We start from the raw sequence: 115,343 nt of genomic DNA, 5'->3' as shown, positions 1-115,343 counted from the left end.
TTTTTAAGCTCGGCAACCACCTTTTCTTTGTTCGGTAAAATTTCATAGTGGGCCGCCCAATTCTTTTCGGGGTTGATTCCCATGCGGCTGACCAACTGCTCTTTTGCTTGGCGTTTCTTGTAGCTCGCTTTTTGTTCAGGTGACATTTTGCGTGTAGCAGCGGCCTTTCTCGCTGTTTCTTTAGGATCAGCCTTCTTTTTACCTGAACCACTGGTTGGTAAATCGCGAATATGTCCGACACTTGATTTCACAACGAAATCTTTGCCGAGATATTTATTGATGGTTTTCGCCTTGGCAGGCGACTCAACAATGACCAGTGATTTCCCCATAAACCCCTTCTTATTACTGAGTCTTAGCTCAGAGTCCGAAATTCATAACTTAACGATATGCCAATGTAACGCTGCGCATATATAAGGCCTGAATAGCCCAAGGTCAAGCCGAAATTAATAATTAACATCATAGCAGGACATGAAAACCTAATGACGATGTTAGCGTTTGCCACCCTATTTAGCAGCTTCATAGCCCTTTATTACCGAGTCAAATCACTGTTTTTGGCAGCGAATTTCCCCAATCTTTGAATATCATCTATTATTAAAAAATAATCTAGATTGTTTCCTATGTCAGACTTTTCAACTGTTATCTTGCTTATTGCAATCACTTCACTCTCGTTATTCGTTGTCAGCACAGTCAACAAAAGGCAGTTGCGCGCCCAAGTTATCAGCCAAAAGCTCATGCAGATGAAGCGCCGCGTCACCGAACTTGAAGAATTATCAGCCACATTAGAACCTTTAGTCGAAAATAACGAATTTTCCAAACTCATAAACGATGAAGTAATCGACATTACTCAGGTCATGGTCAAACTTTCGCCAAAGGATACACTGCTCAATGTTAGCTTGGAGGAAGCTGAGAAGCGGTCGCAAGACTTGCTAGACCCGAATGCAAAAGCTGAGCTTTTTCGTCTTATGGAAAGTGATGCGGCTATCGCCCGCGCAGAATATGCCATCACAGAAGCAGCACGAGTTATCCGCAAACGCCAAGCCGCCGATAAAATCCCTGAGGGCAAGATGGAACAACTCATCGTCGGCCTAAACTGGTCAAACTTTATGGTGAAAGTGGTGACAAATGTTGGCCAGGGGCATCAAGCTGCCAATAATGGCAATACACTGCGCGCATCTGCTTACTACCGCAAAGCCATGGAGCTTATCTCACAATCTCATCAAAGGGACGAAAGAATGAGCCAACTCACAAAAGAAATGGGAGAGATATTGAGTGGAAAGCGCACAGCGCTGTCGCTTGAACTTATGCCTGAATCCCTTTATAACCCCCAGCACAAAACCGTGAATAACGAAGTTGATGACAATAGCCTATAAGTTACACACATGCATCTTCTAAACGTGTTAACAATTCACGCAGCATATCGATCGCTTGCTGCTCACTTTTGTCACCACATTTTTCGTCCCAAAAGCAGGCAACACTCATCCCATTAAACTCAAGTTCTGTAATACCAGGCACGATGTCGTGCAATATCCTTTCTAACTGCGGCCATTGCCGTTCTGGTGCGCAATTGCTGCCAAGCCAATCCCACTTGCCGTAAAAGTGGATATCGTGACTATGAGACTTCTTCTCTAAATGCCATGTGTTGTTGTTTTTTTGCTCTTGCAATGGTTTTTTGCAGAGCAAGGAGTAGGTAGCTCCGATAACTTTCTCAGTATTCTTTGGTGGTTTCAGAGCAATATTAAAACCCTGTTGATTGGCTAAACTACGCAATTTTGCAATGCGCTTCATACCTGGAGATGGCTGAATCATCATCACAGGCCCTATTACCATCGCCAACGCTAATAAGAACAAAATCGAAGCTGTTAACATATTCGTTGCAACCTTAATTAATCTCTTAATTCTTCATTTCGGTTGATATGACACAAAAGTCGGTAGAAAACACGACAAAGATTATTGAACAATCTTTAGTAAAGGGACATATTACCATTACTGTGTTTTTAATCACGGAGATAAAGTTATGAGCGTTTATCAACATATTCTGGTAGGACTTGATTTATCAGATGATTCAAAAGCTATATTAGAAAAAGCCTACGATTTCGCCAGGCTGAATGAAGCACATATCACCCTAGCTCATATCATCGAGCCTTTTCCTGTGGTTTATGGCGGTGATATGCCTGTCGATCTAACCGAAGCTCAGAATGTTATGCAAAAGCAATCACAGAAACACTTGGCTAAACTCGCCAGTGAATATGAAATTCCCGAGTCTGATCAAATTATAGAATTAGGTCAAACCGGATCTGCATTGCATGAGCTGGCGGACGAACTCAACGCAGATTTGATTATTGTCGGTAGCCACGGCAGGCATGGTCTAGCACTGATTTGGGGATCTACAGCAAACAGCATTATAAAAGGTGCACAGTGCGATGTCCTGGCTATCCGTGTCTAGGCATTAAACAGGTAGTGGTAGTTTTTACATCACGACTTCGTAGGTTGTAGGTTATAGCCACCATTAATGGCAGATACTCACGAGAGTTTATAACTTAAGCACATTCGCTTGAAGGCTACAGATATTAGAAATTTTATGTAGCCTTAAGCATAGAGCAATGCGAATTCAAAAATGCGCATCCAAAGTAGGAGTTATCGAACAGATCCTCTACGTTTCACCCCCACTCTGCATTTCTAAACTTTCCCAACGCTCATATTTTTCGGCCAATTCAGCTTCCTTTTCTGCTAAAAGCTGGGTTTTCTCAGCAACCACAGTTTGGTCACCACTGAAGAAGGAAGGCACTGACATTTGTTGTTGAATATCTGCTATTTCTTCCTCAAGTTTCTCTAACATAGCAGGCAATCTATCAAGCTCTCGCTGCAATTTATAACTTAATTTCTTGGGCTTGGCGGAAGTTGTAGATGGTGTGGTTTCGCTACTTTTAGTTTCACGCTCTTCAGGCTTATCTGAGTTGTCAGCAGCAGTATCAGGCCATTTTCCTCCTTGACGTTTCCAGTCGCTGTAACCACCAACATATTCTTTTAGTTTACCATTACCCTCAAAGGCAATAGTGTTAGTCACCACATTATCCAGGAATGCTCTATCGTGGCTCACCAGCAATAAAGTGCCATCGAAATTCGCCAATAAATCTTCTAAAAGCTCTAGGGTTTCAGCATCTAGATCGTTCGTAGGCTCATCCATGACAAGTAGGTTAGATGGTTTGCTGAAGAGTTTGGCCAGTAGAATTCTGTTGCGTTCCCCTCCGGAGAGAGATTTGATCGCCGTGCGTGCGCGCTCACCGGAGAATAGAAAGTCCTGAAGATAGCTATAAATATGCTTAGTTTTGCCGTTGACCTCCACAGAATCTCGACCACCAGCAACATTATCTACCGCACTTTTTTCTAAATCCAGTTGATCACGCAGTTGGTCAAAATACGCCACCGATAACTTGGTTCCCAAGCGAACATTGCCAGACTGAGGGCTTAGCTCACCAAGAATTAACTTAAGCAGCGTGCTTTTCCCGATGCCATTGGGACCAATTAACCCAAGCTTATCGCCGCGCATGATGGTGGTACTAAAATTACTGACCAATGGCTTATCCTGCCAAGCAAAACTCACATTCACAAGTTCAGCAACGAGTTTGCCTGATGCCACTTCACCAGAATGCTCAATTTTAGCGACTTTAGGTGCTTGGCGACGATTCTGTCTTTCTACACGCATTTTTTCAAGAGCCCTAACTCGTCCTTCATTACGTGTACGTCGAGCTTTAATACCCTGTCGAATCCACGCCTCTTCTTGGGCTAACTTTTTATCAAACAATGCATTGTGGCGAGCTTCTGTCTCAAGTGCCTTCTCGCGGAAAGTCAAAAAGCTCTCATAATCGCCATCCCACATAGTCAGATGGCCGCGATCCAGTTCACCAATTTTATTCGCCACACTTTTTAAGAAGGCTCTATCGTGGGTAATAAAGACAATAGCGCCAGCAAAATTATTTAACTGCTCTTCCAACCATTGAATCGCGGCAATATCCAGATGGTTGGTGGGCTCATCGAGTAATAAGACATCTGGGCTCATAACCAGTGCTTGCGCCAGCGCAACCCGGCGACGCCATCCCCCCGATAAGCTATTCATGCTGGCCTTGCCGTCTAATTCTAAGCGGGTTAGCACCTGCTCAATACGATTTTGCAGATTCCAGCCGTCAGCACTTTCAATTTTTTGTTGCAACTGTTCTATAAGTCCTAAGTCTTCATTTTTTACAGCTGCATCGAAACGCTTGAGGTCATCTAAGATACCCGCCAAGCCGCCGGCAACGAATTGAAAGATAGAGATGTCCTGGGTTTCGGGCAGGTCTTGCGCCAAAGTTGCCATCACCGTAGTAGGTGCAGACCAAATACTGCCCTCGTCGGGATGGGCAACACCACTCATTACTTTCAGCAGTGTCGATTTACCAACACCGTTGCGACCGATAATACAAAGACGGTCGCCCGGGTCTAATTGCAATGCCACGTCATCGAAAATGACCTGCTCACCGTAGTGCAGATGTAGGTTAGTGATTTTAACTAATGGCATTAATACCTCGTTATAGGATAGTGATTATTTACGGGAACAAAATGAAAGAACATAGGATCAGAAAACTATCTGGAAATATTTAATACAATTCGTATTTCTATCATTTCGATAAAAAACAGAAAGTTAAAGCATTTAAGATTGGTAAAAGCTGGTATTTTCAGTAACAATAAAGACATTACAATCCATTCTGGCAGCACTATTATTATCTTTTATGACGCAGTTATTAAACAAGGATTTACACCGATTATTTTACGTTCTCGTGTTATTGAATGTCACTCAGTGGTCAAATGCGCAAGGCCCTGATGCTAAGTGGTTTGCTCCGCAACCCAAAGATACACGACGTGAACTAACGGAACAACGCTACCATTACGAATTGGCTAAAAGTGCTCTCTCAAAAAACAAGCTCGAAGAATATCAGAAAAATTATGCCAAGTTGGGCGACTATCCACTTGTGCCCTACCTTGACTACATGCAACTGAAAAAGAACATCTACGATTTCGAATTTTCCAAAATCGATACATTCTTTACTGCCAATGAAGGTTCTTACCTTGAATACCGTCTGCGAAGCCACCTTTTGCATGCCCTAGCAAAAAGACGTAAATGGCGTGATTTCAATAGCTACTATACGCCAAATATGCGTCAGCAGTCTTTGCTGTGTATGTCTCTATATGCTCGTATCGCAACAGGTGATAATCAAGCATATAGTGAAGTGAGCGATATTTGGATACAAGGTAAATCACAGCCAAAAGACTGCGACCCGTTGTTTAAAAAGTGGCGTAAGCACGGAGGTCTAACCGATGATATCGCATGGACACGTTTCGACAATGCCATCCAAAATAAAAAGATCAGTCTCGCTCGTTACGTTGTAAGGTTTATGTCGGAGAAAAATAAGGCTTATGCAAAAGAGTATCTCGGAATACATGCCTATCCGGCTAGAATAAAACAGCAGCGACGCTTCTCTGAGCAATCATTAAAGACTCAGCAAATAATTGCGCACGGCATTCGTAGGTTCGCCCGTATCGATCCTCTTAAAGCACTAGAATACTGGGAACGATATGAAGCCCAACAACTCTTTCCTTCTGATATCAGTACGAAAACTAAAGTCTATCTTATAAAGCGTTTAGCGTTTAAAGGCTTTGTCCAAGAAGCCGAAACACTCATAGCAAACTCGCAAGAATTGCGACAGCAAGATGTGATAGAACAACTTATAAGAGAATCTTTACGTACACAGGAATACGCTAAAGTTATTCGTTTAATCGATTATCTATCACCAAAAGCTCAGGCGTCTAACCGCTGGCGTTATTGGCGTGCCAGAGCTCAGGACGAATTGGGTGCAGGCAATAGCGATAATAGTAGTACCAGTATTTACCAAGAGCTATCTCAAACTCGTAGCTTCTATGGCTTCCTTTCTGCTGACCTACTCAACCGTGATTACACCTTGGAGCATAAGCCCAGTGCAGTGCTACCAAGTACATTGCTAGTAGTAAGAAAAAACCCTGCCATCATCCGCGCTAAAGAACTTTGGCTTAAGGGAAGTTTTAGAGAAGCTCAAGGTGAGTGGCATTTTGCAACGAAAAATATGCCTCCCGTAGAGTTAGCTGCCGCCGGCCATATTGCCCGCCATTGGGGCTGGTACAATCAAGGCATACACGCCATGATCCGAGGTAACCTTTGGGATGACCTGGATGTACGCTTTCCTTTAGCATATCGAGAAACTGTTGAAAAAGCAGCATCAAATACAGATATCGAAAATACTTTTATTTATGCAATAGCTCGACAGGAGAGTGCTTTTTCCGAAAAGGCTCGCTCATCTGCCGGAGCAATGGGGCTTATGCAGTTAATGCCTGCTACTGCGCGCCAAACAGCCAAGAAAGGCGGCATTAAAAAACATAGAGACAGCTTGCTACTCGATCCTGAATACAATATTTCCCTTGGCAGCCGTTATCTCGACGAACTTCTGGAGAAGTATAAAGGCAATAGAATACTTGCCGCAGCGGCTTATAATGCTGGGCCACATAGGGTGAATGGCTGGATTAAAGACACCCCGGCGGATGTCCCCTTTGATGTTTGGATAGAAACAATTCCTTTTAAAGAAACACGTGGTTACGTCCAAAATGTACTAGCTTTTTCTGTAATTTATGCTTATCGCCTCGGACAACCAAGTACCTTTATCACCGATAATGAAATAAATCTTCCTTTGTAACCAAGATCAAACGCAAGATCCCGATACCTGTGCCATACTCAGTAAAACTTGATTACAATCATTCGCACACTCATGTTGAAGGAATGCTTGATGAGTCAGAACACTACATCGCATGAAAATTTCCAAAGCAATTGGTCACATGTCTCAGAAACAGTCAATATGCTATACCTTGCCGTCTGTCAAATTGAAACAACCATGACGGATGCTAATGATTCTGTAGACACTTTAACCAAAAGCTTTACTCACCTAGCCAACCACACACGAGATGTTGGCCATCATGTAGAAAATGTCACTGAAAAAGAAGACTTTCAGGACGTTAAAGAAGAAATAGCGCAAACCACCGACGAAATACAAGACAATATTTCTCAAGCAATACAAGCCTTTCAATTCTATGACAGAGTCTGTCAGCGTATTGACCATGTAGCTCGCAGCTTAGAAAAAGTGTCTGAACTATTGTCGGATGAAGATAGTCTTGCTAAACGTCCGCACTGGAAAAAAGTGCAGGATCAAATTAAATCAAGCTATACCATGGAAGCAGAAAGAATAATGTTTGAATTCATTATGCGAGGTGGCAGTGTAAAAGAAGCGTTAGAAATATACCGCCATCATTTTTCTGCAGAGCCAGAAGACAGCAACGACGCAGATGAAATAGAATTATTTTAGACTCTAGCTGTACAAGTCATCATATATTTCCTCTACTAAAATAGTAGAGGAATTCCATAGCAGTTATAAGTGCAGCGCAACAATGTGGACTGCCTATATATTGTGAAGTACGTGTGTTTTACATTGTATTTTTAGCTGCGTAGCAAAAATGCTCAACTATAGATGATAACTACAAGCTAAAAAAATTAAAGGCTAGCATACCACTCCAATAATGTTTTTTGGTCGAAAGGCCATCCTAACTCATGATTGGTATTCTTATTTTTTACAACAGGAATACGAATCGCGTACTTTTGCATAAGAGCATCGTCATCAGCAATCTCAACTTTATTAAGCGATACCCCTTCTAAGCACTGTGTTATTAAGTCGTAGGCTTGATCGCACAAGTGGCAACCTAAGGTTGTATATAATATTAACATGGGAAACTAGTCACAAAATAAAAACCCATCCTAAAAGCAAATGGATATTTACGCAAACTTTAGACACCAAAATATATAAATAGATACAAATTGCAAAAGAAAGCAGGAACTAGACCTTTTATAATGCAAAAAAATTTATATATTTGCGTCAATCACTATTTCGTTACAAATTGCTCACATTACAGAACTCTTGTCATATAATAGCTTGAAGATGGATTGTAGCACTTATAATATGCCCTGCCGGCATTAATCAAATGTCTTTACTAAAGCAAGTTCTCCACTACAAGTAACGGCAACAATGGTAAACGTTTCCACGAGAAACGATGTTATTAGCATAAGTAATATAAATAAATAGTGCGAAGTATTGACGCAAAAACTGTGTAGAAAAGCTATGTATGGACACCTATATAATAGCAAGACTAATGCATTTACCATTGGTATTACCAATGCATTTTTTTCTGCAATTAGTAAAAAGGAAAAATATGCTTTATTAATTTAAATAATTTAAATTAAATCCAAAAGGAATTATAGCCACCAATTAATAAATGCAACAAAAAGCACAACTAAATAGAAAGCGAAATAAAAAGTAGATTAGAGAAAAGGCAAATAAACACATGGTGCTACCATCACAGAACAATAACCCAATTCAATCCTGTAGGTACAACGAGCGCTTAGTGCTACACCTTCTTCGTGTATCACCTCATGCATCTAAAGCAGTGTTAGCTAGAACATCTGGCCTGACCGCTGCCGCTATAGGTGGAATTATTGCGTCTCTAAGTAAAAAAGGGCTCGTTATGGAAGCAGGCAAACGCCAGGGCGATTTGGGACAGCCTGCAACATTGCTAAAGCTTTGCCCTGATGGTGCTTTTGGTATAGGTGTTAGTATTAATCGCGGCAGTATCGAAACTATTCTCATGAATTTTGAGGGTAAAAAAGTTGCTGGATACTCGCATGATATTATTTTGCCTGAGCCAGAGGCTGTATTAAAATTGGTATTGGCAGACATAAAGAAGTTACTTAAGACTGCAGCTAAAAATAAACAAGATAAAATTGCAGGCATCGGTATTGCTCAACCCTATCATTTAGGCAGTTGGCGAACCGGGAATGCCGACTGGATTCCCTGGGACACTTACGATCTTGCATCCAACCTTAGCAAAAAAACCGGCATGACATGCCTGAAGGGAAACGACGGAACTGCGGCCGCCGGTGCGGAGCTTGTTTACGGTCTTGGCAACACGGAACAAGATTTTATTTACTTTTATTTTGGCCCTCCTCTAGTAAAAAGTTTAGGGGGCGGTGTTGTTATAGATGGCAAATGCAGAATTGGCTCTACCGGTAACGCTGGTGATATTGGTTTAATTCCAGTTGCAAAAAGTAAACTGGCTTCCTGTAAGCCAGATAAGCAATACGGCACTTTGCTAACAGATAGAGCTTCCATTAATTCTCTAGTACTATACTTGCAGCACCAAGGCTGTAAAATAACAAGCAACGCAGAATTTGAAGACGCAGTAGAGAATAATAAAAAATATGTTCAACAATGGTTGGAAGATTGCCTTAATGCATTGGAGCAGGCTGTTTCCTCTATTCAATCTGTGCTAGATATTCCTTTAATCGTTATTAATGGCGATAATGAGAATTCCAATTTAATTGACAGCATTATTAACATGTTAAATTCTCGACTAACTCAAGTATCAAATGAAAGTCGACCAATGCCGGAAATAAAACGTGGCTCATTTGGCAGTGATGCTGCAGCTATTGGAGCTGCGACAATGCCTCTGGACTCTTACTTTTCTCCTAACCAGAGCACCGCAAAATAGCAGTGATTAGCACAGGGCCTTGGTGATAAAAGCCAGAGGCCCTAAATAATTAAACATCACCTAGCTGGCATTTAAGCGCCAAAATTCACACTTTTGATGGCAAAGCAAAACAGTAATTAATGATAATTTACTTAATTTCTTGGTAGAAGCGGAATTAGATATTGCATATTGTCGTTTTTGTTATTATATTAGACTAATTAAACGAAGTTAATTTAATAAGTACATATAATAAAAATAACTGGCTTTAACTGTATCTTCTTGTCCTCTCCAGACTATCTCCAATATAAAAATAATGAGGAAAATTGTGGCTAAAGATAGATTTTTCAGAAAAAAATTGCTCCCTACTCTCGTTACTGCAAGCGTAGCTGTTAGCACAACCGAAAACCTTGCAGCGCAAGATAGAGATATCGAAGAACTCGTTGTCATTGGCATCCGTGGCGCGCAAATAAGTGCTATCAATAATAAGCGAGAAGCGACTTCCATCATGGATTCCATATCCTCAGAGGATATAGGCAAACTACCTGATGTTACGATCACAGACTCATTGCAACGAATCACTGGCGTGCAAGTAGTTCGTTCTGCAGGTGAAGGGGGCAAAATAAGTATTCGCGGTCTCCCAAGAGTGCTGACAACCCTTAACGGCGAAAGCTTTTTGGCCGCGGGCTCTATAACAACGGCACAACCGGACTTAAACGACATCCCCTCACAGCTTTTCTCTGGTGCCGATGTTATAAAGTCCACCAAAGCGTCTCATACCACTGGTGGTATCACCGGTATTGTTAACCTTAAAACCTTTCGCCCATTCGACTTAAAGGAAGGCCTTACCCTCTCAGGAGCTGCTGAGGTACAAAGAGGAGAATCATCAGAAGAAGAAGACCCATCTTTAAACGGCCTTATTAGCTGGCAAAACAACCGCTTCGGGGTTATGGCCTCAGTCGCTTATCAAGAAAAAAACCTCGCCAATTATTACAGTGGTATGGCCAACGGTGGTGAAAACGCAGGCTGGTCTCAAGTTTCTGGCGAGGATTGGGCTTGGGGTCGCGATCTCAATGGCGACGGCGATATAGATGACGCTTTTCTATCCTACCAAGGCCATCAGGCATCTAATCGATTCACTGAACGCGAACGCATAGGATTCAATGGAGCTGTGCAACTGGATCTAGGCGAAGGCTTCGAACTAGTGTCGGAAATATTTTATACCGATATGGAAGAATTTAGGCGTTCAGCAGGCTTGGTTCATTCCGATAAATGGAATCGATGGGGGTGGTTTGAACCGCGTTTTGCCGATGGCACACCCTCTTATCGAGCTACAGGCATAGAAGCTGACAGTCGCGATTTTTTCACGACACAAGCTTATACAGGTAATGGCCGACGCTTGAAAAGTTTTTCGACGTTGCAGCATACGGAGAATTTTTCAAGAAATATAAATATCGAACTTAAATACGATAACGGCGGCAAACTCACCACACAAACGCGTTTTGTGTCTGCAGATGCCGAGCAAAACCGTATTTTCGGCAGCGCCGACATCGATTTAGCCAATGGCAATCAGTGGGGAGTGGAATTTCAAGATTATGCCGATGGTCGCCTTGCCACTAACCCCAACGGTTACACCGGCTTTCCACAACTCACCGTTGATTATCGCGGCGATGGCGCACTTTGGAGCGGCTTTGGCAATAACGCAAATGCAGATATTGATGGCAACGCTAACGGCGCCACAAGGTCTATTGGCAGCTACTTAAGCGATATAAGTAGCTATGGTGTTGGCGCTATTACCTCAGAAAACAACTTCGATCGCGAAGCAAGTTTAGATGTCGCCCGTTTTGACGGCGCATTTGAATTGGATGAAGGCCAATTTATTACCTCCATTGAAGCAGGCATTCGCTATAGCGCGAGGAAAGCAGAGAATAATGCATACGAACTTGCAGCGCCCTTTGGTGAAAACGGGTGTCTAGTAAAATGGAAAGCAACGGATGTTACGCTTAACCAAGACAGTTGTAATTCTGGCCTCAATCTCGACGACAATGATCCTGACAACGACATTTTCTTCACCGCAGGCCGCCCCATGAATCTGGCCGAGTTGGGTAATGTGATTGAAGTAACAGATTTAGGCCCAGTGAGGGGAATACCTGCATTTTTTGCATTAGATCCTGCGGCTATGGATGATGTACTGGGTTTTCATAATTCCCTCTATCCAGGCAATATAAGATCATCGGTTCCCGGCTCTTCGTACAAAGTTGACCTGGACGAGCTTAGCTATTACGTACAAGCCAACTTTGCTCTCGGGCCCTTAACAGGCAATATCGGTATACGTCAAGTAGATACCACGCTAACTGTGGTACAAAATGTGGTAGGTAATTCGTTACCCTATGGTCTATCTGCCGTAGATGCGGGTGATCGCATTACAGAAAGAGAGTACGGTGATACCCTACCCTCATTAAATATATCCTACAATATTACCGACAATATCAAGCTGCGTGCCGCTTACGCAAAAACCATGACTCCCCTTGATCTTGAACAGTGGGGAGGCGCATTTGATCCAGATTTTACCTTTGACGGTGATCCTAACAGCCCTACCTTTGAGCAATTCATAGCGGTCAGTGCCAGTGAAACAGGTAACCCAAATCTCGACCCTTGGCGAGCAGATAACTTTGACCTTTCCTTGGAATATTACTTCGGAGAGGGAAGCTTATTTAACATCGGTGCATTCTTAATTGATGTAGAGAGCTTTGCCGAAGGTGCAGAAGAACAACGTGCCTTACCAGATCAAGATGGCGTGGTGCGACGCTCCGTGCCGGTCAATACCATTGTTCAAGGAGAGGGTGCTGACTTAAAAGGCGTGGAAGTGGCAATGAAATTTGCCTTCTCTGATTTCACCAGCAATGAATTTCTAGGGTATTTCGGTGCCGATATTAACTATACCTATTCGCCTAGCGACAAGGGTAAGGATTTAGCAGGCAATGACTTGGGCTTCGTCGAAAACTCAGAAGATGTCTACAATATTGTTGCTTGGTTTCAGTCGCAGCGATGGCAAGCTCGTTTGGGGTACAACTATAGAAGTGAGCGAGTACTTTTGGGAACCGATAACGAAGCGGCTTTAATACAAGATGAGACCGCCTATCTTGACGCTTCTATTAGCTATGATATTACCGATGAAATCACATTGTTTATCAATGGTTCTAACATTACGGATGAGTCAGAACGTTACTACTGGCAATTTGAAGATCAGGAAGTGTGGGAAAATACATTTGAGGCACGATACAGCCTGGGCATAAGAGCAACATTTTAATTGGCAAATTATTTATGTCATGCAATAAAATAGAGAATATTATTATTGTTGGTGGAGGCACTGCAGGTTGGATGGCAGCATCTAGCCTGGCCAATTTTTTAAAAAACACACCGACAAAAATCTCTGTTATTGAATCGCCGACAATAGCGACGGTTGGCGTCGGCGAGGCAACGTTACCCACCATTCGAGGCTTTAATTTTTCTCTGGGTATTGATGAATTAGATGTTATTAAGAAAACTCAAGCTACATTTAAATTAGGAATAGAGTTCAAAGATTGGTATAAAATTGGCCATTCTTTTTTCCACCCTTTTGCCCAATACGGATTAAAAGTAAACGGTGTAGATTTTCATCACTATTGGCAAAAAATGCGAAGCGTAGGTGATAAAACCAATATCAGTGATTATTGCCTTCCAATCCTAATGGCTAAAATGGGGCGTTTTTGTCAGCCCAGTGAAAGACCAACGACACCACTTGCCAAGTATGCTTACGCCTACCACTTCGACGCCCTGTTATATTCTGATTACTTGCGCCAATACGCACTAAATCTAGGTGTCGAAAGATTAGAAAAAACTGTAGTCGATGTCTCACTTAATACTTCAAATGGCTTTATTCAATCTCTTTATCTCGACGATGGAAACCATTTGCCAGGAGACTTATTTATTGATTGCTCCGGATTCCAAGGTATTTTAATCGAGCAAGCACTAAAAACAGGTTATGAAAATTGGAGCCATTGGCTGCCTTGCGATAGAGCTGTGGCTATACAAAGTGAGAATAAAAGTGACCCCCTTCCCTACACGCGTGCGATAGCACAAAAAGCAGGTTGGCAATGGCGGATACCACTGCAGCATAGACAAGGCAATGGTTATGTTTATGCAAGCCAACATTTATCCGATGAGGAGGCTTACCTATCATTGACCAGAGATATTGAAGGAAGTCTATTAAATGAAGCCAACTGGTTGCACTTTACTACTGGTGTTAGGAAAAAATTTTGGAATAAAAATTGTGTTGCACTAGGCTTAGCGGGAGGATTTTTAGAACCGTTAGAATCCACAAGTATTGGACTAATCCAAACCGGTCTAGCCAAATTGCATACATTCTTCCCTCATCAAGGCTTCGATCAGTGCTTAATTGACGAAGCTAATCGTCTATCTCAAGCGGAATTTGAAAGAGTGAGAGATTTTTTAATTCTGCACTATAACGCTAGTCAACGCGAGGACGGCGAGCTCTGGCAATACTGCCGAAATATGAGCCTACCAGAGCAACTTACACATAAAATTGAGCTTTTTAAAAACCGCGGTCATATCGTATCTTATGAACAAGAATCTTTTGAGGAAGCCAGTTGGGTTAGCATATTTAATGGATTTAATATACACCCACAAAGCTACGACCCAATGGCAGACAATATCAATGAAGAAGTTGTGCGTGAAAACCTCTCTAATATTCGTCGCTTAATTTATTCCGGGGCAGCTAAAGCGCCCAAACATAAGAATTTTATCCAAAAACACTGTATGTCTCCTTTATAAATTCTGTATGTCTCCTTTATAATTTATAACTTACCAAATGAGCAAGGGTAAGAACAAACATAAAAAATGTTTATAGCTAGACTCATCTAATTAAATAAAATATATTTACCATCGACAGTGTCAGTTACTGAATACAAAATTGTGAGCGAACACTACTGACACTTAAAATATTAAAAAGCTATTACAGTGGTATAAAAACACCTAATTATTAACACATTTTTCGTCTTGCGTTGTATGTAGATCAAAGCAAACAACAATAGAAAATGGAGTTACACCAGTAGAATAGCGAGAAGCTGTATGAATTTTCGGGCATAACTTAGACACAAAAAAGTATTATTTCTTAAAAATAGTTACTAAAGTTAGATAAAACTTATTTTAAAGACAAAGTAAATATAAATTTGCCACTCACATGACTATCTACACCACAGTATCCACATCAATAAGTAGTAAAGGAAACCAAGATGAGCGATTTTAAAGCAAAAGTGAGCTCCTTGATATCAGACAACTTGTCATTGATTACAAAAAAGAACTATCCAAAGAAAAATAACAACGGTGTTTTTCAACGCTGGCAAAACCCTATTGTTACTGCGTCGCATACGCCAATTACTTGGCGTTACGACCTAGATGAAGCGAGCAATCCATTTTTAATGGAACGTCAATCAATTAACAGCACATTTAACGCAGGTGCTATTTATTTAAACGGTAGCTACTTATTAGCGGTTAGAGTAGAAGGCGCTGACAGAAAATCATTTTTCGCCATTGCAGAAAGTAAAACTGGTATAGACAATTTCAAATTTTGGGACTATCCCATAACCATTCCGGAAACAGAAGTTAAAGATACCAATATTTATGATATGCGTCTAACCCAGCATGAAGATGGCTATATTTATGGATTATTTTGTACGGAGCGAAAAGACAATAGCCACCCTCATGACACATCGGCCGCTATTGCACAATGCGGTATTACCAAAACTAAAGATCTTATCACATGGGAGCGTTTGCCCGATTTGATAACCTACTCCGGCCAACAACGTAATGTTGTTTTACACCCCGAGTTTATTGATGGCAAATATGCATTATACACACGCCCCCAGGATGGCTTCATTAATGTGGGCAAAGGAGGTGGTATAGGTTTTGGCCTTTGCGACACGATGAATGGAGCAGAAATAAAAGAAGAAATTATCGTTGATAATAAAGTTTACCATAGCATCAACGAAGCCAAAAATGGCCAGGGGCCCACACCCATTAAAACTCCTGAGGGCTGGCTTCATTTAGCCCATGGTGTACGCAATACGGCAGCGGGACTGCGCTATGTTCTCTATTTGTTTATGACAGACTTAAACAAACCTTGGCAAGTAACTCACCGTCCCGGTGGTTATTTTATGGCACCACAAGAAGAAGAATGCGTGGGTGATGTGTCGAATGTGCTATTCTCTAATGGTTGGATATGTAATCAGAGAAATGAAGTATTTATTTACTATGGCTCGTCAGATACTCGCATGCATGTGGCTACATCCTCTATTGAAAAACTTATCGATTATGTGAAAAACACACCACCAGATAGCCTTTGCTCAGCGGAGGCCGTCAATATTAAAAACGTACTGATCCGAAAAAATCTTGAAGCGCTTAAGGTACTTGGAATATGAGTGTATTATTAAATGATTTTGCAGTTAACAAAAGTCAATTAATATTAAGTGATAAGCACTTTAAGAATGAACTTGTTGCCATTGCTAATTGGTGGATAGAAAACACAATCGATAAAACCAATAATGGATTTATCGGCGAAATTACCGCCACGGGCGTAGTAAAGGAAAAAAGTAATAGAGGCATTGTGCTCAATACCCGAATCCTCTGGTTTTTTAGCGAAATAGCCTTATATTTCAATGAAGTGAAGTACAAAGAAATCGCCGATCGAGCTTATCATTATATTCAATCCTTTTTTTTCGATCACACCTTCGGTGGTGTTGTTTGGGAAGTAGATTATCAAGGTCATTGTATTAATAACAGAAAGCAAATTTATGCTCAGGCCTTTGCTATTTATGCACTGTGTTCTTATTACAAACTTACGAAAAACCAACAAGTATTAGATAATGCGTATGCACTATATGGCTTGATAGAAAAATATGGGCACGATGATACTAATGGCGGCTATTACGAAGCCTTCTCACAAAAATGGGGACACCTAGATGATGTGCGCTTGAGCACCAAAGATCTTAACTACCCCAAGACAATGAACACTCACCTTCATATTATCGAGGCTTACACTGCGCTTTACTCAGTTTTCAATTGCTCTGATGTTAGACAGTCCTTAATCACTCTTTTAGGTTACTACCATAAATACTTTATCAATAAAGATAATTATCATCTACGAATGTTCTTGGATAATAACTGGCAGGATCACTCAACAACCTATTCCTATGGACATGATATAGAAAGTAGCTGGCTAATATGGGAATCCGTAAAAATCCTTGGAGACAAAGATCTATATAATATTTTTAAGCCGTTGGTTATCAAGTTGGCAGCAACCTGTTATCGAGAAGGGAGAGACGATAAAGGTGCGGTTCTCGATATGTACGATATTAAAAATAATAAAAATATTGTAGAGAGGGTATGGTGGATTCAAGCCGAAGCCCTAGTGGGGTTTTTAAATGCTTACGAAATTACAGGTGAATATTTCTATTTAGAAGCCGTCGCTAAAAACTGGCAATTTATCTGTAATAGCATTATTGATCATAAACACGGTGAATGGCATTGGTCATCCATACTGGATCAGCATGATTCATATCATCATTATAAAATGGGTTTCTGGAAAGCACCTTATCATAATGGCCGCGCTATGTTAGAAATGTGTAAAAGATTGCAAGTAGCTTAGGGCCTGTTAACAGGCCCTAAGGTGTCGCATCCTTGCTGCTACGCGACTCCATTAATCGATGAAACACTTTATCCGCTCCGAACCTATGGCAGCGACGGTGGCAAGGGCGGATTAAAGTTATCGCGAATAGTATTTCGCGCATTTTCATTAAATAGTATTTCCTCAAACGCTGTTCCCGCGAGGATTTTTCTGCCCAGACGCACAAAAGGTGAGTTTTCAATACCACTTTCCACAAAGATAAACGGTACCCTATCGTCTCTATCGAGATTGCCCATCATGGCAATATTTTCAGGGATAGTAAATTCCAGTACATCGACGCCTCCGATAGTTGTGGCAATGACTTGCACAGTATCGAGTACCATTGGAATGGCGCCAGCAACAATCGAACGCTTACTGATAACAGCGCGCAACTCGTTACCAGTCGATAAGCCATCGTTAGAAACTAGATGGATATCAATCATGAACTCGCCCTGCTCATCGAACCCTTGGCCGCCCCAAATAGCACCCACAGTAGTACCCGCACTAAATTCCGTATCAGAGTTAATAACTTCATCAAAACTTATAGCGGGGACCGCAGCACCGCTACCGTCACTAACTGAAACAATATTCTGGCAATTTAAGGTATCGGGCGCAAAAGGATGATCACATTCAAAACGATAGGCATCGGCTTGCACTGTAATATTAGCTACAAATGCTTGTGCACCATTAGGAAAAATAACACTATCATCTAGGCCTATACCAAAGGGTTCATCAATGGCATTAACCGCAAGCATTCCCTCAATATCAAAAACCTCAAGATCCATGTGATAGGTTTGAATAGTGGTAACATTACCGTTAGTGGTCGGATGCAAAATGGCCGTGTTTGGTGCATTAATAAAACCTTCCACGAACAAAAGGTCATCAACAGAAATAATACCGCTGTCAGTAAGATATTGCTCAACGCCCATTTGCTCAGCAGAGATATCAATCCAAGCAGCAGGTTGCGCGAAAAAGTCCCACATAAATATTTGCTCAATACTCGCCGTTTGGATAGTGCCATATTCAAATTCCGCAACACCGTTTTCACTGCGATGGGCTTCAAACCAACTTACACCTGTTGCAAAAGCTGCTTGCTCTTCAACTGCTGTCGGCGGCGTGGCCGTAACGTCCGCCATAACATTACAGACGATACTTCCATCTTGACTATTTTCTTGGTCATTAAAGCTAAAACTAAAACCGCTTGTTTGCTGGTTGAAAATACCCGCGCTACTTTGAAAAGTATCGGCGTCGGGATCGAATAAACTAAAGTCTCCTGTATCCGCCATAACACCCACTAACTCAGGGTCTTCCTCGCCAACGATAGTAAAAAATAGTTGATTACCGAGCGTATCCATTCTAACAATGAGAGACTCATCAATAGCGCTCACACAATTCCCACTTAGCTCATCAAAATCCTGGCTTGCCACTGCGTGAGAAATTTCTATTTTATAAACACCTGCAATGTCGGGTACAGTAAGATCGCACACATCGCCTAAGCCATCGAGATCTGCGTCTTGCTGTTGCGGATTAGCAATGACTTTGCAATTGTCCACGCTGTTGAGGATGCCGTCACCATCAATATCCGTGTTACCTAAATCGTCCTGGCCAGGGGTAGGTAAAGGACTACCATTACCAAGCTCTGCAAATACATTAATTTGTACGTCAACACCAAAATCGTTGATATGAAATTCGTAGCTGGCGCCATTGTTATCTCGATAATTAACAAAAAAGAAGCCACCATCACGAGTAAAGCTAAAGCTGCTATCTTCTATCGCTTGTTGGGTAATCGGATCAAATATTTCTAATGTGGTGCCGGCAACACCCGCTGGTAAAGAAACCTCGATAATAGTCGATGTTACATTGAAACTGGCGAGAACCGCTCCGCCGTCATCAAAGTTAAGTCCACCTGCTTGAGCATTATCGGAAAGATTTACAATGCCCTCAGTGACAAATGTATTTGCCAGTGACTGTGGACAATCAGAGCAGCCTCCGGGATCACCGGGATTGCCACCACCAGGCCCACCAAAGAATACTTCTGTTTCAATAAAGCCTTGACCGGCACCATCAAACTCACTGAATACACGAAAATCATCGCTACCTAAGCGACCAAAAAATTCGACACTAACGTCGCGTTCGTCGACGACGACTTCATATTCACCAGTCGAATTGGCATCAATAACTTGCGGCCCGTTAACCCCGAAGACTTCTAAAAAGCTTACGCCGTCACTCCCACCAGCAAAGGTAAATGTCCATTGGTTTGAGGCAAAGCTCACGGCAAGATCATTGACGCCATCACTATTAATATCATGATCGCCTGCTAAATCTGCACGTGGTGGTGGTAAAAACCAAGCTATACCCATCTCTTCAGAACGGACAAAACGAATATCAAAATCTACAGGCTGCCCAGAATCATGATTGATCGACATAAAACCCGGCGCAGTCAGTTCCAAGGTATTGCTACTATCACCCTGTTGATATTCATTGAAACCTGCGGTGAGAGTGAAATGTGCAAATATTTTTATTTCACCGCTAGCTTCACTAAAACTGTCAATCTGAATTTCCATAATAGTTTCATTACTATTAGGCTCAACTAATAAATAAAAGCCAGGACTATCCAGAGCAATTGACGTCAACATAGTTTGGCTGGGATCGCGCAACTCCAGTACGGATAAAAGAGATGCATCTAATGTCATGATATTATTGGCAACAAAGAAAAAGTCGGAGCTAAGCGTGCTCAGCTCGCCATTAGTACAAGTATCAGAGAAATTATCTGTCGAAATAACTCCACAAGTTGGCGAAGCGATATCACCTTGGATTGACGTATCGGTATTAAATGTAATTACCGCACCCTCACCTAATTCGCCACTGGTCAACCCTAGTCGACCACCATCTACTCGCGCATCTAAAACACCGTTGCCCAGAGTGATGGTGGCAAGAGTACCATCGTCATTGGCAGTTAAGGTCGTCAGTGTAAATAAACGATCCTGATCTGCACAGTTATCAGTAACTTGAGGCGAGCGCAATCCAGCAGCATCTGCCACCAAACACACATCTTGATTAACGATAATCTCAAACTCATTATCGGCAAATACACCGCCACCACCGGTAGTAGTAATATCTTCAATCGTCAGAGCACTGATACCAATTTCTTCTCCAGCATCATTTTCAAGGCGAGCACTAAAAGAAATATCGCATGAGCGCCCTCCAATCCAAGGAACATGGATTTGGAAATTCGCTTGGATACTGCGTCCACTTTCGTCTCTCGCTGGAGCAAAAAATGAAATATTTTCTTCGGGTAACCAAGGCTCACCCGGTTGAGATGAAGCACAAAAGATATTGAGTTCATATTCTACCGCGTTAGGAATAGGATCGGCGGCAATGGTAAATTCTCGCGTTACATCAAGGCTACTGAGGTTACTAACATTAGTGGGTTGCTCGGTACCAATAGTAATAGACAAATCTTCGATGACAGCCACATTATCAGGTAGCAATACAGATACGCTTCCTGCAACAGGTGGGCGAGCAGGACAAGCGCTATCACCACACATAAAGACATTACCGTCTAAGTCGGTGGGGACTCTAAAGATAATCTCATAGTCAAAGTTAATACGATTAGATAAATTACTAAGTGTCGCTTCTGGCACCTCCAAATTAAATCCAACACTATTGCCATTTTGGAAGGCACTAACAACATTCACCGTGCCATCTACATCGCGAGCAGAACATGAAAAATCCGTAAATTGACCATTATTATTGGATGGTGGTGAGCAGGTAAAAATATTTTGGCTTGTACTGTTGTCACCAAAAATTTCACTGCGAACGCTCACTACTTGAATATCACCAGGATAAACATTAAATGTTTCAACCAAAAAACTCTGATCAATACCAGAAGCGCCATCAGATTCTGCAAATGCAATGATTTCTAGTCCCTCCATAATATTGCCAGGAGTAGAACCATCGCTGAAATTTCCAGGAACATTTGGATCATTGTCATTAGGATCAAATAACGCGGCGACACCATCAAAATCTTGGTCAAATACTGACCCCACAATCGTGTTTAAATCAGATGAGAAATAAAGGCCTGGATGATTCTCTGGACAAGTATTGACTTGCTCCTGGTTAAAACATATCACTTCTCGTGGATCTTGCTGTCCATCAGAAGTCTGATTGCTAACGTCAGCAAAGCGAATCCATTCAAAGGCAATTTCAAAATTTGCTTGAGGGTCATTAGCGGCAAACTCTCGCAACACACGACCGAGATAAACAGGCGTTTGCGGATCATCAGCAGCATCACTAAACACTGCAATTAAATCATTATGGGCAAGGTTAGTTGTAAAAGCGGCAGCATTTTCAGGTGCCGGCTCCATCACCCAAGACAATGTCGTTTGGTTAAAGTTAATTTTAACCAGGGTAATACCTTGTCGACCGGCATCAACTCGAACCGGAATAGTAGTGTAATCAGGAGGTGTACCAAAAGTATCAGCAAAGTCAGCGACGGCTGAAATATTCGCTTCAAAATGGTCACTTGCATAGCGAATAACAATACCATCCGTAGCAGTTTCTAAAGCATCATAATGCACATCGTTGCCGCCGAAGGATATTTCCCTCGCCTCAAGCAGCGATGGGCCAGTATAACCACTGGGAGGGTCTAGAACCAACCAATCGCCGTACAACATATTTTGAAAAAAGACATTGGCACCGCTACCAGGGCCATTACCTGTATCGGAGCCGCCGGGCAAATCACCAAAGGCTGCTTCAGGAATGCCGATGTCACCAAGATTATTTATACTGGCAAAGCCAATGTCGATAAAGCCTTGAGTTCCTGCCGTATCTGATAGTGTGAAAATGTCGAGAAAGCGTAATTCAACAAGCCAAAATTTACCACCGGCATCACGCATTAAATAAATTAAATCATGCTCAAACGTACTAATATCACCGTCGATACTAATACTAGTATTTAAAACACTATCATCGGCGATGACAGATTCTAAAAGACCACGAATATTTGCACCAATAAGGTTGGCTAAACCTCTTAGCTGATCTTGTGAACCTTGGTTTAAACTAACTTGTAGTTCGCCATTGACATAACCGCCATATAACGGCGCAAAACCAACATTACTATCTATAGCATCAACAGAATATCCTGTGCTGGTAGAACTGAAAGTGAAATCTAGCACACCTAGACCAGCATTCTCTTCTTCACTAGTGAGATAAATAGGTGCACCGGGTTGTTCAAAATTGGAAACATCAATACCTTCAGGTGAACTACTGCCATCAGTATTGGGACGGCTCTGATCACTGATAAGACCAAGCCCGGGTATCGTCGCGAAACTTTTATCTGGACCTATGAATAATGGAAGTTCACTATCGCAAAGATTTAATTCTGGGCTAAAGCCATCCACCCAGAAGAAAAGCTCTGGTAAATCATTTTGGTAATTAGCAATATCAAAGCGTAAAACATAATCACGACCAAAAACACCAGACTGTACTTCAGGGGATAAACCTTCAATAGTGTAAGTACGTCGAGTTAAACCATTAGCGACAACAGAAGTACTATTAACCGTAGCACTAATTGCATCACCTTTAACAAACGCTCCTGTATTTTCATCGTAATCAACGGCAAAAATAGTAAGCGATAGAGGGTTACTACCGGCATTTGGATCAAGCCCATCAAAACGCTCTACCGTACAACTAACATCGACGCTAGTGGCACGAGCACCTAAATCATCGACAAAGTCATCAATATTTTGCTCTTTAAATTCAGGCAGAACAGGTAAGCCTGTTAAACCTGTATTTAAAGTATTGTTAGCAATCGTGAAAAAGTCGCCATTGGCAATGAGAGTAATATCTAGTAATTCAGATACCAGCGTCGCAACCGTTACCGAATCCGAGCCTTGCATGAATTTTATATTATTAAAATTAGGCAGTAATCGTGTGTTGCCATTGATCTGATCTTCAACGAAGAACCCCTCTTCAGGGGAGATAAGAAATTCTCCCTGCAGTAAAAAAGTTAAGAAAAATAGTGCTGAACGAATATTAATGTCACTCTCACTAGTAAGTGTGCGTCCAAAAAGCGTCGACGGTACCGATGAAGTTAGGCCTCTGGCAATACGGTCTCGTGCTCTTGCATAATCAGGTGACGCTGGTGTACCGGGGGTGCCTGCGGTTGCCTCTGTTCCAGTAATAAGGTCGCGATAACCTGCTGCATCAGAAGGATAAATATCTATTAAGGTACTGACTAAGTCAAACTGCACGCTGCTGGCAAAGCTAGCTTGTTGTATTGCTGACTGCACAGCTTCATCGGCAAACTGTGCATAAAAGCTTACTTTACCTGTTAACTGTTCTGCTGCAGCGATAGGAGTTTGTGCAAGTGACAAACTTAATTCTCGAACGAGTTCAGAGCTGTCAATAATATTTGCACCACCTTCTAAAGGTGCAATTCTACCAGTATAAATTGGAAACCCTTCAGGCGTCACATTAACCCCCTGCTTCGCCCACGTGAAAAATTGGGCAATAACAGCGGCTAAACGTTTTATTTTTAAAGTAGCATCTTTGTTGTCCACCAGCGAGTTGACCACCGCTGAAGAAACAAGAGATGCTTCTTGCAAGCGAAGCGTAAGATCGTGGTATATTCGTAAACGGTCAATCAGATTAAAATCTTCAACGGTTGGTGTGCTATCGGGGCTACTAATACGAGTAAAAGCAGCATCTACAGCGAGCTGAAAATCCGCTAAAGTCTGTCCGTTTAATAAGTCACTGACAACATCAGAAAGTGCGGGGGCGAAATATAAAGGCGCTTGAGGAACACCATCGCTATCGGGTACACCTAGTGCGGCACTGGCATCTGAAGTATAATCACTATCGGTTTCTAAATCACCACTGCCAATTTTAAATAGGCGAATATTGCGATCACCGAAACCACGCCCCCCGGGTAGAGAGGCGTCTGCAATATGTGGCGGTACGGGTAAGTTAATTGCAATCACACCGCCATCGCCGGCGTTATTTTCGTCGACCACAATCGCCAAGCCCATGGATAAAAACAAGCGTTGCAATGAACGGCGAAGTTGACGATTTTTTTCCAGGGCTTGCAGCGCCAATACTTGTTCGGCAGTTTGCCCGCCGGAAAGATCTAAAATACTTGCTAAGTTTCCGGCTGCTGTCGCCGCATCAATTGCGCTATCGACTTGTGTTGTGACGGTTTCTCCTAATACTGATTGCAAACCTGCCAATAACCCTTGCTGATCACTACTTAACGATGAAGCCAATGTGCTATCGGAAGCGGCTACTTCTTCATTAGCGTTGAGTACTGAGCTTTCTAAAGCTACAATTGCAGCATTCTGATCTGTTGCGGTTCCAGCAATCACATCTCCCAGCTGTGCGATATCTTCAGGAGGCACGTCCAAAGTAAATTGTGTTTCCTGCAGAGCAATCACATTTTCAACACTTTGGCCTTCGGGAATTTCAATGACACTGCTTGCCGCTTCTTCAACGACACGGGTTATATCATCTACCACGCTATCAATTACTGAAGCGGTTAGTTGTGTTACCAGCGTATCATTCACACCTAAGTCACGCAGAGAATCAATAGCATCTCGAATTTGATCGACAACAGTTTTAACAACTCGATGGACGATAGGATCTACCGGAACAGGAATCGGTGCGCCACTCTCGTCGATATTAGCAGGGTCTGCAATAGACTGTATGGCTAGGGCATTTTGTTCACCATTACCATCGGCTTTGACAATAACAGCCCGCACTTGCAAACGCCCTAATGCTCTAAATGCCGACATTATTGTCGCCTCATCTGCATCGGCGCTCACCAGATTCTGACTGACAAGATAATCCAGTACATCTGCAGCAGTAACAGTGTAAGCACCTTCTTCATCCGTGCGCACCGTTGCAATTGCGGTTGTAAAGTTGACATCCGCTAATAAAAACAAGGATACCAAGGCCGAAGCGGCTACCATATCTTCACGGCCTAGACTGCCATCTTCTAAGTCAGGTTTAGCCAATCCTACTTTATTATATTGAGCGTATTGTTGTACTGAAGAAGCGATTTTATACGAGCCAACGCCATAACTTTTACGCTGAGTCTTATTCGATGAAGCCACTTGTGTAGGATCAGGAAAACTCGCCACAGTCCCAGTTAACGCCACAGCCTGCAGGCCAGGCTCGGCAGTGGCCGTTGGTGTCGGTGTAGCGGTAATGATCGGTGTAGCTGTGGGTGTAACTCCACCACTGGCTCCACCGCCACTACTACTGCCACCTCCGCCACTACCGCCACCACATCCGGTGAGGGCAACTATAAATAAAAAACTAATAACATATTTTGTGTTGGATATGAGTCTTAATATGTTGTTTAAATTTTTGTGTGATAACGAAGATAGTGAAGCAAAAGAATCCATATAACTATCCAGCAGGAATTAACTTAGAGAGGATTGATAGTAAAATTCGACCTTACGGCGATAGCAGCAGTATAGACAGTATTTATAAATGGTGAATTTGGCACTATAAAAGAAAAAATCATATTAAAAGTAAAACTGTTTTTTTCTGTTTATTAATAACAAATGAGAAAAATTACTCTCTTACAAAAAACCACACGACACACAAAAGCTAAAATTTTCCATAACTCTTTTAAGAATATTTAGCGATAAATGCAAAAATTTGATTACCTAAAGACAAAGCCAGAAGTTGCAAGAAGCTATATAAGGAATAAAGAAGGCAAAGATATAAGAAAAAAGTCTTAATTTATTTTGAGATAACTGACATATTTTTGACGAACTTTAATTAGCATATTAAAAGCCCTCACAAAACTGTTATGTTTTGTAAGAGCATAATTGTATTAAAAGCCATCGACCAAATGGAAATTCTAGGAAAAATAAGGGACAAATTTATCGATAAAACTTTCTAATTTATTAGCTTGAGCTTCATCAATCGATTGTGTCTTTGCAAGGTTGCTAGCAAGCTCTGGTATTTCGCTAAAGTTTATCCCTGCACGGTCACTATTAGCACTAACATCCTTTAATAGTTCAATAAAGTCTCTCAAGCGTGAAAGGCTATCATTATCTCTAGCGATGCGTAGGCTTTCTCTCAAGTCGTTATTATCTCTATCAAGGCCTGAGTTTTGAGCGACTTGCGTGTATACCGTTTCTACTTTAGTGGTCACTTCTTGGCGTAAGTTTAAAGAAAAGTTAGCGATCTCAGATTCATCAAAACCTATTTCCAATGCCTGTTCAAAGGCTTCTTCTATATTGCCTGAGAAAAATGTCTCAGATAACGCTCCCACTTGATTAAGTAGATCATTGATAGCAGCAATCTCATCTTCATCTAACTCTCCTTCAATTTGTAGATTAAATGCACTACTTTCATATGTTTGTACAGCCACTCGGCCTGCCTGATAATTAGCATAATCAGACTGATAATCGGCAGCTTGCACAGCACCTCGCTCATCGCGACTGGCGGATGCTGAAATGGTAATCCTATCGCCATCTTTCGTTTGCAAAGTAAAATTAAAATCTCGATTAATAAGGTTTTGATAATTAATAGAAGACGCTTGCAGTATGTCAGATAAGTTATTATTGGGTTTAATTAGGTTTTCGGCAAACTGGGCAAAGGTATTTTCTGGTGATATTAGAGTACTGGTATTCTGTTGCCCGAAGTTAATCACCTGCGCATCATCAGTATCTGTATCGACAATTTGTACATCAGCGGTGCCCTGCTCCTCTTGATTTAATACCTCACTACCATCATCAACCGGTGAAGTAACACCGTAGTTAGTAGCTAGCTCATCAATACCAGCAAGCACAGCTTCAAAGGTTTCATTAAGTGCCGACTCTACCTCCGGCGATAGTAAACCTGCGGCAGAAAGCTCGTTTAATGCTTCATTAAATCCCTGCACAAACCCCTCATAACCAGCCTGTAGGCGCGCAGCGATATCTTCGTCCCCCGCACCTTCGAGTTCATCTGCTTTCAAACGCTGGGAGATAAAACTTAATATATTGTCCGCCGCTTGTGATTTGGGTGGCTCATCACTAATGGCTTGATACTTGGCAACGCCGCTGGCAACAAAAGTATGACTGCGTTGAGTTTCACCTGAAATTGTTACAGTGCTCGTTGATGAAGCAGAAACTTTGATACTCTGCTGAGTTTCAACTTGTTGCTGAACCACAGATACATTGGCACCTTGTTGTGCTTGCGAAGCAAGTTCTGATGTAGCATTTGCATGGGGGAAAGAAATCATAGTTATGATCCTGACAACTTGATAGGAATCTCATTAACTATGACATCGGCTTATACTGAGAAAGCTTAAAGATTAAATATTTATAAGAATTGTCTTCACAAAGACCGAAATATCTTTAGGATCTACTAACAATCACTAGCCTAGAAAATACCAAGCTAAACCCACTCCCAAAATTAGCGCCGTGACCACAATTAATACCCGGCTATTACCATCGGCATGATCTGATGGCTCGGCTACAACAGCACTTTCTTGAGACGACCTAGCCGACTGCGCTTGGGCATCAGGACGAGACTTTTGTTTACTGGCTTTTTGCGCAGGCTTCACCGGAGGCAGATGTTCAGCTTGTAATGCAGGCCTTACCGTAGTCAAATCAGCATCATTAGATACACTGGCTTCCATAACTTTATTGCTCCCAGCAGGGCCAATAACGCGAAACCTCAAGGTATCAAAACATAACTCATCGCCGGCAACTGCTAGCGCTTGGCTGACTTTTTTATTGTTTATGAAGGTGCCATTAGCAGAGTTTAAATCCAATATATGTAAACCGTTTTCTCTAACAGATATTTTTGCATGCTTGCGAGAGAGGTGAACCACACCAAGACAAATATCACTTTCCTGAGAGCGGCCGATGATATGAGTTCCCTGGAGAGGAAAGCTTTTATCTGCAAGTGCCGTATTGAGTGCTTTTAAAGACCATACACTTTGAGAATCAACAACAGGAGCTGCCGCTCTTACTGCCTTTGGATCAACTAAAGTAAACTCGCTTTTACCAAGGGAGAAGACATCACCTGCCTTTAGCGTTTTACTCTCACTTACGATCTGGCCATTTACATTCAAACCAAGACCGCCGATAAGATTAACTATTTCCACATCATCGCCGTTAACCAACAGCTCCGCGTGCAGACCTCTGACCGACTCGTCAACAATAGTAATATCACAACGACTATCACTGCCGAGCACATATTTTTGCTCGACAAGCCATAGTGGTCCTTTATCCGATTTTTTATTTACAAGTTGCAACATCCCTTAAATTACCTATTTTTTATGTCGATACGCGAAATAAGGCGAACAATAGTATCTTTTTCTATCGATGTCATCCCAAATAGCACCATAAACTGTGAAAATGCACAAAATATTCAATAAGATTAACGACTTGTATGCATTTTTAGTTTAGTCTAAGTTATATGAACATACATCCGATATATTAAATTATGCATTTTTGGCGATATAGCTCGGCCACGGACGTGGGCTTACAACGCAATAATAATGAAGATAGCTATCTAAGTTGCCCCGAGTTAGGTCTTTGGGTCGTCGCAGATGGGATGGGTGGTCATGCAGCTGGCGAAGTTGCCAGTGATATTGTCTCTCAATCTATAAAAGAAAAAATAAGACAGGGTAATTCTTTACTGGACGCGATACAGTTTAGCCATCAGCAAGTGCTCGATGCAGCGGCGGATGGCCGCGGTAGTCAAGGAATGGGATCGACTGTAGTAGCTCTTCTATCTCGCGGCCAACACTATACTATATCTTGGGTAGGCGACAGCCGAGCTTATCTTTGGTCGCCTTATTCTGAGCCCTCTTTTGTACAGATGACAACCGACCATTCCTACGTGCAAATGTTGTATCAAACAGGTGCTATTAGCGAATCAGAGTTAGATACACACCCAGAAAAAAATATTATTACACAGTGCTTAGGCTCGATTGAACTTGAAAGTGTCCAGGTGGAATCAAAAGAAGGGGAATGGCAGAAAAATGAATGGATAGTTTTGTGCAGCGATGGCTTGAGTGACGCAGTTCCTGCACACATTATCGCTCAAATATTGCACGAGTCTAAAAACGTGCGTGTTGCCACACAAAGTTTAGTTGAATCCGCCCTTTCGTATGGCGGTAAAGACAACATCACCGTCACTATTGTCGAATGTCCTGGCAAATATCAAACTTTTTTACAGGCTTTTACTGCTTCACTCTCAAATTTCTTTAAATAGTTCTATATCATTCGCTCCCGGACAATGCATGCATTCTCTTTTATTTTTGGGTGTTTTTTATTCAAAAAAAATAATAACTCATAGAAATACACCTCAGGGCAAGTAAGCCCATAAAAAGGTAGAAAAGGAAAAGCGGCATTTCATATACTTTGGAGGGTAATTTATGAATAAGCTATTTACATTATTAATCTTATCGGCACTGTCTTCTTTTGCCGTCGCACAGGAAGAGGAAGAAAAGAAACCATTAGAAATAGAGGCTGAATTTGGCCTATCGACTACATCTGGAAATACCAGTACACAAACATTCAAAAGTAGACTAGAAGTTAAACAAGATCTGGAGAATTGGCGTAATAAGTATGTTCTTCAAAGCTTGTTTACGCGCAATGAAGTAGAAGACGATCAAGGCGAACTTGTTGAAAGAACTGCAGCCGAAAAGTATTTTGGGTCGGCCCAAGGCGACTATAAATTAAACAAAGATAATGCCGCATTCTTCATTTTTGGTGAGTATGACCGCAATCGTTTCAGCGGCTTCGAGTACCAATATACCGTTGCTTTAGGTTATTCTGATCGCTTGTTTACGACAGATAATTCTTATCTATCGTATAATATCGGTCCTGGTGTCACCGTTATTAAAGAGGAAGACGATGAGACAACAGGTATGGAAATGGAAGCAGAAGAAACTTTTGTGGTCCGTTTTTTAGTTGAATACGTCTACCAAATTAGCGAAAATTCCAAATTCACACAAAATATAAATACGAACTATTCACCTGACTCAGATGAAAATACGAAAACTCGAGCTATCACTGCCCTTACCGCGCAGCTTAATAGTTCTTTCGCGTTACGCGCTTCCTTTACCGTTGACTACAACTCACAAGTTCCAGAAGAGCGTGAGCACGCAGACACTGAAACAGCGGTAACTATCGTATACAGTTTTTAATATAATCATAAAGAACTTCAGGATGCATTGTTTCTCTAGCTACCCGCTATACAATAACAACATCCTAAGTTCACTTTATTGCCCCGCTATCCAATACCGACAGGCAATAAGATATCAATGACTTCGAAGGGTAATTATGGCCGATTTTGTACAAGGGCAACGCTGGGTTGTCGATTCCGAACCAGAACTGGGATTAGGCACAGTCACATCTGTCCAAGGACGCCGAGTCAATATATTTTTCGAACAAAGTGATTGTGAACGTACCTACGCCAAAGACAACGCTCCTCTCACTCGTATCACCTTCGCTATTGATGATGAAATCAAAACGGCCAAAGGTGAGACCAAGACAGTTACCCTCGTTCATGAACATGAGGGCTTACTATTTTATGAGACTTCAGACGGTGAAATTACTGCCGAGACCTCCCTGTCATCTGAGGTTCAGCTCAATCAGCCATTTATGCGCTTAATGACGGGACAGTTGGATAAACCCAACTGGTTTTCTTTTAAGCGCCAACTGAGCGATGCTATTGCAAAGGTATGGCAATCACGCCTAAATGGCTTACTTGGTATTCGCGCTAATCTTATTCCTCACCAGCTTTATGTCGCCTGGAGCGCCTGTGAAAGGGAGAAAATACGTGTTTTGCTGGCCGATGAAGTAGGTTTGGGTAAAACCATTGAAGCCGGCATGATACTCTCTCGTTTGATTAAATTGGAACGTGCTCAGAGAGTGCTAATTGCAGTACCAAAAGCACTACAAGTTCAATGGCTAGTGGAGCTTATTCGCCGCTTTTCTCTGCACGCTGAATTATATAAAGCGCAAGAACATGATTTTCACAGTGGTCAGATACACATCGTCCCCCATGAAATATTTGCTGAAAAAAGCGATGAACTAAGTCAAGGCGAGTTTGATTTAGTCATTGTCGATGAAGCTCATCGACTAACGCCAGAAAGCGAGGCATTCAAAACCTTAGAGCAACTTTCAAATCATGTTGAGCATCTTGTTTTACTCACAGCTACACCAGAGCAACTCGGCCTAGAGAGCCATTTTGCACGCCTAAAACTTCTCGACCCTGCTAAATTCTCATCACTAGACGCATTTATTGCCCAAGAAGAGAAATATATCCAACTGAACGAAGATATTCGCCAATTACCCGCCAGTCGCGACAGAATTATTGACCAATATCAGCTCGATTTAGCGCCTGAAGACAGCGAAGATAAGCTCATTGATCAGCTGCTCGATAGCCATGGTGTGGGCAGACTCATGTTCCGCAATGTCAGATCCGCAATCGCAGGCTTCCCAAAACGAGTTGTGGTACCGGAAGTTCTTGGTGACGATAGTTGGGATGAAAAGTTCGAGTGGCTTTCGCAATGGCTGAAAAATAATAAAGGCGAAAAGATTTTAGCCATATGCCATGATATTAAAAGCGTTTTTGCTTGCGAAGATTATCTATGGCAAAAACACGGTATTGACGCATCCGTTTTCCACGAGGAACAAAGCCTTATCGAACGCGATCGCGCTGCTACTTACTTCTCGGATGAAGAAGGTGGTTCACAAGTGCTCATCTGCTCGGAAATTGGCAGTGAAGGACGTAATTTCCAATTCAGCTCACATTTGGTTTGTCTGGATATTCCAGAACATCCAGACTTGCTTGAGCAGCGTATTGGACGGCTCGATCGTATCGGCCAGCAAAAGGATATCAATATTCACATGCTCTATGGAGAAGGTTCAAAAACCCAAATCCAGTTCCGTTGGTTCCATGAAGTATTGGATTGTGTGCAGCAACAAAATCCCGCCGCAACCCCCGTACACGATGAGTTTTGGCATCAACTTGACGGCTCTCTTGAAAATACAGAGATCATAAGTTTGGCAAAAGAAAAACTCGCCAAACTGCGAGAAGATATTAAAAATGGACGAGATGCTCTTTTAGAAAAAAACAGCTGTCGACAGCCAATGGCAAATAGCATTGCCGAAAAAATATCAACTTTTGAGCAAAATACCCCTTTAGAGCTTGTAGAAACTGCTAGCGACTTATTGCAATTTTATTTTGAAGAAACTTACCAAGGGGCATATAACATAATCCCTTCTGATAAAATGTTGATTCCATCGCTGCCAGGTATTCCTCCAGAGGGTATTGAAGTTACCTTCGATCGCAACATCGCCAATACTCGAGAAGAAGTGAAATTCATCAGTTGGGACGCACCCTTTATACAAGGTCTCTGGGAATTGCTGCATTTTTCGGAACTCGGTTCTGCATCCGTAGCGACACTTCCAAGCCCTCAATTGCCCGCCGGACACTGCCTATTAGAAGCGTGCTTTGATTTAGTCATTCAGTCACCACTTGCAGCAGAGTGCCGACCATTTTTAGATGGACTGACAGTCAGATCTTTAGCAATCGACATCAGCGAAAATGATCTATCTAATGCCTTACCTGAAGATGCTTTACAAAAATCTATTCAAGCAGTTAAAAAGCACCTCGCACGGGAAATAATAAAATCACAAAAAGAAGAAATTCCCGGATGGTATAAAAAGTGCGAACTATTTGCTGACAATCAAAAGCAAACATTAATTGAAAAGGCGGTTGTTGCAGCAAACCAGTACTTTGATGGTGAAATTACACGTTTGCATTTGCTGAAAAAACGCAATGACTTTTTCGATGATGAGGATATCACTACCTTAGAAAATAAAGCACGTGAAGTTGTCACAGCGATTAAAGAGAAAATACATCTTCATCTCTCGTCAGTAAGACTTATTGTAATTACAGATACGACAAAGTAATCTTTTAAAGAAAGTAACGAGATAAAAATAAAAAAAGGCAAGCATATATATGCTTGCCTAATATGGGTTACAGCTGGGAATTAATTTACAAACCTTTGCAGTTCGCGTAAAAGGTTACAGAAGCAGGCCAATCAGAGAAAATACCTAAAATACCTACATCGTACGCCAATACATGTAACACGTTCATCATATCACCGTCGTTATTGATTACATCGGTAGTGGTTTGGTAGTACCAACCACCACCATTAGCCAAAGGGCCTGAGCGCTCAAAACTCCAAGCAATAATATCCAATCCCGCTGCTTTTGCTTGCACAGCATACTCGGAAGGGACGATCTTATTATCAGCGTCTAAACCTACCAACATCCACATAGGAGGCGCAATAATTTCCACACCTTCGGCAACCAGTTGTTCCATATTAGGAGACCATGTACTAGGATTAGTATGATCAAAACTAGGGTCGCTATAGCGTCCATCAAGGTATACTGCCTGACGGCCAAAACGTGGTTCATTTTCTATCCAGTAGCGCACATCTTCAATGTTAAAGCTTTGTGCCCAAACATGGCGTGGACGCACACCCGCCTCTTTATATTCATCAATCATTTGTTGCGCGTAATCTTGTTGGGTGTACTCACCCTCGTACGGCATTTCCACTTCAGGGGATTTTAACTCTGGTGTGAATTTCACATTTAAGTCTTTAAATAACTCGATACTTTCTTTGTGGCTTAATAAAGTGCCACAGGTCGCATATAAATCTGTTCGCCAATTGGGTGTGCCATTTAAATATTCTTCAACAGTAGTTGCACTAGTATTAGCAGCGTCCATTTTTCCACACAACGTTTTAAATTCTTTAAGTGTAATATCACTGGTGCAGCATTTTGCTGAGGCAGGCTCACCGGTAATAGGATTAGCCGATGTAAACGGCTGCGTGCACTTGCCAGCTAACTCAGTGGCTAAGATATTCGTTGTTGTATGTAAATCGCATTGCGAGTGACGACATACAAGTTCACGATCTTTCGTGAACGTTACATCGCATTCCATAATGCCTGCCCCCATTTTAGCGGCTGCTTGATAAGACTCTTTGGTATGCTCAGGAAACTGCATAGGCGCACCGCGATGGCCGATAGAAAAATCTGTCTTACGTGCTCGCTTGCCTTTTCTAATACATTGTTTTAAAGCTTCTTTAAGTGGGCCCTCGTCCATATCATTAACAAGGTAATCAGGTCGTGGCCCTAGCTGTATATTACTTCGCCTCTTATATCGATATCTTTTTGTCTGCAAGAAATCTTTTATCCAAGCAACATTTTGATAATGGAAAGCTTCGTTATTGTTGCTCGAAAAAGCTGTTGAATCATCTGAAGTGTAGCTTTTGCTATAAGTTTGCTGGCACAGCAAAACACTTACTGCAAAAAACCAAAACTTTATATTGCGCATATATAAACCGCCCTTAACTGGAGTTATTTATTATCGGCCGGATACTAACGAATAAATATGTAATATTTATGCCGGTTTGATGAAATTATTCCACTGTTAACTAAAAATTAGCGTTAGCTGGCAATTAACGGCACACGAAACAACATTATTTAAGAGGTCTACCTTTATTGGAAAGATAATTAATTGTGGATATATATGAAGACATGGATAGAATGACTACCCAATATGATATTAGCCCACGTCAGCTGAGAGGACATCGCATGACATTGCATGAACGAGCAGGCCAACCTGTATCCCAAGATGATCTTACTAATATACCTCGCTTAGTCAGCGCCTATTATTTACACGTTAAAGATCTAGCGCCTGTTAGTTTTGGAACATCAGGTCATCGAGGCAGCGCCAACAATAAGAGCTTTAACGAAACTCATATTATCGCAATATGCCAGGCACTTGTGGAGTACAGACAAGAACAAAATATCACAGGGCCGCTATATGTAGGCATCGATACTCATGCATTATCCGAGTGTGCTTTTGCCACAGCGCTTGAAGTTTTTGCAGCCAATCAAGTAAAAGTGTTCATCCAAGAGGGTCGAGGCTATACTCCCACCCCCGTTATTTCTCACGCTATTTTGAGCCACAACCGAAGTAAAACAGAAAATTTAGCCGATGGAGTTGTTATCACCCCCTCTCACAATCCTCCGCAAGATGGCGGATTTAAATATAATCCACCCAATGGTGGGCCGGCTGATAGTGATATTACAACTCGTATACAAAACCATGCTAATGCCATCATAGCTGATGATCTTAAGGATGTTAAACGCATAAGCTTCGAACAAGCAATAAAGTCAGACTATGTTCATGAGCATGATTTTATCAAGCCCTACGTGGACGACTTGGGCAATGTTATTGATATGCAAGCGATAGCGAAAGCTGGAATCAAAATTGGGGTTGATCCTTTAGGGGGCTCAGGCATTGATTATTGGCCGGTGATTGCTGACACCTACGGCCTTGATATCGAAGTGGTTAACACTTCCATCGATCCGACTTTTTCATTTATGCCTTTGGATAAAGATGGCAAAATCCGCATGGATTGCTCGTCACCTTATGCCATGTCGGGCTTAATAAAACTTAAGGATAAGTTTGATATTGCAGTAGGTAATGATCCCGACTATGACCGCCATGGCATCGTCACTAAATCAGCGGGGTTAATGAACCCTAATCACTATCTCGCCGTGGCCATCAATTACCTTTTTAGCCACCGCACACAGTGGTCTTCTTCGTTAGCGGTGGGAAAAACCCTCGTCTCATCGGGTATGATTGACCGAGTGGCTAGCGCATTAGAAAAATCATTGGCAGAAGTACCTGTGGGCTTTAAATGGTTTGTAGATGGGCTTTATAACGGCACCTACGGCTTTGGCGGAGAAGAAAGCGCCGGGGCCTCTTTTTTGCGAATAGATGGCAACGTTTGGTCAACAGACAAAGACGGTTTTATTCTTGCTCTGCTTGCAGCAGAGATCACAGCCGTCACAGGGAAAGACCCCGCTGAACACTATCAAGAGTTAACAGCTAAGTTTGGTACACCGGTTTATACAAGGCTCGACGCCCCTGCTACATCTGAACAAAAAGCCAGGCTCAAAAACTTATCTGCCGAGGCTGTTAGCGCACAGCAACTTGCGGGAGAAAAGATCATAGCCAAACTCACACACGCACCAGGGAATCATGCTGCAATAGGCGGTTTAAAGGTGATAACGGAGAATGGATGGTTTGCCGCGCGGCCATCAGGCACAGAAGATATCTACAAAATTTATGGGGAAAGCTTTAAAGGTGAAGATCATCTCCAACAAATATGTCAAGAAGCCCAAAACATCGTACAGCAAGCTTTTGACAGTGAATAGTGCACTATCGACATAGAGCAGCTGCTATGCAGCTGCTCACTAATATAGCGTCAACTAGGTTTTTGAAACGATTTTAGCCTAAGCCTTTACCACTGCAAGATTTGCTCAAATTCATGCACACATAAATCCGGATCGTAGGCTTGAAGGCGGCTGATATGGTGAGCGCCATAGCTTACCGCAATTTTTTTCATACCCAGAGAATGAGCCATTGCCATATCGTACTCGGTATCGCCTATCATGACGGCATCCTGAGGATCGGCAGAAAATTCTATTAACAATTCTTTTAACATCAAAGGGTCAGGCTTAGATGCGGTTTCGTCCGCACAACGCGAACTATGAAAAAAGTTTTCCATACTAAGGTTCTTTAATACACGATCTAGACCGCGACGACTTTTTCCGGTGGCAACAGTAAGTGTATGGCCTTTCTCGCGCAAAGACTCCAAGGTTTCTAATACACCGGGGAACAATGGCGATGGCTGTTGATCGTCCTTAATGAAGTGCTCTACATAGTGACTGCGATAGTTATCTAAATCACTGGCCGCAATATCGGGATATAGTGTTTTGATGGCTTCTGGAAGGCCGAGGCCGATAATATTTTTGATGGTGTCATCATCTAAAACATCGAGGGAAGAGTCCATGGCAGCTCGTTGCATACAACGAATAATTTTTTCAGCGGAGTCACTAAGGGTGCCATCCCAATCGAATATATATAGCATGCATTATCCTACAGTCTATCAATACTAATTTAAATCTTATTCAAAATTGTTTTTCTACTACGTATCGCTTTTAATTTACATATAACTCGCAACGAGTGCCTATATTTTGCCACCTAACGTTTAGGCAGCGCTCTTAGAGCTTTCTCTAGCTCTTCAGGCAAAGGCGCTGAAACGTCAATGCTTTCACCATTTTCTAGGGAAAATTGTAATGAAGACGCATGTAAGAATAGTCTGCGAAAGCCACAACTTTTCATCAGCTTATTGAACTCGTCTGTACCATATTTCTCATCCCCTACCAAAGGGTGCTTGGCATATTGGGCGTGAACACGTATTTGATGGGTACGACCAGTAATGGGCTTTGCCTTTACCAAGGTGCAGTCTTGATAGTAAGACACAACATCAAAAACCGTTTTCGAAGGTTTACCCTCCATATCAACACGGACAATACGCTCCCCACTTTTTAATTCATTTTTTTTAAGCGGCACATCAATAGTAGATTTTCTCTTGGACCAATGCCCTTGAACCAGCGCTAAGTAATTCTTCTCGATTCCCCCCTGCTCTCTTAAACGAGAATGAAGTTGACGTAACATCGAGCGTTTCTTAGCCAAGATAATACAGCCAGAGGTATCTCGATCTAATCTATGCACCAACTCTAGGTAATCATCATCACGAATCTGCCTTAATGCTTCAACCAGGCCCAAATTGATTCCAGAACCACCGTGGACAGCCAAGCCGGAAGGTTTATTAACAATGAGCAAACCACTGTTTTCAAATAAAATAGAAGATTGTAACAAAGCTTTCAGCTGGTCACCGGGCCTGGGGCTTGGAGTTTGCTCATTGAGACGTACGGGAGGTACTCGAACGATGTCGCCAGCCTGTAGCTTTCTTTCAGGTTTTGCCCGCCCTTTATTCACTCTCACTTCACCTTTGCGAATAATCCTATAGATCAAGGATTTAGGTGCTCCCTTGAGAATTCGAGAGAGATAATTATCTAACCGCTGCCCCATTTCATCAGGGGTAATGGTCAAAAACCGAACAGACTCAGACATAAACGACATATAACAGCTTAAGATTGAGTGGGCATGATACGCATTTTCCCGGATAAATCCCAAATTATCTCAAAGTCACCAGGAAAGATATCCGAAATATTCGCTTCATGCAGCGATTATGCCCATTATTTGAAAGGTCTTGACTTCAATGTTATATTGAAGCTAAGCCGGTATGTGAACGAACTAAATGACAACAACTACCGGTTCACGTTGAAAACAGCCGCAGCACATACACCATACGCTCCCGCTGATTCACGTTAAATGTTAGTTTTAGGTGTATGAACCATGTATTGTGGTTCACACAAATTTTAAACTCGCGCACAAACATGATCGCGAATTGTTGAGAATAAATAGGTTGTTGGGTCAATAGAAATCTTCGCCTGATACCCAGTTAATAAGTAATAAATTAAGTTACAACGTCGGTAGTTGTTTTTTGAGATCGCACAATTCACATGCGGTAAAGCTATGTAAGCCAGATGTCTTTATGCACTGACCTTACCCCCTTACCGTAGTTTGCGAAAGCTCATAATTATCTTAGTTAGAAATTATCTGGGTTAACGTTTGTCTGGGCTAGAAATGATCGGCATCAGTAGACATGTCGGTGCTTTCTATTATTCAACCTTAAATTGAAATTTAAAACGAGTATATAAATGTATACTCGTTCGAAAAAATATGCGTATACATAGGCAGCGCACTCGCTATCTATATAGCCAAGGCTTTCTTGTTGTCACAAACTAAGTTTACAACCTGAGCCGCTCTGTTGATTGTATTCGTAACTGTGTATTCACGTTTTAGTATCGTGAACTAGATACACAGTGTAATGCTTTTCAAAAGGTCAATTTTTGTTCCTGTGCGCCTCAACAATGAGCGATCTCTTAAGTGCCTACAAGAGATTTCTCTTACATGAAAAGAATGTTAATAAATGCAACGCAGCCTGAAGAGCTTCGCGTTGCCCTTGTCGATGGACAACGACTTTACGATTTAGATATTGAAAACCGACTCCGAGAACAAAAGAAAGCTAACATTTACAAAGGTAAAATCACTCGAATCGAGCCCAGCCTAGAAGCTGCTTTTGTAGAATACGGTGCAGAGCGCCATGGTTTTCTCCCCCTCAAAGAAATTTCCCGCGAATTCTTCCTCAAAGACCCCAAAGAGATCGAAGGACGCATCCGGATAAAAGATGTGGTCAAAGAAGGTATGGAGGTTATTGTCCAGGTAGACAAGGAAGAGCGAGGCAACAAAGGTGCTGCTCTCACCACTTTCATAAGCTTGGCCGGGCGTTACTTGGTACTTATGCCTAACAATCCCAGAGCAGGCGGAATATCGCGCCGCATTGATGGCGATGATAGAGCAGAACTTAAAGACGCATTGGGGCAAATTGATGTGCCTAAGGGAATGGGCGTTATTGTTCGCACAGCCGGCGTTGGTCGCAGGGCAGAAGAGCTACAATGGGATCTTAATTATCTAATCAAGCTTTGGGCAGCAATCAAGGAGGAGTCAAGCACTTCATCAGCCCCTCACTTCCTGTTTCAAGAAAGCAACGTCATTATTCGCGCAATTCGTGACTATTTGAGACCCGATGTAGGTGAAGTTATCATTGATAACCGTGAGGCCTACGACCTCGCTTGCGCTTTTGTGCAGCAAGTGATGCCCAATTACACTAACAAAGTCAAGTATTACGAAGAACAGCTGCCCCTATTCAACCGTTTTCAGATCGAGGGACAGATAGAAACCGCATTTGAGCGAGAAGTTAAACTACCTTCTGGTGGCTCTATCGTCATTGACGTCACCGAAGCACTGGTGAGTATCGACATTAACTCTTCACGCGCCACAAAAGGTGGCGACATTGAAGAAACTGCAGTACAAACCAATCTAGAAGCTGCAGATGAAATCGGCCGACAGTTGCGTTTACGCGATATCGGCGGCTTAGTTGTTATCGATTTCATTGATATGCACCCAGTAAAAAACCAAAGAGCTGTGGAAAATCGAATGCGTGATGCGTTATCCGTTGATAGAGCTCGTGTTCAGGTTGGCCGCATCTCACGTTTTGGCCTTTTGGAAATGTCTCGTCAACGTCTAAGACCTTCTCTTGGCGAGACCATGTCTAAAGTATGTCCACGCTGCGGAGGACAAGGCACAATACGAGGCACAAAATCCCTTGCTCTATCTATTTTGCGCTTGCTAGAGGAAGAAGCCCAAAAGGAAAGAAGCGCCGAGATTCGTGCAGTAGTGCCAGTTCCAGTGGGCACCTTCTTACTCAATGAGAAACGCAAGGCTATCTCAGATATTGAAACAAGGCATGATACTCGTGTGGTAATTTTACCCAATAGCGAACTCGTCACGCCCCATTTTGAAGTGCAGCGCTTACGAGATGACGATCTTGAATCGGTGGAAACTAGCTACAAAATTGACATGTCTAATGAGGATGTGCCAGTGGAAGCTCCTGCTAACAATGTGTCTACCACAGGCATCCCCAAGCCTGCGGTACAGCAGCTACCGCCGGCAGAGCCAGCACCACCCCAGCGTCAAGCTCCTGGCTTAATTGAAAAGATTATTACTTTGCTAAAAGCACTCTTTAGCGGTGAGGATAAAAAGCCAGTTAAGAAAGGCAAAAAGGGATCCAATAGAAATAACCAGAGAAACTCTAATAATGCCCGTCGCAATCAAAATCGTCGCAAAAACAATAATCGACGTCGAGACGACGACAATATAACGGACAATTTGTCAGGCAAACCCCCAGAACAAGCAAAGAACAAGCGCCAATCTAATGATGGACAACAAGGGCGCAATAAAAACCGTCAGCGCAAGCAGGACAATAATAAATCCCGCAATGATGATGAGAAGAATCTCAATAACGATGAATCTCAGAACGGCAAGAGCAATAAGCCTCCTCGCCGTCCCGCTAATCGCAAAGCTAAATCTCAGCAGAAACAGCGGGGACCAGTACCTGAATCAGCTCAGGAAAATACGGATAGTAATGAACAGGCATCTCAAAATAAGCAGCAAGTAAAAGAGAAAACGGTAAAAAATGATAATCGTGCGGCGTCAGCAGTAGAAGAATCCTCTTCTAAAGTTAATTCCTCACAGAAAAAGCCGGCAAAAAAGCCTAGCCAACCGAAACAAGTGGCAAAAGGCACTGCAGATGCACAAATAAGTACCGAGCCAGGAGCACACGAAACACCTGTCAGTACCAATACAAACTCTGAAGCTAAATCTGAAGCTAAAAAAGAAAAACAAGAAGCGCCCCAAAGCGGCATAGAAGATACACAAACTGAAGCTAGCATCGACTCGCCTATAAATGAAGTCGTGGCTGATAGAGAGCAAAATGAAGAGATTAATCTTTCCACTCAAGCACCAAAGCCGACTCAAGTAGAGACTGCTGTAGATAGTGCGGCACCAAAAAGTGAAGAAGAAGCTCAGGAAGCTACCCCGCTCCCGAGTGTTAAAGCCGTTGAAAAGCAGGTTAGTCCCGATATATCCGGTCAGACGGATAAAGACATTTCGGTAACTGAGCCAGCGCAAGCGCCTAAAACTATTCAAGCTGAGACAAGCAGCACTGAGATGCAGCCTGAACCTCAACAGGTAGCACGCAAGTTTTCACGACCTGCAAATGACCCAAGGCAATCGCCCAAGCCGGTGGCCACAACTGAAGTGACCACAGTTACAACGGCAGCAAAAATGAGCCACGCCCTCGATACAGCAACACCAGCAGCGATAGAGAGAAAGCCACGAAACATCGCTCGTCCGGCTAACGATCCGAGAGTAAGCAGTTCAGAAAAGCAACAAGTAGAGGATAAAACATCTCAAACTACTGCAGAATAGTTTTTTTTATAAAAAACATAAGGTTATCGCTTGTGCCTCGCGAAATCCTATGTATAATCTGCGTCCTCGAAAGGTGGGGTGGCTGAGTGGTCGAAAGCGGCGGTCTTGAAAACCGTTGAGTGTAACAGCTCCCAGGGTTCGAATCCCTGCCCCACCGCCATAACTTAGAAGCCTACCCTACACAGGTAGGCTTTTTTTATGCCCGACAAATTGCTAGCAGTAGCCCCTAGAAAGTTTCGCAACGTTAAAAGTCAGAGCCACCTTTCCCCTATATTGGATAGGGTTTTTTAAAGGCTAAAGAAGTCCAATCACCGCTATTAAATAATGTGGGCAATATCGCACATGATTTACCGCATTTTACGCATATGCAATTACCTCACTATTGATAAAATATCGCTGTAATATGCCACGTTAGTTTTTATACAAGTTAGTCTAGCTGACTGTTAAAAAGTAGGAGTATGTAATGAAGGACACTGTTTTTAAAGACTTACAGCAGGTTTACGACGAGCTTCAGCAGCAAATGCATCATCTGAAGTTAAACCCAGCAAAGAAAGAGCGAGAAGTTATTATCTCCGACCTAACGGAAGAACAGATATGGCTTATGCTAAAAAGAGAGGGTCGCTCATTTGCCTTAGAAGCTTAAATTTTCAAACCGCCAAAAAGAACAAGAAACGAACAGCCACCAAAGCTAGTGGTATATACAAAACAAAGTCGAACCTTATAATACTTAGTGACACCTATAACTAGAATAGTATAAGTTATTGTTATCAAAGCGATTAATTATACGCCTTACGCTAACTTTACCTTAGTTAAAGTACCGTGGGAAAGCATGCCAAAGCTTGAAATTCTAATACTTATACCCAATATTTAGTTCAACAAGGCAAACTTTTATACTAAGTATTTGTCGAAAGTCATAGTTAAGCCTTTGAATACAGGCGGCTTGTTTGTATTATTAGGTTATATTTTTACGATAGGACGGAGATAATCTATGCAAAAGCTTTATTCTCAAGCGGGTACTGTAAGCGACTCGACAGAGGTGAGTAAAGTATTACGAAACACTTACACTCTTTTAGCAATGACAATTGCTTTTAGTGCGTTTACAGCTGTTATATCAATGGCTATGAATGTTCCTTACCTCGGATTATTCATGCTTCTGCCCTATTTCGGATTACTGTACGCCGTTGAAAAGACTAAGAACAGCGGTTGGGGTATCGTGTGGGTATTTGCACTTACCGGTTTCCTCGGGTTTACTATCGCCCCGATTCTTAACTACTACGTAAGCTCTATGGGTTATGCGCCAATTTTAACGGCACTGGGCGGAACCTCGATTATATTCTTTGGTTTGTCTGGCTATACGTTGGTAACACGTAAAGACTTCAGCTTTATGGGCAACTTTATAATGGTCGGTATCCTAGTTGCGTTTGTTGCTGGCATCGCTAATGTATTTTTTAATATCTCCGGTCTAAGTCTGGCCGTTAGCTGCATGTTTGCTGTACTTTCCTCACTGTTGATTATGTGGCAAACCAGTCAAATTATTCATGGCGGCGAGAGAAATTATATCTCTGCAACAGTGACTTTATACGTATCGCTATACAACATATTTTTATCATTGCTACATATACTAGGTGTTACTAGCGACGACTAGATATGGGCCTAGCGTATTTTGTAAAGCCCCGCTCTTGCGGGGTTTTTTATTTGTTATGAAGTTCTCGATAGTCGTTAGTGCCCATCCCCATTCAGCCGTTGCTGAATCCGCTCTTCATTTCTGCCGTGAGGTTATTGAACAAGGCTTTTCCATTGAGCGCATATTCTATTTGGGACAGGGGACATTAAATGCCTGCATAGAACATGAGTTGAGTCTTAAGTGGCAACAATTTATCGTACTGCATTCTATAGACGCTGTGTGCTGCACTGCATCGGCGATAGAAAATAAGCTTGCAAACGAACTTGGAAAATCAACCTCACGGTTAAACCAGAGTTTTCACATCGCAGGTTTAGGGCAATTAATTGAAATGCATGCTAACGCTGATCGCGTTATTACTTTCGGCGACAAGCTATGTCTTATTGAGCAAGACAAGGCTACAAGTGGTAAGTGACTGCGATGATATGTATTTTTAATGGTATCCATAAAAACACATTTAATGCAGGACTAGATACCGTGCTAGTTGCACTAGCATTCGAAGAGCCGGTAGAACTCGTCTTGATAGTTGATGATGATTCCCAAGGTAATGAGTTGAACGAGAAGCTTTTGATGCTTAAACAAGCCGGTCTTAAGCAGATTTTTACCGTCACGTCGCCTAACTGTTTATTAAACATACCCTTGGAGACAAAGGCAATTAGCGCCCTAGAACTCAGAACTATGACTTTAAAACATCAAAAAGTTTTGAGCTTTTAAATATTATGCTGCACATTATCTCGAACGTAGAAAGCGGCCTGATACGTCAATGTAAAGACACATTCAGTGATAGTGATCACGTTGTATTTCTTATAGATGATCGCCAAAATCAAAGTTTTTTGGACGAAGTGATTGATACTATCTCTCGTCAAACGAAGCATCTATATGGCGTATTTTGTCGTCCCGAAAATAAGGTATCGACAAAACTACATGCTTCCTTGTCAACGATATCCTATAAAGAGTTTGTTCTTTTATCCATACAGCACCACCCAATCCATACATGGTATTAATTTATGAGCATAACGCTAGGCACTGCTGATGTATCACAATATGATCAGCTGTTTAACAATAAGATTGAACAAACTCTAGCTGAATTTGCAGAATTCAATCCTCCGCAGTTAGCATCCTTTCCCTCACCTGCCAAGCACTTTCGTATGCGTGCGGAATTTAAAATTTGGCATGATAAAAACACGGCTCACTATGCCATGTATAAACAAGGAGAATACAAACAGCCGTTCATTATCGAAAATTTTGATATTGGTTCGTCAACAATAAATGAGTTAATGCCTAAATTACTCAAAGAGATTAATGATAATGATGTGCTCAAAAGAAAACTTTTCCAGGTAGAATTTCTAACAACAACTAATGGCGATTCTGTTACCACTTTAATTTATCATCGAGCACTGGATGACGAATGGGAAACCTCTGCCCGCAAGCTCCAGGGAGACATAGATACAAAAATTATCGGCAGAAGTAGAGGACAAAAAATTGTACTCTCAGAAGATTTCGTTATCGAAGAGTTTTCTATTGAGCAAAAAACCTTTAAGTACCAACAAGTCGAAACAGGTTTCACACAACCCAATGCTAAAGTCTGCGAACAGATGTTGTCATGGGCACAAACAGAGTCCAAACATCTAACTGGTGATTTACTAGAGTTGTATTGCGGCAATGGAAACTTTACTTTACCTCTAGCGCAGAATTTTTCGCGAGTTTTGGCAACAGAAGTATCTAAAACCTCAGTAAAATCAGCAAATTACAATATCGGACTAAATTACTGTGACAATATTACAGTAGTAAGGATGTCCAGCGAGGAATTTACTCAAGCACAGAGTGGCGTCAGGGAATTTACTCGGCTACGAAATATCGAGCTTCATGACTACAACTTTTCTACTGTATTTGTAGACCCACCACGTGCTGGATTAGACAAAGAAACCGAAGCGATGGTGCAAAAATTCGATAATATTTTATATATATCGTGTAACCCAAGTACGCTAAAAGAAAATCTCAAAAGTTTATGTCAAACTCACCACATTAAATCTTTCGCGTTTTTCGATCAATTCCCTTATACAGAGCATAGAGAATGTGGTGTTTTGCTGTCACGCAAAGACACCTGATATTTAGGACTTAACAATAAGCTGCTCCTGGACAATCTTCCTCGCGGCTTCAATAACAAAATCGCGAAAATTAGATTCGATTTTTTCCCTTTCTTTATCGAAGCTCAATTTCTCTTTTCGCGATAAAGCTTTCCACTTTTCTAGAATAGGAATATGAGCAGTAGCTTCAGAAAGCTGCCTAAAAACGCTTAAGTCATTAAGGGTTTTGTTATCTAAATTTAAGGTGGGCAATAGTGCATTAATCCTGATACTTGCTTCGGTCAAACTTACCTGATCATCTAAAACAGCACGAGCAATAATATTAATACTGTTAATGTTCTTATTTCTACGAGATCTAAGCTCTTCTTGAAAAGCAAGCTCTGCCGCCTTATTTTCTTTGTTTTTCCTAAACAATAAAACATTATAATAAATAGCAACACCCATTAGAACGGCCACTACAATACATGCAATGTAGGCTAATACGACCATAACATTTCTCTCTTAAAAGTAGGCTTTAATTATCTAGTTCCGCCGATACGTCATCAGTTTGCACAGCATTCTGTATGTTTTTTGACAACACTTTGCTGGGATTAACCCCCAATTTTTTTAGATCTTCAATACGTTTAAGTATATTACCGCGACCTTCTGACAGGCGTTTCAAGGCCAATTCATGCGACTCATGCGCTTTTTGAATATATCCGCCTACATCGTCTAACGCGGTCATAAACAACACAAATTGATCGTATAACCTGCCTGCACTAATGGCAATTTTCTCTGCATTCGCACTTTGCTTTTCGTTGCGCCATAAAGTTTCAACCGTTCGCAAAGCCACCATAAGGCTAGAGGGACTTACAAGTATCACTTTTTTTTCATATGCCTCATCAAACATTGAAGGGGAATGATGGATAGCAGCAATATATGCAGCATCAATTGGAATAAACATAAAAACAAAATCCAAGCTCCTGATACCCTGCAACCCCTGATATTCTTTATACGATAGAGATTTGAGATGAGTTCTTATGGCATCCACGTGTTTTTTAAGATACTGAGTTTTTGACTCCCCCTCATCGCAGGAAACAAATCGCTCATAATCTATTAACGCCACTTTTGAATCGATAACAATATCTTTTTCCCCTGGTAGATGAATAACGACATCGGGGCGATAACTCTTGCCTTCTGTACTTTTATAGGTTTTTTGAACATTAAACTCCCGTCCTTTAGCCAGCCCAGATTGCTCTAGTAAACGTTCTAGGATTATTTCCCCCCAACTACCTTGAATACGATTATCACCTTTAAGCGCACTAGCGAGATTATTGGCGTCTGCACTGATTCTTTGTGTTTGCTTTTGCAGCTCGCCAATTTGGCCAATAAGTTGGTTTCGCTGAGCATTTTCCTTGTCGTAAACATCTTCAACCTGCTTATTAAACCTATTTAACTGGTGTTTGACAGGATCTAAAATTGCTTCCATATTTTGTTTACTCAGCTGGGAGAAACGACTTTGCTTTTCTTCAAAAAGTTTATTAGCGGCTAGCTCAAACTCTTTTAATAAGGCCGTTTTAGCTTCATGTAACATAAGTGTTTGGGATTTAAGCTGACGTTCTTTTTCTTCGTTCTGGGTCTGCACCTGAATAAAGCGCTCTTTTAAAGTATCAAATTGCTCAAGTTTATTTTGATGTAACTTTAGCTGCTTTTCCTGTTGCTCAATAACGGTTTGAAGTTTCGCTAACTGCAGCTCACGATCCATTAACGCCTGCTGATCTAGCTCGTTCTGCTGTTTACATGTTAGCTCGATCTCGGTATTTTTTTCAGTAAGCTCTCCATTGATAGCAACTTGTTTGCGAAGCTTCAAAAAAGTAAAAAGTAACACAACGACTGACAAAGCCAGCACTACTAGCGCTGAAACTAAGAATGTTATTGTTTCGATTTCCCCGATCAACATAGGATATACCTACTTTTTTTATTACATTTCACGTAAGATATTCTACTCTTGTCAGTCGATGATGCCTAATATGCAAGTCTTGCCACACATACTCGTATTTGATTCCGGAGCCGGGGGTTTAAGCGTCGCCAAAGAGATTCTGCGCAAAATTCCAAACTGTCATATGAGTTATGCGGCAGATGACGCCTTCTACCCATACGGGATAAAGGAAGACCGAGTATTAACCCAACGTATTATTACTCAGGTAGGAAAATTATACGAAGCACTAAAACCAGATATCGTCGTTGTCGCATGCAATACCGCTAGCACCTTAGCCTTGGAGACACTTAGGGGCAAATTCGACTGTCCTTTTGTCGGCGTAGTGCCTGCAATAAAACCGGCAGCACTATTGTCTGAGTCAAAGGTAATCGCGGTACTAGCGACTCCAGCAACAGTCTCACGTATTTATACTCATAATTTGATCAAAGACTATGCTCCTGAACATAAAGTTATTCTCCACGGCAGCAATATATTAGTAGAAATTGCAGAGCGAAAATTATTTTCTAATGATATTGACCAGAGACTGCTGCAGAAAGAATTTGATACCTTGTTCGCTGAACCTAACGCCGAACAAATAGATACACTAGTACTTGCCTGTACCCATTTTCCGCTTTTAAAGCAAGAAATAATGGCCATTACAACACAAAGAAAAAGAAGTATTAACTTGATAGATTCAGGCGAAGCCATTGCCAGGCGAGTGTGGGATTTATTAGATAAACCTCAAGCAAACGAAATACAAAACTTAAAAAAAATTACGAGAGAAATTAAGATCATCCTAACCCAGACAGATGATTTATCAACCGCCAAGAAAAGTCGATTCCTTGCCTATTTAACCTCCAAACCAAACACTGACTAACTAGACAGTTCCTAATTTAGCACTCATGAATTTGGCTTAGACGAGACATAACAATTGTTCTGAGCCTGGCCAAGCATACTCAGAACAATTGTCAGCGATACTATCACTAGTGAATATCGATATCAGCTTCGGCAACAACTTGCGACTCATAGGAGGAAGTCTCGAAGTTTGCATTTTGTCCATTTAACTGAGCAGTCAGACCTTGAAACTGCTGATCTTTCATATCGCTGCGATGACCTGGGATTATTTCAGTAAGGCCTAGCACAATATGGCCGCCATCACGATCTACTACATGGTCATAACTAGCACTACCTTCAGCTAAACTCATACTAAAAGCCTTATTAACCGCTTGGAAACCGGCTTCGCTAGAAGAGCGCTCAGACTTGTCAAAAGCTTTATATTCATATTCGTCAGCTTTCGCCAATTGCTCTGCACTCTCACCTGCTACAAGCTTATCCTTTAAATTGGATGATATTTCGCTCAGAGCCTCATCAATTTTTTTATTAGTTAAGTTTTGCGTTACCACTTCTTTGACTTCATCCAGTCCCTTAATACGTTCTGGCTTATGCACTGCTTTTCTAAGTACTACAGAGGCTGTATTGGATATTTCCAAAACACTACTGTTATAGCCATTGGAGAGCACCTCCTCACTATATGCTGCGTCACGAACATTGGAATTAATCGCAATATCGGTTCCTCGATTTCGGGAGAAAGGCTCCGTCGTCTTAACTTCGAGATTAAGTTCTTTTGCGGCATCGGCGAGGTCTGCGGCACTAAAAGTCAACTCACCAAGGCGGTCTAAATTTTGTGCGTAAATCTCTTCTGCTTCGGCAAGCTTCATAGCATCCGCAATAGCCTCTTTCCTTTCATCAAAGGTAGGTGGCTCAGTCACTTTCTTGGCAATGACTTTAATAAAATGTGTACCCGCTTCGGTGACAACCGGTGCAGAAACTTGACCTTCCTCTAGAGAATAAACTGCGTTTTCAAACGCCTCAGGAAAAGTATCCGCAATCATTACCCCTAGGTTACCACCGCTATCTTTTGAACCACTATCGTCAGAGTATTTGCTAACAAGCTCGGCAAAATCATCACCATCTTTTATCTTCTGAGAAACCTCGTCCACTAAAGCTTGTTGACCATCTTTCTCTTCAAGCAAAATATGCGCTATTTCATATTGTTGAGTTTTCTTAAAATCTGCTAATTCTGCTTCATACTGTTGTTTAACTGCTTGCGGATCAATATCGATAGTTTGCGCGATATTTGCAGCTGATAATTCGACATAAGAAACAGATAAGCTTTCATCTTCTACAAAGGTGTTTTTATTTTCTTCATAGTAGGTATTTATCTCATCGTCACTTACTTTTACATCTTTCTCCACTAAGGTTTTTGGTACTTTAATGGTAAAGAAAGACCTTTTTTGATGAATCAGTGAAACCAAATCATTAAGCTCTTCTTCTGTAGAAAATGTAGACAGCTCGATAGCTTGGGCGTGTTGACCCAAAATAATATCTTCAGATAAAGCGGCTTTGTACGATGCTGGCGTAAAAGCTAAATTAGACAGCAGACGACGATAAGTCTGGGCATCAAATTTTCCATCTAATTGAAATTCTGGTCGCTCACGTATTTGTTGATCAAGTGCTTGCTCAGAAACTCCCATACCACCTTTCTCAGCGGAAACAATAAGTGCTGCACGGCGAGTTAAGCTTTCAAGAACAGGTCCACGTAAGTTTTCATCTTTAAGGTATTCTGCATTAGGGTCGACACCTTGTTGATCCAACAAGCGCTGCTTGCGCATATAAATTGCCCTACGCAACTCAGCATTAGAAATCGCTTTCCCCTCTACGGAAGCTGCATCAGTACCTACTGCACTACCAAGAAACGACCCACCATCAACGCCAGTCAAAATCAAAGGAACAATAAAAAATAAAAACACGATAGTCGCGACAAAAGTGCCTTTCATGCTCTCACGTACTTTCTGTAGCATTTTTTCACCTTAAAAAGTGTATTGATCTTACAAAAAAAGGCGCATTTAATGCGCCTCTATTTTTTAGATTAATTTGTTAAAAATATTTATCTGTTTACCTTTCGATTATCTTCCAACTTTTTAGCATATATCGCTTGTGTGAGAATTCAAAAGATATATCTAGGTAAATTAGTTAACTGCATCTTTTAAAGCTTTACCAGCTTTAAAAGAAGGAATTTTTGCAGCAGGAATATCAATAGGAGCACCTGTTTGAGGATTACGACCAGTACGGGCAGCTCTCTCTTTAACTAGAAAGGTACCAAAGCCAACTAGCGCCACCTGATCACCCTCTTTAAGTGCCGTTGCAATTGATTCCGTGATTGCATCCAAAGCTCTACCTGCAGCCGCTTTAGAAATATCCGCAGAACCTGCAATTGCTTCGACCAATTCTGATTTATTCACCATTAACCCCTTTTATTATTCGAATCTAATTCGTATATCAAAAATTTCAACGTCCAGGCAATTGCACTAAGAAACAATATTCAAACAGCATTGTGCTGGATTACCTCTGCCCCGCCCCGATGGAGCCCAAAGCTACAACGAATTACGTTTTATACCAACTGCCAATTGGCCGGTCAAGAATCAAATTCGCGAATTGCTGGTGTTTTACATATTTATCCGGCAACTGTTTGGATTTCGACCAGTCTTTACAAAAAATCAAATCAATGTGTGCTTATTCGGCTCTCATCACTATTAATCGCATTTGCTTTGGCTTCTAGCGCTTCATACTCCTCATCGCTAAGAGGGGTCGGCATATATTGTAGTGCAACTTCCAACACTTCATCTATCCATTTTACAGGATGAATACTCAAATCACTTTTTATGTTATCTGGAATATCACGCAGATCTGCTTCATTATCTTTGGGGATAACAACAACTTTAATACCTCCCCGATGGGCTGCTAACAACTTTTCTTTCAAGCCTCCGATCTTGAGCACTTCTCCGCGCAAAGTTATTTCACCCGTCATCGCCACATCTGCACGCACAGGTATTTCTGTATAAACAGAGACCAAAGCCGTGCACATTGCAATACCTGCGCTGGGCCCATCTTTAGGCGTAGCCCCTTCAGGTACGTGAATATGGATATCGAGCTTCTCATTAAAATCTGGTGCAAGCCCCAATACTTGAGCACGAGAGCGAACAACTGTCATGGCGGCTTGCGTAGATTCTTGCATCACATCCCCAAGGGAGCCAGTCTTAGTAAACCGCCCTTTGCCTCTAACACCAGAAGCCTCAATAGTCAGTAACTCACCGCCCACCTGCGTCCACGCAAGCCCCGTTACTTGACCAATTTGATTTTCGCTTTCTGCTTTACCGTAATCCGCCTTGCGAACGCCTAAATACTCTTCTAAATCGCTATCTTTAACGGTAATATTTTCTAGTGCTTTGGCCTTAACATTTTTTGTTACCACTTTGCGGCATAACTTGGCTACTTCTCGATCTAAGCCTCGCACACCAGCCTCTCTAGTATAGTAGCGAATAACATCCCTCAAGGCTGCTTCTTCGATACTAATCTCCTCAGACTTAAGACCATTATTTTTCATCTGCTTAGGAATCAAGTAACGACTGGCAATATTGAGCTTCTCATCTTCTGTATAGCCGGGGATACGAATAACTTCCATACGATCAAGCAGGGGCCCGGGAATATTCATGGTATTTGAGGTACAGACGAACATCACGTCAGATAAGTCGTAATCCACTTCTAGGTAGTGATCATTAAACGTAGAATTCTGTTCAGGATCTAACACTTCCAACAAGGCTGAAGCAGGATCCCCACGATGATCCATGCCCATTTTATCTATTTCATCGAGCAAAAATAGTGGATTTTTAACTCCAACTTTTGCCATTTTCTGAACAAGCTTGCCTGGCATAGAACCTATATATGTTCGCCGATGACCTCGAATTTCGGCTTCATCTCTCACTCCACCCAGCGCCATGCGTACAAATTTACGATTAGTTGCGCGCGCAATAGACTCACCTAAAGAAGTTTTACCTACACCTGGAGGCCCTACCAGACACAAAATCGGACCCTTTACTTTTTTGACCCGTTTTTGTACCGCCAAATACTCAAGAATTCGCTCTTTAACTTCTTCTAAACCATAGTGATCTTTCTCAAGGACTTTTTCTGCTCGTTCTAAGTCGTGCAGCACCTTACTACGCTTTGTCCATGGAATTGTCACCATCCAATCAATATAGGCGCGGACAACAGAAGCCTCTGCCGACATGGGTGACATCATGCGCAGTTTATTAAGCTCTGACATGGCTTTTTCTTGAGCATCCTTAGGCATGCCGACTTCTGAGATCTTTTTCTCAAGCTCATCTCCTTCGTTGCCCTCTTCTCCCATATCACCCAATTCTTTCTGAATGGCTTTCATCTGCTCATTCAGATAATACTCGCGTTGGCTTTTCTCCATTTGCTTTTTAACACGGCCACGAATGCGCTTTTCAACCTGGAATAAATCGGCCTCAGCTTCCATCAAACCAATAAGGTGCTCTAAGCGCTCGCGAATATTAACGATTTCTAAAATTTCTTGCTTTTGCGCAAGCTCTAAAGACATATGCGCCGCAATAGTGTCCGCCAGTCGCCCAGCTTCGTCTATCCCGCTTAAAGAGGTCATCACTTCAGCAGGCACTTTTTTACTAAGATTTACATAATTTTCAAATCTAGATAGAAGTGTTCGCGTCAACATTTCTAAGGATTTAGTTTCGAGCTGATCATCTTCAACATTATCAAATTCAGCCAGAAAATATTCATCCTGCTCAATAACATCAAGGATATTCGCTCGGCGCCGACCTTCAACAAGAACTTTAACCGTTCCATCAGGAAGCTTAAGTAATTGCAACACTGCTGCAATGGTGCCACAGGCATACAGATCATCTTTACCAGGCTCATCAACCGATGCGTGTTTTTGAGCGACTAAAAGCACTTGTTTATCGTCAGCCATAGCACGCTCTAATGCCGCTATGGATTTCGCCCTTCCAACAAATAAAGGGATTACCATATGCGGATAAACAACAACATCACGAAGCGGTAGTAAAGGTATCGGTGACTCAGGAGATGACGATTCCATAGGGTTCATTCAATAGCCTCAAGACTTAACTTATCTAGTTTCTGCAACCTATAAGATTGGGGGCTAACATACAAAAATACAAGGAAGAAATAAAAAAAAGGGGCTTATGTACGCCCCTTTTTTAATTTGCGATCAGTTACTGTTCTATTCTTCAGGCAAAGCTTTTTGGGTTTCGTTATTTTCATAGACAAGCAAAGGTTCAGACTCACCTTTGATAACAGCCTCGTCAACAACAACCTTGATAACATCCTCTTCAGATGGGAGGCGATACATAGTGTCGAGCAAGACATTTTCCATGATCGACCTCAGGCCTCTGGCACCAGTTTTGCGCTCCATTGCCTTAGTCGCGACGGCGTCAAGCGCTTCACGTCTAAAATCAACTTCAACACCCTCCATCTCAAACAGTTTCGCATACTGTTTAACAAGAGAGTTTTTCGGCTCTGTGAGGATGGTAACTAAGGCTTCCTTGTCCAACTCATCAAGAGTTGCTATGACAGGAAGGCGACCAACAAACTCTGGGATCAAACCATAGCGAACCAAATCCTCAGGTTCGAGATCTTTAAGGGTTTCGCCCACGTTCTTTTTCGAATCTTTGCTTTTTACTTCTGCCCCAAAACCGATACCGCCTTTCTCTGAGCGGTCGCGAATAACTTTATCTAGACCAGCAAACGCACCACCACACACGAAGAGAATATTAGACGTGTCAACTTGTAAAAACTCTTGTTGAGGGTGCTTACGACCACCTTGTGGGGGCACGGAAGCGATAGTGCCTTCTATCAGCTTCAATAATGCTTGCTGCACACCCTCACCAGAAACATCGCGAGTTATTGATGGATTATCAGACTTACGAGAAATCTTATCGATTTCATCAATATAAACGATGCCTTGTTGAGCCTTGTCTACATCGTAATCGCACTTTTGAAGTAGCTTCTGAATAATGTTTTCCACGTCTTCCCCAACATAGCCAGCTTCTGTCAAGGTCGTAGCATCAGCTACAGTAAATGGCACATTAAGCATCCGCGCAAGTGTCTCGGCGAGTAATGTTTTACCACTACCTGTTGGGCCAACAAGCAAAATATTACTCTTTCCTAACTCAACCTCATCCTTCGATTTCTTTGAGTCACCGACTCTAAGACGCTTGTAGTGGTTGTAAACCGCCACAGCAAGTACTTTTTTGGCGTCTTTTTGGCCAATAACGTACTCATCAAGCGTCTCTGATATCTCTTGAGGCGTAGGCAACTTCTCACCTTTACCCTCACTTGTGCTTTCTTGTATTTCTTCTCTGATAATGTCGTTGCAAAGTTCGACACATTCATCACAGATGAATACCGAAGGGCCAGCAATGAGCTTGCGCACTTCGTGCTGGCTTTTACCACAGAACGAACAATAGAGCAGTTTGCCGTTATCTTCGTTATCACCTTTCTGGTCGGGCATCAGTATCTCCAACTCTTATTTTGTTACAGCCTATTTACAAGATGCTTGTTTTAGCTGTGATTTTCAAGTGCACAACCTTAAATTTAAAGCTGCATACCCAATATTAGTATTTATCTTTTGCGTTTGGCTTCATTATTGAAGTTTTTTTTACAATATTCACCAATAACGAGCCAATACTATAGACAAAGTATCTACATTAACTTTCTTTTGCATCACGGAACTCTAAGACATCGTCGATGAGACCATATTCTTTGGACTCCAAAGCGCTCATAAAGTTGTCTCTTTCTGTATCCTTCGCGATGTCTTCCACAGACCTGCCGCTATGCTTGGCCATAATCTCATTTAATTGATGACGCATTTTTAATATTTCTTGGGCATGAATATGGATGTCGCTCGCTTGGCCTTGCGCACCACCGGAAGGCTGGTGAATCATTACCCGTGAATTCGGTAGACAATATCGCTTACCTGCCGCGCCAGCATTGAGCAAAAACGCCCCCATACTGCATGCTTGACCAATACACATGGTACTTACGTCTGGCTTAATAAATTGCATTGTATCGTAAATTGAGAGGCCTGCAGTAACCGCCCCACCTGGAGAGTTAATATATAAATGAATATCCTTGTCAGGATTTTCCGCCTCTAAGAACAACATTTGAGCAACAACCAGGTTCGCCATATGATCTTCGACGGCGCCAACAAGAAAAATAACACGCTCCTTGAGCAACCGAGAATAGATATCATAAGATCTTTCCCCACGAGCGGTTTGCTCAACCACCATCGGCACTAATGTATTTTCAATATCTGAACGACTTATACCAACTGGGTCTATCAGGGACATAACTTTCCTCAGTATTTTCTGTTGAATTATTTTTAAAGACTAGCCTAACATTGGGTCTTCGCACACGAAATAAAAGGAAGGACTTTAATAATTCATAAAAATAAAGTCTATTATTTTCATGAACATAGGATATTTCAGGGATAAAGCGAACAAAACCCAACCAATCAAACCAATGCGCAACCAACGCCATTATTTTTAAGTACGTTTACCTAGTTCGCTTTGGTTTACCCTAGAGACTTATTTATAGCTTCATAAGCCTAAAATACTGTAATTTAATACCAGTGAACAAGCTTTTTGGCATAGCAAGCTATTCAGTAAAATATCCGTCGCCAAAAACGACAAAATCCACCTGTTTTAACACAGGTGGATTTTAAAATAAAAACCAAGCTTTAAAGGATAACTTATTCTTCGCCTTTAGTTTCGCTACCATCGCCTTCCTGATCATCAGCCTGCGGCTGAGGCAATGGCTTTAACGCTTCGTCGTAGGCCACTTTCGCTTCGGTAACTTCTGCTTTTTCTAAAAGGAAGTCAACCACCTGCTCTTCGAGCGCAGCAGCCTCAACACTTTGTAATAACTGCTCATTACTGTAGTAGTAATTAACCACCTCTTCAGGGCTCTCGTAACTCGCTGCAGCCTCTTCGATAAGAGATCGAACAACATCCTTATCTGCTGTGATTTTCTCCTGAGTCACAATCTCAGAAACAATCAAACCTAGTGCGGTTCGTCGCTGAGCTTGCTCTTTAAACATATCGTCTGGCAACAAAGCTTTCATATCAAGGTTCTCTGCTGCGCCACCGTACTGCTGAATTGTTTGATTTCTCAGCGCGTCAATTTCGCCAGCAACCAATGCATTAGGCACTTCCACGGGAGTACGATCTAGCAAGCTATCTAAAATCTGTTGCTTAGTCTTGTTTTTAATAGCCTTCTGCTTTTCACGCTCCATGTTCTCCTTAACATCTTCACGGAACTTCTCTTCACCACCCTCAGTCACTCCAAATTTCTCAAAAAAAGCCTCATCAAGCTTTGGCAAGACTTGTTTTTCAGCACTTTTCAGAGTGATAGTGAACGTTGCATCAGCCCCTTTGAGTGATTCAACCTGGTAATCCTCAGGAAAAGTCACTTCGACATCTTTGGTCTCACCTATCTTCATGCCGATAATTCCGTCTTCAAAACCAGGAATCATAGACTTGGAGCCAATCACTAGTTCATGATCCTCCGCTGAGCCACCTTCAAATGCCTCGCCGTCTTTTACTCCGCTGAAGTCGATTTTAACTTTGAAGCCGTCTTTTATAGCTGCCTTAGTATTATTCCAAGTAGCTTGTCCCTTTCTCAGGTTTTCAATCATCTTGTCGATATCTTTATCTTCGATATCCGCATCATATTTGGTGACTTCTATACCTTCTATATTGGTTAGCTCAACCTCAGGATAGACTTCAAAAGTAGCGATGTACTCTAGATCACTACCTTCCTCCATGTTTTTAGGCTCAATCGTTGGCTGACCTGCAGGACGAACCGACTCTTTCTGAACAGCCTCGTAGAAAGTTCTATTTATTGTGTCGCCAAGAACTTCTTGCCTAACACCCTCGCCGAAACGCTGCTTAACAACTTTCAGAGGCACTTTACCCTTGCGAAATCCATTAATGCGCACAGTTTTAGCAGCTTTATTAAGACGCTTAGTTACTTCTTGATCCACAACATCAGCTGGAACACCAATAGTCAACCGTCGCTCTAAACCGGAAATCGTTTCGATAGAAACTTGCATGATTATGCCTCTGAAATACTTATATAGGGGACTACTACTTAAAAATTGCGTTTAAACAAGTTGGATAATGACATGGTGCGGTCGGAGAGACTTGAACTCTCACACCTTACGGTACTGGAACCTAAATCCAGCGCGTCTACCAATTCCGCCACGACCGCGCAAAATGCCATTTAACTCATACTATCTGGAGAGCATTGTAACCTATTGATTTATAAGAAGAAACCTATAGATTTCATTAACTCCCTCTCAAGAAGGGACGCAATTGTGCCACAGTAGATCTCAGTGATCAACATAGTTATGCATCTTTATTTTAATTAAATGGTCATCAGGCACAAATCAGATCACATAGTGCAAATTTGAAACAATTTAGCCAAAATAAAGAAAGAATACATCAGGCCATATAGGCACTTTGCACTCTTCAACCACTCATTCGGACACTTAAAAAATTATTTTGTGAGATATATCCTACAAAAACAAACGCCAATGTCGACTATCGCGCCAAAAGCGATTTGTAGATAATGTTTATCAACAAGGAGGTAAACAAGGAAGCACGTCGACCAGGAAAGGTCATAAGGAGGAAAAAAATTCTGCTTTAGACTCAGGATGATCATAGCAGAAGGAGCAAAGCACTCACCATAAGGATATGGGTTTGCCAGGAAGGCATCTCACCACGGAAAGGACTTAAGGTGAAAAGCGAAAAAATCCGAGGGGTATCCCCCCTCGGATTTTTTTTATCCATGAGACAATCCCAACAAAAATGGGAAAGCTCATTCACTTCATTATTGTGAGAGATATCTCACAAACAAATCAGACAATAGCGACTTCTACTCAATTAATTACAAAGTGATAATACCTGGCATATAGGGACATTCACACGGAAGTCAGCAGGCCATGGCGGGTCAAGGGAAACTTCATATTCTTTTCGGTTAATTAGGAAGATCACAGATAGAAGGATCTACTAGGACGAACAATTTATCAGGAAGATTAAAAATTCAGGGAAAGAAGTTATGGAACACCGAATTATTGAGGTGCGCAAAGCACCTCAATAGCCACCTAAAATAACAATTTCATCACCACTAATTAAACTATTCCTACCAACGATAATCACCCTACTCTCTCGACAGCGCACCCGAAACTTAGAAAGCGTTACCATAAAAACGCTCAAATTGTTACAAATATTAGGGGTTTATAGAAGAAAGTAAGCTATTTATTCGTTATTATAGCGGGCTTAAAGCCATAGACTACTCTGCCGTTGAACCAGGTGCCGGATGCTCTACCATCTTTTTGGGTTGATGAAAGACCTCCAACCTTACAAACAAAAAAGAGCTCACAAGATTAAATTCAATGACGACAATACATATTGATTTAGGAGATTGATTTTAGTGCATGACAGGATTGCAAACAAAGAAAGTATTAGACTTCAATAGGTTGCGTAAAAGCAGCGACTTTATATTCATGGCCATTTCAGACAACCCCCTAAACCAAAATTTATTTATGAAGCCCCTTATCCAGAAGATTGTTGCATCTATCTTATTCACGTTATTTTCAATATCCACTGTTTACGCACAAGCGCCAACGCAAGAACAGATTGACCGGTTCAAAAGACTACCCCCGGCACAACAACAAGCCCTGGCAAGATCCTTCGGCGTAGACTTGTCTGATTTAGATGGCTTACTTGAAGAAAACGGCGGTGACGAAACAGAAGCAGAACCAATCTCAGGAAATAGACGAGATTTAACAAAAAGTGGCAGAAACTCTAACCGCAACTTACAAGGTGGACAAATTCCACCTAACGGGTTTGATCTAGATAATATTGACCCCAATGATTTGGAAGGCCTAAGTGGCGTGAATGGCTTACTCGAGGGTTTTGAAAGTAGTGAGGAGGAAGATGAACTCAAATTGTTTGGCCATAATATTTTTAACTATGGCGCAGAGACCTTCGCACCGGCAGAAGATATTCCAATCCCGGTAAATTATTTGTTAGGTCCGGGAGACACCATTGTCATCCAACTATACGGCAAAGAGAACGCCACCCATACCCTGAAACTGAATCGTGAAGGTCAGATCCAATTCCCAGATATTGGGCCTATTTCTCTTGCAGGCTTACCGTTCGAGGCTATGCAGGAAAAACTTACCAATGTGGTCAATGAACAAATGATAGGCGTTAAGAGCTCTATCACCATGGGCCCATTGAGAACTGTTAGAGTCTTTGTGCTGGGTGAAGCTGAAATCCCAGGCTCCTATGTTGTGAGTTCTCTCTCTACCATGACAAACGCCATATTTGCCAGTGGCGGCATCACCGAAATCGGCTCTTTGAGAAATATCCAGCTTAAACGGGCTGGAAAGGTTGTCGCCAGATTGGACTTATATGACCTTCTTTTAAGAGGGGATACAAGCGATGATTCCCGTCTTCTTCCCGGCGATGTTATATTTATTCCACCAGTAGGCAAAACAACAGGCATTTCTGGAGCTGTTAAGCGCCCAGCTATATATGAGCTAAAAAACGAGAGAACAGTAGCTGATGTGATACAGCTAGCGGGTGGACTATTAGCCAACGCCTATGCTCCCGCATCAAGAATTGAAAGGATTTCACGATCGGGAGAAAAAACCCTTGTTAATATCGATATCTCCAGTCCATCAGGCAGAAGCTTTAAAGTCAATGATGCCGATATTATTCAAATACAACCCACCCTAGAAACCGTTAACGACACGATAACACTCGAAGGGCATGTAAAACGCGAAGGCGACTTTGCATGGCGCAAGTTTATGCGCTTTACCGACATTGTTCCCAACGCGGACGAATTACTGCCCAACCCCGATATTGTCATCGGACTTATTCAACGAGAAGAAAAGATTACTCGCAGAACACAAGTACACTTATTTTCTCCTCAGCAAGCATTTGCCTCACCACAAGGGCCAGAAGACCCTCTACTACAGCCACGTGACGTGATAACCCTTTTTGAATACGACACCAATAGAGTCGAGATACTAAAAGAACTGGTAGATCGACTAAAAGTTCAGTCCAACTTCAGCCAACGCCAACAGACTATCCGTATCTATGGCAGCGTGCGCTTTCCTGGCGAATACCCTTTAGCTACGGGAAATATGAGTGCGAGGGAGCTTATTAGCTTAGCAGGAGGACTTACGGAAAGCGCCCAAGGCTCAGGAGCTGAAATAACACGCTACGACCTGAATGAGAATAGAGAACGGGTAGACCTGCGAAAAGACTTTGACCTTACAATGGAAAACCCACAATTAAAAGCAGGTGATACTTTACGTATTAAACAAATTCCCCTCTGGCAAAAAAGAGAGTCAGTGGAGCTAACAGGTGAAGTCATCTATCCGGGCGTCTATGACCTATTACCAGGAGAAACACTCTTAAGCGTTATCGAAAGAGCTGGAGGACTGACACCCTACGCTTACCCAGAAGGTGCAATTTTTTCGCGTAAAGAATTACGACTTTTAGAAGAAGAAAGATTAGAGAATCTCAAAGTTAAAATCGCCAGCGATCTAGCTACTGCAAATTTAGAGAAGTCAGCAGCCAAAAAAGAGATAGATAAGGCTGAGGCCGATCAAATACTCAACAGCATCGAAAGTACGAAAGCGCTCGGACGTATGGTTATTGACCTTCCCACAATATTAGATCGACCTAAAAAATTCGACTTTGAGCTCGCCGACGGTGATAAGTTAGAAATTCCCCGGTTTAAACCATCCGTTACCGTCGTGGGAGAGATTCAGCACTCCACATCACACTTTTATGATGCACGGCTAGATATTAAAGACTACATCGACATGTCTGGCGGCACTAAACAAAATGCAGATAAGAAACGTATCTACGTTGTAAAGGCCAATGGTCGAGTTTACGCCCCAGCAAGCTCAGCATGGTTTAAATCTAACTCCAAAGCTCTACAGCCTGGGGATACCATTGTAGTGCCTATTAATACAACCAAGGTGGATTCACTGACACTTTGGAGCAGTGTTGCTCAAATCGTATCTTCAGCAGCTCTGGGTATAGCAGCACTCGGCAATTTGTAAACATTCAAACTATTTGAAAAAAAGTAAGATTGTTGACGCATAACCCCTTGCCGAAAAAAAACTAACTCATTACAATACGCGCCCTCCCATTGATGGGAGGAAAACCCTAGGATCGTAGCTCAGTTGGTTAGAGCGCTACCTTGACATGGTAGAGGTCGGCGGTTCGAATCCGCCCGGTCCTACCAAGTTTTAATCAGTTTGTTCAAGTTTTAGAAAACCGATTAAAAACAAAGAGTTAGATGCTGAAATTTAAATAAAATTAAAGTTGACACTCACAAAAGCGACGTATATTATACGCGCTCTTTCGGGCAATAGCCCACTTGCAGATCCGCCTTAGCTCAGTTGGTAGAGCAAATGACTGTTAATCATTGGGTCGCTGGTTCGAGCCCAGCAGGCGGAGCCAGATACAAAAAAGGCCGCGATTTGCGGCCTTTTTACTTACTATTCGATTCAGTTTTACTGTTCTTTTTTTAACCTTTGCAACTTACTTTCACGCCAGCAAAGCAAACCCATTGCTATTGCAGCAACAACACCTTCAGTCGTTACAGCATCACCACTCACAGCAACATAATTAATAAACTCTATCATTGAATCAGACCTTTTTGTTTTAGCTCATTTTTTGCGATTTCTGCCAAAACCGCACCGACAACAGTTGCAGCAACCGCTATTACAAACCCACGTAAATCATTACCCATATTTATTGCCCCGGATGCGTAATATCGAATATCCACGCACCTAACGAAAAATCGTCGTCATCTACGCCATCATTCAAAATATCACCAATGGAATTGACACCTTCAGCAAATATATTATGACGGTTCGTTGGATTTACAGCGTTACCAGCGGCGGCGGCAGATCGAGCAACCGCACCAGCACCACGCCCACCAATGTATAAAATCCCAGCACCAATAACCCCGACGGTTATCAACAACGAACGATGCTCTTTTGTTAATAATTTCATGCCAACGCAATAGCCTCCTTTATATCTTCGTCAGTAAATGGATTAACACCATTCTCATGGCGAATAATTGCATTTATCAACGGGACATAATCATCCTCATCTATCGGCACATCTGAAGATTTACCAACAGCATTGGCGACAGCCATAATATATGCACCAGTATTATTTTCGTGAGACGGCGCAAACTCGTTAATTAATTTTTCGATAGTATTAGTCCCCTTACGCACATCGTTACGCAAATCCATAAATAGCGCACGAATTCCATAAATCGGATTTTCGAATTGCTCAAAACGCCCATCTGTATTTCTTGACGGCGGAATTTTCCCGCGCCATGGAATTGCAGTTAACACCAAATTACCAGGATTATTATTTCTAATCCCGCGAGGCCTATTATCATTCACATTTATAACCTCGCTACCACCAAACAACTCATTTAAAAAATCAAAAAAACGACCCACAATTACAAATGCACTCATCACACTACCTCTGTTAAATACTCAGGCATAATTTTTACTTCAACTTCAGACGGCAATATAAGCTCACCAACATCGCTATAACCACGATAAGAAAACGTCGCAGAACCGGCACTCTTTACAATATTATTTCTACCATCCGAATACGTTAGCGACGTAACATAATCCATATAGTTTTCTTCAATAACTCTACCTGCCGACAACCCCTGCAATATATATTTTAATATTTCTCCACGCATGACAGTCTTATCGCCACGTGGAAAAAACACAGCATCGCCCGATATCAAAAATTCATTTCTTGTCGTTACGTCACTCCCATCCTGGATATAAAGCCTCGCGACATAATCAACAGGATCAATCACACGAAACACATAAGCATCAGTAATATATTCAACTTGTAAATTAAACTCTGGAACATATAGAGGTGAGTTAATTGCTAGTAGTTTTTGAACACCTGTATATTGCAGCGTTTCTGCATCATAGAAAAAAGTGCGCCCCGTCGAATTTCCGATAAGCAACAAATCATCTTTTTCATAATAACTTAATCGATTTAAAGCACCATTGCTCTCAGTTACACCGACAACAACATCTTCTATCTCTAGCGTTAACACATTAAATCTTGAAAAAGTAATACTATTCGAATCAGAACGCCTTATAAGTGTTAAAAAACCATTTCTATAAGCAACCCCTATCTCAGGGAAAAACTGGCCTGCCGGATTCGTATATATAACACTATATGACTTGGTGTTCATGTCTAACCTACCAATAACGCGAAGCCCAACAATGTATACAATGCCCTCAGGCGTTACAGCTGCACCCCTAAGACCACTATCAAAAGCATCTCCATCACCGCTAATCGCATGAGATTCAAGAAGCGCACCAGACATAGAAAATTTTCTTAATTGCGTTTTAGTCACACTCCAAACAAAGCCATCAAATAAAAACAATGACCTATGTAAACCTTCGTTAACAGTATCAAATACTTGCGTCCTTATAAATTCCTCATTTCTTTCATAACTAACAGGATTTATATCAACATAACCAAAGGTCTTTTTAATATTGAGCGGGAGAGAATTTGTTGCCAGAGCTGTCGTTTGAATATTTTCAGATACAGTAAATTCACCCCTCACAACTTGACTATTATAGTCACCGGTTCCCGCTACAAAAACACAACGTAATGATAGATCACTTTTATTTGTCACTTGAAAGTTATCAAAAGCAAGCCTTCCCGGTTCACTTCTTCTAAACACGCGCTTATCACCTTCGCGCATAGTAATCGGCTGGCCGTCAACAATAACCTTAACAGGTCTCGCCGACTCTTTTAAAAAGAGAAAGTCGCCAGCAAAATCAACTTTTCTCTCTTCTTGATTCGGCTCTAATAAAATAGGTATTTCACCTTGAGACATTTATCATTTCCCCTTAAAACTTAACGCAACAAGACCCAGCGCAACAGCGCCACCAACTAAACCCACCGTTTTTATACCATCTTGAGCAACCAAGGCCCCCTCGCTTGTATTTGCAGTTGTAGCAAAAGCTAAAGCCCTATCAGTGACTTGCGCATTCTGCTGCGAAAAAAATTGCAACGCGTCCACAGTTTCAGAAATCAACGTTTGATTTGATTCACTAATTTCATTCACTGCAAACTCACCGAAGTTAAAACTATCTGTCAGCGCATCCCCTGCGATATCTAGCGCATCCTCAGCCAATCCATTTGCGCTAGCTATTGAGTCCTCAGCAATGTTAGCGACGGCACTTACCGAGCCGTCCGCTATTTCGTCGACGGTTTCCAGTGCATCCGCGCCAAAATCCAGTGCTGCTATATTAATTTCTTGCGCAGCATCCAGCGCACCGAAATCCGTTTGCTCTATCGTGACATTACCTGTTGTTTCCCCAAGCGTTACATTGCCGCCGATATTGCCAGAGTCTGTTACTCGATTATCACCGGATGTCGTTGTAGTATCACGCGTTGAATTAGTACTGCTTGTATTTTGTGATGAGCGACTTCGACTACTTGTAGACATTATTTTTTACACCTCAACACATATTCGTTTAACTCAAAACCCATAGATTGCATTATTCTTATCATGCCGCGACGCTGGACGTGTACACGCAAATCTAATCCCATTTTATGCGCATATTTAACAAAGTAAGGCACGAATTCTTTTATGCCCGAACCTTCACCGAGAACCAAACAAAACTCGTTTGGCTCATCAACTCGCGTTACCGCCCACCCCTCTGATTTTTTACTTTTACAATGCCACAGCTCCGCAATACCGTTTTTTACTTGATCACGAATAATATGCAAATCACCGGCGCCCGATATTTTAAATTTATCGTCAGTATCGCTTGTCCATGGCTTTTTAATAATGCTAATCATTTTTTCATTACCAAATAAATACCAGCAACAGCAGCAACAAGTACAAGTGGATTAGAAAAAAAACCGCCAACAGTGTTTGGGTTGCCACCGCCGAACGATATATTTTTTACACCACTAGCGGAGCTGCCACTACTATCACCGCCAGTTCCGCTAGCGCCAGAACTCGCGCTTTGCTGAAGAGATGCGCCGCCCCCACCCAATAAACTTGCAGGATTCATATCATCACCCCACTAAACGCGATATTGCCAGCGTCGCAATAACACCACCGGTAGCAAATAAAATATTTTTATTTATTGCAACACCACCCACATAAAAATTATTATCTACTGTTACCGCAGATCGCGCCGAGTTTTCAGGTATTGCAACAGTCGTTTGATCGGGCACAGTCTCAGGACGCACTCCCACAACTTCACGCCCTGTATTTACGCCGCTTGCCTCCGCAACTTTGATGTCACGATAAAATCCACCGACGTCTGTTAAAAGCTCTCGAAACATAATTCACCTGCCAATTAATTACCGAGCACACCTATATACTCGAAGACACTTTTTACAGTCATAGCTTCAGAGCAGTTATAAATGACACGAAAGTCATTTAAATTTCGAAGGTCAAAAGCATTACCACCATAACCAAGCTCAAGCCCATCGACACTAAACCAAGGGCTAATAGGTTGGCGCACACCATCAAATTGCACCATTTCATTTAGCTCCGCTGATCGCTCCCAAAATGTCTCAAGATTTCGCTCCATACGAATTTTTGAAATAGAGCCAGCACTTGGAATGGCATACATGCAATCAAACGACTGCGAAACGGGAGTGCCATAAAGATAGTCGGAAACTTCAAGCTCACCCGCGCCATTTATAGATCGCGACTCACGACGTATATTCATCATTAAACCAGGGCCACCTGGAATTGCTGCACTTTGCGACGCTTCAATTTTTAATGATGGCGCTGTAACACCTTCGGCTATATCAATTTCAAGTGTGAATGAATTAATTGCATTACCGCGAACATCAGGAACCGCAGTATTAACGGCGGTCAACTCCTCTTGGTCTCGACGCTTTAAGCCAACACGATCAAACGGAATTCTTAAAATTCCGTTGGCAGGCTCAAGCTTTTTGTGCTGATTCATGATATCGCGCTCAGTAGCGCTAAACTTTTGAAAGACTTTACCGTTCGCCTTGATGCGAATTTCAGTCATTTGCGCAAGCGTGATACCTGAATAAAACAGATAAAGCATGTGATACCGTCTACCGATGGGCAAACTAATTGACGCAGTGTTACCAGCACTCACAGAATTGAATGAGGGCATACGTTTTTCAATACGCATGATTATTTACCCCCTGTCTTTTTTGCAGTCGCAATATCAGCCACTTTTTTAAGTGCTTTCACATTCGACTTGTGAAAGAGATACGCAACTAAGCCCATCCCTGCAACACCTACCGCTGTAGACACCGCGATTTTTGTATCAACATTTCGCTCGACAGATTGTCGAACGTCTCTCAATGGATTCATAAAATTGTCCCGCCAAAGCTAATTTTTCAAATATTTTTTTAAATTGCTTTTATATAAAACAGGACACTTCGGTTAATCGTCGACCATAGTTCGGTTACTTCGGTTTAATAGTTCGGTTACTTCGGTTAAAAATGATCATTTTTTAGGTGTAAACACTTTTACTTTTTCAGTATCACCGGAAATATCCCAGCGATAAAATTCCCCCACTCTCAACGCCCTTAGCTGATCAACTTTTACATCTATTTCAGCACCCACACGCTTAGCAGCATTTAAACCCATACTGCCCGCCCAGATAATACCGGCATTTTCAACAGCGTCCTTGCTTATCGACTGAGGACGCTGGCTTGTCGCCTGCCAAATCAAGTTATATTTACGCCCTTCTTGCCAGCATTTTTTATGATACGGATGTCTTTTAATTTGTATTGGCCCCGCTCCTTCACATGCAGCCCCGTACTCTTCAGCAACAACATGTGTCTCTTTATTTCCATCGAGCACACTCCAAATAACCGCGCAAAAATCCTCAAAAAGCTCAGTGTCACCTTCACCTGTATAAGCAATTTTAAAACCCTTACCACTTTCAACAGAGCGTCGCAAAGCGTCAAAAAACTTTGCAGGCTTATTAAAACCATACACCGTTGTCCCTTGATATTTTCTGTGGTCTTTATTCGTGTCCCATAGAATCACCCTCGAACCACGGGCTAGCGGCTCCGCCTTCCTTATCATGCACTGGCTCTTCCCGTGGCCGCTCCTCGCTAGATACAGCGTGTGGCGGTTCGGCAACATTGTGTTCTCGTTTATCGCCATCTTTTTGTGCCTCTTTTTTCTTATCCTGCTTTTTCAATGATTGAACAACCAACCATGTGGACTTAAGTAATTTACCTATAAACCAACCAAATCGAAGTTCTGGCGAGTACGGCACAGAATCAACACCGATACCCAGATTATATTTTTCAAAAAATGGAGAAAGCTCCTTCTTTCCCTCCTCAAATACATCATCTTGAAAACCTACACGACGATCCATTGCCTTACCTAGAATTTCAATACCTTTAACCGTTAGCTTCGATAAATTTTGTGCATTCTCGCCAGGATCGACCGACTTACTTTCAACCGACGCAACTTCATCTTTTGGCTTTTGCTCATCGGCTTCATATTTATTGATCAGCTGATCAATCAATGATTCGTCCACAGCCAGCCCCCTATAGCACTTCCAATCAAAGCGATACCGGCAACAATATTAGGCAAGCGCGAACCAGACTCCTCCAATTCGCTCGACGGCTCCGCCGCTTCATTTGGATTAAAGTCGGTTTCAACTTCGCCTAAATTTTCGGTTAGCTCGGTCTCTGCGATCACTTCAACTTCGGTTAATTCGGTTGTTACGATCGGTTCGTCTTCGCTTACCTCGGTTACGACATTCGGTTCACTTTCGGTTACATTGGACGGTCTAGTGACGGTTAAACCCGGTTTAAACGATGCCTCACGCCATATTTTGTTTTGACGTGCTGCACGCGTACCCTGGTTCCAACCACTCGCATCACAATATGTATAGAAGTGAGCACCACGCTTTTTAGTTTGAAAAACCTTGGCATCTTCACCACAGCACGAGCATTTCCAAGTACCAATTTGCACATTATCTGACTTCGCCATACTTCACCCCCGGCTCCCACTCAATTAAAAAACGACCTCCACCAACAGCAACGGAAACCGTAGCGATTAAAATAGAGATAATTAAGACCGCTTTAAAAACAACATTAAGCCATCCCCAAAACTTAAATATTTTTATAAATCCATCCACATTAAAAACCTCCAGTACAGTTATTGATATAAATCCAAGATGGGGCGGTTCCCGCCCCTTTCTGAAAAACCCCTCAACGACGTACTCCACGCCTCTGTATTGGCCGTAAAGGTCGCCCGTCTCACTTCCCACGTATAAACACGAGTCTCCACATGCTCCCCATGCTCGCTAAACAACAGCCCATCAAACACCGCCAATATCTCGCCGTATTTATTCTCATCGTCGCGATCAATCATGCACGCACGAACAGGACGATCTTCTAAAGCACAATCAACACCTCCCATTAAATCCATATAACGTTGCCAATCGCCATCACACGCCGCCTCAATAATGGCCTCCGCTTCTGGCGAAAGGTAAATGCGCACCTCAGAATTCTTTATTCTTCTTGCTTCACGCCAGACCGTCACACTGGGCATATTCTTAAAATCAAACTGGCGAATGCCCCAGGTGCTTTTCCATGCCTCAATACGTAGCGCCGCTTCTATAGCATCGCCGTCATAGGAATCTTTACCCACATTAAAACCGGTAATATTTTTAGAAATGTACTTGCAGCAGTACGCCACCGCACACCCCTTATCTGGATCAATATAAACAATCTTATAGCGCGACTCGCGAGCACCTTTTTCGTCGCTATCCTCTTCTAAGGCGTAATGGTGAAACACGTAACTGGCTTCAATTATCTTATCTTCAGGAAACCACATCGCTAAGTGCCAATGTGGCGTGCCGTCGTGGTGAGGCTCTACCATGCGAAAGCCAAAAGGCTTGATATCTCTTCTCGCCCACTCTGCACGAATGCGCGCATACACATCGCACAAATAATCATTGCACTCGCGAGGAGTAAAACCGACATAATTAGGATTGCGCTTAACAGAAAAACCTTTTTTATTCTTCCAGCGACGAAAGGTCATCGCGTGGTATTTACTCGGCGCGCTCAAAGTCAAAAAAAGACAAGCGTACTTTACGCCGTGATAGTCTGAGTCCTTCGCGTACTCTTGGACACCATGCAACCGCGTCATTAACTCGTTGTAGCGATTTATAGGATTAGAAACAGACAGGTCTGAAAGCTCCGCCAGCGTATACACTTGGCCTTTATCGTTAACAGCTTCCAGAGATTCCAACAAACGACGATTTCGCCGCTGTTGATCCGCTCGGCGACGCAAACTAAAGTTACTCAGGTATTTGGCTTTGTTCAGCGCAACCGCTCCCATATCGCGCAGCACAGCTTCTAATTGACGAGACGCAATTTTGCGCAGTTGACGACGCCACCACGCAGGATCACACACACGCGCAAACGCGGCGATTCTTTCTTTATCAGAATAACCGTCCTCTTCAGACTTCAAAGGAAATGCTACGCCAGCCGTTTCGACGACGTCTCGAATAAACTCGGTGACGTGGCACGCCTGCTTCTCTTTTGAAATAGCCAGCCTTTTAACTTCGCTCGCCTCAAAAAATATTTGGCGCTGAGTTTTTTTCGCCTTCGCTTCCGCATAGTCTTTTATCCGCGTATCGCAGCAATCGCACGAGAGACCGCTACGGCCTATTTTTAATCTATTCGCAGTATTAGCAAGCCATGCATCCGCATCACCAAAACCCGTTTTACGCTGAATACGTGCGTGTTCACGTTTAAGATATTCAGAAACGCCAGGGTGACGACGATAAATCGAGGAGCGCCACTTCTCGTGCTCCTCTTTGCCATTCTTTATATCAATCAAAAGGGAATGTTCTCGCTAAACATTTCAGCACAAATTTCTTTTTGCAACTCAGATTGACGAGAGCGCAATTCTTCAAACCCAATACCAAAACTATTTTTCTGATCCTCTGACGCCTTTTCGAATTCAACGCCAGATGAAAACCCTCTCATATAATCCAAAATCCTTTTTACTTCATTGAACTCATCAATCAACACACTGATATAGTATTTTCTGCGACGCTCAAAACCTGTCGATAATTTTTCGCTACTCATTACAACCACCCTTAGTTATCAAATAGATGCGACCCATAAGGTTAAGCCGGTAGTTATGCATATGAACAAACTGCTCTTCCATAATGCTCGCCTGCTGATCACTAACCCCATGCAGACGCTCACTCGATAGAAAATCATTCAACTTAGAAAGCTTCTCTGTTAAATCACGAAGCTCTTTTTTCAACCTAAATACAACACTGTTTTCCAGACTTTCAACTTTCATGACTACCCCCCCCTACCAAACGTATTCAGGACAATAAAAATACACCTTGTTTTTGCATTCCGGCATAACCTCAACGACACACACCACCACACCAAAAATAAGAAAAACACAAGCTATAAAACCCAACACAGCATCCGCCTGCCTTTTGTCTAGCGACAAAACATAAGCGACAACAACCACACCAACCGCAACAATTAAAATAGAAATACCCACAAAAGATAACTCATCAATCATCACAACAACCCACCTTTAATTGCATACTGATAAAACCAAGGGCCACCCATGCCATCCGTTTTTCTCATCACATTGCGCATCATACGAAGCTCACCAAGCGAAATACCGCGCTGAGAATTAGTAACAGACTCCGCACCGCGCTTAACACCGATAGCCTTTCTATAATTCGAAGTCTTATAACGCGCCCTCATTACTAGCACCCCAAGGGCCGCAAACCACCTTTGCGGTTTTTATTGATAATATTCCATACATGCCTTCCAAGCTGCGGCTCTTCAGCGCGAACAGCACCGCCGCCATTCACCGGCCATATCGTGACAGTCACAGCGCCCATGTACTTTAATACCGTCGCCTGAAAACCTTCATCCGTCTTTTCATCAATATAGGTGCACGCAGACCTAAAGTTAATAAACTCTTTGGCTTCTACTGGCTTCATTTTTCCGCCTCCAAACAACCCACAATATAATTAGCTGCGTTTTGATATCGGCGCTTACCAGTAAAAATACTGCATCCCTCAACCCCAGGAGAAAACACCAAAACTTCACGGAAAACGCCGTAACGCCTTTCTATAACTCCAAATCCTTTTTTTCTCGCAAAAAATTCTAAATCACAAAAACTACTTATTTTCATTTCAACAAACCCCGTAATTTAATTAACCTATTAAGCTTTTTAAAACAGTTGCTTATATGCTTTAGCCTATATTTTCCAGGCTTTAATTTATTTACAATGCCGATCGCCTTACGCGCCGCATCAATTTTTAAATTTATGGCCGTCAATGCATCGCATGTAATAATGCCAATGCTTGTTACGTATTTAATACTTTCGAATTTGTTCATGCTGCGTCGTCCTCTTGATCGTCGTCTTCCTGAAGTAAATCTCTTTCTTCAAATAGCTCTTGCGTATTTAATGTTTTTGCATGTTGAGCTACTGCGTCCGAATCCCAGCCACTACCTTTACACGTAGGACAGGGCATTAATTCTGTTGAATAAATTGTTCGGCCTGCGTTATCACACATTTGCTGGCTCGACGTTGGCATTGCCGCAAATGATGTGCGAGCCATTAAATAACCTATGCCTTTACACAAAGAGCAACGGCACTCAACAGGTACAGAATGCTCTTCTTTTGCCAACGCATTTAATTGATAGGAATATCTATGGGTCGCGAATTCAATGTATTTTTTTAATGACATAACTTAAACGCCATGTTCAGAATGTGTTAAGTGAGAAAGCGCTAGGATTCGTCGTTTAATCCCGAACCGTTCAAAAAGTCTTTCACCAAATCTATGAATATTTTTTCGCCTGAATTTTCGCGCTCCATCGTCGGTATCACTCCTTTGTCAATTAGCATCTTGACTGTCTCGACACTCGCACCTTCACCCATACGCTTTGCGTACTCTTTCACCGTGATATAGCGGACATCGATATTAAAAAGACTGGACATTTGTACACCTAATACGACAGCACACTGTGTGCTAATCTCAATAATTGAAGCTAAAAAAACTCTGATCGGAATCTGCATATCCCGATCAGGATAATATAAAACAAGAATATCCCGATCAGGATAAAAGTCAAGTAAAAAATGAATATCAGCGAAAAAATTAGATTTGTGAGAGACCAGGAAAGCTTAACTCAAACACAATTTGCGGAAATGATAGGAGTAAAACCCAGCTCATATAACGGCTGGGAGGCCGGCAAAACAGTACCAGCACATGCACTGACAAAAATTACAAGCCATCCTCAGTTTAAAAAATACTCACTTTTTTTAACTCAAGATGACAGTGACGAAAACATTGGTTATTTAGCAGCTGAACTAAAAAGACAAAACATAACAGTCAATGAGCTGTTTGCAGAGCTTCTGGATCGTGCGACGGAGGAGCAGATTGACCTGCTTGATGAGTACATCGGTCACTTGATGACTTATCGACGACAACTAACAGACACAAAGCATGACAAGCCGAAATCTGATCACGATGACTAAACCCGGCAACTTCGCGGCGTAAATTTTTCGTGCGTCGCGTCTTTTTAGCACTCATTTATACATCTCCCATACATTTGGCGCACATTATTTCATCGTATTTTGTAACATTCAACACACAATTGATAACTATTAGTTTCAAGAATCCAAAAATTCAGTAGAAAAATGGCATATAAATTTACGCACCCATGTGATTTGACTCATAGCTATATTCGTGCTAATGATTACATATAAGCTATTACAAACTACTGTATATTAAAACAGTATTTACGGACTACACTAGAAAATATTATGACAGTTAAAAAAAAGATGGCCGATTCTGGCCCGACCTTTCGCACCTAAATTTATCCGCAACTGATCCGCGCTTATCTCGCAGTTTTTCAAATAAAGCCGAAGCAGCATTTTTCAGACGACAGCTAACAGCAGAAATCCAAAAAGAAACCACAGCACCTAGCGATTCGCGCAAGCTCTCAGATTTAGCTGACTTGTGGTTCAAGCTTTATGGTAAAACACTTACATCCGGCGAATCACGCCTAAGCTATCTGCACAATATCATTGCAGAAATGGGCGACCCGATCGCATCCACATTTACAACCAGCGACTACATCGAGTTTCGCGCTCGACGTGTTGAGAAAGTGTCAATCAATACAGCAAATCACGACCTGACTTACCTAAAGTCAGTTTTTAATCAGCTCATTGACTGCGGTGAATTGAAATACGAGAGCCCTATAGCAAAGATCAAAAAGCTGAAGGACTCTAAAAAACCGAAAGTAAGATGTTTAGACATTGGAGAAATACGCAAACTTTTACATGCGCTAGAGAGCAGAGAAAGCGACGCGCATATCATAGCCAAAGTGTGCTTGGCAACAGGTGCACGCTGGAGTGAGCCATTGTCACTCAAGAAAGAAGATATACAGCATGGCAAAGTAACGTTCGTCGAAACAAAAAACGGCAACCCGCGCACACTACCAATATCCTCGATATTAGAAAAACTTATTCTCGATAACTTACCACTGCGCGACGGATACAAGGTTTTTCAGCGCGTCATTGATGAATTGAAAATCGACTTGCCAGCGAATCAACTTACCCATGTACTCCGCCACACTTTCGCAAAATCGTTTATCAGAAAAGGAGGCCGCATTAACGACCTGCAAAAAATCTTAGATCACGAATCGATAGAAACGACAATGATATATGCGCAGTTTGCTGAATATCATTTAGTCGATGTGCTCAAATATAATCCGCTAACAGACTTTGAAATGTATCAGCAAAAACCGCCAGAAACCGCCGAAAACCTCCAAAAACCGCCAAACATATTTTGGCCATTTCCAACTGCTTGATTTTAAAGGGGTTTTTTTAGCTTAAAATGACTGTTAATCATTGGGTCGCTGGTTCGAGCCCAGCAGGCGGAGCCAAAAAACATTGAAAATAAGTAAATGTGTACTATTTTTGGCTGTAACCATGTTCAAATAATTGATTATAAATTCTTTTTGCCTGAGGTGCTCGCATAAACGCTCTCGACAATCTAGAAAACCCAAGCACACTAGCCTTGTTCTTGATTTTTTTCATTCATTAGATCTAATGCTATCTACTAACGCATACTCTAAAAAATATTCACATGGCTTATAACCCTCACAGCTTCGTATTGCTACATTGAGCTTGTGGAATCATGATTTTTCTGTTGAAATATATATTTCAACATTGCTTCAGCCCTCCCGCAAGGAACACGCTTATTTTTTTAAGATTTCTTTTCTACTAGAAACTCCCTGTTTTTATTACATAAGCATCTTACCCGACTTTCAATTAGATTTTTAGTCATACAATTGGCAAGCTGGAAAAAATGTGACTTAGCGGCTTCAGAAAGTAAGTAGCCTTGTTTGGTAAACATTGCAACAATTGATTCATTGAGCGATAGTGAATATCGCTTACATACCTTCTTTCAAAAACACTTCAATAAGTGACCGGGCCGTTCAAAATTGGTGCTTATTTTTCAATTTGGCCATAACAAAGACTGTTTACACATAGATTAAACATCATAAAAATCTTTATACCACTCAACAAATCTTTTAACACCCTCACCAATAGATATTCTGGGCCTATATCCTGTAGCTTGAAACAAGTTATCTGTATCTGCATGAGTTGTATAAACATCTCCACTTTGCATTTTCAAAAATCTCTTTTTTGCTTTAATACCGATACACTTTTCTAACTCTTCGATAAATCTCATTAGATTTACAGGCTTTCCATTTCCTATATTATATAAACGATAATTACACCAACTAGTAGATGGATCAGAGCACTCAACATTAAAACTTGACTTAGATTCAGGAATAACGCCCTGGATTCTTATTATGCCTTCAACTATATCGTCTATATATGTAAAATCCCTGTATAGCTCACCATTGTTGTATACGTTGATGTGTTCACCTTCAAAAATGTTCTTAGCAAACTTAAATAGAGCCATATCTGGCCTCCCCCAGGGGCCATAAACGGTAAAAAAACGCAACCCTGTAGTGGGTAGGTCGTATAAATGAGAATATGAATGACTTATCAGTTCATTAGCCCTCTTTGTGGCCGCATAAACTGATATTGGATGATTTGATCCTATAGACTCCAAAAATGGAGGCTCATTATTAATCCCATAAACAGAGCTACTTGAAGCATAAACTAAGTGCTCTATAGAATTATTTCTACACCCCTCAAGCACAGTCATATGCCCAAGTAGATTACTCTGAGCATATGCCATTGGATTATCGATAGAATAACGCACACCGGCCTGAGCAGCCAAATGGATCACCCTATCAAATTTTTCACTAGAAAAAAGACTAGCTACACTAACCTCATCAGCAAGATCTGTAGTAAAAAACCTAAAGGAACTTCGATCACTTAAAATGACAAGCCTAGATTTTTTCAATGAGACATCATAATAACTATTTAAGTTATCAACACCAACAACATAGTGCCCATCATCTAACAGGCGTTTCGACACATGAAAACCAATAAATCCTGCGGCACCAGTAACCAAGTATTTCATATATATTCTACTACTAATTAGTTTATGTTCTGATCCTGTCTTGATTCTGCAAAAACCACTTATAAGTTCTATTTAAACCATCATATAAGTCAATTTTGTGATTCCACCCCATATCTTTTAGGAGCGAAACATCCAATAATTTACGTGGAGTTCCATCAGGCTTAGATAAATCAAACAAAATATCTCCCCTGAAGCCGACAACCTTAGCTATAGTTTCCGCTAATTCTCTTATAGAGCAATCAATGCCCGTACCGATATTGACATGAGAAACTAAACGATTTGAAAATTGATACACACTTTTCTCCAACTCCATAACAAAGATTGAAGCTTCTGCCATATCATCTATGTAAAGAAATTCTCTCATAGGCTTTCCACTGCCCCATACACTAATAGAGTTTTCATTATTAACTTTTGCCTTATGAAAACGACTAATTAAAGCAGGAACAACGTGCGAGTTCTTAGGGTGAAAATTATCGTTCTCACCGTATAAATTAGTTGGCATAACACATCTATAGTCCCTCTTGTATTGACGGTTATATGATTCACATAATTTTATTCCGGCAATTTTTGCAATTGCATAAGGTTCATTAGTAGGCTCAAGATAACCACTTAAAAGTGCACTTTCGCTTATTGGCTGGGATGCAAGTTTAGGATAGATACATGATGAGCCAAGAAATAACAATTTTTGAACATTAGATTTATGCGCAGAATGTATAATGTTACTCTCAATCATTAGGTTTTCATAAATGAAGTCGGCAGGAAAATCATTATTGGCTAGAATACCGCCAACCTTCGCAGCCGCAAGGTAAACCTCGTCTATATTTTCTGTTCTAAAAAAATGACTAACATCCGCCTGAGACAAAAGATCTAATTCGTCTCTCTCTCTAACAACAATCTCCAAATCTTTCTGCAAATCAAGACGCCTTCTAAGAGCGGAACCGACCATTCCATTATGGCCAGCAATATAAATTCTTTTACAGGTAGTCATCTTTCAGTTTTCCTTGGCAACCGACATATTATAACCGTGTGATTCTAGCAACTTATATCTCTTCGCCTTATCCAAATCCGAACAAAGCATTTCTTTACACATTTCCTCAACACTTATTTCCGGCTCCCAACCAAGCTCCCTTTTCGCTTTGGAGGGATCACCTAGTAGTGTTTCTACTTCCGCAGGCCTAAAATAACGAGGATCAACCCTAACAACCACATCCCCCTCACTTACGCCTGGAGCGATAGAGTTATCGACTTCAATAACTGTACCGATTTCATGCACACCCTCACCAGAGAACTTTATTGTCATACCCGCATATTGCGCAGACATATTTACAAAACTTCGAACCGAAATTTGCTCACCCGTTGCAATAACAAAGTCATCAGGACTATCCTGTTGCAACATCATCCATTGCATACGAACATAATCTTTTGCGTGCCCCCAGTCTCTTAAAGCATTCATATTACCAAGATATAAACAGCTTTCTATACCTAGCGCTATATTAGCTATACCTCTTGTTATTTTCCTAGTAACAAATGTTTCTCCACGCCTAGGAGATTCATGGTTAAAAAGTATCCCGTTACAAGCATAGATACCATAAGACTCTCGATAATTGACGGTTATCCAATATGAATACATTTTCGCGACAGCGTAAGGCGAACGAGGATAAAAAGGTGTCGTTTCTTTTTGAGGTATTTCTTGAACAGAACCGAAGAGTTCAGACGTAGAAGCTTGATAAAAGCGAACATCCTTTTCTCTCTTAAGAAATCTAATAGCTTCAAGAAGTCGTAAAGTCCCCAATGCATCAACATCGGCAGTATACTCCGGTGACTCAAATGATACCGCTACGTGAGACTGAGCTCCAAGATTATACACTTCATCAGGGCGAACATCGTGTATGATGCTGGTGAGGTTTGATGAGTCTGTCAAGTCTCCATAATGAAGATGAAACATAGGGTTATCTTCATGAGGATCTTGATATATGTGATTAATACGTTCCGTATTGAAAAGGGAAGATCGACGTTTTATACCATGAACTTCATACCCTTTTTCTAATAAAAACTCTGCCAAATAAGAGCCATCTTGACCAGTAATACCTGTTATCAATGCCTTTTTCATAAGACCTCCAGAATATAATTAGGTTGAAATTGAATAGCAACTTAGCTTCTAAAACAACATATGCTAGATCGCTACTTATAAAGAAGACAGGCCAATCATATAAATTTAGGGTACCTATGGCTTAAACATTGATACCAAGTACAATTTACTAAACTAGTCCAAAAACTCAGATTCTATTGTTCTCTTTAGTCCCTCACTCAAATCCACTAATGGTTTAAAGCCAGATTGCTTTGCTTTACTGGAAAACTGAGTAGTTGCACAAAACTTTTTAACTCTTATTGTACTAATTGGAAGCTTTCTTCCAGTTAACTTAGCAAGCAAGTCGAATACACTTCCTGCAATTAAACCGACAAAATAAGGCAATCTAAAACCAACTGTATGATTACCTTTAACGACACTATTAATAAAAGAAACAAGTTTATTCATTGTGAGATCAGGCTTGTCTACATAGTTATATATATGTACGCCAGGTGCAAAGTTTAATGAATGTTTAATAAATTGGGCCACGTTATCAACATAAGCCATAGATTTTTTATTATTTCCAGAACCAATCATAATAAAACGACCACTAGATATCTGCCTAAGGAGGTTATAAACATTACCTCTATTACCTTCGCCAAACACTACCGTGGGGCGAATAATACTCAGCATTCTCTGATGAGGATCTTTTCTTTGCCAACTGATAAATATTTTTTCAGCTTCATACTTAGTGCGCCCATAATCATTAAAAGGAGCGATATCACCAGACTCATCTGTGTCAGGCGGAGCAAAGCCGTAAACAGCAACCGAGCTTGTAAATACTATTTTATTAATACCCTTTTGCTCCGCAATTTTACATATATTCTCGGCTCCGTTAACATTCACTTCATCATATAAAGATAAAGGAGTAACATCGTCGCGATGTTCAGCGGCAAGGTTAATAATACAACTAGAGCTTTCGACTTCATTCGCTAGTTGATTCACACTTCGAACATCGGCTTTTTTAGAAAGTTCTGGAAATAAGCTACTTTCCTTAAGATCTAATATACTAAAACTGAGATTATCTTTGTGCAAAAGTTTACACAAACGACTACCAATAAAACCTGCACCGCCCACCACTTGTATATGATTCATTTGATCAACCTCAATACTCTATACATCACTAACTGCAAAGAACTAGGCGCCAACCTAAAAAAGGCGCGGATAGAGCAATTAACTATAAAGTTATACCAGGATATAAAACCAATTTTTCGCTGAAAAGAAAGCAATTTAAGTTCATGCTTGAAATACTCCATCCCCCTCCTAGACATTAAGGCGTCGCCAGCCCTCATTTTTAAAAGAACCTTCTGTAAATTTGCCATCTTACAACCATTGTTTAGCATTAACGACCACAAAGCGTAGTCTTGGGATTTGCGAAAATTAGGATATCCCCCTAAATCCAACACTGCAGATTTTCTAAAAATAGAAACTGGATGATTTATTGGGTTTCGTCTTTCAGCCATCCGTCTTATAGAATAATCACAAGGCGGCACTTTTCTAACACCTAGTACTTTTTCAGTTTCAGGGTCAATTTCTTCCACCCAGGAACTTAATACTGCAACATCAGGGTTTAAATTCATATAGGGCACTTGACTTTCAAACCGATTAGACAAAGCTATGTCATCAGCATCCATACGCGCAACAATATCATTAGTACAATGTTTTAAACCTTCATTGAGGGCAAACGCTAAACCTCTATTATATTCTAAGCGAATTAACACGAGACGATCCTGTAGGGCCGCCTTCCATTTTTCTATTACAGCACCAAGTTCCTCAGTAATTTCCCCATCACAAATTAAAACTAGCTCATCAGGCTCTAGCGTTTGAGAAAAGGAAATGCTTTCAATAGCCCTATCAAAATATATAGGGCGGTCGTTTTTATAAACACTCATTAAAACAGAAAAATTCATACAAACTAATAACTAAAAATTTGAACTTTCATCTGACGAACATCACAGACTATCGAAAATATTTTGATAATTTTTTATAGTAGCATCTAAAGAAAAATCTTTGCTCTTAGTGTAAAGCAGTAAGCTTAAATCTATATCAAAACACGATAATTTTCTCCACTTTGACTTAAAATCATTTATTGTATAGCCTCCAACATCACGAATTAAATCCATATTTATACCCACATCCGAGACAATTGGTATAACGCCAGCATGAAAATACTGGATAACTTTATAAGCGCTTTTTCTAGACTCAAAGATATTATCAACCAGTGGGTTAAGCCCAAAATGAGATTCTCTTAAAGCGCGTTTTTCATTATCTATCGACCATCGAGTTTTTAGTATTTTATCATTATCTTCAAACATATCAAAATCCTCTGAAACACCGACCAATTCAACACGAACATCTTCCTGACAAGATAAAAATACAATCCAATCTTTCCAAAGTGCAAGATTATCTTGAGTATGTGGGGAACCTAGCCAAACATATTTGGTAACTAGTGATTCCTTACAGCCTCGAATATCACTAGCACAGTTAAAATATATATAGTTTGGAGGAAATGTAATTGTTAGGGAGTGGGGCTTACTTAGAACATCTGGGCATAAGCCTTGCAGGTCAGCCCAAATGAATTTATTTGAGCACATAACATAATCTGCCTCTTTAATCCAGAAAGCAACCTTGCTTTTTGCATTTCTCATCCACCTAAAATATCTATTAGATTTAGTTTTGGAGTTTAAATATATCGCATCATCAATATCATATATAATGTATTTTGGATTGAGTTGGCTCGCAATAATTTTCTCGATACGCCCACCAAATAAAGGGAGTATGTAGTTTTTCACAATAACAATATCTGTTTTACCTTTGAATAAGAAAAAATTTTTAAGAAAAAATATACAATCTTTTAATAGCAGAAAAAACAATATCGGAAGAGATGACAAGCTAAGCGTCTGGATTGTTTTCGTGGTCTCGGCTGAATAAAAAAACCACTTGGAGAACCGACCTTCATTTCCACGCAAAACAGTAGCTAGTGGGGCTAAAACTCTGCATCTAAGAGCAGCTGAAAGCTCATTTACATTTGAAATAACGATTACTTTACGATTAAGCATTTTTTTTACTCGAAAAATAAAAAATAGCAATAAAAAAGAGAATAAATAACAAAAAAAACATATTATTTAAGTTGCTAAAAGCTAAAACAGGATCAGTAACTACAGTGCATATCTTTATATATATAAAACCGAAAATATAACGAGAAAAAATCGACTCACCAACAATCAAACTAAAGCCGCGAGAACGGCAATAGGAGATAACAGCACCAAACAGAAGGCTTAAAGAGATAGAATATCCTGGCCCTCCATAAATAAATGCAAAAATATCCAGGCGGACATTCGGCCCCTGAGAGATTGTATTATTTTCATGAACAGTATTAAATATTTGATAGCCTAGAGGTTCCCCAAAATCAGACCAACTATATAGGCGAGTCAAACCTAAAAAATCCCCCATTAAGGCTTCTAGAATATTAGAAGACACGTTTAAGTTTTCATAGTTATTATTAGGTAACGCCATAAAATAAACATCTGCAAATTTAACTCCTCGCTGCAACATATACAGAAAAGCGGTAAAAACATCCACTTCATTTACAACGACGTAAAAACCCGTAAGGAAGACCAATAACAGAAAAATTTGTCTTTTTGAAACTCTTACTTTTTTTCCCTCATAACTAAGAACCAAAAAGTATGAAAACAATATAAGTAATACAGCTGACTTGCTTGCCATCAAAACAGATATCGCAACAAAAGACATCAAAATAAGTATCTGGAGACCAACTGCTTTTTTTCTAACCAAGAGACTTACAGAAGAAAAGATTAACAAATATGAAGACACGTCAAGGATTCTTGAAAAAACGCCAAACCCCCCACCTCCGGAGAAAGTGTCTAAACGACTTTCCATCAACAAAGGTATACCACTAAATGCAAATACAACAAACACCGCTAAGAAATATATAAATAAGCTAAAAAACAAAACAAAGTAAAAATATGAGTTACCTATATCAGCAGCTTCTCTTGGTTTCTTTACAACACTATAATTTATTCTTTTTTTAGCGAATGGGTCAAACAACATTAAACCCACTATATAAAGAACTTGAGACAATAAGAAAACAAACAAATGAAACTCAGAGATCATATCCACCAAAAACAGATAAATAATCATATTTAAACTGAAAAAAACAGATAGCACCCCCCAAAAGCAAGGGTCAGAGATTGACAATCGGAGATATCTATACAACAGAATAAACGGGGCCAATAAAAATATAAACGTAACGATGTATTCGTAGGCGTTTAGCCCTAGCAATATCTGGAAATCAACTACGTTCATATCTAAAAAACTTAACTACTTTAGATAGTAATTTAAAAAACCAGACAACATATATATATCTTTTTGGCGCAAGCGAACAATAGACTTCCCAACGTTTTTTTTGAAAATTTGAATCTGCGTTGATACTACTTATTCCAGCATCATTATAATGTGATATACACATATCAATATGCTCCGCCTTCCCCGAAAGAATTAACTTCATGTTATATACATGATCTGCTCGAATAGGATAATCCAAGTTATAATACTCATTTTTATAAAAAGACTTTGAGTAAAATATTGATTGGTGACATATATTTCTGTAGAATATTTTTATTTTATTGAACTTTCCTCCATAGTAGGAGCATTTATTGATAAAATATGCATTACCATAGTAGGATATATCAGGGTCAGTGGTATGATTAGTCAGGCTATTCAAGTCTATACATAGCTTATCATCCGCCCCAATAAAGATTAACCACTGGCCTCTAGCAATATCGACACACTTATTCATCGCATCATAAATACCATTATCTGGCTCACAAATAAGCATATCAATATGCTCAGAATACGATTCTAGAATATCGGTAGTAGAATCCGTTGAGCAGCCATCGACAACAATTAATTCTGCATTACTACCGCGAAACCTAATAATACTATTTAAAGTATCTCTTATTGTATCCTCTGCGTTATAGGAAACTATTGCAATAGTAAACATCGGAGCATTAATATTTTTCATTGAGCTTCTCTAGATATTGCGTCCCGTATTTAGTATCAGGCTCTAAATATGCACCCTCAGCCCATTCATTCCATGCATTGACAAAAATATATTCTCCACTGCTACCCTCACTAGCAAGTTTATTCATTGCAAAAATAGCATCCCCGAATTTATCGGGAGAAGCACCTGAAACAATTGTTGAGTTTTTCAAATGGGATTTACGTGCTGAGTTATCCCAGTCAGGAAATAGGCCTTTATAAATACTACGACTTACATCGCGCTCAAGGGATCTAGAAACCAGCCTATTATATGGTATAGTTGAATGAAAAATTCGGGGGATCTCATCATATTTCCGAAATACAGATCTAACTGTCCTCTTTATCTTCATCAATAACCGTAATTTCCAATCATTTCGTATCGTATACCATGGTTCGAATTCAACTTGGGCATCGATTAAATCTGATTTGACACCCAAATTAAACGAGTTTAAAGTTTCTACCACATGAATAGGCAACAAACCTTCTGCATCAAGCTCTCGATTCCAAACATTGATCATATCCTCAAATTTCTTAATTTTAGAGATATTATATATTAGAAACATCGGTCGGCCATTTACTTTGATATATCTCTCGTCTTTGAAGAAAGGTATCAAATATCGAATATGATCTAGCCAGTCATTTTCCTCTCCATAACTCTGCTTAATAAGAATATCTTTGTCAGTGCCATTCCAAGTTCTTGACCAAGTCTCATTTGCCCAAGAAAAACATAATCGCCCACCTATATCTGGTGACGAAAGAAATAACTCAGCAGGTTTTTCGAGTAACTTTTTCCCTTTAAACCAATAGTGGTAAAAGCAGAAACCATGAACATTATGTTTATCTGCCAAATCAACTTGCCAGCGTAACACATTAATATCATTTAGATTATAGTAGTTCCCATTTGCCGGTTTTCTCGGTTGATAATGATCGTGAAATAAAGGCACAGCTTTTTCAGTATTCACCCACTCAGTAAACCCTTCTCCCCACCATTCATCATTTTCAGGAATCCGATGAAACTGAGGCAAGTAAAATGCTATATATTTTGGCTCTATTTTCTTCATAATATTTTAAAATTATTTAAACAATTAATTTATTAGTAGCTAGGACTCTTATCTAACGTTACCTTTTTTGCCAATATTTTATGCACTTCAATCGGCCCTAAAATAGAAAAAGCAAATAACGTAACTATAGTTCCGAGAATTACACCATATACACCAAACTCCAAGTACTTTACAAAGAAAATAGAAAGAGGAATATTAAAAATAAGCGCAAATATTGAGGTATACATTTGTAGTTTTAATTTATTAACTGCGTTCAAAAATACTGCATATACATTATTCCATACTTGAATCGTAACAAATAAGGCGACAGAGGCAATTAACTCAAACTTAATCTCAAAATTACCACCAAGCCAAAAATCAAATATGTGATTAGAAAATAAAAAAAGAAAAAGGGTCATAATCGTCACCAAAAAGAACACCTTCGTTTGCTTTTTTAGCATACTATTAAGCCAGCAATAATCTTTACGATGATATGCGTCTGAATAAGCAGGCCATAAAGGAGTTACTATAACTCCATGAATTATTGTTATGGCACTAAATAACTTTAGAGCCACATCTAAATTGACAACATCTTTAGGGTCAAATAACTGAATTACTATAAACCTATCCGTAGAAAACAAGATAACTGCAGCAATTTGGATTACAAAAAAACGCACACTTAAAGAGAACATTTCTTTTAATCTTGAGATATTGAAGTAAAAAACACTAGGTGTTAGCTCCGGCCTTCGCCTATAAAACCAAACGGACACTCCAATATTAGAAACCAGCTGAGAAACACCGTAGATCCAAGCAATATATACTAAATTTCCAGATGTAAATTTAATTAGAAAAATAAGAAGTAGTAAAAGTATAAAGCTCGAAAAAAATTGAGAAAACACAACAAGGCTGGAAAACTGAATACCATGAGCGACTTGATTTACCAAAGAAAAAGAGAAATTTATCAATATAAAACTGAAAGAAACACCCATCATGAGTTTAAGAGTTTCTACTGAAACATCTACAGTGTTAAGTATATTATTCCATGGCACATAGCTCACTACAGTATTAAATACTAATATCAAAAAGAAACAAACAATCGAAACAGCAATGTACGCTGTTGATATATACTCCTTAGATTTCATATTATGCTCGCCACCAGATAGCACTTCTGTCACCTTATTTCTCAACCCATTGCCTAACCCGAGATCTAAAATCAACACCCATGACATCATCGATAATACTGTTGCCCAGATACCGTACTTAGACTCCCCTAGATACTCCAACGCTAGAGGGACAGTTAAAAAAGAAATAGATATCGCCAAGAGCTTAAAAAAAAACGCCCCCTTTAACTGACTAACAAACTTTTTATATCTACTATCAATATCCAAAAGCATTACCTAAGCTAACAAAAGAGCTACAAAAAAAACAATAAACATATAGAGTTTAATTGCACAAAGACCGGCTTATAAGATACTTTATGAAGCGAAAGGCATCGCGAAAGCCATAAGAATGATAATCTTGGTTCTCCATATAGAAATCAGCTATATGTTTAACATTAAACTTTTTATACTTTCCTCTTAGTATGTCAATTTTTATTTTGAAGTTAAGCACGCTTCTAATAGAGCTAAACTTGGTAGTTACAGTCAAAAAATAAACTTTAGAAAGGGTGTAATAGTAGCGAAGCTTTTCAGCACCATCTTTAATCGATATAGAATCGCTATGAGACCTAAAATAACTGCATTTTTCCGGAAAAAAACTAAAAGACGGGTATTTTTCACACGCAAATAGGAACAAAAGCAAATCATTTCCAATAGCGACTTTTGATAAATCAATATTCATAGGGTTTGGAAATGTTAACAATAAATCGTTTTTCAATATATCAGCTTTAAATATTGCACATCCAGGTGACACGGGGTAATTACCGTTACCCAAAATTGAATTTATTGCAAACGATGAGGTATCATGCACTCCCTTTTCTAACACGTTATACCAAACATCATCAATATAATTGCCAGCAGCATCTATTGGTTGAACAGCACTAAAACCAAAACCACACTGTTTTTCAACCCCGCTAATACTCTTAAAAAATAGCTCAATGAAATCGGGTGCAATTAAATCATCTGACCATAATATTTTTATGTATTCCCCGTTTGCAAAATTAATAGCTTTTTGCCAATTCCTTACTGGACCAATATTATCTGGATTCCGATATAAAAATACATTTGAAACATCAGAAAACGCTTCATTTAAAAGCTCCCAAGAATTATCTTCACTATTATTATCAACAACTATAACTTCAATATTGTCATATGTCTGACCAATAGCTGAATTCACTGTATCAACAATATATTTAGAACGATTATAGGTAGGAATGACAATACTAACTAATTTTTTTTTCATACTATGTGCTATAAATTGAATTAATCAAGACTCTTGCAACCATTCAAGCATTTTGGTAACTCCAGAATTTGAATCTATTATAGGCTTCCAATTCAGCAGATTCGATGCTTTAGAAATATCAGCCACGAACACTTTCTGGTCACTTGACCTCACGGGAATATTTTTATATAAAAGCTCTACATCAATTTTCTGCTCTAGAAGCAAGAATAATTCGAGTAAAGACAAACTGTTATTCATTCCTCCACCAATATTGAACACTTCACCTGCAATTTTGTTAATATTGTCTATAGCGCCATAATATAGTCTAACCATATCTTCTGCATGAAGGACATCTCTCACTTGCTTTCCATTACCGGAGATTGTGAAGGGAAGACTTTTTTCGTCTTTTTTTAAATCGACCGCTTTTTGACAGAACCAACCAATCCATCCTTGATCCGCCGTTGCGAACTGACGCCCTCCATACATTGAAGAGTGTCTAAATACTACTGTTTGCATATCAAACAACCTTGCATAATCGAGCATATATTGGTCAGCTGCGCCTTTTGAGCAACCATAAGGTGAATGGAAATCTAAACCTATTTGCTCATTAAAACCATGGGGGAAATCAGAGCATTCGTAACGAGTACTTAGCTCCTTGTAAGAATATTGTTCTAAATCACCGTAAACTTTATTTGTAGACGAATATACGACTATGGCTCGATTATTATACCGCCTAACAGATTCAAGCAAATTAATTGTACCGCCCACATTCACTTCGAAATCCATATAAGGATTAGCTAGCGAAGTCGTCATCGCAACTTGACCTGCTAAGTGAAAGATAACATCTGGTTTTATATTTTTTATGAGCCGGAAAACATCATTCTTATTTCGAATATCACCGTGTACAAATTCAAAATCACCTTGTTTTTTTAACCACTCTAGATTTGCTGTAGCTCCCAAACGAGAGAGATTATCAAACACTATAATATCATAACCACTAGATATTCCATGTGAAGCTAAATTACTACCTAAAAAGCCACAGCCGCCTGTAATAAGTATTTTCATCTTAGTATCCTGAAATAGCTTGTTTTATACCTTCAACTAAATCAAATTGAGGTTCCCAACCAAGTTTTTTTAGCTTGCTTATATCTGCACAACTATGCATCACTTCGTTATTGCGCGTAGGTATTACCCCAAAGTTAAATTTTATACTACTATTTGTTATCTCCTTAACTAATTCAACAAATTCCCTAATAGTTAAAGCTGTTCCCGAGCCGACCTCAATGACTTCAAATGCATTTAGATAATTAAATTTTCTAATAATTAGATCGACTGCCGAAACAACATCAAAAACATGTATGAAGTCCCTCTTCTGAGTGCCTTTTGTTAAATCCAAGCTTTTTCTGTTCATGCATGAATCAAAAACATGAGAGGTAAACTTCGAAGTATCATCTTTGTAGCCATAGAAGTGTTCAAGCTTTAAATTAACTATTTTTATTCCTTCTGTTTCCTGCCTTTCTAACAAATCACTAAATATTTTCTTACCAAAGGAATATGAGGATAGCTCCCCTGGCAAAGAGGTTCCTAGATTTATAAATAAAGATACTTCCTTTTTTAGAGAAGCCTCAAGAAGCCTTTGAGGAAACATTAAATTCGACTCTAAAGTGTCACTAATGTTTTCTCCAGCGCGTCCATAACAAGCAACAGAATTGATTACAACATCAGGTCTCAAACAATCAACCATATGCTCTAGACTGTTAAATTCCTCAACGCTAACTATGTTAGTGTTACTTCCCTCCAACCTTGATTTGTTGGATAATCTTCTAACCAAAGAGAATGTTACATAGTTTTCAGTGAGTGAGTGAGCCAAGTTGCTACCTAGAAACCCTGACGCTCCAGCTATTAGTATCCTCACAATTTAAAACCTTAGCCAGTACTAAAACGAAATACCAAAAAATTCTTCAAACTTAGCAACTACAAAATCCAAATGTTGCTCATTTAGCCCGGGGAAATTACCAATCCAAAATGTTTGGTTCATAACTCTATCTGTATTTATTAAGTTTTCACTGACTCTATATTTAACATGTTCAAAGTAAGGTTGACGTGTAAGGTTACCTGCAAATAACAATCGAGTACCTATCTTCGCTTCACTCATAAACTTAAGCAATTCAACACGCGAAACACCAGCTGTTTCTTTTAATGTTATAGGAAAACCAAACCACGAAGGGTCAGAGTTTGGTGTAGACTCGGGAAGCACAATAAACTCTGTACAACTATTTAAGGCAGATTTGAGATAGTTAAAATTATCTTTTCGTTTTTGCACAAGCCAATCAAGCCTATCTAACTGGGCCAAGCCACAAGCAGCTTGCATATCAGTAATTTTTAAGTTATAGCCTATGTGAGAGTATGTATATTTATGATCATATCCATATGGAAGGGTTCCTAATTTTTGATCAAATCTCTTGCCACAAGTATCATCGCAACCAGGCTCACAATAACAATCGCGCCCCCAATCCCTAAAAGACTCGATAATAGTATTGAGCTCTTTTGATTGAGTAAATACCGCCCCGCCTTCACCCATAGTAATATGATGTGCAGGATAAAAACTTACAGTTGCAATATCACCAAAGGTGCCTACCATTTTGCCATCATATGTTGTGCCTAAAGCATCACAACAATCTTCAATCAGCCAAAGATTGTATTGTTCAGCAATCCTTTTCACTTCTTTTAAATCAAAAGGGTTACCAAGAGTATGAGCAATCATGATAGCTTTTGTTTTTTCACTAATGGCGGCTTCAATCAGCTTTGGGTCAATGTTGTAAGTCGGGATATCGATATCAACAAATACAGGAATTAGCCCATTCTGTATAGCTGGATTTACTGTGGTGGGGAAACCAGCAGCTACAGTAATAACTTCGTCACCTGGCTTTAGCTGTCGGTCTTCTAGTTTTGGAGAAGTTAAGGCTGTCATTGCAAGTAAGTTAGCAGCGGAGCCCGAAACGGTTGTCAGTACATGTTTTACACCTAAAAATTCTCCCAACCTTTTTTGAAAAGCATCGTTAAACCGTCCTGTGGTAAGCCATGCATCTAGTGAAGCTTCAACCATCAGCTGCCTTTCTTTTGCGCCGATTACTTTACCAGAGGGCGGCACTGGTGATTCTCCAGAAATAAACATCTTAGGTGCGTCAGCCACCTCCGAATATTCGGCCACTAGCGCTGCAATTTTCTCTCTAATATCTTGCTGACTCATGTCTATATCCTATTTACTATCTGTCATTACATATTGATGTATTTCACTTAGACTATATTCATACATATCCGCATCGGACAGCCATACTTTATGCCAATCCACTATTTTTTTTAGCGTATCTTTAAGCCTCCACCTTGGATACCAATTCAAACGCATTTTAGCTTTTGAGCAATCAAGTTTTAGATAGCTCGCCTCATGAGGATGATTTTCATTACTTAGATGCCATTTAGCGCCTTCTCCCCACAAACTGGATAGTTGGTGAACAATCCATTCGACTGATTTAGCGTCTTGCTCATTTGGGCCAAAATTCCACCCTTCAGAGTACTCCACTCCACTTATATATAAGTGTTGTGCCAACATTAAATATCCAGATAGAGGCTCTAATACATGCTGCCATGGTCTAATAGCGTGAGGGTTTCGAATCTCCACGCTTTGTTCGCTCTCAAAAGCGCTCAACATATCAGGAATAAGCCGATCTAAGGCCCAATCTCCTCCCCCAATTACATTACCAGCTCTTGCCGATGCAACTGCACATCCATGATCTTCATATTTAGAAGCATTAAAATAGCTATTCCTGAATGCATCTGTAACCAACTCTGCGCACCCTTTGCTATTGCTGTAAGGGTCGTATCCCCCTTTGGGCTCATCCTCTCGATAGCCCCAACACCATTCTTTATTGTCGTAACACTTATCGCTCGTGACGTTAACGACGGCTCTAACACCTAAAATTTTTCTTACACAGTCGAGAACGTTAACTGTGCCCATTACATTCGTTGAGTAGGTATCAATAGGTTCATCATAAGATAAACGAACAAGAGGCTGAGCTGCCATATGAATTACAATTTCAGGCCTGAAATCAGACATGGTTTTCAGAAGGAATTTATGATCACGAATATCGCCAATTGTAGAGCGCATTCCATTTGCAATATTAGCCGCTTCAAACATATTTGGCTGAGTAGGAGGTACTAGAGAGTACCCACAGATATCAGCCCCCATACGCTGTAACCAAAGAGACAGCCAACTACCTTTAAAACCTGTATGGCCAGTAATAAATACTCTTTTGCCTCTCCAGAACAAAGGATTGATCATTTTGTTATGTTTCCCCAAGTTTTCCAAGGTGCACGCCCTTCATCCCAAAGCTTTTGTAGATAGATTTTGTCTCGTAACGTGTCCATTGGCTGCCAGAAACCATGATGTTCATATGACATCAGCTGGGCTTCATCTGCAAGTCTATTTAGGGGGGCTTGCTCCCATACAGTGTCATCACCATCTATATAGTCGATCACTTTAGGTGACAAAACGAAAAACCCCCCATTGATCATAGCTCCATCACCTTTAGGTTTTTCTTTAAAACTATTAACAAAACCATTCTCTACATCAAGCGCGCCAAATCGGCCTGGCGGATAGGTTGCAGTAAGAGTTGCTAGCTTTCCATGAGCTTTATGAAATTGAATAGATTGAGCGATATCGATATCACCAACACCATCACCATAAGTAAAACAAAAAGCCTCTTCATCTTTAAGGTGTTCACGGACTCTCCGTAAGCGCCCACCTGTCATGGAATTATCACCAGTATCTATTAAAGTAATAGTCCAAGGCTCTGCCCTCTTCTGATGAACTTCCATATGGTTGGTGTTCATACAAAACGTCACATCCGACATGTGCAAAAAATAATTTGCGAAGTACTCTTTAATGACATAACCCTTGTAGCCACAACAAACAATAAAATCATTTATTCCATAAGCAGAATAAATTTTCATAATGTGCCAAAGTATCGGTCGACCACCAATTTCAACCATAGGCTTAGGTTTTAATGATGTTTCTTCACTAAGGCGTGTACCAAGACCACCTGCAAGTATCACAGCTTTCATATATAATTTTCTCGTAATTAAGACTTTGCTGCAGTAAAAGCATCCGAATAAAACCTATCTTTTTTCAGACCTTTCTGCAAAAAAGACTGCTTAGCAGCATCTATCATCACTGGGGAACCGCATGCATATACATGGAACTCAGACAAATCACCAAAATCACTGGAAACAGCTTTGTGAACAAGCCCGACTCGACCTTTCCAAGTTTTAGTATTGCCAGAAACAACGGGAATATAACGGATATTTTCATGCTCGTTTGACCAAACCTCAGGAGCATTACAATACAAACCGTCAACAGAAGCTACTCCCCAATAAATATAAATATCGCGCTGGCAGTTTTCTTTAAGCAGCCCTTGCACCATCGCTTTTATAGGAGCATAGCCAGTCCCTCCCGCTAAAAAAATTATGGGCGCAGAATCATCACGCACAAAAAATGTCCCATGAGGGCCATATAACCTCATCAGCGTGTTTTTTTGAAGATTATTAAATAATAGAGCGCTCATTTTACCATTAGGAACATATCGCACGTGTAATTCAATCATACCGTTTTCTAGTTTTGCATTTGCAATAGAATAAGAACGCACTACTTCTTTATAAGAGAGATCTACATATTGACCAGGGAGGTAATTTAATTTTAAATTTGGCGGAACTCGAAAAAGCAACTTAAGCACATCATTTGCCACTAAGTTACAAGAATCGATTTTAACTGGGATATTTCTCTTTTGGATATTGGAGAGCTCAGGAAAATACTGCACTTCAATTTCAAGGTTATCCAGAGGCTTACTAGTACAAGTCAAAAACTCACCAGAATCTCTACTTTCGCCGCACTCTATTCGCACACATCCTGAAACGATAGTTGCTGTACAAACACCACAATCTCCATTTTTACAGCTATGCTCTAAATGAATATTATTTTGCAATGCTGAGTCTAAGACAGTTTCATTAGAATCAGCATCAAATGACACGTTAGTCGGTTTTAAAGTAATATTATACGACATAAAAAATCAAGCTTCGTTGCTATTGAGAAAATGACGAACAAGAACATAAAGAACACCAAGCATTCCACCTAAAATTAATCCCAATATACATATGAGAGCCCTTTTCGGCTTCGATTTCAACTCAGGAGAAATAGCATCGTCAATAGTCTTAAAAACATATTCGTCTCTGACTTCAGCAAACATAATTGTTTTGGACTGCTCTTCAATTAACTCGTAAAATATTGCTTGCATATCAGCAATAGGAGTTTTCTCTATCTGGCCACTTAAGTAACGTATACTCTTCTTTGCTTCAGCCACTTCTCTTGCCTTGATTTCCCTATTAATATCTTTAACCAACCAGTCTACCCAATGCTTAGCAAGCTCTGGTGAATAAAATTCGACACCAATAGAGACAAAACTCCCAGTTTTATCTTCAGTTACACTGAGGATTTCCATGAATGCTTTGTAAGCCTCTTGAGAGCTTGGCTTAGACTTTAGCGGCGGCGTAGCCTTCCTTACCCACCTCTCATTAGCCTCATCATAAATATCTGAGTCTATAATTAAATTTTTTCCATCCCAACCATTGGCTGACATGAGTGGTATAAGTATTTCTCTAGTTTCAATGAACTTATTGATAAACTTTCGAGACTTTAATACTTCAATTGCTAAAGCAGTCTTATCATTTCCACCGCTGCCAAGATTCACACCAGCCAAACTAGCTAGCCCACCAAACTGACCTGCGAGCCCAGACAATCCGCCGCCAGACTTATCTTCAACAGGAGCTAATAAAGCCTCTGACTTATAAATATTAGGTAATGACAGAGCGAATAGTACTGAAAGAACCGAAAAGATCAGTGTTACGGATATAATAATCCATTTACCACTCCAAATAATGCGCCATAATTCACGCAAGTCAATTTCATCCTTTTCATGAGCATATTGATAAGAAATATCAGAAAATTCAGTTGCCAAGCCTTTAGATATTACTTCATTTAGCTGGTATTCAACATTATCTAAACGAGCACCAATATCTTGTTTAATTTGTTGTTCATTTGACATAAATGACATTCCAGTTTTATAGCTATTAGAGCGCATAAACAAAGAAACTTAATTTACCAAAGATAATTATATGTCCCAGGCCTAATCAAGATCAGCTTTAAGCGATTCAATTTCTGCTTTGAGCAACTCATACTCTTGTATTTTACGCTTTAAAAACCGAGTAGTTAGCGCAGTTTTTTCTGAAATACCTTTAGGTGTAAGAAAGTAAGCGTAAGCCTTTTTATTATCACTATTTCTGAAATTTTTTACTTTAACTAAGCCTTTTTCAACAATAGCTCTCAAACAATAATTAGTGCTACCCAAACTAACACCTAGTTCTTGCGCTATTTGCCTCTGAGACATCTCAGGATTTTCTTGAAGTAATCGAAGCACACGAAAGTGCATATCCTCTTGCTTGTCAATCAAGATAATTGTCTCAAATCTGTAATTTAATAGGTTTATATAAAAACTTCAGAATTTTACAAAACCATATCAGCCAAACGCTAATATGAAAGTTCAAATAATGAATAAAAAGGATACTAAATCTAGCGTGCGTTCATATTTGAACAACAATATATTATGATATCTAAACAGTTGCAAGAGATTATTTGCATCAAGGATCACGATTAGTAATCCAGCTAATTGATATGAATTTTGCTACTTATTAGCAGGAAGGATAAAGGCCAAAGAAAAAACCTTTACTATTAAAAAATAGCTATTGGATTGAGAACTAATCAAACTAGAGATATATTTTACCTATCAGCTCTTTATTCAAAGTAAGAGCAAGATGGAGACTAACTTTTAAGTTAGCTATTTTAAGAATAACGTTTTGCTTTAGTCATAAATATGAAAATCTAAAATCGGTTCATCCTAAACTAAAAGTCTAGTCTCACCCCAAGCATTTCCTGATTCAAACAAGCCGCCTCCGACTCCACCTAATCAACCGCCAAGAATTCTTCATAGCCAATTGATAAAGCACGACAAAAGCGACAATAAGCGTGAAAGAGGCGAGCTCGGAGTAACCTTGCTCTAGGATGAAGATTCCCAGTGTGACAAACATCAACTGCATGAGAACCATGATGTGGAGGGTTTGATATTTTTTGAAACCGGCGCGCAGTAGCATGTGATGGATGTGGGTTCTGTCTGCCGTCATGGGTGATTTACCCCGCTTTATTCGTCTGTACATGATAGTTAACATGTCAGTGATTGGCAGCAGGACTAACCAAAGAGATGTTGTAGGGCTGAATGCGGCGCCCTCCCCTTGTGATCCTTGCACTAATAGAACACCTAGAGACAGGCCTAAAAACATGCTGCCAGCATCCCCCATAAAGACTTTTTTGATATTCTTACGAGAAGGCTTGCCCCAGATGTTGAAAATTAAGAATGCACCTGTTGCGCCGACGAAGGACATGCATAGCATTTGAAAGTCGAGGTTGCCGTTATTGCCGAACAGCGCTACTAAACCGACGAAGGATACCATCGCCACAGAACCGACAAGGCCATCCATCCCGTCTAAGAAGTTAAAAGCGTTCATGGCCCCCATAAGAGAAAGTATGGTCAGTGGATAACCAATAATACCTAGATGCAATTCACCAAGACCCAGCAAGTTACCAAAGCTATCAATGCGAACTTCCAGGCCGTACACAAAAATACTGCAAATTAATAACTGACCCACAAGGCGGGAACGAGCACTAAGATCATATCGATCGTCCAACATTCCCATAAAGACGATTAATCCACCGGACAATAGAAATAAACGGATGAAGATGGGCTGTTCTAGAAAAATTAAAGTAGTTAAGAAAACACTAATATATATAGCAATTCCACCAACCAGAGGAATTAAGCCATCGTGCTGCTTTCGTCCTCCAGGTTTATCCACCAATTCCGCCCAGTAGGCAACCGGTTTCAATACTTTAACAATAATAAATGCCATGGCGAACGAGAACGCCAATACCACTATCCCTTGTTCCATGAACATGTAACCCCTGATATCTGTTGTCGGCGCATAGTGCAATGCCTACGCCAGCTATTCACTTATCAATTTAAACCCGACCGAAGGTATCTTCAAAACGCACGATGTCATCTTCACCGAGATAACTTCCGCTTTGTACCTCAATTAGCTGCAAAGGCACTTTGCCAGGGTTTGTCAGTCGGTGCTTATCCCCAAGCGGAATGTAAATCGACTGATTTTCACTTAACAATACTTCTTCTTCACCTTTTTGAACCAAGGCGGTTCCAGAAACAACAATCCAATGTTCAGCTCGATGATGATGCATTTGCAAAGACAGGCTAGCACCGGGCTTCACTTCAATACGCTTAACTTGAAAACGATCGCCATTATCTATCGAGTCATAACTTCCCCACGGACGGTGAACTTCACGGTGTAAATTGAATTCACTGCGATCTTTTGACTTCAACCAATCCACGACTTTTTTTACATCTTGAGTATGGGCTTTATTCACCACTAAAAGCGCATCATCTGTGTCTACTACAGCAATGTCTTTTAACCCAATACCTGCGACTAAACGATACTCACTATGGAATAAAGAACCTTCACAGTTAATGGTTACCACATCACCAAGGGAGACATTATTGTTGTCATCTTTTTCAGAGCTCTCCCAAAGGGCCTGCCAGCTGCCAAGATCGCTCCAGCCACAATCCAAAGGCACACACCATGCTTTTGATGTTTTTTCCATAACAGCATAGTCGATAGAAATATCTTTACTACTGGAAAAGGCATTTTTATCTAAACGAACAAAATCCAAATCCTCTGCAGAACTTTTCAGAGCTTGGCGACAAGAAACAATAATCTCTGGTTCATACTTTTCTAACTCATCCAGAAATGTTTTTGCACAAAAAACAAACATTCCGCTATTCCAAAAGTACTCCCCACTAGCTAGATACTGTTCAGCAATTTCTTTGTTAGGTTTTTCTACAAAACATTTTATCTCTGCACCCTGATCACATTCAGATAACGCGTTAATATAACCGTAACCTGTTTCAGGATGAGAAGGCACAACCCCAAATGCCACAAGCTTGCCTTCTGATGCTTTAGTAAGCGCGATATCAAGCGCCTGCTTAAATATGTCAGTATCTTTAATTTGGTGATCAGCAGGCAGCACGACCAAAACGGCATTTTCATCCTGTTTCTTTGCCTGCATCGCAGCGATCGCAATAGCGGGCGCTGTATTTCTTCCTACAGGCTCTAAAAGTATAGTGGGTCGTTTGCTACAAACCTCTGAAAGCTGGTCGGCAACCATAAAGCGCTGGGCTTCATTACATACAACAATCGGAGCAGCTAGTCCGTCAACACGATTATAGGTATGTTGCAACATGGTGTAGTTACCATAAAGTTTATGGAGTTGCTTAGGAAAAGCTTTGCGCGATTTTGGCCAGAGACGAGAACCACTTCCACCAGAAAGAATCACTGGTATGACATTCGATGTGACGTCTTGGGACATCAAAAATTCCTTTAAATATGAAGTAGTAAAAATTTGGGCGAGATTATAGCGAAAAGATATTGTTTCGTATTGTATAAATATGTACTAGGAACAACTTTTTTACAAACTTTGACGCCACATTGATCGCAAAACATAAAATAAACCTTATCTGACACATAAAAAAGCGGGGCTCTATATTATGCTATGGTGTTTTCATCGATATATTCTTGGTAATTTATCTCAGTTTTAAAATAAAAAAGTATGTGTAACACAATGTAACATGTTAATAGCGGTGTGAGATTGGATATGCAATTTTACATTCGGACACATCTAGAACTTAATTCTCTTTTAACAAGCTCTCGTTCACTCTATCTCGCATTTCTTTACCTGGCTTAAAGTGAGGCACATATTTACCATCCAACTCAACAGATTCTCCTGTTTTTGGATTTCGACCTATACGAGGGGCTCGATAGTGCAAAGAAAAACTACCAAAGCCACGAATTTCTATTCTTTCACCTGTTGCCAGTGCTTGTGACATATACTCCAATACCAGTTTGACTGCCAGCTCAATATCTTTAGCAGAAAGTTGATCTTGCCGAGCAGCAATACGTTCTATGAGTTCTGATTTTGTCATTTAGGCAGCCCCAGTCCTTAAACACGCACTATGTTATCTGATTAATCTTACTCAAGGCTTATTAGGGCTTGTCTTCATCTAAATAGCCCGAAACCCTGTAGATATCATAATCTTACAATATAAAACAATAGTTCAGCTTATATAATAAACGCAAGTTATTGTTATACAAGAGTTTTCATAGAATTGGAAGGCCACATACTCCTATTTGGCAACTAATCATCTTTACACTTTGCATAAATGAGACTTTATAACGATTAAAGCGCCACAAGCCGCATAGGCCGTTATCTAGTGGATAATATACAAACTATATCGAACCATCTAATAGATGAGCACCAAACTACACCTATCCGATTCTCCTTATTAAAAAAGAAGATCAAAGTAGAGCAAAAGATATAGAACCACATCTAACAAAGCGCTTACTGAAACTAAGACTATTAATAATTATTTTCTTAGCAGCTCTGCTTTTATATTAAAAGTAGCATAGCTTTACTATTTCGCATCCAAAAAAAAACGGCCATTAGGCCGTTTTTATGTAAGCTTAACGCAATAGCGTTATTGGTTTTCTTGGCTTTCGATTTGAGCCTTAATCAAGTCACCAATAGTTGCAGGAGCTGCGCTTTCACTTTGCTTCTGGCTATGCTCTTTGATAGCTTCTTTTTCATCGGCAATGTCTTTCGACTTAATGCTTAGAAGTATTGTGCGGTTTTTACGATCAACATTAGTGATCTTGGCTTCAACCTCATCACCTTCTTTAAGCGCATTACGGGCGTCTTCAACTTTATCGCGACTAATTTCAGAAGCTTTTAGAGTTGCTTCAACATCATCAGCAAGTGTAATAATGGCTTCTTTTGCATCTACAGCCTTAACCACACCTTTGATGACACTACCCTTGTCGTTCTCAGTAATGTAAGCAGAGAAAGGATCGACATCCAACTGCTTAACACCTAGAGAAATACGCTCACGCTCTGGGTCGATTGCCAGCACAACAGTTTCGATCTCATCACCCTTCTTGAACTTGCGAACAGCCTCTTCACCAGGTTCATTCCAAGAAATATCCGACAAGTGAACAAGGCCGTCGATACCACCGTCCAGACCGATGAAGATACCGAAGTCAGTGATAGACTTGATTTTTCCTGAGATCTTGTTGCCCTTCTCGTATTGTGAAGAGAAAGCATCCCATGGGTTTTCTTGACACTGCTTAATACCAAGAGAAATACGACGACGCTCTTCATCGATATCCAAGATCATCACTTCTACTTCGTCACCTAGGTTAACAACCTTAGATGGGTGGATGTTCTTATTTGTCCAATCCATTTCAGAAACGTGAACCAGACCTTCAACACCCTCTTCGATTTCAGCAAAGCAACCATAATCCGTAAGATTAGTGATCTTAGCAACCACTTTGGCGCCTTCTGGGTAACGCTTAGTAATATCAAACCAAGGATCTTCACCCAACTGCTTAAGACCAAGAGATACACGATTGCGCTCACGATCGAACTTAAGAACTTTAACTTCAATCTCATCGCCAACATTTAAGATCTCACTTGGGTGCTTAATACGCTTCCACGCCATATCAGTGATATGAAGAAGACCGTCAACACCGCCAAGATCAATGAAGGAACCGTAATCGGTAAGGTTTTTAACCACACCTTTAACAGCCATACCTTCTTGAAGGTTCGCGAGCAACTCTTCACGTTCTTCAGAGTTAGCTTGTTCCATAACAGCACGACGAGAAACAACAACATTGTTGCGTTTTTGATCGAGCTTAATCACTTTAAATTCAAGCTCTTTGCCTTCGAGATGGTTAGTTTCACGAACCGGACGAACATCCACTAGAGAACCAGGCAAGAATGCGCGGATTCCCGCAACATCAACAGTAAAGCCACCTTTGACCTTACCATTTATAACACCAGTAATAACATCTTGAGCATCGTGTGCAGCTTCAAGCACTTTCCAAGACTCAGCACGTTTAGCTTTCTCACGTGATAGTCGGGTCTCACCGAAACCATCTTCAACAGTTTCGAGAGCAACTTGTACTTCATCACCTATATTAAGGTGAAGTTCACCCTTTTCATTAAGGAACTGGACAGCTGGGATGACGCCTTCAGACTTCAATCCTGCGTGGACTGTTACCCAATCTTGGTCGATATCAATAACAACACCAGTCACAATGGTGCCAGGTTGCATATCAATGGTTTGTAAACTTTCTTCGAAGAGTTCTGCGAAAGATTCGCTCATGTAGAAATACCTATATGAGTCAGCGTTGAAAAACGCTGCTTTTATGGCCGCATTACCAGTATGCGGTTCAATTAATGTAACCTCTCACAGGTGTTCACTGGCACAATCCTGAAGAAGTATAAAAAAGCTTGGCGCCCAACCACCGCCTATGCCACTACTGCAAATAAGTAGGCCAGCGACCATTGGGTATTAAACCTTAGGTTTAGCATAAATATTAACCTAGGGATGCCTTACGGGTGCGCGAGGGTAGCAAAGATAAGAAGCAGTTTCAAGGCATTTTGTTTACGCTTTAGATCAGGGCAAATCCTTAGCGACTATGAGGGGATATAGTGAAGAGCACTAAGTAAGTATAAGCGCGGCACAAAAAACAACAAAGAACCACTTTTAAAGCTAGCGCTATCTTATTCTTTAAATCTTATCTCATAGCTCATAGATAGTATCGCTAGCGCCATCCCAGGAATAGGCATTCGATGCTTACCCCCGGTATCGTAAAAATATATAGCGCTGAGAAGCTACAAAGTATGAAGGCTATTAATTCTTTTTACCCAGCAAAATCTTGTTACCATCAACACTAATCTTAATAGCATTGCGTATAACATTGCTTGAAGTGACAGCGAAGTGAAGCTTAGCTTTAGAATCTTTATAATTGTAAAACTCGGCAAACAATGCCACATAACGGGTATCCTTGGACAGAACAAATCGCTCCTTCCTATAGGTTCCCGGTACAACACGTTTTAATTCCTGCTTTTTGACAAAAGTATCGCCGAGTACTTCTTCATCTCGCTCATAAATATCAATAAAGTCTGCTTTTTCAAAGGCCTTAGGACTATTGAGTTCATACAGTCTGATGAATACCGGAGATGACTGATTATTTTCGTCAGGGTTTATTTCCTCATCGACAAATAACTCGAGCTTTAAATCGGTATCCAAATTAAGCGCTTCCCCCACTTTATGGTTAACCGTCGTGCACCCCCACATCGACACTAACATAGAAAACAATAAGATATATTTTCCGGCTAACAAGGCATAATGTTTCATATTCTTTCTTCCATCATTGGTCTAATTGTTGTTTTCTTTTTGCTTTTGTTTTCGTTCAACAGCGAGCCTTCTTAACTGGTCTTCATAAGCCTGTACAAACTCATCGCCAAACAGATATTGAAAAGTATTTTCCATATTATCGACGAAACCTTTGTAATAATCGACGTAACTGCTCCAAAATTTAGCTTTTTGCATCCCAGGCAAAATCACACCTTTATTTTGCTTTTCAAATTGTTTCTCAAGTAATTGAGGGTCGAAGCGATCCATCATACTTTTAAATGCCTCTCTAATACCGGCGATAATCGCAACCTGATGCTCACTAATACCATCAAAGCCTTCCTGGAATGCTTGTTTTGGCCCCATATAGGCGCTGCTCTTTCGAACGAACATATTGTCTATGGCTTCATAGGCATCTGCGGAAAATTTAAGAGGGTTATTTTCAATTGGCTGAATAGTGGTGACATTCATCCGAAACTCGTTTTTGATACTCGCACGAGATCTGAGTACTTGCATCATGCCATTCACGATAACCGGCATCAGCTCTCCAATAGATCCATAGATTTTTTCCACGTCATCAGCGGACAAGTCTTTATTGCTAAGCCCCAACCCTTCCAGTAACGCTTCACCTGCCGCTTGTGCAACCTGCTGACGGGGCGGCGAGGGAGTTCGCGGTGGAGGAGTACTGGGCTGACTCGCTGAAGACACTGGCGGTATTTGATTAACATGCTCTGCCGCCACACGTGCTTCTTGATGTTGCGGGCTAGGCTCAATGGGGATAGGGCGCTCCGGTGGGCGCTCATCTAATAAAGGCTCCCTAAGCTCGGGACACGGCTTATTCTGAGCAACATCTTCAGGTGGAGGAGGAGCAAAGTCTTCCAGTGGCTGAGCATCTTGATGCAGAGTCGCATCTTCAATTCCCAAATCAAAATCATCAGGCACTAGTGGCTCATGGGACAAGGGATCCTGAGGCAACGGTTTATTCTGCAGTGGTTCTTGATGTAATGGTTCCTGGAGCAATGGATCACTAGCTATTGGTTCCTGGGATATAGGCTGTTGCCGCATAGGTGTGGGAATTTGCGGTGTAGGAATTTGAGGTTTGGGTTCAGGCGTCTGCGATTGCGGCATATGAGGTTGCTGTTGTGGAGACTCTAATGGGGTATTATCACCACCACCTAAAAAGTCATCGCCCCAATCTTCGGGAATAAGATTCTCATTTTTCGCTTCAGGCCAATCAATAGACTGGTTGATGGCGCCAGCGTTATCACCTTGACTGCCGCCGGTATGTTGAAAACTATCTTGCGGTTTTGCTATAGGGTTCGACGGTGTTAAAAAATCATCCAGTGGAATAGCAGGCTGCTGGGCGAAAGGATCATTATTGGCAAGCGGGTCAAGGCTTGCGTCTGTAGATGGGTTAACCGTCCCCCCTACTTGTTTACTGCCAAGATTATCAAGAGCTGCCAGCGGATCCACATTTTGAGGATCCGCGTCTAGCGAAAGATCACCCGCCATAGGGTCAACACCAAAACCTGAGTTAGAGTCAAAAGCATCGGTCGCTGGTTGTGCAACAGGGTCGCTAGCAAACGGATCTGAAAATCCTTCTGGTGGCAACCTGCCGGAAATAGTGAAAGGGTCTTCATCGTCGGCGAAAGGGTCATTTTCCAAAGAAGCGGGATTCTGGGCAAAGGCATCGACAGCTGGAGCCCCCATACCATTACTCATTTCTACACGAAATTGGTAATCACCAATTTCAACAGTATCACCATTGTTTATAGGTGTTTGCCCGCCTTTACCCAAAGGCTCAGGAGCGCCATTAATAAAAGTACCATTAGTGCTAGTATCAGTTAAAAAATATTGGCCACCCTCATAGCTTAAAGTGCAGTGCTTAGAAGAGAGAAATCGCTCTGGATCACTTAACACCCAATCGTTGCCTTCGCCTCGACCAATTGTACCTCCCTGCTCGGCAAACGTTTTTTGTGAAGTAGCAAGCGATGCGCCTGCTGGTGATTTTATTATGGATAAATTTAACGTCATTGAATTATCTTCCGGATATTCTTCAGTAAATCTTAAAACGTCTTTCGCGAGACAAAAACCACTTTCTCGCCTCGGCCAGAATAAATGTGGCAAAGTTCTTGTATGCTACAACATATGCTCAGTCTGCAAACTAGTATATTATCGGGATCAGGTCTGTTCAAAGCAATCTTGCATAGAAATATAACAGGGTTAAACCAAGCCGGCCCAGTGCCAATAAAAATATGGCACTTATTTCAAGTAGACTATCACGAAAACAACGCTAGTTTGTTGAAAAAAAAGGATTTGTCGGAATTTATTACACACCGAAGAGTTACACTTAAAGCTTAGTTGTGCTAATTTTACAGAACACTGGTTTTAGCATGAAAAGCGACAGTAAATTGGAAACAAAAAGGCACGGTAATTACACCTTTTTATTTTTTGTTAACTAGCATTAAATATATGTTAAGTATTTTGTAATCATAAGCAAATGCATGGCACAAAATTCAACAATAACGATTAATTTCGCTTGTTGAGCCAATGCTTTTGTCGAAACTAAAAACAATAATGGAATTTATCTGTCATTAGAAGGGTAATCGAAATGGCAAGCCAACAGATAATTGATGTAGAAAGTCTACTTCAACCAATAAGCGAAGATTCTCCCACCGGCGATGACATTCGCGAAGATAGGTCTGCAACTTCACAGTACCAAATTATTAAGTCAGAACGAAATCAAGCACGTGCGGCAGAAAGACAAAGTATCCACGATGGGGAAAGCACAGAGGCCGCTCAGCACTGGCAAAAAATTACCGAGCTTGCACCACAAATCATTCAAGAAAACAGTAAAGATTTAGAAGTTGCCAGCTGGTATGCCGAAGCTATGATACGTCGTTATGGCTTTGCAGGTCTGCGCGATGCATTTTCACTCATCCAGGGCCTGCTAGAAAATTTTTGGGAAAACCTGCACCCAATGCCGGATGAATACGGTATAGAGACAAGAGTGTCTTGTTTATCGGGCTTAAATGGAGAAGGTGCTGAGGGAGTAATGATCGCACCAATCAGAAAAGTACAACTTACTGAAGGTGAAAATCCTGGTCCCTATAGTTTGTGGCAATATCACCAAGCATTAGATATTCAAAAAGCGCCTGATGAAGAAGCACGCCAAGCGAAAATTGCCAGCTTGGGGTTTGACCTTGATGAAATCGATAAGTCGGTAACACAATCAAGCGAAACATTTTACGTCGATATTCGAGATGACATAGAAAGCTGTATCGAAATCTATAAAAGTGTTGGTCTCAAACTCGATGAGCTATGTGGCATACACGAAGCGCCTCCCACTCGCACCATTGTCGAAATTCTGACTGAGTGCCTTGGCGTTGTTAATCATATAGGGAAATTAAAGTTGCCAACGGAAGCAGGCGAAGTTGAAAATGACGCTGGTGGTGAAAGCGCCGGAGGCGAAAATGCAGGTGCGGCGGCGACGCAACAGGTTGTAGTTGCTAAAGGCCCAATCGCTAATCGCGATGATGCCTTTAAACAGCTCATTGAGATAGCCGAATTTTTTAGAAAAACTGAACCCCACTCCCCCGTTTCCTATGTTCTTCAAAAGGCGGTAAAATGGGGCAATATGCCATTGGGCGACTTGATAAACGAGCTCATACCAGACAATTCATCGCGTGAACACTTCAGTGAACTCACTGGCGTGGAATGTGAAGAATAATTATTAAACAAAACTCCAAGAGGAAGGGACAATGTCCGAAAGTATCCATGATAAGTTGAAAAGAGTTAGAAAACCTCGCGTTCATATTACATATGATTTGGAAACAAACGGCGCTCAGGTTGAAAAGGAATTACCCTTTGTAATGGGCGTGATGGGTGATTACTCAGGTGACAACGCCGAAGGTAAAAAAACACTGAAGGATCGAAAGTTTTCTCAAATTGATCGTGATAATTTCAATGACCTAATGGGCAAAGTAAATCCTCAAGTTAATTTGAAAGTGGATAACACAATCCAGGATGACGGCAGCCAAATGTCGGTTAATCTCGACTTTAAAAACATGGAAGACTTCGAGCCTCACAAACTGGTTGAACAAATCGAGCCGTTGAAAAAATTAATGGAAACACGTAATAAGTTACGTGACTTGTTGACCAAGGCAGATCGCTCTGAAGACTTAGAAACAATTCTTGAAGAAGTGCTGAGCAATACAGATGCATTAGCAAATCTTTCAAATGAACTTGGCGTAGAAGGCGGAGAAGATAAAGATGGCGAGTAATGAAGAACAACAAAGCGAAGCGCAACAGGCAGAAGCCCAAGAAGCGAGTCTTCTTGATCAGGCAATAGGTGCGACTAAGCAAACTTCTCGTGACGAAACAGAAGAACTTTTGAAGACGCTTACTTCAGAAGCGATGAAAGGTACCGTCAAATGGGACAGCAACCTTTCAAGAACGATTAACAGTGCAATTGCGGCAATTGACAGTGTTATGTCAAAACAATTAGCGGCTGTTATGCACAATGAAAAGTTCCAACAATTGGAAGGCTCTTGGCGCGGTCTCAACCACTTGGTAATGAACTCTGAGACAGGCAGCGGATTAAAAATTCGCATGTTAAATATCTCTAAAAAAGAATTATCTCGCGATTTAGAAAAAGCTGTTGAGTTTGATCAAAGCCAAATTTTCAAGAAGATTTATGAAAGTGAATTTGGTACCGCTGGTGGTGAGCCTTATGCCGCCTTAATCGGCGACTTCGAATTCTCTTCTCATCCAGATGATGTATCTTTGCTGTCGAAAATGTCGAATGTTGCAGCCGCAGGCTTCTGCCCATTTATATCAGCAGCTGATCCAGGTATGTTTGGTTTTGACAGCTTCACAGAACTGTCCAAACCTCGCGACCTTGAAAAAATCTTCGATTCCGCTGAGTACATTCCATGGAGAAGTTTCCGCGAAAGTGATGATTCGCGCTTTGTGACATTAACCATGCCTCGCACACTTGCCCGCTTACCCTATGGAGAAGCCACTAAGCCTGTTGAAGCATTTAACTACGAAGAAGCCACTGTAGATGCAGCGGGTAACCACATTGAACACGATCACGATTCCTATTGCTGGATGAACGCAGCTTATTCTCTTGGAACAACGCTGACGCAAGCTTACGCTGAATACGGCTGGTGCACCAGTATTCGTGGTGCTGAAGGTGGCGGTAAGGTTCAAGGTTTGCCCAGTCATACATTTGTCAGTGACGACGGTGATGTGGATCAAAAATGCCCTACTGAAATTGGCATTACGGATCGCCGTGAAGCGGAACTCAGTAAATTGGGTTTCCTACCTCTTTGCCACTATAAAAATACTGACTACGCTGTATTTTTTGGTGCTCAGACCACACAAAATCCTAAGAAATTCGATGATCCAGACGCGACTGCAAATGCAGCAATTTCGGCTAGGTTGCCTTACATCATGGCAACATCACGTATTGCCCATTTCTTGAAAGTAATGGCTCGTGACAAAATCGGTTCTTTCATGGAAGCCGAAGATGCTGAAGCATGGTTGAACAGATGGATTAATAAATATGTTAACGCGACACCTGGCGCTTCTGCAGAAATGAAAGCGCAGTTCCCATTGGCGGAAGCTCGGGTTGAAGTGAAAGAAGTACCAGGACAACCAGGTGTATATAACGCTGTTGCCTGGATGCGCCCATGGCTGCAAATGGAAGAGCTCACAGCATCTTTACGTTTGGTCGCAAATATTCCTAAAGCGGGATAAAGCACCTTAAGCTGTACAGCCAGATATTGTTGAAATATTTGGCCGCGAAAGCGTGTTAAGGGGACACAACGTCCCCTTTTATTTGTTTGTAAATAGCATGCGCAAGCAGCAACTCTTTAAAATAGAGACTAACTCTCATAAAGAATCGCTTATATAAACGTGAGGGGAATATGAAAATTAAGGAAAGTTCGATTCCAACTGATGTATTGGAAAAGATAAAGAACCCTGATCCCATTGAGGGTGAGGATATTCTCATAGAGAGCCAAAATGGTGAATTGGTAGGTGTCATAATCCAACCAAAAGCATATGAGTTTTTTCTCAAGAAAATTGAAGAAAAAGAAGATGAAATAGATAGTGCTCTGGATGAAAAATATGATCCCGGCGCCAAAAGCTTAAATGATCTGATGGAAAATGATTAAAATGAGTGACCAAAAGCCACGCTTGGAAACAGAAGAAGAGGAAGACCGTAAGCTTAACCAAGACGCAACTATGGAAAAGCTAAAAACTCCTAAACATGAAATTAAGAAACTGAAAACATTGGAAGAGCTTCTTAAGGAAAAACCGTAATGTATACGGTGCGCTTTTCGAAGAAAGCAGAAAAGGCTCTAAAAAAAGTAGACCACGTTATGAGGCGGAGAGTTTTGCAGAAAATGGAAAATCTTACAAGCAACCCTCGTAGTGGGCCAAATATTAAAACCATGCAAGGCTTTCAAAATCGTTTTCGATACAGAATTGGAGATTTTCGAGTTGTGTATGAGGTTATCGATTCGGAGCTTGTCGTGTGGGTGCTTGAAGCTGATTGGCGTGGAAATATCTACTAAAAGCCGACAAATTGCTACACTCGGACACATGCTGCTACTCTCGCTTTTAAGTGCCGATGAGAAATGAGTTAGTTTTCTAAGCTAAAACATAAATAGTGCGACTTTTTCAGGAATAACCAGTGCCATCAATTAATCTGCCGAACATTGATAATCAAAGGCCCGCAGGAGCTTCTATATCCATCGATTTAGACACGCTCTGTGAAGCCACACCTCATGTCACTAACCTTTCCGAATTTATTAAAGAAGAAGATGATGTTAAAGCCTTATTATTTTGGCTTGAAGAACACGAAAATACGTCTCTTGTCAAAACCATCGATGACATAAAACTTATTATCGATCGTAGTATCGCTGAAATTGATCATTTGATTAATGACCAGCTAAACGAAGTCATTCATCACCCCCGCTTTCAAAAACTGGAATCCTCTTGGCGAGGGCTTTGGTATCTTGTCGTCCAAGCCGAAGGGGTCAGAAACTTAAAAATTAAAATGTTGGATATTTCATGGGCAGAGATTGTCCGTGATATTGATCGCGCAATGGAATTTGATCAAAGCCAATTATTTAACAAGATATACAACGAAGAATATGGCACCCCTGGTGGTGAACCTTATGGCATATTGATCGGTGATTATGCCCTCAGCCATCGCCCCTCAGAAAAGCATAAATACGATGATGTTGCGACCCTAAAAGGTTTATGTGAAATTGCAGCGGCTTCTTTCTCTCCCTTTATTGCAGGAGCTTCTAATGAAATCTTTGGTTTGGATGAATTTGCAGAGCTGGGTACGCCGATAAATCTACATGCTGTTTTCCAGCAGGAAGAATATATAAAATGGCGAGCCCTACGCGATATTGCCGACTCCCGTTTTATTGGACTAACGGTACCGCGAATTTTAATGCGCCTACCCTATCGCACCAAACCTGGCAGCTACAAAGGCCTATTTTTCTGTGAGAAAAGCGGTAAAGAAAATTATTTATGGGGCAATGCTGCTTACGGATTCGCCGCCATTTTAATTCGCGAGTTTGCCAGTGTCGGTTGGTTTGGTCATATTCGCGGCGTACCTCGTAACCAAGTGGGTGGGGGTTTATTAACAAATTTACCGTGTGATGTATTTGAGACCGATGCCAATAATATTGCTTACAAACCCTCAACAGATGTTGTGCTGACGGATACTGTAGAAAGAGATTTAAGTAGCCTTGGCTTCACTCCGCTATGTCAGTGTTACGATACTCCCTTCACAGCATTTTACAGTAATCAGTCTATTCAAAAACCAAAATATCAAAACACTAACGCGTCTTCTACGAATTCTGTTAACGCAAAATTATCATCGATGCTTCAGCATGTGCTCTGCGGTTCGCGGGTAGCCCATTACATCAAAGTCATTATTCGCGATAAAGTAGGTTCTTTTGTCAGCGCCGAAGACTGTGAGGATCTATTACGCAACTGGTTATTCAAATATACCTCGGGCCGAGAAGATTTAGAGTGGGAAGAACAAGCTCGTTTTCCTCTTAGGGAAGCCAGTGTAGAAGTAAAAGAACATCCTGAAAAACCCGGTCAGTACGTGTGTGCTATTCGTTTAGTACCGCATTATCAAATTGATCAAATGGTCTCTGAAATGGAACTTGTTACTGAACTTGTTCAGTCGAAATAATTATGAGCAGAATTGATAAAAAGAAAAATTTAAGGCCGTCTATTATCGATCGACTTATCGATAATGAACCACATCTACAAGTTGAAGCTGAACGAGATCGTCATCAGCGACTGCGCGACTTACGCAACAGTGTTCGCAGAGACCTGGAGAATTTACTCAATACACGTTTTCGTATGGTTGAGCCCTCTTCTAACTTTAAAGAATTAGAAACCTCTCTTTTAAATTATGGTTTACCCGATTTGGCAACGGTCAATATCACCGATGCCGACAAGAAAAAAGAATTTACTCGCAATCTAGAACGCATATTGCGTGAATATGAGCCGAGATTTAAATCCGTTAGCGTTACCTATCAAGATAACAAAGACAATATCGATAGAACGCTACGCTTCCGAGTTAACGCAACCTTGTATGCAGACCCGGCTCCAGAAATTGTCGTTTTCGACTCTGTATTAGAACCCGTATCCCGAACTGTCAACGTGGAAGAATCACAACATGTCTGATGAACTATTGCCCTACTATGAAAAAGAGCTGGCGTTTATTCGTCAGATGGGATCGGAGTTTTCCAAAGAGCACCCCAAGGTTGCCGGTCGTTTAGGTATTAGTGCAGACACCATTGAAGATCCTCATGTCTCCCGCTTGGTTGAAGGTTTTGCCTATCTCAATGCACGTATTCAGCACAAACTGGATGACGACTTCCCTGAATTAACAGATGCCTTGTTAAATGTTGTATTTCCTCATTATCAGCGCCCAATTCCATCGATGTCCATTGCGCAGTTCACGCCGGATGAGGAGCAATTAGACGCGAAATACACAGTTAATCGTAAATCTCTTATTGAAACGGAGCATTTTCAAGGGGAACACTGCCGTTTTACCCTATGCTACGATGTAGATCTATATCCGATTACCGTCTCTGTGGCCCAACTAATGGGGCGACCATTTACCACACCAGGTTCGGCCAATATGCGTGGCGCTGACGGAGTATTAAAAATCTCTCTAGAATCGTTCGCGCCTGAAATTACTTTTCCTGAAATTAACCTGGAAAACCTGCGCTTTTATTTGCGGGGACAATCACAACATGTGCATCCCCTCTATGAGCTGCTATTGAATAAGTGCGCAGGCATTGTTTTATCCGCCCCAGATCAAAGTTCACAGCCGGTGTATTTGACACCTGATTGCATTAAACCAGTGGGCTTTAAGGAAGAGGATGGCATGTTGCCTTATCCGCCCTCTTCATTTATTGGTTATCGCTTGCTAACGGAATACCTTATCTTCCCGGAAAAATTTATGTTTGTGGATTTCAGTGATTTACATAAACATATGCCTGAGGACACAGAAGGCAAGCTGGATATTTATGTATATTTAAAAGAATCGGATATCGAACTGGAACACAATATTAGTAAAGAGACATTTGCGTTGGGCTGTGCCCCAATGATTAATTTATTCCAACAAAAATCCGATCCAATCCGCCTGGATCATACCGAACTTGAATACCAAGTCATTGCTGATGCTCGTCGCCCACTGGGTTTTGAGGTATATGCTGTCGATAAAGTTATGGCCTCCACACCCGCTGGTGATAAAAAAGAGTATTTGCCTTTTTATGGCCTCAAGCATGAACATCAAAACAACGAAGATCACGCCTACTGGTTTGCTTCACGTCGCAATGCAAAACTAGGCTATCAGGAACGAGATGACGGCACCGACGTATTTTTAAGTTTAGTCGACTTAGACTTTAACCCTAATATTCCAGAAGATCGAACACTCAGCCTTGAATTAACATGCAGCAACAGAGATCAGCCGTCAAAGCTGCCCTATAATTTAGATCATCCCAAGTTGCAGTGTGTCGACAGTGCACCTCCGTGCTCGAAAATCCGCTGTTTAACTCAGCCAACAAAAACTGTTCGCCCGCCTCTTAGGAATAATGCACGCTGGCGTCTTATTTCTCATTTAAATCTAAATCACTTATCACTCACCGGCGGCGAGAGTGCCACAGAAGCGCTCAAAGAAATCTTGCGACTTTACGATTTCAAAGACTCTTCTGTCACCAAAGGCTTGGTTGAATCCATCATGTCGGTTAACGCTAGGCAAATTAGTGCGCCGCTCAATATCGATCGGCACGCCACTATGTGCCGCGGGGTTGAAGTAGAAATTGTACTTAATGAAACCTACCTCACCGGTAGCAGTAATTATCTTTATGCCAGTATTCTTGAACACTTTTTTGCATTATATTGTTCAGTAAATTCGTTTTCCCGTGTATTGGTTAAATTAAACAGTAAAGAAGGCTATCTGAAAAAATGCCCACCTCGAGCCGGCGAACGCGTATTCCTGTAATCGAGCAACTGCTCGCTAATCCACAGGACTTTAGTTTTTCTCAAGCCGTACGCTTGCTTGAGCGCGCGGCTGTGCTCAGTAAAAGCGAATTTAAAAAAAATAACGGCCTGGAAAAACCCTCTTCTCATTTATCACAATTTCCAGATCAACCGGTGGCACGCTTTTCACCACCGCTGAAAGAAATATTGCGTTTTAGCAATGATCAGAGCTTAAGTTTTCCAGGCTCAGATATTGGCCAAATTAAGACGCGTGATCTCAGCCAGGGAAATGAGCAGTGGGAAGTGATTGTCAACTTTATTGGGCTTACAGGCTCAATGGGTGTCATGCCATTTCACTATACCGAAATGATTTTGCAACGCTTAAAACAAAAAGACCCTTCACTGGCGGCTTTTTTAAATGTCTTTAACCACCGCACTACCTCACTATTTTTTCAAGCGTCTAATAAATATCGCTTACCGGTGGAATATGAACGCAGCCAACTGCATAAAACCAATAAGTCCACCACCTCGCCACATACACAGTCACTGCTGAGTCTGCTGGGCTTGGGCACAGGTAAGCTTAGTAATCGTCAGACCGTCAGAGATGAGTCTTTTATTTTTTTCAGTGGCTTGTTTGCGCAACAGGTGAAGACGCCCTCAGGGCTTAAACAAATCATCGAACACTATTTTGATGTGCCGGCTCAAATCGATGGTTTTATCGGTCAGTGGCAAGATTTAATTGATGATGTTCGCACACGCATTGGCTGGAAGGGCAATAGCAAAGGCCAAAATGCACGCCTGGGCCATTCTGCTATGTTGGGTCGTCGCGGCTGGTTTGCTCAGGGTAAATCGCGCATCAAACTTGGCCCTTTAAATAAACAACAATTTGATAAATTTGCTCCTGGCACAGGAGCACTTAAATCTCTCAATGAGATTGTACGAACCTACCTAGGTATGGAACAGGACTACGATTTTGTAGTGGAGGTCAAACGGGACGATGTGCCAAACAAAATTGCTTTAGATAAACATAACCCTCCATTGTTGGCGTGGAACGCCTGGCTATCGGGAAAACCCAAAACCAATACCGACAAAGATGATTTACTGGAAATTCTCGTATCATCCAAGCGGCTGCAATAAATTTCGACAATAAACAGATAAAAAGAAGGATGAACCATGATCAACATCGATCTCAAATCGCTGGTAGGAAGACTCAATGAACCCTGTCGGATCGCCTTAGAAGGTGCGGCAGGCCTTTGTGTCTCGAGAACGCACTACAATGTAGAAATTGAACATTGGCTACTCAAAATTCTTGAGATTAGAGATAGTGATCTACAAGAAATTCTTGAAAAGTTTGATGTTAATTTAGGTAAATTGACGCAAGAAATTAATAAAGAACTGGATGGTATTAAAAATGGCAATTCACGAGCGCCTTCACTGTCGCCAACCATCGTCGATATTGCCAAAAATGCCTGGATGCTCGCGTCAGTTGAGTACGGGCACGGGATTGCTACCTCAGCCCACATTTTTGCGGCACTGATGCTCGATGAGAGCATACGTCGCTCAACCGGCATTGTCTCAGGGGAATTGAAAAAAATTCCACCAGAATCCCTGCGTGATGTTGTGCGCTCAGTGGTCGGTACCACCTCAGAATCCTCCAGTGCATCAGCAACCGGTGATGCCTCTGGCGGCGGTGAAGCTGTCGCTGGCGGTGCGCCAAGTAAATCGCCAGCACTGGACAAATACACGGTTAACCTCACCCAAGCCGCTAAAGAAGGAAAGATTGATCCGGTATTAGGTCGTGATGAAGAGATTCGTCAGATCATCGATATTCTTATTCGCCGCCGTCAAAATAACCCCATTCTTACCGGTGAAGCAGGTGTGGGTAAAACCGCAGTGGTTGAAGGTTTTGCCCTGCGTATTACTTCTGGCGATGTACCCGAGCCACTGCGTGGTGTGACATTGCGCAGCTTAGACTTAGGCCTTCTGCAAGCGGGCGCCAGTGTTAAAGGTGAATTTGAGAACCGTTTAAAGTCTGTTATTTCTGAAGTTAAAGCCTCCGCAGAGCCCATCATTATGTTTATCGATGAAGCTCACACCCTAATTGGTGCTGGCGGAAAAGAAGGACAAGGGGATGCTGCAAACTTACTTAAACCTGCATTAGCGCGTGGAGAATTGCGTACCATCGCTGCCACTACCTGGGCAGAGTACAAGAAATACTTTGAACGCGATCCGGCCCTCACCCGCCGTTTCCAAGTAGTGAAAGTAGAAGAGCCTAGCGAAGATAAAGCTATCGACATGATGCGCGCAATTTCGGAGATGTTGCAGAGCCACCATAAAGTAAGAATTATGGACGAGGCCATCGTCGACTCCGTGAAGCTGTCCAGCCGCTATATTACCGCGCGCCAATTGCCGGATAAATCAGTGAGCTTGCTGGATACCGCCTGTGCCCGTGTTGCCTTGAGTCAAAGTGCAACGCCTGCACCAGTGGAAGATACCCGTCGCCGCATCAATCAATGTGAAATCAATATTACGTCTTTGGAAAGAGAAAACGCCACTCTTGGCAACTGCGAAGCGCGTATTGAAGCATTGCAGGAAGAAAAAGCCAGTTTAGAAAAACAATTGACTGAACAAGAAGCTCAGTGGGACGGTGAAAAAGCGCTAGTGGAAAAAATCCACGAGCTGCAACAACAAATTGAAGATGACTTCCATGCCCAACGCTTAAGTGAAGAGGAAGCGCAGAAAGAAGACGCGCTACAAGCACTTTCAGACGAAGAACGGGATAAAGTTAAGCAAGAACTTCATAAGCTAATGGAAGAATTGGACAACATCCAAAAAGATGAACCCATGATTCAAGTGAATGTGGATACCCAGGCCATTGCCGAAGTTGTCGCAAATTGGACAGGAATCCCCGTTGGCAAGATGGTATCCGATCAGATCAATTCTATTCTGAACTTAAATGAGTTGATGGAAAAACGTGTCATCGGCCAATCTCACGCTCTAGAAGCTATTGCACAGTCTATTAGAACTTCTCGCGCAGGCCTCACCGATCCACGCAAACCTATCGGTGTATTTTTCATGGTGGGTTCCAGTGGTGTTGGTAAGACCGAAACCGCACTGGCTCTTGCTGATACGCTTTATGGTGGTGAACAAAACATTACCGTTATCAATATGTCAGAATTTAAGGAAGAACATAAAGTCTCTATGCTATTG

The 115,343-nt window shown here is 41.1% G+C and carries 101 protein-coding genes and 4 tRNA genes (2 of these 105 cut by a window edge); 38 read left to right on the top strand and 67 right to left on the bottom strand.

The window, feature by feature from the left end:
* Positions 1 to 329, bottom strand: the beginning of a protein-coding gene (gene topA / locus BVC89_RS12430; RefSeq protein WP_086931491.1) for a type I DNA topoisomerase. The gene continues 2,329 nt to the left of window position 1, outside the view; 329 of the gene's 2,658 nt are visible here — the first part of the coding sequence; the start codon lies at positions 327 to 329; the stop codon falls past the left edge of the window.
* 288 nt (positions 330 to 617) lie between these two features.
* On the opposite strand from topA, the gene BVC89_RS12425 reads away from it, so the two are divergent.
* Positions 618 to 1,370: a hypothetical protein gene (locus BVC89_RS12425; RefSeq protein ID WP_103654258.1), complete on the top strand. Its 753-nt coding sequence runs from the start codon at positions 618 to 620 to the stop codon at positions 1,368 to 1,370.
* A 1-nt stretch (position 1,371) separates the two neighbouring features.
* Here BVC89_RS12425 and BVC89_RS12420 read toward each other — a convergent pair whose 3' ends face one another.
* On the bottom strand, positions 1,372 to 1,866 hold the full coding sequence (locus BVC89_RS12420; RefSeq protein ID WP_086931488.1) for a hypothetical protein: 495 nt from the start codon (positions 1,864 to 1,866) through the stop codon (positions 1,372 to 1,374).
* Between the two features lie 148 nt (positions 1,867 to 2,014).
* On the opposite strand from BVC89_RS12420, the gene BVC89_RS12415 reads away from it, so the two are divergent.
* Positions 2,015 to 2,443 carry a universal stress protein gene (locus BVC89_RS12415; protein WP_086931487.1) on the top strand — a complete coding sequence of 143 codons (429 nt, stop codon included), beginning with the start codon at positions 2,015 to 2,017 and terminating at the stop codon, positions 2,441 to 2,443.
* 207 nt (positions 2,444 to 2,650) lie between these two features.
* Here BVC89_RS12415 and BVC89_RS12410 read toward each other — a convergent pair whose 3' ends face one another.
* Positions 2,651 to 4,552: an ATP-binding cassette domain-containing protein gene (locus tag BVC89_RS12410; RefSeq protein WP_086931486.1), complete on the bottom strand. Its 1,902-nt coding sequence runs from the start codon at positions 4,550 to 4,552 to the stop codon at positions 2,651 to 2,653.
* A gap of 211 nt (positions 4,553 to 4,763) precedes the next feature.
* On the opposite strand from BVC89_RS12410, the gene BVC89_RS12405 reads away from it, so the two are divergent.
* Together BVC89_RS12405 and BVC89_RS12400 are read left to right on the top strand one after the other, a co-directional pair.
* Positions 4,764 to 6,755 carry a transglycosylase SLT domain-containing protein gene (locus BVC89_RS12405; RefSeq protein ID WP_086931485.1) on the top strand — a complete coding sequence of 664 codons (1,992 nt, stop codon included), beginning with the start codon at positions 4,764 to 4,766 and terminating at the stop codon, positions 6,753 to 6,755.
* Positions 6,756 to 6,845: 90 nt separating this feature from the next.
* Positions 6,846 to 7,418: a hypothetical protein gene (locus BVC89_RS12400; RefSeq protein WP_086931484.1), complete on the top strand. Its 573-nt coding sequence runs from the start codon at positions 6,846 to 6,848 to the stop codon at positions 7,416 to 7,418.
* A gap of 185 nt (positions 7,419 to 7,603) precedes the next feature.
* On the opposite strand, the gene BVC89_RS12395 is transcribed toward BVC89_RS12400, so the two are convergent.
* Complete coding sequence (locus tag BVC89_RS12395) at positions 7,604 to 7,834, bottom strand: glutaredoxin family protein (protein WP_086931483.1); 231 nt, start codon at positions 7,832 to 7,834, stop codon at positions 7,604 to 7,606.
* A gap of 614 nt (positions 7,835 to 8,448) precedes the next feature.
* Here BVC89_RS12395 and BVC89_RS12390 point away from each other — a divergent pair.
* The 5 genes from BVC89_RS12390 (at position 8,449) to BVC89_RS12370 (ending at position 17,332) form a co-directional block, all read left to right on the top strand.
* Entirely contained in the window at positions 8,449 to 9,651 is a 1,203-nt protein-coding gene (locus BVC89_RS12390; protein WP_086931482.1) for an ROK family transcriptional regulator, read from the top strand.
* Positions 9,652 to 9,955: 304 nt separating this feature from the next.
* Entirely contained in the window at positions 9,956 to 12,937 is a 2,982-nt protein-coding gene (locus BVC89_RS12385) for a TonB-dependent receptor (protein ID WP_245929389.1), read from the top strand.
* A 14-nt stretch (positions 12,938 to 12,951) separates the two neighbouring features.
* Positions 12,952 to 14,460, top strand: coding sequence for a tryptophan halogenase family protein (locus BVC89_RS12380; protein ID WP_086931480.1), 1,509 nt, complete (start codon positions 12,952 to 12,954; stop codon positions 14,458 to 14,460).
* A 461-nt stretch (positions 14,461 to 14,921) separates the two neighbouring features.
* Entirely contained in the window at positions 14,922 to 16,106 is a 1,185-nt protein-coding gene (locus BVC89_RS12375; protein WP_086931479.1) for a glycoside hydrolase family 130 protein, read from the top strand.
* Positions 16,103 to 17,332, top strand: a complete 1,230-nt coding sequence (locus tag BVC89_RS12370; RefSeq protein WP_086931478.1) for an AGE family epimerase/isomerase — start codon at positions 16,103 to 16,105, stop codon at positions 17,330 to 17,332. Before BVC89_RS12375 ends, BVC89_RS12370 begins: the two co-directional genes overlap by 4 nt.
* An 83-nt stretch (positions 17,333 to 17,415) precedes the next feature.
* On the opposite strand, the gene BVC89_RS12365 is transcribed toward BVC89_RS12370, so the two are convergent.
* From BVC89_RS12365 to BVC89_RS12355, 3 genes are all read right to left on the bottom strand, one after another.
* Positions 17,416 to 25,755 carry a thrombospondin type 3 repeat-containing protein gene (locus BVC89_RS12365; protein WP_086931477.1) on the bottom strand — a complete coding sequence of 2,780 codons (8,340 nt, stop codon included), beginning with the start codon at positions 25,753 to 25,755 and terminating at the stop codon, positions 17,416 to 17,418.
* Between the two features lie 464 nt (positions 25,756 to 26,219).
* Positions 26,220 to 27,590 carry a DUF5610 domain-containing protein gene (locus tag BVC89_RS12360; protein ID WP_086931476.1) on the bottom strand — a complete coding sequence of 457 codons (1,371 nt, stop codon included), beginning with the start codon at positions 27,588 to 27,590 and terminating at the stop codon, positions 26,220 to 26,222.
* A gap of 135 nt (positions 27,591 to 27,725) precedes the next feature.
* Positions 27,726 to 28,613 carry an FHA domain-containing protein gene (locus BVC89_RS12355; protein WP_086931475.1) on the bottom strand — a complete coding sequence of 296 codons (888 nt, stop codon included), beginning with the start codon at positions 28,611 to 28,613 and terminating at the stop codon, positions 27,726 to 27,728.
* Between the two features lie 188 nt (positions 28,614 to 28,801).
* Between BVC89_RS12355 and BVC89_RS12350 the strand changes: the two genes are divergently transcribed.
* The 3 genes from BVC89_RS12350 (at position 28,802) to BVC89_RS12340 (ending at position 33,288) form a co-directional block, all read left to right on the top strand.
* Entirely contained in the window at positions 28,802 to 29,575 is a 774-nt protein-coding gene (locus tag BVC89_RS12350; RefSeq protein ID WP_086931474.1) for a PP2C family protein-serine/threonine phosphatase, read from the top strand.
* A 163-nt stretch (positions 29,576 to 29,738) separates the two neighbouring features.
* Positions 29,739 to 30,512: a DUF481 domain-containing protein gene (locus tag BVC89_RS12345; protein WP_086931473.1), complete on the top strand. Its 774-nt coding sequence runs from the start codon at positions 29,739 to 29,741 to the stop codon at positions 30,510 to 30,512.
* Positions 30,513 to 30,648: 136 nt separating this feature from the next.
* Complete coding sequence (locus BVC89_RS12340; protein ID WP_086931472.1) at positions 30,649 to 33,288, top strand: SNF2-related protein; 2,640 nt, start codon at positions 30,649 to 30,651, stop codon at positions 33,286 to 33,288.
* An 85-nt stretch (positions 33,289 to 33,373) separates the two neighbouring features.
* Here BVC89_RS12340 and BVC89_RS12335 read toward each other — a convergent pair whose 3' ends face one another.
* A complete protein-coding gene (locus tag BVC89_RS12335; protein WP_086931471.1) occupies positions 33,374 to 34,720 on the bottom strand; it encodes a glycerophosphodiester phosphodiesterase family protein in 1,347 nt (448 codons plus the stop codon).
* Between the two features lie 185 nt (positions 34,721 to 34,905).
* Here BVC89_RS12335 and pgm point away from each other — a divergent pair, with 185 nt between their 5' ends.
* On the top strand, positions 34,906 to 36,615 hold the full coding sequence (gene pgm, locus BVC89_RS12330) for a phosphoglucomutase (alpha-D-glucose-1,6-bisphosphate-dependent) (RefSeq protein ID WP_245929388.1): 1,710 nt from the start codon (positions 34,906 to 34,908) through the stop codon (positions 36,613 to 36,615).
* 86 nt (positions 36,616 to 36,701) lie between these two features.
* On the opposite strand, the gene BVC89_RS12325 is transcribed toward pgm, so the two are convergent.
* Together BVC89_RS12325 and rluC are read right to left on the bottom strand one after the other, a co-directional pair.
* On the bottom strand, positions 36,702 to 37,331 hold the full coding sequence (locus BVC89_RS12325) for an HAD-IIIA family hydrolase (protein ID WP_086931470.1): 630 nt from the start codon (positions 37,329 to 37,331) through the stop codon (positions 36,702 to 36,704).
* 113 nt (positions 37,332 to 37,444) lie between these two features.
* Complete coding sequence (gene rluC, locus BVC89_RS12320; RefSeq protein WP_086934608.1) at positions 37,445 to 38,380, bottom strand: 23S rRNA pseudouridine(955/2504/2580) synthase RluC; 936 nt, start codon at positions 38,378 to 38,380, stop codon at positions 37,445 to 37,447.
* Positions 38,381 to 39,283: 903 nt separating this feature from the next.
* On the opposite strand from rluC, the gene rne reads away from it, so the two are divergent.
* The 8 genes from rne (at position 39,284) to trmA (ending at position 45,991) form a co-directional block, all read left to right on the top strand.
* Positions 39,284 to 42,202 carry a ribonuclease E gene (rne, locus tag BVC89_RS12315; RefSeq protein WP_086931469.1) on the top strand — a complete coding sequence of 973 codons (2,919 nt, stop codon included), beginning with the start codon at positions 39,284 to 39,286 and terminating at the stop codon, positions 42,200 to 42,202.
* 72 nt (positions 42,203 to 42,274) lie between these two features.
* A tRNA-Ser gene (locus BVC89_RS12310) sits at positions 42,275 to 42,362 on the top strand.
* A gap of 303 nt (positions 42,363 to 42,665) precedes the next feature.
* A complete protein-coding gene (locus BVC89_RS12305; protein WP_086931468.1) occupies positions 42,666 to 42,845 on the top strand; it encodes a hypothetical protein in 180 nt (59 codons plus the stop codon).
* 345 nt (positions 42,846 to 43,190) lie between these two features.
* On the top strand, positions 43,191 to 43,847 hold the full coding sequence (locus BVC89_RS12300; RefSeq protein WP_086931467.1) for a Bax inhibitor-1/YccA family protein: 657 nt from the start codon (positions 43,191 to 43,193) through the stop codon (positions 43,845 to 43,847).
* A gap of 55 nt (positions 43,848 to 43,902) precedes the next feature.
* Entirely contained in the window at positions 43,903 to 44,298 is a 396-nt protein-coding gene (locus BVC89_RS12295; protein ID WP_086931466.1) for a DsrE family protein, read from the top strand.
* Entirely contained in the window at positions 44,295 to 44,597 is a 303-nt protein-coding gene (locus BVC89_RS12290; RefSeq protein ID WP_086931465.1) for a hypothetical protein, read from the top strand. The genes BVC89_RS12295 and BVC89_RS12290 overlap by 4 nt, the downstream gene beginning before the upstream one ends.
* Before the next feature lie 5 nt (positions 44,598 to 44,602).
* Positions 44,603 to 44,887, top strand: a complete 285-nt coding sequence (locus BVC89_RS29700; protein ID WP_158657896.1) for a hypothetical protein — start codon at positions 44,603 to 44,605, stop codon at positions 44,885 to 44,887.
* Between the two features lie 9 nt (positions 44,888 to 44,896).
* Entirely contained in the window at positions 44,897 to 45,991 is a 1,095-nt protein-coding gene (gene trmA / locus BVC89_RS12285; RefSeq protein ID WP_425428394.1) for a tRNA (uridine(54)-C5)-methyltransferase TrmA, read from the top strand.
* A gap of 3 nt (positions 45,992 to 45,994) precedes the next feature.
* Here trmA and BVC89_RS12280 read toward each other — a convergent pair whose 3' ends face one another.
* Together BVC89_RS12280 and BVC89_RS12275 are read right to left on the bottom strand one after the other, a co-directional pair.
* Positions 45,995 to 46,459, bottom strand: coding sequence for a DUF2489 domain-containing protein (locus tag BVC89_RS12280; protein WP_086931463.1), 465 nt, complete (start codon positions 46,457 to 46,459; stop codon positions 45,995 to 45,997).
* Positions 46,460 to 46,484: 25 nt separating this feature from the next.
* Positions 46,485 to 47,909, bottom strand: coding sequence for a DNA recombination protein RmuC (locus tag BVC89_RS12275; protein WP_086931462.1), 1,425 nt, complete (start codon positions 47,907 to 47,909; stop codon positions 46,485 to 46,487).
* A gap of 70 nt (positions 47,910 to 47,979) precedes the next feature.
* Between BVC89_RS12275 and murI the strand changes: the two genes are divergently transcribed.
* Entirely contained in the window at positions 47,980 to 48,804 is an 825-nt protein-coding gene (gene murI, locus BVC89_RS12270) for a glutamate racemase (protein ID WP_158657895.1), read from the top strand.
* A gap of 106 nt (positions 48,805 to 48,910) precedes the next feature.
* Here the strand turns inward: murI and BVC89_RS12265 are convergent, their stop codons facing one another.
* From BVC89_RS12265 to BVC89_RS12235, 7 genes are all read right to left on the bottom strand, one after another.
* The gene (locus BVC89_RS12265) at positions 48,911 to 50,788 is read right to left on the bottom strand and encodes a SurA N-terminal domain-containing protein (protein ID WP_086931460.1); all 1,878 of its coding nucleotides are present in this window, start codon (positions 50,786 to 50,788) and stop codon (positions 48,911 to 48,913) included.
* Positions 50,789 to 50,956: 168 nt separating this feature from the next.
* A complete protein-coding gene (locus tag BVC89_RS12260; RefSeq protein ID WP_086934607.1) occupies positions 50,957 to 51,229 on the bottom strand; it encodes an HU family DNA-binding protein in 273 nt (90 codons plus the stop codon).
* Positions 51,230 to 51,489: 260 nt separating this feature from the next.
* A complete protein-coding gene (lon, locus tag BVC89_RS12255) occupies positions 51,490 to 53,898 on the bottom strand; it encodes an endopeptidase La (protein ID WP_425428393.1) in 2,409 nt (802 codons plus the stop codon).
* 144 nt (positions 53,899 to 54,042) lie between these two features.
* The gene (gene clpX / locus BVC89_RS12250; RefSeq protein WP_086931458.1) at positions 54,043 to 55,332 is read right to left on the bottom strand and encodes an ATP-dependent Clp protease ATP-binding subunit ClpX; all 1,290 of its coding nucleotides are present in this window, start codon (positions 55,330 to 55,332) and stop codon (positions 54,043 to 54,045) included.
* A 196-nt stretch (positions 55,333 to 55,528) separates the two neighbouring features.
* Positions 55,529 to 56,170, bottom strand: coding sequence for an ATP-dependent Clp endopeptidase proteolytic subunit ClpP (gene clpP, locus BVC89_RS12245; protein WP_086931457.1), 642 nt, complete (start codon positions 56,168 to 56,170; stop codon positions 55,529 to 55,531).
* 401 nt (positions 56,171 to 56,571) lie between these two features.
* Entirely contained in the window at positions 56,572 to 57,933 is a 1,362-nt protein-coding gene (tig, locus tag BVC89_RS12240) for a trigger factor (RefSeq protein WP_086931456.1), read from the bottom strand.
* A 73-nt stretch (positions 57,934 to 58,006) separates the two neighbouring features.
* A tRNA-Leu gene (locus BVC89_RS12235) sits at positions 58,007 to 58,091 on the bottom strand.
* Between the two features lie 1,228 nt (positions 58,092 to 59,319).
* Here BVC89_RS12235 and BVC89_RS12230 point away from each other — a divergent pair.
* From BVC89_RS12230 to BVC89_RS12220, 3 genes are all read left to right on the top strand, one after another.
* Entirely contained in the window at positions 59,320 to 61,968 is a 2,649-nt protein-coding gene (locus BVC89_RS12230) for an SLBB domain-containing protein (protein ID WP_245929387.1), read from the top strand.
* Between the two features lie 108 nt (positions 61,969 to 62,076).
* Positions 62,077 to 62,153, top strand: a tRNA-Val gene (locus BVC89_RS12225).
* Between the two features lie 142 nt (positions 62,154 to 62,295).
* Positions 62,296 to 62,371 (top strand) — tRNA-Asn (locus BVC89_RS12220).
* 53 nt (positions 62,372 to 62,424) lie between these two features.
* Here BVC89_RS12220 and BVC89_RS30565 read toward each other — a convergent pair.
* From BVC89_RS30565 to BVC89_RS12115, 23 genes are all read right to left on the bottom strand, one after another.
* On the bottom strand, positions 62,425 to 62,556 hold the full coding sequence (locus BVC89_RS30565; RefSeq protein WP_281260990.1) for a hypothetical protein: 132 nt from the start codon (positions 62,554 to 62,556) through the stop codon (positions 62,425 to 62,427).
* Between the two features lie 109 nt (positions 62,557 to 62,665).
* A complete protein-coding gene (locus BVC89_RS12215) occupies positions 62,666 to 62,929 on the bottom strand; it encodes a hypothetical protein (protein ID WP_086931455.1) in 264 nt (87 codons plus the stop codon).
* On the bottom strand, positions 62,926 to 63,405 hold the full coding sequence (locus BVC89_RS12210; protein WP_086931454.1) for a hypothetical protein: 480 nt from the start codon (positions 63,403 to 63,405) through the stop codon (positions 62,926 to 62,928). The genes BVC89_RS12215 and BVC89_RS12210 overlap by 4 nt, the downstream gene beginning before the upstream one ends.
* Positions 63,405 to 64,808, bottom strand: a complete 1,404-nt coding sequence (locus BVC89_RS12205; RefSeq protein WP_086931453.1) for a hypothetical protein — start codon at positions 64,806 to 64,808, stop codon at positions 63,405 to 63,407. Before BVC89_RS12205 ends, BVC89_RS12210 begins: the two co-directional genes overlap by 1 nt.
* 3 nt (positions 64,809 to 64,811) lie before the next feature.
* The gene (locus BVC89_RS12200; RefSeq protein ID WP_086931452.1) at positions 64,812 to 65,423 is read right to left on the bottom strand and encodes a hypothetical protein; all 612 of its coding nucleotides are present in this window, start codon (positions 65,421 to 65,423) and stop codon (positions 64,812 to 64,814) included.
* Positions 65,423 to 65,779, bottom strand: coding sequence for a hypothetical protein (locus tag BVC89_RS12195; RefSeq protein ID WP_086931451.1), 357 nt, complete (start codon positions 65,777 to 65,779; stop codon positions 65,423 to 65,425). Before BVC89_RS12195 ends, BVC89_RS12200 begins: the two co-directional genes overlap by 1 nt.
* Positions 65,776 to 65,997, bottom strand: coding sequence for a hypothetical protein (locus BVC89_RS12190; protein WP_086931450.1), 222 nt, complete (start codon positions 65,995 to 65,997; stop codon positions 65,776 to 65,778). Before BVC89_RS12190 ends, BVC89_RS12195 begins: the two co-directional genes overlap by 4 nt.
* 4 nt (positions 65,998 to 66,001) lie before the next feature.
* Positions 66,002 to 66,274: a hypothetical protein gene (locus BVC89_RS12185; protein ID WP_086931449.1), complete on the bottom strand. Its 273-nt coding sequence runs from the start codon at positions 66,272 to 66,274 to the stop codon at positions 66,002 to 66,004.
* A gap of 14 nt (positions 66,275 to 66,288) precedes the next feature.
* Positions 66,289 to 67,107 (bottom strand): major capsid protein P2, encoded by an 819-nt coding sequence (locus tag BVC89_RS12180; RefSeq protein ID WP_086931448.1) that lies wholly within the window; start codon positions 67,105 to 67,107, stop codon positions 66,289 to 66,291.
* A 2-nt stretch (positions 67,108 to 67,109) separates the two neighbouring features.
* On the bottom strand, positions 67,110 to 67,292 hold the full coding sequence (locus tag BVC89_RS12175; RefSeq protein ID WP_086931447.1) for a hypothetical protein: 183 nt from the start codon (positions 67,290 to 67,292) through the stop codon (positions 67,110 to 67,112).
* A 135-nt stretch (positions 67,293 to 67,427) separates the two neighbouring features.
* A complete protein-coding gene (locus tag BVC89_RS12170) occupies positions 67,428 to 68,015 on the bottom strand; it encodes a hypothetical protein (RefSeq protein ID WP_245929386.1) in 588 nt (195 codons plus the stop codon).
* Entirely contained in the window at positions 67,954 to 68,478 is a 525-nt protein-coding gene (locus BVC89_RS30345; RefSeq protein WP_245929385.1) for a hypothetical protein, read from the bottom strand. The genes BVC89_RS12170 and BVC89_RS30345 overlap by 62 nt, the downstream gene beginning before the upstream one ends.
* Positions 68,463 to 68,936 (bottom strand): hypothetical protein, encoded by a 474-nt coding sequence (locus BVC89_RS12165; RefSeq protein ID WP_086931445.1) that lies wholly within the window; start codon positions 68,934 to 68,936, stop codon positions 68,463 to 68,465. The genes BVC89_RS30345 and BVC89_RS12165 overlap by 16 nt, the downstream gene beginning before the upstream one ends.
* Positions 68,920 to 69,084: a hypothetical protein gene (locus BVC89_RS29695; protein ID WP_158657894.1), complete on the bottom strand. Its 165-nt coding sequence runs from the start codon at positions 69,082 to 69,084 to the stop codon at positions 68,920 to 68,922. Before BVC89_RS29695 ends, BVC89_RS12165 begins: the two co-directional genes overlap by 17 nt.
* A gap of 20 nt (positions 69,085 to 69,104) precedes the next feature.
* A complete protein-coding gene (locus tag BVC89_RS12160) occupies positions 69,105 to 70,796 on the bottom strand; it encodes a replication endonuclease (RefSeq protein WP_086931444.1) in 1,692 nt (563 codons plus the stop codon).
* Positions 70,793 to 71,047, bottom strand: coding sequence for a hypothetical protein (locus BVC89_RS12155; RefSeq protein ID WP_086931443.1), 255 nt, complete (start codon positions 71,045 to 71,047; stop codon positions 70,793 to 70,795). The genes BVC89_RS12160 and BVC89_RS12155 overlap by 4 nt, the downstream gene beginning before the upstream one ends.
* Positions 71,040 to 71,270: a crAss001_48 related protein gene (locus BVC89_RS12150; protein WP_086931442.1), complete on the bottom strand. Its 231-nt coding sequence runs from the start codon at positions 71,268 to 71,270 to the stop codon at positions 71,040 to 71,042. The genes BVC89_RS12155 and BVC89_RS12150 overlap by 8 nt, the downstream gene beginning before the upstream one ends.
* A gap of 12 nt (positions 71,271 to 71,282) precedes the next feature.
* Complete coding sequence (locus BVC89_RS12145) at positions 71,283 to 71,507, bottom strand: hypothetical protein (protein ID WP_158657893.1); 225 nt, start codon at positions 71,505 to 71,507, stop codon at positions 71,283 to 71,285.
* Entirely contained in the window at positions 71,504 to 71,695 is a 192-nt protein-coding gene (locus BVC89_RS12140; RefSeq protein WP_086931440.1) for a hypothetical protein, read from the bottom strand. The genes BVC89_RS12145 and BVC89_RS12140 overlap by 4 nt, the downstream gene beginning before the upstream one ends.
* Positions 71,696 to 71,697: 2 nt before the next feature.
* Positions 71,698 to 71,937 carry a hypothetical protein gene (locus tag BVC89_RS12135; RefSeq protein WP_086931439.1) on the bottom strand — a complete coding sequence of 80 codons (240 nt, stop codon included), beginning with the start codon at positions 71,935 to 71,937 and terminating at the stop codon, positions 71,698 to 71,700.
* Positions 71,934 to 72,131 carry a hypothetical protein gene (locus BVC89_RS12130; protein ID WP_086931438.1) on the bottom strand — a complete coding sequence of 66 codons (198 nt, stop codon included), beginning with the start codon at positions 72,129 to 72,131 and terminating at the stop codon, positions 71,934 to 71,936. The genes BVC89_RS12135 and BVC89_RS12130 overlap by 4 nt, the downstream gene beginning before the upstream one ends.
* Positions 72,132 to 72,333: 202 nt before the next feature.
* Entirely contained in the window at positions 72,334 to 72,690 is a 357-nt protein-coding gene (locus tag BVC89_RS12120; protein WP_086931436.1) for a DnaJ-like cysteine-rich domain-containing protein, read from the bottom strand.
* 41 nt (positions 72,691 to 72,731) lie between these two features.
* Positions 72,732 to 73,019, bottom strand: coding sequence for a hypothetical protein (locus BVC89_RS12115; protein WP_103654257.1), 288 nt, complete (start codon positions 73,017 to 73,019; stop codon positions 72,732 to 72,734).
* A gap of 60 nt (positions 73,020 to 73,079) precedes the next feature.
* On the opposite strand from BVC89_RS12115, the gene BVC89_RS12110 reads away from it, so the two are divergent.
* Both BVC89_RS12110 and BVC89_RS12100 read left to right on the top strand, forming a co-directional pair.
* Complete coding sequence (locus BVC89_RS12110) at positions 73,080 to 73,478, top strand: helix-turn-helix domain-containing protein (protein ID WP_086931434.1); 399 nt, start codon at positions 73,080 to 73,082, stop codon at positions 73,476 to 73,478.
* 425 nt (positions 73,479 to 73,903) lie between these two features.
* Positions 73,904 to 74,815, top strand: a complete 912-nt coding sequence (locus tag BVC89_RS12100; RefSeq protein WP_425428392.1) for a phage integrase — start codon at positions 73,904 to 73,906, stop codon at positions 74,813 to 74,815.
* Between the two features lie 686 nt (positions 74,816 to 75,501).
* Here BVC89_RS12100 and BVC89_RS12095 read toward each other — a convergent pair.
* From BVC89_RS12095 to tagH, 25 genes are all read right to left on the bottom strand, one after another.
* Positions 75,502 to 76,509: an NAD-dependent epimerase gene (locus tag BVC89_RS12095; protein ID WP_086931431.1), complete on the bottom strand. Its 1,008-nt coding sequence runs from the start codon at positions 76,507 to 76,509 to the stop codon at positions 75,502 to 75,504.
* A 22-nt stretch (positions 76,510 to 76,531) separates the two neighbouring features.
* Positions 76,532 to 77,497, bottom strand: a complete 966-nt coding sequence (gene fcl, locus BVC89_RS12090; RefSeq protein WP_086931430.1) for a GDP-L-fucose synthase — start codon at positions 77,495 to 77,497, stop codon at positions 76,532 to 76,534.
* Positions 77,498 to 77,500: 3 nt separating this feature from the next.
* The gene (gene gmd, locus BVC89_RS12085) at positions 77,501 to 78,619 is read right to left on the bottom strand and encodes a GDP-mannose 4,6-dehydratase (RefSeq protein ID WP_086931429.1); all 1,119 of its coding nucleotides are present in this window, start codon (positions 78,617 to 78,619) and stop codon (positions 77,501 to 77,503) included.
* 153 nt (positions 78,620 to 78,772) lie between these two features.
* Positions 78,773 to 79,732, bottom strand: coding sequence for an NAD-dependent epimerase/dehydratase family protein (locus BVC89_RS12080; RefSeq protein ID WP_086931428.1), 960 nt, complete (start codon positions 79,730 to 79,732; stop codon positions 78,773 to 78,775).
* The gene (locus BVC89_RS12075) at positions 79,729 to 80,547 is read right to left on the bottom strand and encodes a glycosyltransferase (RefSeq protein ID WP_086931427.1); all 819 of its coding nucleotides are present in this window, start codon (positions 80,545 to 80,547) and stop codon (positions 79,729 to 79,731) included. Before BVC89_RS12075 ends, BVC89_RS12080 begins: the two co-directional genes overlap by 4 nt.
* A 42-nt stretch (positions 80,548 to 80,589) precedes the next feature.
* Positions 80,590 to 81,696 (bottom strand): glycosyltransferase family protein, encoded by a 1,107-nt coding sequence (locus BVC89_RS12070; RefSeq protein ID WP_086931426.1) that lies wholly within the window; start codon positions 81,694 to 81,696, stop codon positions 80,590 to 80,592.
* On the bottom strand, positions 81,689 to 82,855 hold the full coding sequence (locus tag BVC89_RS12065) for a hypothetical protein (RefSeq protein WP_158657892.1): 1,167 nt from the start codon (positions 82,853 to 82,855) through the stop codon (positions 81,689 to 81,691). The genes BVC89_RS12070 and BVC89_RS12065 overlap by 8 nt, the downstream gene beginning before the upstream one ends.
* Before the next feature lie 94 nt (positions 82,856 to 82,949).
* The gene (locus tag BVC89_RS12060; RefSeq protein ID WP_086931424.1) at positions 82,950 to 83,681 is read right to left on the bottom strand and encodes a glycosyltransferase; all 732 of its coding nucleotides are present in this window, start codon (positions 83,679 to 83,681) and stop codon (positions 82,950 to 82,952) included.
* Positions 83,668 to 84,759, bottom strand: a complete 1,092-nt coding sequence (locus BVC89_RS12055; RefSeq protein ID WP_086931423.1) for a glycosyltransferase WbsX family protein — start codon at positions 84,757 to 84,759, stop codon at positions 83,668 to 83,670. The genes BVC89_RS12060 and BVC89_RS12055 overlap by 14 nt, the downstream gene beginning before the upstream one ends.
* Before the next feature lie 32 nt (positions 84,760 to 84,791).
* Positions 84,792 to 86,126, bottom strand: coding sequence for a lipopolysaccharide biosynthesis protein (locus tag BVC89_RS12050; RefSeq protein WP_158657891.1), 1,335 nt, complete (start codon positions 86,124 to 86,126; stop codon positions 84,792 to 84,794).
* 55 nt (positions 86,127 to 86,181) lie between these two features.
* Entirely contained in the window at positions 86,182 to 87,138 is a 957-nt protein-coding gene (locus BVC89_RS12045; RefSeq protein ID WP_086931421.1) for a glycosyltransferase family 2 protein, read from the bottom strand.
* Between the two features lie 24 nt (positions 87,139 to 87,162).
* Positions 87,163 to 88,182 (bottom strand): GDP-mannose 4,6-dehydratase, encoded by a 1,020-nt coding sequence (locus BVC89_RS12040; RefSeq protein ID WP_086931420.1) that lies wholly within the window; start codon positions 88,180 to 88,182, stop codon positions 87,163 to 87,165.
* Position 88,183: 1 nt separating this feature from the next.
* Positions 88,184 to 89,032: an NAD-dependent epimerase/dehydratase family protein gene (locus BVC89_RS12035; RefSeq protein ID WP_158657890.1), complete on the bottom strand. Its 849-nt coding sequence runs from the start codon at positions 89,030 to 89,032 to the stop codon at positions 88,184 to 88,186.
* Between the two features lie 21 nt (positions 89,033 to 89,053).
* A complete protein-coding gene (gene rfbH, locus BVC89_RS12030; RefSeq protein WP_086931418.1) occupies positions 89,054 to 90,367 on the bottom strand; it encodes a lipopolysaccharide biosynthesis protein RfbH in 1,314 nt (437 codons plus the stop codon).
* 9 nt (positions 90,368 to 90,376) lie between these two features.
* Positions 90,377 to 91,456 (bottom strand): CDP-glucose 4,6-dehydratase, encoded by a 1,080-nt coding sequence (gene rfbG, locus BVC89_RS12025; RefSeq protein WP_086931417.1) that lies wholly within the window; start codon positions 91,454 to 91,456, stop codon positions 90,377 to 90,379.
* On the bottom strand, positions 91,453 to 92,238 hold the full coding sequence (gene rfbF, locus BVC89_RS12020; protein WP_086931416.1) for a glucose-1-phosphate cytidylyltransferase: 786 nt from the start codon (positions 92,236 to 92,238) through the stop codon (positions 91,453 to 91,455). The genes rfbG and rfbF overlap by 4 nt, the downstream gene beginning before the upstream one ends.
* Positions 92,239 to 92,255: 17 nt before the next feature.
* The gene (locus BVC89_RS12015) at positions 92,256 to 93,233 is read right to left on the bottom strand and encodes an FAD-binding oxidoreductase (protein WP_086931415.1); all 978 of its coding nucleotides are present in this window, start codon (positions 93,231 to 93,233) and stop codon (positions 92,256 to 92,258) included.
* 6 nt (positions 93,234 to 93,239) lie between these two features.
* Positions 93,240 to 94,271: a Wzz/FepE/Etk N-terminal domain-containing protein gene (locus BVC89_RS12010; RefSeq protein ID WP_086934605.1), complete on the bottom strand. Its 1,032-nt coding sequence runs from the start codon at positions 94,269 to 94,271 to the stop codon at positions 93,240 to 93,242.
* An 81-nt stretch (positions 94,272 to 94,352) separates the two neighbouring features.
* The gene (locus tag BVC89_RS12005) at positions 94,353 to 94,676 is read right to left on the bottom strand and encodes a MarR family EPS-associated transcriptional regulator (RefSeq protein ID WP_245929384.1); all 324 of its coding nucleotides are present in this window, start codon (positions 94,674 to 94,676) and stop codon (positions 94,353 to 94,355) included.
* 484 nt (positions 94,677 to 95,160) lie between these two features.
* On the bottom strand, positions 95,161 to 96,222 hold the full coding sequence (locus BVC89_RS12000; protein WP_086934604.1) for an undecaprenyl/decaprenyl-phosphate alpha-N-acetylglucosaminyl 1-phosphate transferase: 1,062 nt from the start codon (positions 96,220 to 96,222) through the stop codon (positions 95,161 to 95,163).
* A gap of 70 nt (positions 96,223 to 96,292) precedes the next feature.
* Entirely contained in the window at positions 96,293 to 97,711 is a 1,419-nt protein-coding gene (locus BVC89_RS11995; protein ID WP_086931413.1) for a mannose-1-phosphate guanylyltransferase/mannose-6-phosphate isomerase, read from the bottom strand.
* A 316-nt stretch (positions 97,712 to 98,027) separates the two neighbouring features.
* Positions 98,028 to 98,324, bottom strand: a complete 297-nt coding sequence (gene ihfB / locus BVC89_RS11990) for an integration host factor subunit beta (RefSeq protein WP_086931412.1) — start codon at positions 98,322 to 98,324, stop codon at positions 98,028 to 98,030.
* Positions 98,325 to 98,876: 552 nt separating this feature from the next.
* Positions 98,877 to 100,562 carry a 30S ribosomal protein S1 gene (gene rpsA, locus BVC89_RS11985; protein ID WP_086931411.1) on the bottom strand — a complete coding sequence of 562 codons (1,686 nt, stop codon included), beginning with the start codon at positions 100,560 to 100,562 and terminating at the stop codon, positions 98,877 to 98,879.
* Between the two features lie 531 nt (positions 100,563 to 101,093).
* A complete protein-coding gene (gene tssJ / locus BVC89_RS11980) occupies positions 101,094 to 101,600 on the bottom strand; it encodes a type VI secretion system lipoprotein TssJ (RefSeq protein ID WP_086931410.1) in 507 nt (168 codons plus the stop codon).
* Positions 101,601 to 101,621: 21 nt separating this feature from the next.
* Complete coding sequence (tagH, locus tag BVC89_RS30340) at positions 101,622 to 103,631, bottom strand: type VI secretion system-associated FHA domain protein TagH (protein ID WP_086931409.1); 2,010 nt, start codon at positions 103,629 to 103,631, stop codon at positions 101,622 to 101,624.
* Between the two features lie 577 nt (positions 103,632 to 104,208).
* On the opposite strand from tagH, the gene tssA reads away from it, so the two are divergent.
* From tssA to tssH, 11 genes are all read left to right on the top strand, one after another.
* The gene (gene tssA / locus BVC89_RS11965) at positions 104,209 to 105,327 is read left to right on the top strand and encodes a type VI secretion system protein TssA (protein ID WP_086931407.1); all 1,119 of its coding nucleotides are present in this window, start codon (positions 104,209 to 104,211) and stop codon (positions 105,325 to 105,327) included.
* A 31-nt stretch (positions 105,328 to 105,358) separates the two neighbouring features.
* Positions 105,359 to 105,880, top strand: a complete 522-nt coding sequence (gene tssB / locus BVC89_RS11960; protein ID WP_086931406.1) for a type VI secretion system contractile sheath small subunit — start codon at positions 105,359 to 105,361, stop codon at positions 105,878 to 105,880.
* Entirely contained in the window at positions 105,870 to 107,360 is a 1,491-nt protein-coding gene (gene tssC / locus BVC89_RS11955) for a type VI secretion system contractile sheath large subunit (protein ID WP_086931405.1), read from the top strand. Before tssB ends, tssC (BVC89_RS11955) begins: the two co-directional genes overlap by 11 nt.
* 170 nt (positions 107,361 to 107,530) lie before the next feature.
* Positions 107,531 to 107,779 carry a hypothetical protein gene (locus BVC89_RS11950; protein WP_086931404.1) on the top strand — a complete coding sequence of 83 codons (249 nt, stop codon included), beginning with the start codon at positions 107,531 to 107,533 and terminating at the stop codon, positions 107,777 to 107,779.
* A 1-nt stretch (position 107,780) separates the two neighbouring features.
* Positions 107,781 to 107,927, top strand: coding sequence for a hypothetical protein (locus BVC89_RS29685; RefSeq protein ID WP_158657889.1), 147 nt, complete (start codon positions 107,781 to 107,783; stop codon positions 107,925 to 107,927).
* A complete protein-coding gene (locus BVC89_RS11945) occupies positions 107,927 to 108,181 on the top strand; it encodes a type II toxin-antitoxin system RelE family toxin (protein ID WP_086931403.1) in 255 nt (84 codons plus the stop codon). The genes BVC89_RS29685 and BVC89_RS11945 overlap by 1 nt, the downstream gene beginning before the upstream one ends.
* Positions 108,182 to 108,300: 119 nt before the next feature.
* Entirely contained in the window at positions 108,301 to 109,827 is a 1,527-nt protein-coding gene (gene tssC, locus BVC89_RS11940; protein ID WP_245929383.1) for a type VI secretion system contractile sheath large subunit, read from the top strand.
* Positions 109,828 to 109,829: 2 nt separating this feature from the next.
* On the top strand, positions 109,830 to 110,327 hold the full coding sequence (gene tssE / locus BVC89_RS11935; RefSeq protein ID WP_086931402.1) for a type VI secretion system baseplate subunit TssE: 498 nt from the start codon (positions 109,830 to 109,832) through the stop codon (positions 110,325 to 110,327).
* Positions 110,320 to 112,155: a type VI secretion system baseplate subunit TssF gene (tssF, locus tag BVC89_RS11930; protein ID WP_086931401.1), complete on the top strand. Its 1,836-nt coding sequence runs from the start codon at positions 110,320 to 110,322 to the stop codon at positions 112,153 to 112,155. Before tssE ends, tssF begins: the two co-directional genes overlap by 8 nt.
* Positions 112,119 to 113,270 (top strand): type VI secretion system baseplate subunit TssG, encoded by a 1,152-nt coding sequence (tssG, locus tag BVC89_RS11925; RefSeq protein ID WP_086931400.1) that lies wholly within the window; start codon positions 112,119 to 112,121, stop codon positions 113,268 to 113,270. Before tssF ends, tssG begins: the two co-directional genes overlap by 37 nt.
* 36 nt (positions 113,271 to 113,306) lie before the next feature.
* Positions 113,307 to 115,343, top strand: the 5' portion of a protein-coding gene (tssH, locus tag BVC89_RS11920; protein WP_086931399.1) for a type VI secretion system ATPase TssH. It continues 657 nt past the right edge of the window; 2,037 of the gene's 2,694 nt are visible here — the first part of the coding sequence; its start codon is at positions 113,307 to 113,309; the stop codon falls past the right edge of the window.

Source organism: Agarilytica rhodophyticola, assembly GCF_002157225.2.
GTDB lineage: Bacteria > Pseudomonadota > Gammaproteobacteria > Pseudomonadales > Cellvibrionaceae > Agarilytica > Agarilytica rhodophyticola.
Note: the sequence above shows the minus strand (reverse complement) of the source record. Positions and strands in the feature narration are given on the sequence as shown.

Excerpts from the sequence above, each read along its gene's own strand:
- BVC89_RS29685 (WP_158657889.1), top strand. The coding sequence starts at position 107,781 with ATGAGTGACCAAAAGCCACGCTTGGAAACAGAAGAAGAGGAAGACCGT.
- BVC89_RS12265 (WP_086931460.1), bottom strand. The coding sequence starts at position 50,788 with ATGCTACAGAAAGTACGTGAGAGCATGAAAGGCACTTTTGTCGCGACT.
- BVC89_RS12380 (WP_086931480.1), top strand. The coding sequence starts at position 12,952 with ATGTCATGCAATAAAATAGAGAATATTATTATTGTTGGTGGAGGCACT.
- BVC89_RS12190 (WP_086931450.1), bottom strand. The coding sequence starts at position 65,997 with ATGAATCCTGCAAGTTTATTGGGTGGGGGCGGCGCATCTCTTCAGCAA.
- BVC89_RS12415 (WP_086931487.1), top strand. The coding sequence starts at position 2,015 with ATGAGCGTTTATCAACATATTCTGGTAGGACTTGATTTATCAGATGAT.
- lon (WP_425428393.1), bottom strand. The coding sequence starts at position 53,898 with ATGGAATCGTCATCTCCTGAGTCACCGATACCTTTACTACCGCTTCGT.
- rfbF (WP_086931416.1), bottom strand. The coding sequence starts at position 92,238 with ATGAAAGCTGTGATACTTGCAGGTGGTCTTGGTACACGCCTTAGTGAA.
- clpX (WP_086931458.1), bottom strand. The coding sequence starts at position 55,332 with ATGCCCGACCAGAAAGGTGATAACGAAGATAACGGCAAACTGCTCTAT.
- BVC89_RS12305 (WP_086931468.1), top strand. The coding sequence starts at position 42,666 with ATGAAGGACACTGTTTTTAAAGACTTACAGCAGGTTTACGACGAGCTT.
- BVC89_RS12280 (WP_086931463.1), bottom strand. The coding sequence starts at position 46,459 with ATGGTCGTATTAGCCTACATTGCATGTATTGTAGTGGCCGTTCTAATG.
- rne (WP_086931469.1), top strand. The coding sequence starts at position 39,284 with ATGAAAAGAATGTTAATAAATGCAACGCAGCCTGAAGAGCTTCGCGTT.
- BVC89_RS12055 (WP_086931423.1), bottom strand. The coding sequence starts at position 84,759 with ATGAAGAAAATAGAGCCAAAATATATAGCATTTTACTTGCCTCAGTTT.
- BVC89_RS12325 (WP_086931470.1), bottom strand. The coding sequence starts at position 37,331 with ATGCTATATATATTCGATTGGGATGGCACCCTTAGTGACTCCGCTGAA.
- tssB (WP_086931406.1), top strand. The coding sequence starts at position 105,359 with ATGTCCGAAAGTATCCATGATAAGTTGAAAAGAGTTAGAAAACCTCGC.
- BVC89_RS12010 (WP_086934605.1), bottom strand. The coding sequence starts at position 94,271 with ATGTCAAATGAACAACAAATTAAACAAGATATTGGTGCTCGTTTAGAT.
- BVC89_RS29700 (WP_158657896.1), top strand. The coding sequence starts at position 44,603 with ATGCTGCACATTATCTCGAACGTAGAAAGCGGCCTGATACGTCAATGT.
- BVC89_RS11950 (WP_086931404.1), top strand. The coding sequence starts at position 107,531 with ATGAAAATTAAGGAAAGTTCGATTCCAACTGATGTATTGGAAAAGATA.
- BVC89_RS12395 (WP_086931483.1), bottom strand. The coding sequence starts at position 7,834 with ATGTTAATATTATATACAACCTTAGGTTGCCACTTGTGCGATCAAGCC.
- BVC89_RS12345 (WP_086931473.1), top strand. The coding sequence starts at position 29,739 with ATGAATAAGCTATTTACATTATTAATCTTATCGGCACTGTCTTCTTTT.
- rluC (WP_086934608.1), bottom strand. The coding sequence starts at position 38,380 with ATGTCTGAGTCTGTTCGGTTTTTGACCATTACCCCTGATGAAATGGGG.
- clpP (WP_086931457.1), bottom strand. The coding sequence starts at position 56,170 with ATGTCCCTGATAGACCCAGTTGGTATAAGTCGTTCAGATATTGAAAAT.
- BVC89_RS12060 (WP_086931424.1), bottom strand. The coding sequence starts at position 83,681 with ATGAAAAATATTAATGCTCCGATGTTTACTATTGCAATAGTTTCCTAT.
- BVC89_RS12275 (WP_086931462.1), bottom strand. The coding sequence starts at position 47,909 with ATGTTGATCGGGGAAATCGAAACAATAACATTCTTAGTTTCAGCGCTA.
- BVC89_RS12350 (WP_086931474.1), top strand. The coding sequence starts at position 28,802 with ATGCATTTTTGGCGATATAGCTCGGCCACGGACGTGGGCTTACAACGC.
- BVC89_RS12210 (WP_086931454.1), bottom strand. The coding sequence starts at position 63,405 with ATGAGTGCATTTGTAATTGTGGGTCGTTTTTTTGATTTTTTAAATGAG.
- tssC (WP_086931405.1), top strand. The coding sequence starts at position 105,870 with ATGGCGAGTAATGAAGAACAACAAAGCGAAGCGCAACAGGCAGAAGCC.
- BVC89_RS12170 (WP_245929386.1), bottom strand. The coding sequence starts at position 68,015 with ATGATAAGGAAGGCGGAGCCGCTAGCCCGTGGTTCGAGGGTGATTCTA.
- BVC89_RS12175 (WP_086931447.1), bottom strand. The coding sequence starts at position 67,292 with ATGAATCCATTGAGAGACGTTCGACAATCTGTCGAGCGAAATGTTGAT.
- BVC89_RS12425 (WP_103654258.1), top strand. The coding sequence starts at position 618 with ATGTCAGACTTTTCAACTGTTATCTTGCTTATTGCAATCACTTCACTC.
- BVC89_RS12230 (WP_245929387.1), top strand. The coding sequence starts at position 59,320 with ATGACAGGATTGCAAACAAAGAAAGTATTAGACTTCAATAGGTTGCGT.
- BVC89_RS12195 (WP_086931451.1), bottom strand. The coding sequence starts at position 65,779 with ATGATTAGCATTATTAAAAAGCCATGGACAAGCGATACTGACGATAAA.
- BVC89_RS12400 (WP_086931484.1), top strand. The coding sequence starts at position 6,846 with ATGAGTCAGAACACTACATCGCATGAAAATTTCCAAAGCAATTGGTCA.
- BVC89_RS12295 (WP_086931466.1), top strand. The coding sequence starts at position 43,903 with ATGAAGTTCTCGATAGTCGTTAGTGCCCATCCCCATTCAGCCGTTGCT.
- tssJ (WP_086931410.1), bottom strand. The coding sequence starts at position 101,600 with ATGAAACATTATGCCTTGTTAGCCGGAAAATATATCTTATTGTTTTCT.
- rpsA (WP_086931411.1), bottom strand. The coding sequence starts at position 100,562 with ATGAGCGAATCTTTCGCAGAACTCTTCGAAGAAAGTTTACAAACCATT.
- tssE (WP_086931402.1), top strand. The coding sequence starts at position 109,830 with ATGAGCAGAATTGATAAAAAGAAAAATTTAAGGCCGTCTATTATCGAT.
- BVC89_RS12200 (WP_086931452.1), bottom strand. The coding sequence starts at position 65,423 with ATGTCTACAAGTAGTCGAAGTCGCTCATCACAAAATACAAGCAGTACT.
- BVC89_RS12120 (WP_086931436.1), bottom strand. The coding sequence starts at position 72,690 with ATGTCATTAAAAAAATACATTGAATTCGCGACCCATAGATATTCCTAT.
- BVC89_RS12110 (WP_086931434.1), top strand. The coding sequence starts at position 73,080 with ATGAATATCAGCGAAAAAATTAGATTTGTGAGAGACCAGGAAAGCTTA.
- BVC89_RS12135 (WP_086931439.1), bottom strand. The coding sequence starts at position 71,937 with ATGAAGCCAGTAGAAGCCAAAGAGTTTATTAACTTTAGGTCTGCGTGC.
- BVC89_RS12070 (WP_086931426.1), bottom strand. The coding sequence starts at position 81,696 with ATGCTTAATCGTAAAGTAATCGTTATTTCAAATGTAAATGAGCTTTCA.
- BVC89_RS12165 (WP_086931445.1), bottom strand. The coding sequence starts at position 68,936 with ATGGCGAAGTCAGATAATGTGCAAATTGGTACTTGGAAATGCTCGTGC.
- BVC89_RS12095 (WP_086931431.1), bottom strand. The coding sequence starts at position 76,509 with ATGAAATACTTGGTTACTGGTGCCGCAGGATTTATTGGTTTTCATGTG.
- fcl (WP_086931430.1), bottom strand. The coding sequence starts at position 77,497 with ATGACTACCTGTAAAAGAATTTATATTGCTGGCCATAATGGAATGGTC.
- tssG (WP_086931400.1), top strand. The coding sequence starts at position 112,119 with ATGCCCACCTCGAGCCGGCGAACGCGTATTCCTGTAATCGAGCAACTG.
- BVC89_RS12355 (WP_086931475.1), bottom strand. The coding sequence starts at position 28,613 with ATGTTGCAACTTGTAAATAAAAAATCGGATAAAGGACCACTATGGCTT.
- BVC89_RS12375 (WP_086931479.1), top strand. The coding sequence starts at position 14,922 with ATGAGCGATTTTAAAGCAAAAGTGAGCTCCTTGATATCAGACAACTTG.
- BVC89_RS12410 (WP_086931486.1), bottom strand. The coding sequence starts at position 4,552 with ATGCCATTAGTTAAAATCACTAACCTACATCTGCACTACGGTGAGCAG.
- BVC89_RS30565 (WP_281260990.1), bottom strand. The coding sequence starts at position 62,556 with ATGATAGAGTTTATTAATTATGTTGCTGTGAGTGGTGATGCTGTAACG.
- rfbH (WP_086931418.1), bottom strand. The coding sequence starts at position 90,367 with ATGAGTCAGCAAGATATTAGAGAGAAAATTGCAGCGCTAGTGGCCGAA.
- BVC89_RS11945 (WP_086931403.1), top strand. The coding sequence starts at position 107,927 with ATGTATACGGTGCGCTTTTCGAAGAAAGCAGAAAAGGCTCTAAAAAAA.
- ihfB (WP_086931412.1), bottom strand. The coding sequence starts at position 98,324 with ATGACAAAATCAGAACTCATAGAACGTATTGCTGCTCGGCAAGATCAA.
- BVC89_RS12000 (WP_086934604.1), bottom strand. The coding sequence starts at position 96,222 with ATGGAACAAGGGATAGTGGTATTGGCGTTCTCGTTCGCCATGGCATTT.
- BVC89_RS12340 (WP_086931472.1), top strand. The coding sequence starts at position 30,649 with ATGGCCGATTTTGTACAAGGGCAACGCTGGGTTGTCGATTCCGAACCA.
- BVC89_RS12040 (WP_086931420.1), bottom strand. The coding sequence starts at position 88,182 with ATGAAAATACTTATTACAGGCGGCTGTGGCTTTTTAGGTAGTAATTTA.
- BVC89_RS12215 (WP_086931455.1), bottom strand. The coding sequence starts at position 62,929 with ATGAAATTATTAACAAAAGAGCATCGTTCGTTGTTGATAACCGTCGGG.
- BVC89_RS12155 (WP_086931443.1), bottom strand. The coding sequence starts at position 71,047 with ATGAGTAGCGAAAAATTATCGACAGGTTTTGAGCGTCGCAGAAAATAC.
- BVC89_RS12180 (WP_086931448.1), bottom strand. The coding sequence starts at position 67,107 with ATGCGTATTGAAAAACGTATGCCCTCATTCAATTCTGTGAGTGCTGGT.
- BVC89_RS12300 (WP_086931467.1), top strand. The coding sequence starts at position 43,191 with ATGCAAAAGCTTTATTCTCAAGCGGGTACTGTAAGCGACTCGACAGAG.
- BVC89_RS12140 (WP_086931440.1), bottom strand. The coding sequence starts at position 71,695 with ATGAGGGCGCGTTATAAGACTTCGAATTATAGAAAGGCTATCGGTGTT.
- tig (WP_086931456.1), bottom strand. The coding sequence starts at position 57,933 with ATGCAAGTTTCTATCGAAACGATTTCCGGTTTAGAGCGACGGTTGACT.
- BVC89_RS12365 (WP_086931477.1), bottom strand. The coding sequence starts at position 25,755 with ATGGATTCTTTTGCTTCACTATCTTCGTTATCACACAAAAATTTAAAC.
- BVC89_RS12335 (WP_086931471.1), bottom strand. The coding sequence starts at position 34,720 with ATGCGCAATATAAAGTTTTGGTTTTTTGCAGTAAGTGTTTTGCTGTGC.
- rfbG (WP_086931417.1), bottom strand. The coding sequence starts at position 91,456 with ATGATCAATCCTTTGTTCTGGAGAGGCAAAAGAGTATTTATTACTGGC.
- BVC89_RS11995 (WP_086931413.1), bottom strand. The coding sequence starts at position 97,711 with ATGTCCCAAGACGTCACATCGAATGTCATACCAGTGATTCTTTCTGGT.
- BVC89_RS12370 (WP_086931478.1), top strand. The coding sequence starts at position 16,103 with ATGAGTGTATTATTAAATGATTTTGCAGTTAACAAAAGTCAATTAATA.
- BVC89_RS12360 (WP_086931476.1), bottom strand. The coding sequence starts at position 27,590 with ATGATTTCTTTCCCCCATGCAAATGCTACATCAGAACTTGCTTCGCAA.
- BVC89_RS12075 (WP_086931427.1), bottom strand. The coding sequence starts at position 80,547 with ATGAATTTTTCTGTTTTAATGAGTGTTTATAAAAACGACCGCCCTATA.
- BVC89_RS12390 (WP_086931482.1), top strand. The coding sequence starts at position 8,449 with ATGGTGCTACCATCACAGAACAATAACCCAATTCAATCCTGTAGGTAC.
- BVC89_RS12185 (WP_086931449.1), bottom strand. The coding sequence starts at position 66,274 with ATGTTTCGAGAGCTTTTAACAGACGTCGGTGGATTTTATCGTGACATC.
- BVC89_RS12420 (WP_086931488.1), bottom strand. The coding sequence starts at position 1,866 with ATGTTAACAGCTTCGATTTTGTTCTTATTAGCGTTGGCGATGGTAATA.
- BVC89_RS12405 (WP_086931485.1), top strand. The coding sequence starts at position 4,764 with ATGACGCAGTTATTAAACAAGGATTTACACCGATTATTTTACGTTCTC.
- BVC89_RS12130 (WP_086931438.1), bottom strand. The coding sequence starts at position 72,131 with ATGAAAATAAGTAGTTTTTGTGATTTAGAATTTTTTGCGAGAAAAAAA.
- tssA (WP_086931407.1), top strand. The coding sequence starts at position 104,209 with ATGGCAAGCCAACAGATAATTGATGTAGAAAGTCTACTTCAACCAATA.
- BVC89_RS12015 (WP_086931415.1), bottom strand. The coding sequence starts at position 93,233 with ATGTCGTATAATATTACTTTAAAACCGACTAACGTGTCATTTGATGCT.
- gmd (WP_086931429.1), bottom strand. The coding sequence starts at position 78,619 with ATGAAAAAGGCATTGATAACAGGTATTACTGGTCAAGATGGCTCTTAT.
- BVC89_RS12080 (WP_086931428.1), bottom strand. The coding sequence starts at position 79,732 with ATGAATCATATACAAGTGGTGGGCGGTGCAGGTTTTATTGGTAGTCGT.
- BVC89_RS12045 (WP_086931421.1), bottom strand. The coding sequence starts at position 87,138 with ATGAAAAAAAAATTAGTTAGTATTGTCATTCCTACCTATAATCGTTCT.
- tagH (WP_086931409.1), bottom strand. The coding sequence starts at position 103,631 with ATGACGTTAAATTTATCCATAATAAAATCACCAGCAGGCGCATCGCTT.
- BVC89_RS12150 (WP_086931442.1), bottom strand. The coding sequence starts at position 71,270 with ATGAAAGTTGAAAGTCTGGAAAACAGTGTTGTATTTAGGTTGAAAAAA.
- murI (WP_158657895.1), top strand. The coding sequence starts at position 47,980 with ATGCAAGTCTTGCCACACATACTCGTATTTGATTCCGGAGCCGGGGGT.
- BVC89_RS12115 (WP_103654257.1), bottom strand. The coding sequence starts at position 73,019 with ATGCAGATTCCGATCAGAGTTTTTTTAGCTTCAATTATTGAGATTAGC.
- tssF (WP_086931401.1), top strand. The coding sequence starts at position 110,320 with ATGTCTGATGAACTATTGCCCTACTATGAAAAAGAGCTGGCGTTTATT.
- BVC89_RS12205 (WP_086931453.1), bottom strand. The coding sequence starts at position 64,808 with ATGTCTCAAGGTGAAATACCTATTTTATTAGAGCCGAATCAAGAAGAG.